General features: G+C 72.2%; 100 protein-coding genes and 1 other RNA gene (2 of these 101 running past the window's edge). 58 read left to right on the top strand and 43 right to left on the bottom strand.

The annotated features are described in order from the left end of the window. The 4 genes from ACFVFH_RS02200 to ACFVFH_RS02215 all read left to right on the top strand — a co-directional run. On the top strand, window positions 1–425 hold the 3' portion of the coding sequence (locus ACFVFH_RS02200; RefSeq protein WP_383762138.1) for a CBS domain-containing protein. It extends 1 nt beyond the left edge of the window; the window shows 425 of its 426 coding nt (coding positions 2–426); its start codon straddles the left edge of the window (only 2 of its three bases are visible, at window positions 1–2); its stop codon occupies window positions 423–425. A 171-nt stretch (window positions 426–596) separates the two neighbouring features. Beyond that, window positions 597–767 (top strand): hypothetical protein, encoded by a 171-nt coding sequence (locus ACFVFH_RS02205; protein ID WP_383762140.1) that lies wholly within the window; start codon window positions 597–599, stop codon window positions 765–767. 67 nt (window positions 768–834) lie between these two features. Then, entirely contained in the window at window positions 835–2,496 is a 1,662-nt protein-coding gene (locus ACFVFH_RS02210; RefSeq protein WP_383762143.1) for a multicopper oxidase family protein, read from the top strand. Window positions 2,497–2,585: 89 nt separating this feature from the next. Further along, window positions 2,586–4,340, top strand: coding sequence for an NAD+ synthase (locus ACFVFH_RS02215; protein ID WP_383762145.1), 1,755 nt, complete (start codon window positions 2,586–2,588; stop codon window positions 4,338–4,340). Window positions 4,341–4,533: 193 nt separating this feature from the next. Here ACFVFH_RS02215 and ACFVFH_RS02220 read toward each other — a convergent pair whose 3' ends face one another. The 3 genes from ACFVFH_RS02220 to ACFVFH_RS02230 all read right to left on the bottom strand — a co-directional run bounded on the left by ACFVFH_RS02220 (window position 4,534) and on the right by ACFVFH_RS02230 (window position 8,255). Next, window positions 4,534–5,568 carry an endonuclease/exonuclease/phosphatase family protein gene (locus tag ACFVFH_RS02220; protein WP_383762148.1) on the bottom strand — a complete coding sequence of 345 codons (1,035 nt, stop codon included), beginning with the start codon at window positions 5,566–5,568 and terminating at the stop codon, window positions 4,534–4,536. A gap of 276 nt (window positions 5,569–5,844) precedes the next feature. Then, window positions 5,845–6,495, bottom strand: a complete 651-nt coding sequence (locus tag ACFVFH_RS02225; protein ID WP_383762150.1) for a TetR/AcrR family transcriptional regulator — start codon at window positions 6,493–6,495, stop codon at window positions 5,845–5,847. Window positions 6,496–6,638: 143 nt separating this feature from the next. Then, a complete protein-coding gene (locus ACFVFH_RS02230) occupies window positions 6,639–8,255 on the bottom strand; it encodes an MFS transporter (protein WP_383762152.1) in 1,617 nt (538 codons plus the stop codon). Window positions 8,256–8,461: 206 nt separating this feature from the next. Here ACFVFH_RS02230 and panB point away from each other — a divergent pair, with 206 nt between their 5' ends. From panB to ACFVFH_RS02245, 3 genes are all read left to right on the top strand, one after another. Continuing rightward, window positions 8,462–9,349 carry a 3-methyl-2-oxobutanoate hydroxymethyltransferase gene (gene panB, locus ACFVFH_RS02235; protein WP_383762155.1) on the top strand — a complete coding sequence of 296 codons (888 nt, stop codon included), beginning with the start codon at window positions 8,462–8,464 and terminating at the stop codon, window positions 9,347–9,349. A 151-nt stretch (window positions 9,350–9,500) separates the two neighbouring features. Continuing rightward, window positions 9,501–10,523, top strand: coding sequence for an ATP-binding cassette domain-containing protein (locus ACFVFH_RS02240; RefSeq protein ID WP_383763505.1), 1,023 nt, complete (start codon window positions 9,501–9,503; stop codon window positions 10,521–10,523). Further along, complete coding sequence (locus tag ACFVFH_RS02245) at window positions 10,520–11,374, top strand: ABC transporter permease (protein ID WP_383762158.1); 855 nt, start codon at window positions 10,520–10,522, stop codon at window positions 11,372–11,374. Before ACFVFH_RS02240 ends, ACFVFH_RS02245 begins: the two co-directional genes overlap by 4 nt. Window positions 11,375–11,383: 9 nt before the next feature. On the opposite strand, the gene ACFVFH_RS02250 is transcribed toward ACFVFH_RS02245, so the two are convergent. Next, entirely contained in the window at window positions 11,384–14,701 is a 3,318-nt protein-coding gene (locus ACFVFH_RS02250; protein WP_383762161.1) for a BTAD domain-containing putative transcriptional regulator, read from the bottom strand. Between the two features lie 205 nt (window positions 14,702–14,906). On the opposite strand from ACFVFH_RS02250, the gene ACFVFH_RS02255 reads away from it, so the two are divergent. After that, window positions 14,907–15,713 carry a site-2 protease family protein gene (locus ACFVFH_RS02255; protein ID WP_383762164.1) on the top strand — a complete coding sequence of 269 codons (807 nt, stop codon included), beginning with the start codon at window positions 14,907–14,909 and terminating at the stop codon, window positions 15,711–15,713. 19 nt (window positions 15,714–15,732) lie between these two features. On the opposite strand, the gene ACFVFH_RS02260 is transcribed toward ACFVFH_RS02255, so the two are convergent. Both ACFVFH_RS02260 and npdG read right to left on the bottom strand, forming a co-directional pair. After that, window positions 15,733–15,957 carry a hypothetical protein gene (locus ACFVFH_RS02260; protein ID WP_383762166.1) on the bottom strand — a complete coding sequence of 75 codons (225 nt, stop codon included), beginning with the start codon at window positions 15,955–15,957 and terminating at the stop codon, window positions 15,733–15,735. A gap of 74 nt (window positions 15,958–16,031) precedes the next feature. Beyond that, window positions 16,032–16,742 (bottom strand): NADPH-dependent F420 reductase, encoded by a 711-nt coding sequence (npdG, locus tag ACFVFH_RS02265; RefSeq protein ID WP_383762169.1) that lies wholly within the window; start codon window positions 16,740–16,742, stop codon window positions 16,032–16,034. 119 nt (window positions 16,743–16,861) lie between these two features. On the opposite strand from npdG, the gene ACFVFH_RS02270 reads away from it, so the two are divergent. Both ACFVFH_RS02270 and ACFVFH_RS02275 read left to right on the top strand, forming a co-directional pair. Further along, complete coding sequence (locus ACFVFH_RS02270) at window positions 16,862–17,464, top strand: hypothetical protein (RefSeq protein WP_383762172.1); 603 nt, start codon at window positions 16,862–16,864, stop codon at window positions 17,462–17,464. Window positions 17,465–17,533: 69 nt separating this feature from the next. Beyond that, window positions 17,534–18,835, top strand: a complete 1,302-nt coding sequence (locus tag ACFVFH_RS02275; RefSeq protein WP_383762175.1) for an MFS transporter — start codon at window positions 17,534–17,536, stop codon at window positions 18,833–18,835. 39 nt (window positions 18,836–18,874) lie between these two features. Here the strand turns inward: ACFVFH_RS02275 and ACFVFH_RS02280 are convergent, their stop codons facing one another. Next, window positions 18,875–19,105 carry a hypothetical protein gene (locus tag ACFVFH_RS02280; RefSeq protein WP_383762177.1) on the bottom strand — a complete coding sequence of 77 codons (231 nt, stop codon included), beginning with the start codon at window positions 19,103–19,105 and terminating at the stop codon, window positions 18,875–18,877. Window positions 19,106–19,163: 58 nt separating this feature from the next. Here ACFVFH_RS02280 and map point away from each other — a divergent pair, with 58 nt between their 5' ends. Beyond that, entirely contained in the window at window positions 19,164–20,021 is an 858-nt protein-coding gene (gene map / locus ACFVFH_RS02285; RefSeq protein ID WP_383762180.1) for a type I methionyl aminopeptidase, read from the top strand. A 257-nt stretch (window positions 20,022–20,278) separates the two neighbouring features. Further along, window positions 20,279–20,941 carry a heme oxygenase (biliverdin-producing) gene (locus ACFVFH_RS02290; protein ID WP_383762182.1) on the top strand — a complete coding sequence of 221 codons (663 nt, stop codon included), beginning with the start codon at window positions 20,279–20,281 and terminating at the stop codon, window positions 20,939–20,941. 43 nt (window positions 20,942–20,984) lie between these two features. Here the strand turns inward: ACFVFH_RS02290 and ACFVFH_RS02295 are convergent, their stop codons facing one another. The 3 genes from ACFVFH_RS02295 to ACFVFH_RS02305 form a co-directional block, all read right to left on the bottom strand. Further along, window positions 20,985–21,671: a PhzF family phenazine biosynthesis protein gene (locus tag ACFVFH_RS02295; RefSeq protein ID WP_383762185.1), complete on the bottom strand. Its 687-nt coding sequence runs from the start codon at window positions 21,669–21,671 to the stop codon at window positions 20,985–20,987. Window positions 21,672–21,749: 78 nt separating this feature from the next. Then, window positions 21,750–23,327, bottom strand: a complete 1,578-nt coding sequence (locus ACFVFH_RS02300) for an HtaA domain-containing protein (RefSeq protein WP_383762187.1) — start codon at window positions 23,325–23,327, stop codon at window positions 21,750–21,752. Between the two features lie 44 nt (window positions 23,328–23,371). Continuing rightward, window positions 23,372–24,763, bottom strand: a complete 1,392-nt coding sequence (locus tag ACFVFH_RS02305) for an HtaA domain-containing protein (protein WP_383762190.1) — start codon at window positions 24,761–24,763, stop codon at window positions 23,372–23,374. A 133-nt stretch (window positions 24,764–24,896) separates the two neighbouring features. Between ACFVFH_RS02305 and ACFVFH_RS02310 the strand changes: the two genes are divergently transcribed. From ACFVFH_RS02310 to ACFVFH_RS02340, 7 genes are all read left to right on the top strand, one after another. After that, window positions 24,897–25,979 (top strand): hemin ABC transporter substrate-binding protein, encoded by a 1,083-nt coding sequence (locus tag ACFVFH_RS02310; protein WP_383762193.1) that lies wholly within the window; start codon window positions 24,897–24,899, stop codon window positions 25,977–25,979. Then, window positions 25,976–27,079: a FecCD family ABC transporter permease gene (locus ACFVFH_RS02315; RefSeq protein WP_383762196.1), complete on the top strand. Its 1,104-nt coding sequence runs from the start codon at window positions 25,976–25,978 to the stop codon at window positions 27,077–27,079. The genes ACFVFH_RS02310 and ACFVFH_RS02315 overlap by 4 nt, the downstream gene beginning before the upstream one ends. Continuing rightward, complete coding sequence (locus ACFVFH_RS02320; protein WP_383762199.1) at window positions 27,076–27,915, top strand: heme ABC transporter ATP-binding protein; 840 nt, start codon at window positions 27,076–27,078, stop codon at window positions 27,913–27,915. The genes ACFVFH_RS02315 and ACFVFH_RS02320 overlap by 4 nt, the downstream gene beginning before the upstream one ends. A 191-nt stretch (window positions 27,916–28,106) precedes the next feature. After that, window positions 28,107–29,243: an iron uptake system protein EfeO gene (gene efeO / locus ACFVFH_RS02325; RefSeq protein ID WP_383762202.1), complete on the top strand. Its 1,137-nt coding sequence runs from the start codon at window positions 28,107–28,109 to the stop codon at window positions 29,241–29,243. Between the two features lie 20 nt (window positions 29,244–29,263). Continuing rightward, on the top strand, window positions 29,264–30,538 hold the full coding sequence (efeB, locus tag ACFVFH_RS02330; RefSeq protein ID WP_383762205.1) for an iron uptake transporter deferrochelatase/peroxidase subunit: 1,275 nt from the start codon (window positions 29,264–29,266) through the stop codon (window positions 30,536–30,538). 32 nt (window positions 30,539–30,570) lie between these two features. Next, complete coding sequence (gene efeU, locus ACFVFH_RS02335; RefSeq protein ID WP_383762208.1) at window positions 30,571–31,542, top strand: iron uptake transporter permease EfeU; 972 nt, start codon at window positions 30,571–30,573, stop codon at window positions 31,540–31,542. Next, window positions 31,475–32,413, top strand: coding sequence for a hypothetical protein (locus ACFVFH_RS02340; protein ID WP_383762211.1), 939 nt, complete (start codon window positions 31,475–31,477; stop codon window positions 32,411–32,413). Before efeU ends, ACFVFH_RS02340 begins: the two co-directional genes overlap by 68 nt. A gap of 58 nt (window positions 32,414–32,471) precedes the next feature. Here the strand turns inward: ACFVFH_RS02340 and ACFVFH_RS02345 are convergent, their stop codons facing one another. After that, the gene (locus ACFVFH_RS02345) at window positions 32,472–33,218 is read right to left on the bottom strand and encodes a bifunctional DNA primase/polymerase (protein ID WP_383762214.1); all 747 of its coding nucleotides are present in this window, start codon (window positions 33,216–33,218) and stop codon (window positions 32,472–32,474) included. A 334-nt stretch (window positions 33,219–33,552) separates the two neighbouring features. Here ACFVFH_RS02345 and ddaH point away from each other — a divergent pair, with 334 nt between their 5' ends. Next, window positions 33,553–34,491 carry a dimethylargininase gene (ddaH, locus tag ACFVFH_RS02350; RefSeq protein WP_383762217.1) on the top strand — a complete coding sequence of 313 codons (939 nt, stop codon included), beginning with the start codon at window positions 33,553–33,555 and terminating at the stop codon, window positions 34,489–34,491. 14 nt (window positions 34,492–34,505) lie between these two features. Here ddaH and ACFVFH_RS02355 read toward each other — a convergent pair whose 3' ends face one another. Then, window positions 34,506–35,501: a small ribosomal subunit Rsm22 family protein gene (locus ACFVFH_RS02355; protein ID WP_383762219.1), complete on the bottom strand. Its 996-nt coding sequence runs from the start codon at window positions 35,499–35,501 to the stop codon at window positions 34,506–34,508. Between the two features lie 141 nt (window positions 35,502–35,642). Here ACFVFH_RS02355 and ACFVFH_RS02360 point away from each other — a divergent pair, with 141 nt between their 5' ends. Further along, window positions 35,643–36,950, top strand: a complete 1,308-nt coding sequence (locus tag ACFVFH_RS02360) for a hypothetical protein (protein WP_383762222.1) — start codon at window positions 35,643–35,645, stop codon at window positions 36,948–36,950. An 88-nt stretch (window positions 36,951–37,038) separates the two neighbouring features. Here the strand turns inward: ACFVFH_RS02360 and ACFVFH_RS02365 are convergent, their stop codons facing one another. After that, window positions 37,039–38,361 (bottom strand): multidrug effflux MFS transporter, encoded by a 1,323-nt coding sequence (locus ACFVFH_RS02365; RefSeq protein WP_383762224.1) that lies wholly within the window; start codon window positions 38,359–38,361, stop codon window positions 37,039–37,041. Between the two features lie 87 nt (window positions 38,362–38,448). Between ACFVFH_RS02365 and ACFVFH_RS02370 the strand changes: the two genes are divergently transcribed. Continuing rightward, on the top strand, window positions 38,449–39,483 hold the full coding sequence (locus ACFVFH_RS02370) for a Gfo/Idh/MocA family protein (RefSeq protein WP_383762226.1): 1,035 nt from the start codon (window positions 38,449–38,451) through the stop codon (window positions 39,481–39,483). On the opposite strand, the gene ACFVFH_RS02375 is transcribed toward ACFVFH_RS02370, so the two are convergent. After that, window positions 39,470–41,098 (bottom strand): alkaline phosphatase D family protein, encoded by a 1,629-nt coding sequence (locus ACFVFH_RS02375; RefSeq protein ID WP_383762229.1) that lies wholly within the window; start codon window positions 41,096–41,098, stop codon window positions 39,470–39,472. The genes ACFVFH_RS02370 and ACFVFH_RS02375 overlap by 14 nt on opposite strands. Before the next feature lie 261 nt (window positions 41,099–41,359). Between ACFVFH_RS02375 and ACFVFH_RS02380 the strand changes: the two genes are divergently transcribed. The 6 genes from ACFVFH_RS02380 (at window position 41,360) to ACFVFH_RS02405 (ending at window position 45,597) form a co-directional block, all read left to right on the top strand. Beyond that, a complete protein-coding gene (locus ACFVFH_RS02380) occupies window positions 41,360–42,133 on the top strand; it encodes an SDR family oxidoreductase (protein ID WP_383762232.1) in 774 nt (257 codons plus the stop codon). 147 nt (window positions 42,134–42,280) lie between these two features. Beyond that, window positions 42,281–42,748, top strand: a complete 468-nt coding sequence (locus ACFVFH_RS02385; RefSeq protein ID WP_383762235.1) for a lamin tail domain-containing protein — start codon at window positions 42,281–42,283, stop codon at window positions 42,746–42,748. Window positions 42,749–42,882: 134 nt separating this feature from the next. Then, window positions 42,883–43,764 carry a PhzF family phenazine biosynthesis protein gene (locus ACFVFH_RS02390; protein WP_383762238.1) on the top strand — a complete coding sequence of 294 codons (882 nt, stop codon included), beginning with the start codon at window positions 42,883–42,885 and terminating at the stop codon, window positions 43,762–43,764. Between the two features lie 31 nt (window positions 43,765–43,795). Continuing rightward, entirely contained in the window at window positions 43,796–44,203 is a 408-nt protein-coding gene (locus ACFVFH_RS02395; RefSeq protein WP_383762241.1) for a MazG-like family protein, read from the top strand. Between the two features lie 65 nt (window positions 44,204–44,268). After that, window positions 44,269–45,171 carry a glycosyltransferase family 2 protein gene (locus tag ACFVFH_RS02400; protein ID WP_383762244.1) on the top strand — a complete coding sequence of 301 codons (903 nt, stop codon included), beginning with the start codon at window positions 44,269–44,271 and terminating at the stop codon, window positions 45,169–45,171. Between the two features lie 60 nt (window positions 45,172–45,231). Next, window positions 45,232–45,597, top strand: a complete 366-nt coding sequence (locus ACFVFH_RS02405) for a VOC family protein (RefSeq protein ID WP_383762246.1) — start codon at window positions 45,232–45,234, stop codon at window positions 45,595–45,597. Here ACFVFH_RS02405 and ACFVFH_RS02410 read toward each other — a convergent pair. Then, window positions 45,575–46,474, bottom strand: a complete 900-nt coding sequence (locus tag ACFVFH_RS02410) for a metallophosphoesterase family protein (RefSeq protein ID WP_383762249.1) — start codon at window positions 46,472–46,474, stop codon at window positions 45,575–45,577. The two genes, ACFVFH_RS02405 and ACFVFH_RS02410, sit on opposite strands and share 23 nt — an antisense overlap. Before the next feature lie 182 nt (window positions 46,475–46,656). Here ACFVFH_RS02410 and ACFVFH_RS02415 point away from each other — a divergent pair, with 182 nt between their 5' ends. Continuing rightward, entirely contained in the window at window positions 46,657–49,089 is a 2,433-nt protein-coding gene (locus tag ACFVFH_RS02415; RefSeq protein WP_383762252.1) for a SpoIIE family protein phosphatase, read from the top strand. A gap of 263 nt (window positions 49,090–49,352) precedes the next feature. Here ACFVFH_RS02415 and ACFVFH_RS02420 read toward each other — a convergent pair whose 3' ends face one another. Next, entirely contained in the window at window positions 49,353–49,922 is a 570-nt protein-coding gene (locus tag ACFVFH_RS02420; RefSeq protein WP_383762254.1) for a PadR family transcriptional regulator, read from the bottom strand. A gap of 105 nt (window positions 49,923–50,027) precedes the next feature. On the opposite strand from ACFVFH_RS02420, the gene ACFVFH_RS02425 reads away from it, so the two are divergent. Next, a complete protein-coding gene (locus tag ACFVFH_RS02425) occupies window positions 50,028–50,465 on the top strand; it encodes a nuclear transport factor 2 family protein (RefSeq protein WP_383762257.1) in 438 nt (145 codons plus the stop codon). 155 nt (window positions 50,466–50,620) lie between these two features. Next, on the top strand, window positions 50,621–53,059 hold the full coding sequence (locus ACFVFH_RS02430) for a polysaccharide lyase 8 family protein (protein ID WP_383762260.1): 2,439 nt from the start codon (window positions 50,621–50,623) through the stop codon (window positions 53,057–53,059). 477 nt (window positions 53,060–53,536) lie between these two features. Here the strand turns inward: ACFVFH_RS02430 and ACFVFH_RS02435 are convergent, their stop codons facing one another. Further along, complete coding sequence (locus tag ACFVFH_RS02435; RefSeq protein ID WP_383762263.1) at window positions 53,537–54,988, bottom strand: MFS transporter; 1,452 nt, start codon at window positions 54,986–54,988, stop codon at window positions 53,537–53,539. Between the two features lie 196 nt (window positions 54,989–55,184). Here ACFVFH_RS02435 and ACFVFH_RS02440 point away from each other — a divergent pair, with 196 nt between their 5' ends. The 6 genes from ACFVFH_RS02440 to ACFVFH_RS02465 all read left to right on the top strand — a co-directional run bounded on the left by ACFVFH_RS02440 (window position 55,185) and on the right by ACFVFH_RS02465 (window position 59,835). Next, window positions 55,185–56,126 carry an NADP-dependent oxidoreductase gene (locus ACFVFH_RS02440; RefSeq protein WP_383762266.1) on the top strand — a complete coding sequence of 314 codons (942 nt, stop codon included), beginning with the start codon at window positions 55,185–55,187 and terminating at the stop codon, window positions 56,124–56,126. A 219-nt stretch (window positions 56,127–56,345) separates the two neighbouring features. After that, window positions 56,346–56,687, top strand: coding sequence for a metalloregulator ArsR/SmtB family transcription factor (locus ACFVFH_RS02445; protein WP_344509764.1), 342 nt, complete (start codon window positions 56,346–56,348; stop codon window positions 56,685–56,687). Continuing rightward, entirely contained in the window at window positions 56,684–58,399 is a 1,716-nt protein-coding gene (locus ACFVFH_RS02450) for a SulP family inorganic anion transporter (RefSeq protein WP_383762270.1), read from the top strand. The genes ACFVFH_RS02445 and ACFVFH_RS02450 overlap by 4 nt, the downstream gene beginning before the upstream one ends. Window positions 58,400–58,449: 50 nt before the next feature. Then, window positions 58,450–58,842, top strand: coding sequence for an ATP-binding protein (locus ACFVFH_RS02455; RefSeq protein WP_383763508.1), 393 nt, complete (start codon window positions 58,450–58,452; stop codon window positions 58,840–58,842). Window positions 58,843–58,901: 59 nt separating this feature from the next. Beyond that, window positions 58,902–59,255: a zinc ribbon domain-containing protein YjdM gene (locus ACFVFH_RS02460; protein ID WP_383763510.1), complete on the top strand. Its 354-nt coding sequence runs from the start codon at window positions 58,902–58,904 to the stop codon at window positions 59,253–59,255. A 199-nt stretch (window positions 59,256–59,454) separates the two neighbouring features. Beyond that, window positions 59,455–59,835, top strand: a complete 381-nt coding sequence (locus ACFVFH_RS02465; RefSeq protein WP_383762273.1) for an ArsR/SmtB family transcription factor — start codon at window positions 59,455–59,457, stop codon at window positions 59,833–59,835. 633 nt (window positions 59,836–60,468) lie between these two features. Here the strand turns inward: ACFVFH_RS02465 and ACFVFH_RS02470 are convergent. The 4 genes from ACFVFH_RS02470 to ACFVFH_RS02485 form a co-directional block, all read right to left on the bottom strand. Then, complete coding sequence (locus ACFVFH_RS02470; RefSeq protein ID WP_383762276.1) at window positions 60,469–62,208, bottom strand: alpha/beta fold hydrolase; 1,740 nt, start codon at window positions 62,206–62,208, stop codon at window positions 60,469–60,471. Next, on the bottom strand, window positions 62,205–62,645 hold the full coding sequence (locus ACFVFH_RS02475) for a hypothetical protein (RefSeq protein ID WP_383762279.1): 441 nt from the start codon (window positions 62,643–62,645) through the stop codon (window positions 62,205–62,207). The genes ACFVFH_RS02470 and ACFVFH_RS02475 overlap by 4 nt, the downstream gene beginning before the upstream one ends. 657 nt (window positions 62,646–63,302) lie before the next feature. Continuing rightward, window positions 63,303–64,289, bottom strand: a complete 987-nt coding sequence (locus tag ACFVFH_RS02480; protein ID WP_383762282.1) for a hypothetical protein — start codon at window positions 64,287–64,289, stop codon at window positions 63,303–63,305. A gap of 141 nt (window positions 64,290–64,430) precedes the next feature. Further along, on the bottom strand, window positions 64,431–64,904 hold the full coding sequence (locus tag ACFVFH_RS02485) for a hypothetical protein (RefSeq protein WP_383762285.1): 474 nt from the start codon (window positions 64,902–64,904) through the stop codon (window positions 64,431–64,433). 389 nt (window positions 64,905–65,293) lie between these two features. On the opposite strand from ACFVFH_RS02485, the gene ACFVFH_RS02490 reads away from it, so the two are divergent. After that, a complete protein-coding gene (locus ACFVFH_RS02490) occupies window positions 65,294–67,843 on the top strand; it encodes an ATP-binding protein (RefSeq protein WP_383762288.1) in 2,550 nt (849 codons plus the stop codon). Between the two features lie 293 nt (window positions 67,844–68,136). Further along, window positions 68,137–68,430: a DUF6087 family protein gene (locus ACFVFH_RS02495; protein ID WP_383762291.1), complete on the top strand. Its 294-nt coding sequence runs from the start codon at window positions 68,137–68,139 to the stop codon at window positions 68,428–68,430. Between the two features lie 125 nt (window positions 68,431–68,555). On the opposite strand, the gene rnpB is transcribed toward ACFVFH_RS02495, so the two are convergent. After that, window positions 68,556–68,957, bottom strand: an RNA gene (gene rnpB, locus ACFVFH_RS02500) — RNase P RNA component class A. Window positions 68,958–69,013: 56 nt separating this feature from the next. Then, a complete protein-coding gene (locus tag ACFVFH_RS02505; RefSeq protein WP_383763513.1) occupies window positions 69,014–69,583 on the bottom strand; it encodes a Uma2 family endonuclease in 570 nt (189 codons plus the stop codon). Window positions 69,584–69,772: 189 nt separating this feature from the next. Here ACFVFH_RS02505 and ACFVFH_RS02510 point away from each other — a divergent pair, with 189 nt between their 5' ends. Then, complete coding sequence (locus ACFVFH_RS02510; RefSeq protein ID WP_383762294.1) at window positions 69,773–70,516, top strand: MerR family transcriptional regulator; 744 nt, start codon at window positions 69,773–69,775, stop codon at window positions 70,514–70,516. Next, on the top strand, window positions 70,513–71,136 hold the full coding sequence (locus ACFVFH_RS02515; RefSeq protein WP_383762297.1) for a hypothetical protein: 624 nt from the start codon (window positions 70,513–70,515) through the stop codon (window positions 71,134–71,136). The genes ACFVFH_RS02510 and ACFVFH_RS02515 overlap by 4 nt, the downstream gene beginning before the upstream one ends. Here ACFVFH_RS02515 and ACFVFH_RS02520 read toward each other — a convergent pair. Continuing rightward, window positions 71,081–72,556, bottom strand: a complete 1,476-nt coding sequence (locus ACFVFH_RS02520; RefSeq protein ID WP_383762300.1) for an RNB domain-containing ribonuclease — start codon at window positions 72,554–72,556, stop codon at window positions 71,081–71,083. The genes ACFVFH_RS02515 and ACFVFH_RS02520 overlap by 56 nt on opposite strands. Window positions 72,557–72,803: 247 nt before the next feature. Here ACFVFH_RS02520 and yaaA point away from each other — a divergent pair, with 247 nt between their 5' ends. Then, on the top strand, window positions 72,804–73,604 hold the full coding sequence (gene yaaA / locus ACFVFH_RS02525) for a peroxide stress protein YaaA (RefSeq protein WP_383762303.1): 801 nt from the start codon (window positions 72,804–72,806) through the stop codon (window positions 73,602–73,604). 254 nt (window positions 73,605–73,858) lie between these two features. After that, window positions 73,859–74,479, top strand: a complete 621-nt coding sequence (gene eda / locus ACFVFH_RS02530; protein ID WP_383762306.1) for a bifunctional 4-hydroxy-2-oxoglutarate aldolase/2-dehydro-3-deoxy-phosphogluconate aldolase — start codon at window positions 73,859–73,861, stop codon at window positions 74,477–74,479. Window positions 74,480–74,635: 156 nt separating this feature from the next. Here the strand turns inward: eda and ACFVFH_RS02535 are convergent, their stop codons facing one another. The 4 genes from ACFVFH_RS02535 to ACFVFH_RS02550 form a co-directional block, all read right to left on the bottom strand. Then, a complete protein-coding gene (locus ACFVFH_RS02535) occupies window positions 74,636–76,072 on the bottom strand; it encodes a bifunctional RNase H/acid phosphatase (RefSeq protein ID WP_383762308.1) in 1,437 nt (478 codons plus the stop codon). After that, window positions 76,072–76,815: a zinc ribbon domain-containing protein gene (locus tag ACFVFH_RS02540; protein ID WP_383763515.1), complete on the bottom strand. Its 744-nt coding sequence runs from the start codon at window positions 76,813–76,815 to the stop codon at window positions 76,072–76,074. Before ACFVFH_RS02540 ends, ACFVFH_RS02535 begins: the two co-directional genes overlap by 1 nt. Next, window positions 76,812–77,654 (bottom strand): Nif3-like dinuclear metal center hexameric protein, encoded by an 843-nt coding sequence (locus tag ACFVFH_RS02545; protein ID WP_383762311.1) that lies wholly within the window; start codon window positions 77,652–77,654, stop codon window positions 76,812–76,814. Before ACFVFH_RS02545 ends, ACFVFH_RS02540 begins: the two co-directional genes overlap by 4 nt. Window positions 77,655–77,737: 83 nt before the next feature. Continuing rightward, the gene (locus ACFVFH_RS02550; protein ID WP_383762314.1) at window positions 77,738–78,778 is read right to left on the bottom strand and encodes an ABC transporter substrate-binding protein; all 1,041 of its coding nucleotides are present in this window, start codon (window positions 78,776–78,778) and stop codon (window positions 77,738–77,740) included. 308 nt (window positions 78,779–79,086) lie between these two features. Here ACFVFH_RS02550 and ACFVFH_RS02555 point away from each other — a divergent pair, with 308 nt between their 5' ends. Continuing rightward, on the top strand, window positions 79,087–80,340 hold the full coding sequence (locus ACFVFH_RS02555) for a hypothetical protein (RefSeq protein WP_383762317.1): 1,254 nt from the start codon (window positions 79,087–79,089) through the stop codon (window positions 80,338–80,340). Window positions 80,341–80,460: 120 nt separating this feature from the next. Then, window positions 80,461–80,628, top strand: a complete 168-nt coding sequence (locus ACFVFH_RS02560; protein ID WP_383762320.1) for a hypothetical protein — start codon at window positions 80,461–80,463, stop codon at window positions 80,626–80,628. Window positions 80,629–80,713: 85 nt separating this feature from the next. On the opposite strand, the gene ACFVFH_RS02565 is transcribed toward ACFVFH_RS02560, so the two are convergent. The 3 genes from ACFVFH_RS02565 to ACFVFH_RS02575 form a co-directional block, all read right to left on the bottom strand. Further along, window positions 80,714–81,655 carry a 3-oxoacyl-ACP reductase gene (locus ACFVFH_RS02565; RefSeq protein ID WP_383762323.1) on the bottom strand — a complete coding sequence of 314 codons (942 nt, stop codon included), beginning with the start codon at window positions 81,653–81,655 and terminating at the stop codon, window positions 80,714–80,716. Between the two features lie 35 nt (window positions 81,656–81,690). Further along, complete coding sequence (locus ACFVFH_RS02570; protein WP_383762326.1) at window positions 81,691–82,773, bottom strand: Zn-dependent alcohol dehydrogenase; 1,083 nt, start codon at window positions 82,771–82,773, stop codon at window positions 81,691–81,693. A gap of 93 nt (window positions 82,774–82,866) precedes the next feature. Then, window positions 82,867–83,739, bottom strand: a complete 873-nt coding sequence (locus ACFVFH_RS02575) for a MaoC/PaaZ C-terminal domain-containing protein (RefSeq protein WP_383762329.1) — start codon at window positions 83,737–83,739, stop codon at window positions 82,867–82,869. Window positions 83,740–84,015: 276 nt separating this feature from the next. Here ACFVFH_RS02575 and ACFVFH_RS02580 point away from each other — a divergent pair, with 276 nt between their 5' ends. Genes ACFVFH_RS02580 through ACFVFH_RS02590 form a run of 3 tightly spaced genes read left to right on the top strand, consistent with a single transcriptional unit; the run spans window position 84,016 to window position 87,133 of the window. Further along, window positions 84,016–84,963 carry an ABC transporter ATP-binding protein gene (locus tag ACFVFH_RS02580; protein WP_383762332.1) on the top strand — a complete coding sequence of 316 codons (948 nt, stop codon included), beginning with the start codon at window positions 84,016–84,018 and terminating at the stop codon, window positions 84,961–84,963. Then, window positions 84,960–85,682 (top strand): ABC transporter permease, encoded by a 723-nt coding sequence (locus tag ACFVFH_RS02585; protein WP_383762335.1) that lies wholly within the window; start codon window positions 84,960–84,962, stop codon window positions 85,680–85,682. The genes ACFVFH_RS02580 and ACFVFH_RS02585 overlap by 4 nt, the downstream gene beginning before the upstream one ends. Window positions 85,683–85,711: 29 nt before the next feature. After that, the gene (locus tag ACFVFH_RS02590; protein WP_383762338.1) at window positions 85,712–87,133 is read left to right on the top strand and encodes a histidine kinase; all 1,422 of its coding nucleotides are present in this window, start codon (window positions 85,712–85,714) and stop codon (window positions 87,131–87,133) included. Window positions 87,134–87,375: 242 nt separating this feature from the next. Here ACFVFH_RS02590 and ACFVFH_RS02595 read toward each other — a convergent pair whose 3' ends face one another. Continuing rightward, on the bottom strand, window positions 87,376–87,522 hold the full coding sequence (locus ACFVFH_RS02595) for a hypothetical protein (RefSeq protein ID WP_383762340.1): 147 nt from the start codon (window positions 87,520–87,522) through the stop codon (window positions 87,376–87,378). Window positions 87,523–87,767: 245 nt separating this feature from the next. Here ACFVFH_RS02595 and ACFVFH_RS02600 point away from each other — a divergent pair, with 245 nt between their 5' ends. Beyond that, window positions 87,768–88,409 carry a response regulator gene (locus ACFVFH_RS02600; protein ID WP_383762343.1) on the top strand — a complete coding sequence of 214 codons (642 nt, stop codon included), beginning with the start codon at window positions 87,768–87,770 and terminating at the stop codon, window positions 88,407–88,409. Window positions 88,410–88,729: 320 nt separating this feature from the next. On the opposite strand, the gene ACFVFH_RS02605 is transcribed toward ACFVFH_RS02600, so the two are convergent. The 3 genes from ACFVFH_RS02605 to ACFVFH_RS02615 are packed head-to-tail and all read right to left on the bottom strand — an operon-like array spanning window position 88,730 to window position 93,633. Further along, entirely contained in the window at window positions 88,730–90,151 is a 1,422-nt protein-coding gene (locus ACFVFH_RS02605) for an MFS transporter (RefSeq protein ID WP_383762345.1), read from the bottom strand. Window positions 90,152–90,201: 50 nt separating this feature from the next. Further along, on the bottom strand, window positions 90,202–91,398 hold the full coding sequence (locus ACFVFH_RS02610; RefSeq protein WP_383763517.1) for a lipid-transfer protein: 1,197 nt from the start codon (window positions 91,396–91,398) through the stop codon (window positions 90,202–90,204). A 54-nt stretch (window positions 91,399–91,452) separates the two neighbouring features. Continuing rightward, on the bottom strand, window positions 91,453–93,633 hold the full coding sequence (locus ACFVFH_RS02615) for an acyl-CoA dehydrogenase (RefSeq protein ID WP_383762348.1): 2,181 nt from the start codon (window positions 93,631–93,633) through the stop codon (window positions 91,453–91,455). A gap of 260 nt (window positions 93,634–93,893) precedes the next feature. Here ACFVFH_RS02615 and ACFVFH_RS02620 point away from each other — a divergent pair, with 260 nt between their 5' ends. Next, window positions 93,894–95,690: an MFS transporter gene (locus ACFVFH_RS02620; protein ID WP_383762351.1), complete on the top strand. Its 1,797-nt coding sequence runs from the start codon at window positions 93,894–93,896 to the stop codon at window positions 95,688–95,690. Here ACFVFH_RS02620 and pepE read toward each other — a convergent pair. Beyond that, on the bottom strand, window positions 95,653–96,381 hold the full coding sequence (pepE, locus tag ACFVFH_RS02625; RefSeq protein WP_383763520.1) for a dipeptidase PepE: 729 nt from the start codon (window positions 96,379–96,381) through the stop codon (window positions 95,653–95,655). The two genes, ACFVFH_RS02620 and pepE, sit on opposite strands and share 38 nt — an antisense overlap. A 26-nt stretch (window positions 96,382–96,407) precedes the next feature. Continuing rightward, window positions 96,408–97,238, bottom strand: coding sequence for an IclR family transcriptional regulator (locus tag ACFVFH_RS02630; protein ID WP_383762354.1), 831 nt, complete (start codon window positions 97,236–97,238; stop codon window positions 96,408–96,410). Between the two features lie 152 nt (window positions 97,239–97,390). Here ACFVFH_RS02630 and ACFVFH_RS02635 point away from each other — a divergent pair, with 152 nt between their 5' ends. The 7 genes from ACFVFH_RS02635 (at window position 97,391) to ACFVFH_RS02665 (ending at window position 105,006) form a co-directional block, all read left to right on the top strand. Next, a complete protein-coding gene (locus ACFVFH_RS02635; RefSeq protein ID WP_383762357.1) occupies window positions 97,391–98,344 on the top strand; it encodes a DUF1177 domain-containing protein in 954 nt (317 codons plus the stop codon). Then, window positions 98,344–99,732, top strand: a complete 1,389-nt coding sequence (locus ACFVFH_RS02640) for a cytosine permease (RefSeq protein WP_383762360.1) — start codon at window positions 98,344–98,346, stop codon at window positions 99,730–99,732. Before ACFVFH_RS02635 ends, ACFVFH_RS02640 begins: the two co-directional genes overlap by 1 nt. Further along, a complete protein-coding gene (locus ACFVFH_RS02645; RefSeq protein WP_383762363.1) occupies window positions 99,729–101,060 on the top strand; it encodes a M20/M25/M40 family metallo-hydrolase in 1,332 nt (443 codons plus the stop codon). The genes ACFVFH_RS02640 and ACFVFH_RS02645 overlap by 4 nt, the downstream gene beginning before the upstream one ends. Window positions 101,061–101,275: 215 nt before the next feature. Further along, on the top strand, window positions 101,276–101,863 hold the full coding sequence (locus ACFVFH_RS02650) for a class I SAM-dependent methyltransferase (RefSeq protein WP_383763523.1): 588 nt from the start codon (window positions 101,276–101,278) through the stop codon (window positions 101,861–101,863). A gap of 35 nt (window positions 101,864–101,898) precedes the next feature. After that, window positions 101,899–102,831: an N-acetylmuramoyl-L-alanine amidase gene (locus tag ACFVFH_RS02655; RefSeq protein WP_383762366.1), complete on the top strand. Its 933-nt coding sequence runs from the start codon at window positions 101,899–101,901 to the stop codon at window positions 102,829–102,831. Between the two features lie 189 nt (window positions 102,832–103,020). Then, a complete protein-coding gene (locus tag ACFVFH_RS02660; protein ID WP_383762368.1) occupies window positions 103,021–103,872 on the top strand; it encodes a hypothetical protein in 852 nt (283 codons plus the stop codon). Between the two features lie 123 nt (window positions 103,873–103,995). Continuing rightward, window positions 103,996–105,006, top strand: coding sequence for an LLM class F420-dependent oxidoreductase (locus ACFVFH_RS02665; RefSeq protein WP_383762371.1), 1,011 nt, complete (start codon window positions 103,996–103,998; stop codon window positions 105,004–105,006). Here the strand turns inward: ACFVFH_RS02665 and ACFVFH_RS02670 are convergent. The 5 genes from ACFVFH_RS02670 to ACFVFH_RS02690 form a co-directional block, all read right to left on the bottom strand. Next, the gene (locus ACFVFH_RS02670) at window positions 104,996–105,556 is read right to left on the bottom strand and encodes a VOC family protein (RefSeq protein ID WP_383762374.1); all 561 of its coding nucleotides are present in this window, start codon (window positions 105,554–105,556) and stop codon (window positions 104,996–104,998) included. The two genes, ACFVFH_RS02665 and ACFVFH_RS02670, sit on opposite strands and share 11 nt — an antisense overlap. Window positions 105,557–105,560: 4 nt before the next feature. Next, window positions 105,561–106,637 (bottom strand): PHP domain-containing protein, encoded by a 1,077-nt coding sequence (locus tag ACFVFH_RS02675; protein WP_383762376.1) that lies wholly within the window; start codon window positions 106,635–106,637, stop codon window positions 105,561–105,563. Between the two features lie 95 nt (window positions 106,638–106,732). Next, window positions 106,733–107,512: a maleylpyruvate isomerase N-terminal domain-containing protein gene (locus ACFVFH_RS02680; RefSeq protein ID WP_383762379.1), complete on the bottom strand. Its 780-nt coding sequence runs from the start codon at window positions 107,510–107,512 to the stop codon at window positions 106,733–106,735. Window positions 107,513–107,552: 40 nt separating this feature from the next. Further along, window positions 107,553–108,119 (bottom strand): hypothetical protein, encoded by a 567-nt coding sequence (locus ACFVFH_RS02685; protein ID WP_383762382.1) that lies wholly within the window; start codon window positions 108,117–108,119, stop codon window positions 107,553–107,555. 175 nt (window positions 108,120–108,294) lie between these two features. Then, a complete protein-coding gene (locus ACFVFH_RS02690) occupies window positions 108,295–111,264 on the bottom strand; it encodes a BTAD domain-containing putative transcriptional regulator (RefSeq protein ID WP_383762384.1) in 2,970 nt (989 codons plus the stop codon). Between the two features lie 353 nt (window positions 111,265–111,617). Here ACFVFH_RS02690 and ACFVFH_RS02695 point away from each other — a divergent pair, with 353 nt between their 5' ends. Next, window positions 111,618–111,815, top strand: a complete 198-nt coding sequence (locus ACFVFH_RS02695; RefSeq protein WP_383762387.1) for a hypothetical protein — start codon at window positions 111,618–111,620, stop codon at window positions 111,813–111,815. A gap of 93 nt (window positions 111,816–111,908) precedes the next feature. On the opposite strand, the gene ACFVFH_RS02700 is transcribed toward ACFVFH_RS02695, so the two are convergent. Then, window positions 111,909–112,302: the 3' end of a prenyltransferase gene (locus ACFVFH_RS02700; RefSeq protein ID WP_383762389.1), read on the bottom strand. It continues 680 nt past the right edge of the window; the window shows 394 of its 1,074 coding nt (coding positions 681–1,074); the start codon falls outside the window, past its right edge; its stop codon occupies window positions 111,909–111,911.

The raw sequence follows: 112,302 nt of genomic DNA on the forward strand, positions 1-112,302 counted from the left end.
TGACCACTGCCAAGGACATCATGCACACGGGAGCCACATGGATCCCCGCGCACGAGACACTCGACCGGGCCGCGCAGCTGATGCGCGACCACAAGGTCGGGGCGCTGCCCATCTCGGCCAATGGCGAGCAGGACCGGATGATCGGCATCCTCACGGACCGCGACATCGTGGTCGGCTGTGTGGCGATGGGTCACGACCCGTCGAAGATGACGGCGGGCGACCTCGCCCACGGCACGCCGCGCTGGATCGACGCGGAGGCGGGCGTGGAGATGGTGCTGGAGGAGATGCAGACCCATCGGATCCGCCGTCTCCCGGTGGTCGAGAACAAGACGCTGATCGGCATGATCAGCGAGGCCGACCTGGCCCGGCACCTCACCGAGGAGCAGATCGCGGGCTGGGCGGAGAAGGTCTACGCACACGGCTGACCTGCCGCGCGGGCCCGGCCCGCACTCCGGCACCGATGGCCCGGCACCCCCGCCGAGGGGCGCCGGGCCATCGCGCCGTTCCGCCCGCGTCGCGGCCCGTACTCACTGCGGCGATACGTTTCCGCACGTCTCCGCGCGCGGGGGATACCCGGCGGGGGTAGGGTGCTCGGCATGACCCTGAGTGGATGTACGACATACGGACAGTTGTTGCTGTTCGTCTCGCTGCTCATCGGGATCCTCCACCTCCTGCGGGGCCTCGCGGGACGGGTCGCGCCACTGCCGGGGCCGGGTCCTCGGCCGGGTGCGTCCGGACCCGCCCCGCTGTCGGTGCTGCGCATATAGGAGGGGCGTGCCTCCCCCTCCCCCAGCAGACCGGAATACCGACAACACCCCGAGGTGCACCCTTTCCATGCGCACTCCACCCACCCGACGCGCCGTGCTCGGCGCCGCTGTCGCCACCGCCGGGACGGCGGTACTGGCCGCCTGCTCCGGCGAATCCGAGCCGGACCGCGGCGGCAAGAAGACCGGTAGCGCGAACGCCGGTGGCACGAGCCACGGCAGCGTGAACCACGGGGCCTCCCCCGGCGGGAAGTCCGAGGGCGAGTACGTCTCCCCCCACGGCGAGGAGGTCGCGGCGGCCGAGACCAAGCGCGGCTCGGGCCCCGTGCGGAAGGTCTCCCTCGTCGCCACTCCGTGCCGGCTCGATCTGGGCGGCGGGCTCACCGTCGGCTCCTGGGCGTACGACGCCCGGCTGCCCGGCAAGGAGCTCCGGGTCACGGCGGGGGACACCCTGGAGCTCTCCCTCGCCAACCACCTCCCCGAGGAAACGACTCTGCACTGGCACGGCCTCAATGTGCGCAACGACATGGACGGCGTGCCGGACGTGACCCAGGCACCCATCAAGCCGGGCGCGGACTTCTCGTACCGGTTCACCGTGCCGCACCCGGGGACCCACTGGTTCCACCCGCACGTCGGCGTCCAGCAGGACCACGGCCTCTACGCGCCGCTGATCGTCGACGACCCGAAGGAGCCGCTCAAGTACGACAAGGAGTGGGTCGTCGTCCTGGACGACTGGGTCGACGGGGTGGACGGTTCGACGCCGGACTCGGTGCTCTACGAGCTCAGCGGAGGCAGGGGCGGCATGGACCACGGCGGCGGAGCGCACGGCGCCCCCGCCAAGACGGCGAAGGGCCGCACCGGGCCCTCCCGGCTGGCGAAGGACTCCTTCAGCGAGCTGCTCGACAGCCACGGGGGCGACGTCGCCTACCCGTACTACCTGATCAACGGCCGCATCCCGAAGGCCCCCACGTCCTTCGCCGCCAAGCCCGGCGACCGGATCCGGCTGCGGATCATCAACGCGGGCGGCGACACCCCCTTCCGGGTGGCGCTCGGCGGCCACCGGATGACGGTCACCCACACCGACGGCTACCCGGTCCGGCACCGGACGACGGACGCCCTGCTGCTGGGCATGGGCGAGCGGTACGACGTGCTGGTCACCGCGGGCGACGGGGTCTTCCCGCTGACCGCGCTCGCGGAGGGCAAGAACGCCACGGCGCTGGCCCTGCTCCGCACCGGGAAGGGGGCGGCGCCCGCCGCCTCCGTACGGCCCAAGGAGCTGGACGGGGAGCTGGTGGAGGCGTTCGGGCTGCGGCCGGACCCGTCCGTGGAGCTGTCCCGGCGCGCGCCCGACCGGACCCACCGGTTCAAGCTCACCGGCAACATGCGGGCGTACAACTGGGCCTTCGACCACAACCCGTACGACCCCCACCAGCGCCACCCGGTGCGGGCGGGCGAGCGGGTCCGGCTGGAGTTCTACAACGCCACGGAGATGTGGCACCCGATCCATCTGCACGGGCACTCCTTCGGCGTGGTCGGCCCGGCCGGGCGGCGCCACATCGCCACCGAGCGGGGCAGGGCCGAGTGGGCGCGGAAGGACACCGTGATCGTCCGGCCGAACAGCTCCCTGGGCGTCGAGCTCGACGCGAACAACCCGGGGCTGTGGATGCTGCACTGCCACAACATCTACCACTCGGACGTGGGCATGATGACCATCCTCGGCTACCGCCGCTGATCTCTCCCGGGGCCCGTCCTGGCGGGCCCCGGCCGCGATCGCGCGGCCCGCCAGGACATCGCGTCAGTCAGACGATTACACTGGTCCGCGTGCCTCAACTACGTCTCGCACTGAATCAGATCGACTCCACCGTCGGCGATCTCGCCGGCAACTCCGAGGCGATCGTCCACTGGACCCGGCACTCCGCCGAACAGGGCGCCCATCTGGTGGCGTTCCCGGAGATGGTGCTGACCGGCTATCCCGTCGAGGACCTGGCCCTGCGCTCCTCCTTCGTCGAGGCCTCGCGGCAGGCGCTGCGCGCGCTCGCCGCCCGGCTCGACGCGGAGGGCTTCGGGGAGCTGCCGGTCGTGGTCGGCTATCTCGACCGCTCCGAGACGGCCCAGCCCCGCTACGGCCAGCCCGCCGGCTCCCCGCAGAACGCCGCCGCGGTGCTGCACCGCGGCCGGGTCGCGCTGACCTTCGCCAAGCACCACCTGCCCAACTACGGCGTCTTCGACGAGTTCCGGTACTTCGTGCCGGGCGACTCGATGCCGGTGGTGCGGGTGCACGGGGTGGACGTGGCGCTCGCGATCTGCGAGGACCTCTGGCAGGACGGCGGCCGGGTGCCGGCCGCGCGGGCCGCCGGCGCCGGGCTGCTGCTGTCGGTCAACGCCTCGCCGTACGAGCGGGACAAGGACGACACCCGGCTGGAACTGGTCCGCAAGCGGGCCCAGGAGGCGGGCTGCACCACCGCGTACCTGGCGATGATCGGCGGCCAGGACGAGCTGGTCTTCGACGGCGACTCGATCGTGGTCGACCGGGACGGCGAAGTGATCGCCCGTGCGCCGCAGTTCGCCGAGGGCAGCGTCGTGCTCGACCTGGAGCTGCCGGCGGCCGCCGCCGAGCGGCCGTCCGGGGTCGTCAACGACGGGCTGCGGATCGACCACGTGGTGCTCTCCGAGGAGCCCGTCGCGGCATACCCGGCGGAGCTGACCGGCGGGTACGCGGAGCGGCTGGACGACGACGAGGAGCTGTACTCGGCGCTGGTCGTGGGCCTGCGGGCGTACGCGGCCAAGAACGGCTTCAGCAGTGTGCTGATCGGGCTCTCCGGCGGGATCGACTCGGCGCTGGTCGCCGCGATCGCCTGCGACGCGCTGGGCGCGCAGAACGTGTACGGCATCTCGATGCCGTCGAAGTACTCCTCGGACCACTCCAAGGACGACGCGGCCGAGCTGGCCCGCCGGACCGGGCTGAACTTCCGCACCGTACCGATCGAGCCGATGTTCGACGCGTACATGGGCTCGCTGGGGCTCTCCGGCCTCGCCGAGGAGAACCTGCAGTCGCGGCTGCGCGGCACGATGCTGATGGCCGTCTCCAATCAGGAGGGCCAGATCGTCCTCGCGCCGGGCAACAAGTCCGAGCTGGCGGTCGGCTACTCGACGCTGTACGGCGACTCGGTCGGGGCCTACGGCCCGATCAAGGACGTCTACAAGACGTCGATCTTCCGCCTCGCGAAGTGGCGCAACCGGGCCGCCGAGGAGCGCGGGCAGACCCCGCCGATCCCGGAGGCGTCCATCACCAAGCCGCCCAGCGCCGAGCTGCGCCCGGGACAGGTCGACACGGACTCGCTGCCCGACTACGACGTACTGGACCGGATCCTGGAGCTGTACGTCGACCGCGACCAGGGGCTGGCCGAGATCGTCGCGGCCGGGTTCGACGAGGCGCTGGTGGCGAAGACGCTGCGGATGGTGGACACGGCGGAGTACAAGCGGCGCCAGTACCCGCCGGGCACGAAGATCTCCCCGAAGGGCTTCGGCAAGGACCGCCGGCTGCCGATCACCAACCGGTGGCGCGAGTCGGGCTGAGCGGGCCCGCTCCGACGGGCCGTCCGCGCTCCTGACCGGTCAGGGGCGCGGACGGCCCGTTCTCATGGATCCCGCTTCTCCGGAACGGATTGTCCGCCGTCGCCCGCCCACGCCCACATGACCTCGTCCCCGTGAGGGAACGAAGCGCCGCGCCGCACCCGGCCCGTCCGTGCCGTACCGCGAACGCGTGGTGTCACAGCTCCACGCGGGCCACGAGCGGCAGGTGGTCGCTCTTCGTCGCCGAGAGGGTCCAGGAGGACATCGGCTCGACGCCCTTGACCAGGATCTGGTCGATCCGCGCCATCGGGAAGGAGGCCGGCCAGCTGAAGCCGAAGCCGTCGCCGGCCGCGCCCTGGGTGGAGCGCATCTGGGCGGTGACGCCGTTCAGCGCGCGGTCGTTCATCGTGCCGTTGAGGTCGCCGAGCAGGATCACCTTGCCGAGCCGCTCGTCGGAGATGGCCTCGCCCAGGGCGTCGGCGCTGTCGTCGCGCTGGTTGGCGGTGAATCCGGCGTGCAGCTTGACGCGTACGGACGGCAGGTGGGCCACGTAGACGGCGACCTTGCCCTCCGGGGTCGTCACCGTGGAGCGCATCGCCCGGGTCCAGCCCATCTTGATGTCGACCGGCTTGGTGCCGCTCATCGGGAACTTGCTCCACAGGCCGACGGTGCCCTGCACCGAGTGGTACGGGTAGCGGTCGGCTAGCGCCGCCTTGTACGCGGCCACCTTGCCGCTGGGCAGCTCCTCCAGGGCGATGACGTCGGCGCCGGAGTCCGCGACCGTGCGGGCGGTGCCCTTGGGGTCGGTGTTGTCGGCGTTGACGTTGTGGGTGGCCACGGTGAGGTCGCCGCCGCTGCCGGACTTGTCGGTGAGCAGGCCGCCGAAGACGTTGAACCAGACCACGACCGGCAGCAGCAGGGCGATCAGCGCGGTCGCCGAGCGGCGCACCAGGCCGAGGACCAGCAGCAGCGGGACGAACACCCCGATCCACGGCAGGAACGTCTCGGAGAGGCTGCCCAGGTTGCCGATGGTGTTGGGGATCCTGGCGTGGAAGGCCATCACGAGGGTGAGGACGACCGAGCAGAGCGCGAGGACGATGCCGCGCCGCCAGATGCCGGGGTCGCTGGTCCACCGGCCGCGCAGGTCCCGGAGGCGGGACCCCGATCCGGCGCGCTCCGGTTCCGGCTCCACGCGGTCGTTCCCCGTGTCCGCTCCGTACGCCTGCACCATCGCGTTGTCCTCACTGCCTTGCCGTGCATGTCGCCGCGCCCACGACCCTAGGCGATGGGCGGCGTGTTTCGTGCCGTCGACGACGGCCGTACTGCCACGAGGACGAAGGGCGGGGTGCCTCGGGTTCCTGTCGGGCGGGGTCGGCCGGGGCTTGTGACAGAACGATCACACTCGGAGGAGTCAGGTTCCGCTTACTCGGCGGATCCGGTTCCGCTTCCGTGGCGGGCGGTTCCGGCTGTGCCCAGGGGCCGGTTCCGCTTCGGTCGTACGGGCGTCTCAGGGACCGGCCGCCGGGCGGGGGGCCAGGCCCTGCACCAGGATCTGGACGATGCGGTCGGCGAGATCCTCGGGCAGCGGCGCGTCGGGCCGGTGGATGGTGCGTACGAGCATGGGGCCCAGGAACAGGTCGTCCATCAGCTCCACGTCCAGGTCCGCGCGGAGTTCACCGGCGTCGACCGCGCGCCGCACGGCGGCCAGCATGGCGGCGCGGCGGGGCGCGATGACGTTGCAGTGGTACTCCGCCCACAGCTTGGGGTGGCTCTTCATCTGCGCGAAGACGTTGTGCAGCAGGGCCGAGGAGCGCTGGGCCAGGCCGCGTCTGCGCAGCGATTCCAGCAGCAGCCGCAGGTCGGCGAGGCCGGCGGTGCCGGAGACGGCGGGTTCTGGCGGCTCCATGTCCCTCAGCACGTCGACGAAGAGCTCCTCCTTGCCGCTCCACCGGCGGTAGATCGTCGCCTTGCCGACCCCCGCGGTGCGGGCTATCCGCTCGATGGACAGGGCCGCCAGCGGCTCACCGGCCTCCAGCAGCCCGACGACGGCGTCCAGGATCGCCCGCTCGGCGGCCGCGCTGCGCGGCCGGCCCCGCCGGGGTTCCGCTTCCTCCGGGACCGGACGGTCCCGCTCCTGCACCCGTGCCTGTACTCGCACGTCGTTCCGCCTCTCGCCACGCCGTCCGGCCGCCGTCCCGATTCTCGCCGACGGCGGCGACGGCTCCGTGCGCCGCCCCCGGGGCCGGGGCCCGCCCGGGTGCCCCGGGGGCGGCGTCGCTCAGTCCTTCCGGGCCGCCGGTCTCACCGGCCCGCCCCCGCCGCGCGCACCGACCGGTCACCCTCGCCGGATCCGCCGGGCGCCCCCTCCGCCGCGGCCCTCCCCGGCAGGAACAGGGCGACCACCAGGGCGCCCACCAGGGCGATGGTCGCCGAGCCGACGGCGGTGACGTGCATGGCCTTCAGGAACGCGTCGTTGGCCGAGGCGACCAGCGGGGCGCCCGCCGGGCCCATCTTCTCCGCGATGCCGAGCGTGGCCTCGATCGACTCCCCCGCCGCCTGCCTGGCACCGGCCGGGACCGCGCCGAGGTGGCTCTCGATGTCGCCCCGGTAGACGGTGGAGAGCACCGAGCCGAGCACGGCGACCCCGAGCGCCCCGCCGACCTGCCGGAAGGTGTTGTTGACCGCCGATCCGGAACCGGCCTTCTCGCGGGGCAGCGCCTGCATCACCGCGACGGTGACCGGCGTCATCACATGGGCCATGCCCGTGCCCTGAATGAAGAACAGCAGACAGAGCAGCCAGACCGGCGTGGTCCCGTCGAACAGCGCGAACGAGGCCAGTCCGGCGGCGACCAGCAGCATGCCGACGGTGCAGGTGGCGCGGGCGCCGAAGCGGTCGACGAGCAGCCGGGCCCGGGGCGCGAAGATCATCTGGGAGGCGGCCAGCGGCAGGAGCATCAGACCCGCCTGGAGCGCGCTCCAGCCGCGCACGCTCTGCATGTAGAAGGCGGAGAAGAAGGTCACCCCCATCAGCGCGAAGAAGACCAGCGCTATGGCGGCGACGGCCGCGGCGAACGACGGCTCCCTGAAGTACGTGATGTCGAGGGCCGGGTGGCTGCTGCGCTTCTCGTGCCAGACGAATCCGGCCAGGACGAGCAGGCCCCCGATGCTCGACAGGAGCACCACGGGGTCGGTGAAGTCGGCGAGCTGGCCGCCGCGGATGATGCCGTACACCAGCAGCACCAGGCCGACGATGGAGAGCAGCACACCGAGCGGGTCGATCCGGCCCGGGTTCGGGTCCCTGGAGTCCGGGACCAGCAGCATCATCGCGATCAGCGCCACGATCACCACGGGGACGTTGACCAGGAAGATGGAGCCCCACCAGAAGTGCTGGAGCAGCAGCCCGCCGGTGATCGGGCCGATCGCGATGGCCACCCCGACGCTGCCCGCCCATATGCCGATGGCCCGGGGCTGCTCGTCGCGCTCGAAGACGTTCATCAGGACGGCGAGGGTGGCCGGCATGACGAAGGCGGCGCCGAACCCCATCAGGGCGCGCCAGGTGATCAGCTGGGCGGGTGAGCCGGACATCGCGGCCAGCGCGGAGCCCGTGCCGAAGAGCAGGATGCCGAAGAGCAGTACCTTCTTGCGGCCGATGCGGTCGCCGAGCAGGCCCGCGGTGAACAGGAGCCCCGCGAAGACCAGCGTGTAGGCGTTGATCGCCCACTCCAGCTGGCTCTGGGTGGCTCCGAGTCCCGTGGGTGCGGGGCTGGCGATGGTCTTGACCGCGACGTTCAGGATCGAGTTGTCCAGCACGACGATGAGCAGGCTGAACATCAGGACGACGAGGATCGCCCAGCGGCGACGGTGGACCGCCTCCGGGATCCGGGATTCGGCGGCGCGAGCACCTGACGGCATCGACATGGCTGGAGCTTATCCGATTTCGATACGAGACCGTCTCGTATTGGAAATACCCGGCCGCCCGGAGGCGTCCGGCCCTGGACGCCTTCCGGCCACGCCCTCACCCCGATGTGCGGACCCACTTCCCGTGGACCACCGCGGGATGCCACCATGGAACCGATCCGGGGACGCCGTCAGGGCGCCTCGAGATGACGAAGGAGCCATTGGCAATGTCGCTTCAGGCTGCGCAGAACCAGTCCGCACCATCCCCCGCGGGTACCCGCACCGACAGCAGCAAGGCGCTGTACGGAGGCAAGAGCACCCGCCGTATCTCCATCCACGATGTCGCCGCCGCCACCGAGCGCGGCGAGAAGTGGCCCATGCTCACCGCCTACGACGCGATGACCGCGTCCGTCTTCGACGAGGCCGGGATCCCGGTCATGCTCGTCGGCGACTCCATGGGCAACTGCCATCTCGGCTACGAGACCACCGTGCCCGTCACGATGGACGAGATCGCGATCCTCTCGGCCGCCGTCGTCCGCGGCACCAGGCGCGCCCTGATCGTCGCGGACCTGCCCTTCGGGGCGTACCAGGAGGGCCCCGTCCAGGCCCTGCGCAACGCCACCCGGCTGATCAAGGACTCCGGCGTGGGCGCGATCAAGCTGGAGGGCGGCGAGCGCAGCCACGAACAGATCAGGCTGCTCGTCGACGCCGGGATCCCGGTGATGGCCCACATCGGCCTGACCCCGCAGTCCGTCAACGCGATGGGCTACCGGGTGCAGGGCCGCGGCGAGGAGGCCGCCCAGCAGATGCTGCGCGACGCCAAGGCCGTGCAGGACGCGGGCGCGTTCGCCGTCGTCCTGGAGCTCGTACCGGCCGAGCTGGCCGCGGAGGTCACCCGCATCCTGCACATCCCGACCATCGGCATCGGTGCCGGTCCCGACACCGACGCCCAGGTGCTGGTCCACACCGACATGGTCGGGCTGACCGGCGGCAAGGTGCCGCGCTTCACCAAGCAGTACGCCGACCTGCGCAAGGTCCTGGGCGACGCGGCGAAGGAGTTCGCGGAAGAGGTCGCGGGCGGTGCCTTCCCGGCCGCCGAGCACACCTTCCACTGATTCCAGCGGTTCCCCGCGGTCCCACTGGTCCGGCCCCGGTTCGCCGGGGCCGTTCCGTCCGACCACCGCCGCACCACCGACAGCCCGCCGACATCCCCCATCGGCGGGCTGTCGGCCCGCTGTCGGCGCGCTGTCGGTGGCAGCTGGTCTGATGGTCGGCATGACGCGAATCGACAAGAACCCCAGGAGCGGCGCGAACGCCGTCGAGGTCCGGGGGCTGGTCAAGCACTACGGCGAGACCAAGGCTCTGGACGGCGTGGACCTCGATGTCCGCGAAGGCACCGTGCTCGGTGTGCTCGGCCCCAACGGAGCGGGCAAGACCACTCTCGTGCGCTGCCTCTCCACCCTGATCGTCCCCGACGCCGGACACGCCACCGTGGCGGGCTACGACGTGGTGCGCCAGCCCCGGCAGCTGCGCCGCACCATCGGTCTGACCGGGCAGTACGCCTCGGTCGACGAGAAGCTCTCCGGCTGGGAGAACCTCTACATGATCGGGCGGCTGCTCGATCTGCCCCGCAAGGCCGCCCGGTCCCGGGCCGACGAGCTGCTGGAGCGGTTCTCGCTCACCGACGCGGCCAGGAAGGCCGCGATGGACTACTCCGGCGGCATGCGGCGCCGGCTCGACCTGGCCGCCTCGATGATCGGCAACCCGGCCGTGCTGTACCTGGACGAGCCGACGACGGGGCTCGACCCCCGGACCCGCAACGAGGTCTGGGACGAGGTGCAGCGGATGGTCGCGGAGGGGGCGACCGTGCTGCTCACCACCCAGTACATGGAAGAGGCCGAGCAGCTCGCCAACGAGCTGACCGTCATCGACAAGGGAAAGATCATCGCCCGTGGCGGGGTCGACGAGCTGAAGGCGAAGGTCGGCGGCCGCACGCTCCAGCTCCGGCCCTCGGACCCTGCCCAGCTGGCCGCGATGGCGCAGGCCATCAGGGAGGCCGGTCTGGACGGCGTCGCGGGAGCGCAGGCGGTCCCGGACGAGGGGCTGCTGTACGTGCCGATCCTCAGCGACGAGCAGCTGACGTCCGTCATCGGGCTGCTCGGCACCCGGGGCTTCGCGCTGGCGCACGTCGCCACCGCGCTGCCCAGCCTGGACGAGGTGTTCCTGGCCATCACCGGCGAGAAGTCCGCTTCCGCCACCGACACGATCCCCGAGGAGGTCGCGGCATGAGCACGGCGACTCTGACCCCCACGTCCGCGCCCACCGGGTCCGACCGGGCGAAGCCGGTCCACGACGAGGGCCGTATCGGGTTCCGGAACAACCTGCGCCACATCGGGGCGCTGGTGCGGCGCAACCTGCTCCAGATCAAGAAGGATCCGGAGTCGATGTTCGACGCGCTCCTGATGCCGATCATCTTCACGCTGCTGTTCGTGTACGTCTTCGGCGGATCGGTCGGCAGCAGCATGGGCGGCGGCCGGCAGGAGTATCTGAACTACCTGATACCCGGCCTGATGGCGATGATGGGCATGAACATCGCCATGGCGGTCGGCTCCGGTGTCAACGACGACTTCCGCAAGGGCGTCATGGACCGGTTCCGGACGATGCCCATCGCCCGTTCCTCGGTGCTCATCGCGAAGATCGTGGTCGAGCTGGGCCGGATGCTGGTCGCCACGCTCATCCTGCTGGCCATGGGCTTCGCGCTCGGCATGGAGCTCCAGGAGTCGGTGCTCGGGCTGCTCGGGGCGATCGCCCTGTCGGCCGCGTTCGGCGCCGCCATCATGTGGATCTTCATCCTGCTCGGGCTGACGCTGAAGACCACCCAGGCGGTCCAGGGAATGGGGATGCTGGTGCTGATGCCCCTCCAGTTCGGTTCCTCGATCTTCGCCCCGACGAAGACGATGCCCGGCTGGCTCCAGACGTTCACCGACTACAACCCGCTGTCCAACCTGGCCGACGCCGCGCGGGGCCTGATGATGGGCGGCCCGCTCGCCCACTCGGTCCTGGTGACGCTCGGCTGGACCGTGGTCATCACCGCGGTGATGGCCCCGCTCGCGGTCTCCAAGTTCCGCAAGAAGTCCTGACCCGCGGGTTCATTCCCGGTACGCGTCCGCGAGGGCGGTGGCCTCCTCCAGACGGAGGCCGCCGCCCTCCGCGTACGCGGTCTCGTAGGCGGCCCGGCCGAGTACGGCCACGGTCAGTTCCTCCGCCCGTGCCCAGTCGTCCCGTTCCATCGCCGTCGGTACGTGGCCCCGGGGCAGCAGCACCCGGCCCGCCCCCAGCAGCCGGGCCGCGGTCGTGGCCCGGCGCTCTCCGCCCAGGCCCGCCAGCGAGCGGGCCAGGGAGACGAGACTGATGACGGACATCTGCGGGGCCACCAGCTGCGACAGCCGGTCGTGGGACCGCTCCAGCGCGACCAGTCCCCGGGCCAGGCCCTCCTGGTACAGCCCGTCCTGGTTGTCCAGCCAGGCCAGCGCGCCCAGCACGACCCCTTCGAAGATCGCCATGGTCTCGGACTGGAACTCCCCGCGCAGCACGTCCAGTTGCTCGCGCGCCTCGCCGGTGCGGTCGGTGCGGCCCAGCCACATGGCCAGATGGAGCCGGGCGATGGACCTGCTGTCGTGCCGTCCGGCGACCACCTCGCGCAGGATCGACTCGCCCTCGGCGCCGCGGCCCATCTCGGTGAGCACGGCCGCGTACCTGGTGCGCAGGACCGCCACCTGGGAGGGTGCGCCCAGCTTCTCCGCGTAGCCGATGGCGGACCGGAAGTCCTCGGCCGCACGCGCGTAATCGCCGCGCCGCTCATGGGCCTCGCCCCGCGCCGAGAGCGCTTCGGCCACGCCCCAGTCGTCCCCGAGTCCGCGGAAGAGCTCCACGCTCTCGTCGGCGTCCGTGCGCGCGTCGCCCGCCCACTCGGGCCGGTTGGCCAGCACGTTGGCCCGCATCTGGAGGGCGGCGGCCAGCTCCCACACGTAGCCGAAGTCCCGGCAGGCGCGCACCGTCTCGTCCAGCAGCTCGCGCAGTCTGCCGGTCTCGCCGACCAGCATGACCGCGAAGAACCAGAGCGAGGCGGGGATCCGGCAGGTCTGCGGCTGACCGGCCCGGTAGGTGTCCGCGATGACCCGCAGCCGGGCCATGCTCGCCTCGTCGGACCACCGCTCCGCGGCGTGGTCCATGCTGACCAGCCGGATCAGGCCCGCCTGGCGGCGCGCCTCCCGGAGCAGTTCGGGCCCCATGGGCGGCGGTGCGTCGGTGCAGCGTTCCTGCAGGGAGGGCGCGGGCTCGGCGGGCGGGGCGAAGGGATCGGGGCCCAGCTCGGCGGCGGCGTCGGACCAGTGCAGCGCGTCGCTGCCCAGATCGCGCATCTGCCAGTACCAGCACAGCGAGAGCACCATGCACAGGGTCTCCTGCTCGTCGCGGGCGGCGACGGCGTGGCGCAGGGCGGTGCGGATGTTCTCGTACTCGCGCTGGAGGAGCGCGATGGCGGAGCGTTGTCCGGCGCCGCGGAGCCGGGGTTCCGCGGTACGGACCAGCTCCCGGAAGAACACCTGGTGGCGCCGGGCCACGGTGTCCCGCTCCGCCGCCTCGTCGAGCCGGGCGGCGGTGTACTCGCCGACGGTCTCCAGCAGCCGGTAGCGCATCTCGCCGTCCTCGGCGGGCGCGGCGACGACCAGCGACTTGTCGACGAGGGAGCCGAGCACCCCGGCGACCTCGGGCGCCTGGTCCGGCCCGCCCGCGCAGACCGCCTCGGCGGCGGTCAGGGTGCAGCCGCCCGCGAAGACGGAGAGCCTGCGCAGCACGGCGCGTTCGGACGCGTCGAGGAGGTCCCAGGACCAGTCGACGACGGCGCGCAGGGTCTGCTGGCGGGGCAGTACGGTACGGGCCCCGCTGGTGAGCAGGCGGAACCGGTCGTCGAGCCGGTCGGCGATCTGGCGCGGGGTGAGCATCCGCAGCCGGGCGGCGGCGAGTTCGATGGCGAGCGGCAGTCCGTCGAGGCGGCGGCAGATCTCCGCCGCGGCGGCCGCGGTCTCCTCGTCGGCGTCGGTCCGGAAGCCGGGCCGGGCGGCGGCGCCGCGTTCGGCGAACAGGCGCAGCGCCATCGGGTCGGGCAGCGGCTCGACGGGGCGGACGAACTCGCCGGGCACGCCGAGGGGTTCACGGCTGGTGGCGAGCACGGTGAGGTGCGGGCAGTGGGCGAGCAGATGGTCGGTGAGGGCGGCGGCGGCGCCGACGAGGTGCTCGCAGTTGTCCAGGAGCAGCAGCATGCGGCGCCGGGAACAGTGCTCGGTGAGGCGGGCGAGGGGGTCGTTCGTGCTTCCCTCGGCGACCCTGAGCTCCTCGGCGCCGGCGCCGCGCAGCACGGTCTCGCGGGCGCCGAGCGCGGTGAGCACGGCCTCCGGTACGGCGTCGGGGTCGTCGACGGGGGCGAGTTCGGCCAGCCAGACGCCGTCCGGCCAGGCGGACGCGACGGATTCGGCGGTCTCCTGGGAGAGCCGGGTCTTGCCCGCGCCGCCGGGGCCCAGAAGGGTGACCAGCCGGGCGTGCGCAAGGTCCTCGCGCAGGGCGGCGATCTCGCCCTCGCGCCCGACGAAGCTGGTGAGCCGGGCCCGGAGGTTGCCCTGCGGCGGGGCGAGGGGCCCGGTGGGGGCCGGGGGCCCGGTGGGGGCGGCCGGTGCGGCGGGGCGGACGGGGTCCTGGCGGAGCAGCTCGGCGTGGAGGGCGCGCAGCTCGGGCCCGGGGTCGGTGCCGAGGCGGTCGGCGAGCAGGGCGCGCACCTCGTCGTAGGCGGCCAGGGCCTGCGCGGTGCGTCCGGCCTCGCGCAGGGCCCGCAGCCGGAGCGCCTGGAGGGGTTCGTCGATGGGGTGCTCGGCGCACAGCGCGACCAGCTCGGGCAGGGCCTCGTCCGCGCGGCCGAGCGCGAGCTCCGCGCGGAGCCGGTTGCGGCGGGCGTCCAGGCGCCGGGCCTCCCAGCGGGCGCCTTCGGTGAGGCGGTCGGGCAGATCGGCCAGGACCGGCCCGCGCCAGAGGCCGAGGGCGTCGTCGAGGACGGTCCTGGCCTTCGCGGCGTCGTTCTCCTCCAGGGCCCGCGCGCCCTCCCCCGCGAGCCGCTCGAAGCGGTGCAGGTCGACGGCGTCCGGCTCGGCGGCCAGCCGGTAGCCGCTGTCCGCCGAGACCACCGCGTCATGGCCGACGGCCCGCCGGAGCCGGCCGACGAGTGCCTGGAGGGCCCCCGCCGCGTCGGCCGGCGGCTCGCCGTCCCACACCTCGTCGACCAGCACGGCGGCCGGGACGGTGCGGCCCGGCCGCAGGGCGAGGACGGTGAGCAGGGCGCGCAGCCGCGCCCCGCCGAGGGGGACGGCCGTGCCGTCGTCGCGGAGTGCCCGGGTCGTTCCGAGGATGCAGTAGCGCACCGGCCTATTCTCCGTGACCGGGACGGTGAGGGGCACACACGTCCGGACGGTCCCCTGTGCGTGGTACTCCGGGTCGAGTCGTCATGCCCCCACCCTTTCCGGAACCACCGCCCCGGCGCGAGACGTTTGTGCCGTGTCGGCGGTACGGTCGCTCTCGCCGACCGCCGTACCGTCCCTTTTCCGGCCGCCCGTCAGGAGTTCGCCGATGACCACCGCAGCAGGCCGCAGCGACCGGCGGATCAGCCCGGTCTTCCTCGGGATCGCCGCCGTGGCGGCGGTGGCGGGATGGGCGGTGTGGACGGGCGCCGGGCACCCCTACGGCCTCGCGGCCTTCGTCTTCGTGACGGCGGCGTGGGTGGTCTCGCTCTGCCTGCACGAGTACGCGCACGCCCGTACCGCGCTGCACAGCGGGGACATCTCGGTCGGCGCGAAGGGGTATCTCACCCTCAATCCGCTCGCCTACACCCATGCCCTGCTCAGCATCGTGCTGCCGGTGCTCTTCGTGATCATGGGCGGTATCGGTCTGCCCGGCGGGGCCGTCTTCATCGAGCGGGGGCGGATCCGCGGGCGCTGGCGGCACAGCCTGATCTCGGCGGCGGGCCCGCTGACGAACGTGCTGTTCGCGCTGGTGTGCACGGCGCCGTTCTGGCTGCACGCGCTGGACGGCGTCCCGAGGGAGTTCAGGTACGCGCTGGCGTTCCTGGCGCTGCTCCAGGTCACGGCGGCGATCCTGAACTTCCTGCCGGTCCCGGGGCTGGACGGGTACGGGGTGATCGAGCCCTGGCTGTCGTACGGGATCCGGCGCCGGGTGGAGCCGTTCGCGCAGTTCGGGCTGCTGGCGGTGTTCGGTGTGCTGTGGATCCCGGAGATCAACCACGTCTTCTTCGACGCGGTCCGCGGGGTGCTGGACTCCCTGGGCGTGAGCGGGCTGGAGACCGAGTGCGGCCGGGCCGCGTACCGCTTCTGGGAGAACGGGAACGGGGAGTACCCGGTCTGCGCGGTGGGTCCGTAGGGCCTCCCGGCGCCCCGGCTCAGCGCGCGGTCTGCGCGCGCTGCCGGCGCAGGTAGAACCAGGCCATGTTCGACGAGAGCCCGGCCAGCAGCACCCACACGATCCCGAGCAGGCTGCCCTGGACGAACGAGATCACGGCCGCGACGACGGCCAGGACGCAGACGGCGATGGCGTAGAGAGCGAGTCGGGGCATGGGGGGCGGCTCCTGTCGGGGTGGTGCGCGGTCCCGTCCAGTGTCCCCCATGCCCCTTTCCGCTCGCCGCAGGGTGGGTCCCCGGGCTCCCGGAGCCCGGTGGCGGGTCCGGGAGCGGGTCCGGCTCAGACGTCGGTGGTACGGAGCCCCGCGTGTGCCTTGTACCGGCGGTTGACCGAGATCAGGTTGGCGACCAGCGACTCGACCTGGTGGGCGTTGCGCAGCCGCCCGGCGAAGATGCCGCGCATGCCGGGGATCCGGCCCGCCAGGGCCTGGACGAGGTCGGTGTCGGCGCGGGCCTCGCCCAGCACCAGCACATCGGTGTCGATCTCCTCGATCGCCGCGTCCTGGAGCAGCACCGCCGAGAGGTGGTGGAAGGCCGCGGTGACCCGGGACTCCGGCAGCAGGGCGGCGGCCTGCTCGGCGGCGCTGCCCTCCTCGGGCTTCAGGGCGTAGGCGCCCTTCTTGTCGAAGCCGAGCGGGTTGACGCAGTCGACGACGACCTTGCCCACGAGCTCCTCGCGCAGCGACTCCAGGGTCTTGGCGTGGCCGTCCCACGGCACGGCGACGATCACGATGTCGCTGCGCCGCGCGCACTCCGCGTTGTCCGCGCCCTCGATGCCGTGGCCCAGCTCCTCGGCGGCGTCCCGCGCGCGGTCGGCGGCGCGGGAGCCGATGATCACCTGTTGTCCGGCGCGGGCGAACCGGTAGGCGAGGCCGCGGCCCTGGGGGCCGGTGCCGCCGAGCACACCGACGGTCAGCCCGGAGACGTCGGGGAGGTCCCAGGGGTCCTTGGCGGGGGGCTTCGCCGCACTGTCACTGCCATGCGTAGTCATGGCTCCGACATTACTGCCCGCCACCGGGCAGCACCCGGTGTCATCCCTCGTTCCCCGTTCGGCTGGTCCGGAGCCGTTCCCCGGCGCCGGGCCCGGGTCCTGGGGCAGGATGCCGGGCCATGGATGCCGTACGTGTCGCCCTGCTCCGTGAAGTGCTCGCCGGGACCGAGTGGCCCGCCGCGACCCGGCGGTTCGCCGGAGCGCTGAGGTCGTCCGTGGTCCCGCACGGCGGCGGTCTGCTGCTGGTGGGGACGGCGGCGTACGAGCCCTGGCACCTGGCGGCCCATCTGGTCGACGAGTCCACCTGGTCCGGGCTGCCGGAGCTGGCGCCCACCCTGGTGCGCCACCGGGTGGAGCCGGGCGGCCCCGCGCACCTGGCCGTCGGCCTGGGCCGGATCGAGGCGGCCGGGCGGGGCGAGACGCTGCTCCTGGTGGCCCCGGAGCGGCCCGGCGCGGGGCTGCTGGAGCGGGTGCACGACGCGCGGCGCGCCGGGGCGACGGTGCTCTCGCTGAACGACGGCGATCCGGAGGTGTGCGGGCTGGCCCACGAGACGCTCGCGGTGACCGGCGCCGACGACGTGGACCTGGACACCGTGCAGCATCTGGTGAGCGCGGCGGCCGGGGAGAACAGCGCCCCCGCGCCGCGCGGCCGCCGCGGCTTCCGGGACCGGCTGTCCCGGCTGGCCGATCAGCTGACGGCGCCGCCGCCACCGCGCTGGTGACGCTCCGGTGGAGCCGCGTCGGAATATTTTGTTGCGGTTCCACCCCGTCGCGCCGGAACATGGCCATCCGTGACCACTGCTCCGTCCCCGGCCGCCCGGCTGGCCGCCCTGCTGCCCGACCTTTCGCCCCTGCGCTCCTCCGCCGACTTCCGGCTGCTGTGGATCCAGGGCCTGGTGACGTACTTCGGCAGCTTCATGGCGATGATCGCGCTGCCGCTCCAGATCAAGGAGCTGACGGGTTCGCCGCTGGCCGTCGGCGTGATGGGCGCGGTCGAGCTGGTGCCGCTGATCGTCTTCGGCCTGTACGGCGGGGCGCTGGCGGACGCCGTGGACCGCCGCAAGGTGATCCTGGGCACCGAGGCGGGGCTGGGGCTGCTCGCCCTGGTGCTCCTGGTCAACGCGGCGCTGCCCACCCCGCTGCTCTGGCCGCTCTATCTGGTGGCGGCCGGGGTCTCCGCGCTCTCCGGGCTCCAGCGGCCCGCGCTGGACTCCCTGATGGCCCGGATCGTGCCGCACGAGCAGCTGACCGCGGCCGCCGCGCTGAACTCGCTGCGCTGGCAGTTCGGCGCGATCACCGGCCCGGCGGTGGCGGGGCTGGTGGTCGCCTACGCCGGGCACGCCACGGCGTACACGGTCACGGTGGTCACCTTCGTCGTCTCCGTGGTCCTGTGCCTGCGTCTGGCGCCTGCGCCGCCCGCCCGGGACAACACCAAGCCGTCGCTGCGCGGCATCGTGGAGGGCGCGAGGTACGCCTGGAGCCGTCCGGTGCTGCTGGGGACGTACGCGGTGGACATGGCCGCGATGTTCTTCGCCTTCCCGAACACGATCTTCCCGTTCCTGGCGGACGACCTCGGCGCGGACTGGTCGCTGGGGCTGATGTACGCGGCCGGGTCGGTCGGTTCGCTGGTGCTGGGGCTGACCAGCGGCTGGACGTCGCGGGTGCGGCGGCACGGGCTGTTCGTGGTGTTCGGGGCCGCGGTCTGGGGGCTGGCGATCGCGGCGGCCGGGTGGTTCGGCAATGTGTGGCTGGTGCTGGTCTGCCTGGCGGTGGCGGGCGCGGGCGACATGCTCAGCGGCCTGGGCCGCTCCACGATCTGGAACCAGACCATCCCGGAGGAGCTGCGGGGCCGGCTGGCGGGCATCGAGGTGCTCTCGTACAGCGTCGGCCCGCAGCTGGGTCAGGTGCGGGCCGGTGCGATGGCGGGCTGGACGGGGACCAGGTCGGCGATCTGGAGCGGGGGCGTGGCCTGTGTGGCCTCGGTCGCGCTGCTCACGGCAGCGCTCCCGAAGCTGCTCACCTACGACTCGGAGACGGACGAGGACGCGCTGCGCAGGCGGGAGGCCAGGGAGTCCCGGCCGTCCGCCGCCTGAGGAGCGGGCCCCGGGGCGGGCCCGGTGCCGCGCCCCCGGTCAGTCCTCCGGGTCGCGGGGGGTGCCCCCGTCGTGCCACCGGGGGTCGTTCTCCCACTCCAGGTTCCGCTCCTTGGCGGTGTCCATGGCGTGCTGCGCCTCCTCACGGGAGGTGTACGGCCCGAAACGGTCCTTGGCGGGGCACTCGGGGCCCTCCTCGACCTTGTGGTGTTCCAGGCAGTAGTACCACTCGCCCGGCTTGCCGACCGTGCGCTTCTTGAACAGGGCCATCAGCGGCTCCTTCCCTCGGGGCCATGCTGCCCCAAGCGCGCTGGTTAGACTCGCTGACATGTCTGGCCAGTCGCTGCTCGTACCCGGGGAGATCACTCCCGTCCGCTCCGTGCCCGGAAAGATCCGGCGCCCCGAATACGTGGGCAAGCCGGCCCCCACCCCGTACACCGGTCCGGAGGTCCAGGACTCCGACACGGTCGAGCGGATGCGCATCGCCGGCCGGATCGCCGCGCAGGCGATGGCGGAGGCCGCGAAACACATCGCCCCGGGCGTCACCACGGACGAACTCGACCGGGTCGCCCATGAGTTCATGTGCGACCACGGCGCCTACCCCTCGACGCTCGGTTACCGAGGGTTCCCCAAGTCGCTCTGCACCTCGCTCAACGAGGTGATCTGCCACGGCATCCCGGACTCCACGGTGCTGCGCGACGGCGACATCGTGAACCTCGACGTCACGGCGTACATCGACGGGGTGCACGGGGACAACAACGCCACGTACCTCTGCGGCGACGTGGACGAGGAGTCCCGGCTGCTCGTGGAGCGCACCGAGGAGTCGCTCAACCGGGCCATCAAGGCGGTCCGGCCGGGGCGGCAGATCAATGTGATCGGGCGGGTCATCGAGTCGTACGCCAAGCGCTTCGGCTACGGCGTGGTGCGGGACTTCACCGGGCACGGGATCAGCACCTCGTTCCACTCCGGTCTGATCGTCCCGCACTACGACAGCCCGCACGCGACCACCGTGATGCAGCCCGGGATGACGTTCACCATCGAGCCGATGCTGACGCTGGGCAGCCACGACTACGACATGTGGGACGACGGCTGGACCGTGGTGACGAAGGACCGCAAGCGCACCGCGCAGTTCGAGCACACCCTGGTGGTGACGGAGACGGGCGCCGAGATCCTGACGCTCCCGTAGTCCCGTCCCTCCCCTCCGGAGCAGTTTCCCCCGAGCGGCCGCCCACCGGGCGGCCGCTCTCGTTTGCCCGTACGCCCCCCGCCGGGGCCGGAGCAGGCGTATCGTTTTTACCGACAGAGCGTCGGGAAGCAATTGACTTAGGTAAGCCTAAGTAGGAGGATCGGGGTGATCGACGGCCACCGCGGCACATGCGGTCACCGCCGATATTTCCGTCTCTTTCTGGACTTCCCGTCCCCCTCGGTCCCCGGAGGCCCGCCTTGGACGCAACCGCCACCACTCCCTTCTCGACGCTCATCCGCACCGCGTCGCACGAGCAGCACACCGAGGCGGAGACCTCGACCTTCATGAGCGATCTGCTGGGAGGGCGGCTCGGAGTGGACGCGTACACGCGCTACACCGAGCAGCTGTGGTTCGTGTACCGCGCTCTGGAGGAAGGGGTGCAGTCCCTGCGGGACGATCCGGTCGCCGGTCCCTTCATCCGGCCCGAACTGCTGCGCACCGCCCAGCTGGAGCGCGATCTGGCGCATCTGCGGGGCGCGGACTGGCGCGAGGGCCTGGAGCCGCTGCCCGCCACGGCGGCGTACGCCGCCCGGGTCGCCGAGTGCGCCCGCGACTGGCCGGCCGGTTATGTCGCGCACCACTACACCCGCTACCTCGGCGACCTCTCCGGCGGCCAGATCATCCGCGACCGCGCGGAGAAGGCCTGGGGCTTCGCGCGCAAGGGCGACGGGGTCCGGTTCTACGTCTTCGAGGAGATAGCCAACCCGGCCTCGTTCAAGCGCGGTTACCGCGAGCTGCTGGACGCGGTGGACGCGGACGACCTGGAGAAGCAGCGGATCGTCGACGAGTGCAAGCGCGCCTTCGCGCTGAACACGGCGGTGTTCCGGGAGCTGGGCGAGGTGTTCCCGCTCAGCGCGTGACGTCCCGCGCGGCGGGGTGACCGGAGCCTGCGGTCACCCCGTTTCAGCGCCGGGCGCGGACGGCGGCGAGTGCGACGCGGCCCCCGACCTCCACCGTGCCGTCGGGCGCGGGAGCGGTGAGGATCTGGGAGCCGCGTCCTTGCGTGATGTTGAGGGCGCGCCCCAGCTCCGCGCTGAGCAGCAGCGCCGCCGCCCCGGTCGCCTCGTCCTCCACGATGGCGTCGCCGCGCCGGGGGAAGGCCCGCGCCCTGACCCGGCCGGCCGCCTCGTCCTCCCAGGCCCATGCGTACAGCCACCCCTCCCCCGGTGGCGGCCCGGTGAGCGCCTCGACCTCGGCGGCGGAGCCGTACCGCTCCAGCGTGCGCGGGGGCGCCCACTCGGGGCGGGCGGTGATCCAGCTGAACTCGCCGTCCTGCCGGGCGAAGACCTCCCCGACCGGCAGCTCCAGGACCTCCAGGTCGAGCAGCCAGGCCACGCCGACGAGCGGATGCCCGGCGAAGGGGAGCCGCAGCCCCGGGGTGTAGATGTCGACGTGCCCGCGCTCGGGGTCGTCGACGAACACCGTCTCGCTGAAGCCCAGCCGGGCGGCCAGCGCCTGCCGGGACGCCCGGTCCGGGCAGGCCCGGCCGTCGCGCACCACGCCGAGGGCGTTGCCGTGCCGGCCGTCGGGGCCGCAGAACACCCGCAGTACGTCGATGCCCGCGGGTACGTCGAAGTCGCTCTCGCTCACCCGGGCATTCAAGCACCGCCCGGGTGGTGGCCGTTCGGCCGGTCCACCCGGGCGGTGCCGTCGTCGGGCGCGGACGGGTCAGGCGGTACGGCGGCGGCGGGCCGCGATCACCACTCCGGCACCGGCCGCCACGACCACGCCCGAGGCGGCGAACAGGGCGCCCGTGGGGAGGTCGGAGCCGGTGGCGGCGAGGGCGCCCGCGCCGCCGACGGAACCGCCGCCGACCGAGCCGCCGCCCACGCTGCCGCCGGTGGCCGCGGAGCCGCCCGTCGAGCCGGTGCCGCCCGCGGTGCCGGAACCGCCCGTGGCGCCCGGGAGTTCGGCGTCCTTGTCGAGGGCGACCGCGAGGGTCAGCGCGTCGAGCTGCTCACCCGCCGGGTACATGCCGCCGAATGCCTTGGTGCCGTCGGCGGTGAGGGCCGCCGGGACCGCCGAGAGGTTCACCACGCCGTCCTTGGCGGCGAGCCGCCCCTTCGGCAGCTTCAGGTCCGCGACGGCCAGGTTGGTGTACGTGGAGACCTTCTTGGTCTCACGGTCCTTGGTGGTGACGTCCGCGATCAGGGTGCCCTTGCCGCCGTTCACCTGGACCTCCATGCCGGTCAGGGAGAGGTCGAGGGTGTACGCGCCGTTCTCCTCGTGGCCCAGGAAGCGGACCTTGCCGTCGAATTCGGCGTTCAGGGTCTGCTTCGCGGCGTCGAAGTGGCCGGTCGCGTCGGGGAACCGGTAGCCGTCGCCGGATGCGGTGGCGCCGGCCGACGTCTCGATGCGGCCGTGGGCGATCGGGCCCGTGACGTAGCTGCGGAAGGACTTCTTGACGCCCCAGTCCAGGGTGCCGCCCACGAGGTCGCCGCTGTCGGCGGCCGGCTCGTCGGTGGTGTCGTCCGAGGGGGACGTGGTGGGCTTGCCGGTGGGCTCCGTGGTGGGCTTGCCGGTCGGCTCGGTGGTGGGCTTCTCGGTCGGCTTCTCGGTCGGCTTCTCGGTGGGCTTCTCCGTCGGCTCGGTGGGCTTCTCGGTCGGCTTCTCGGTCGGGGCCGATACGGCCTTCACCGAGAGGGTGGCCGGGTCGAGCGCTTCGCCCTCCTTGTACTGGCCGTCGAACGCCTCGGAACCGGCCTTCGTCAGCGTCGCCGGGATGTCCTTGAAGACCATCGCGCCGCCCTCGCCCCGGCCCGGCTTCACCGCCGAGAGGTCGAGGTCGGCGAACTTCACGTCGTCGCGGGTGCCCTTGGGGGTCGTGACGTCGACGGTGATCGCACCGCCGGTACCGGTCGTGGCGAGCTTCACATCGGAGAGCGTGATGTCGAGAACGCCGCCGTGGGCGTAGAAGTTGACGCCGCCGGCGAAGGAGGTGTCCGTGCCGTGCGTGGCGGTGTCGTACGTGCCCTTGCCGTCGGAGAAGGTGAACACGCCGTTGCCGGGCGCCTGGACGGCACCGTCCTTGACGGTGATCTTCCCGCCGGAGAACGACGAGGCGAGGTACTTGCGGAAGGACTCCTTGACCCCCCATTCCAGCGTGCCGTCCTTCAGCTCCAGCTTGGGCGCCGCGGTGGGCGCGCCGCCGTCGGCGAGCGCCGGAAGGGCGAACACGGTGGCGCCGAGAGCGGCCGCCGTGGCGACTGCGGCGGTGAGGGCTATGGGACGGCGGGTGGCTGCCATGGTCGTTGATCTCCTAGGAAAACAGGGGGGGTGGGACGGGGGGTCTATTCGGTGGTCCTGTGGGTGCCCCGGCGGCGGGCGAGGTACAGCGCGCCCGCCGCGGCGACGAGCACGCCGCCGCCGAGGCCCAGGTACAGACCGGTGCTGGAGTCGTCCGCCGCGGCCGCGGCGGGGGTGGCCTTCTCCGTGGCCGGGGCGGACGGTTCTGACGAGGGGTCGGGGGCGCTGCCCAGATCGGGCAGGGCGGGCAGCCGGGCCCCGGAGTCGACGGCGACGGCCAGTGAGACCGGGTCCATCGCGGTGCCCGCCCGGTAGAGCGAGCCGAACGCCTTCGCGCCGTCGGCGGTGAGGGTGGCGGGGGCCTCGGTGAGGACGGCGAGGCCGTCCTTCGGCGCGAGGTCCTTCGCGGTGAAGGTGACGAGCGGTACGGCCTCGCTCCGGTCGCCGTCGCGGTGGACGTCGGCCGAGAGGGTGCCCTTGCCCGCCTTCACCCGGACCACGACGGACGACAGCTCCAGATCGAGGTCGGTGCCGGTGAACCGGACGCTGCCCGCGAACCTGGCGTCCAGGCTGCGCTTCTTCGGGTCGTAGGTGCCCGTGCCGCGCGGGAAGCGGAAGAGCGCGCCGCCGTCCTGGGCGCCGTCGGCGAGGGTCCACTTCCCCTTGCCGATGGAGCCGGTGACGTACTCGCGGAAGGTCCGGCGGACCCCCCAGTCGACGGCGGCGTCCTCGAAGCGCCCGGTGGCCGCCGGGGTCTTCTTCGGCTGCGGCTTCTTCCCGGGGGACTTGGAGGGGGCCGGCTTCCCGGCCGGGGCGACGGTGTCCACGGAGAGGCTGACCGGGTCGAGCGGGGTGCCGGCCGTGTAGTACCCGGCGAACGCCTTGGCGCCCTGCGCGGTCAGGGTCGCCGGGACGGTGCGGAGGGCGACGGGGGTGGTACCGCCCTTCATGTCGATCCCGGACAGGCCGAGTGTGGCGAGGGGCACCTGGGCGGCCGAGGTCACCCGGCCGCTCCCCCGTTCCTTGCTGACCATGTCGGCGTACAGGGTGCCGCCGCCGCCCGCGATGCGGACGGTGGGGCGGCTGATGGTGAGGTCCAGTTCGTGGCTGCCGTCGGACTTCCGGTGGCCCAGGAAGTGGACCCCGCCGCTGAAGGACGAGGTGAAGGCCCCGGTCGCCGGGTCGTAGGAGCCGGTGGCGGAGTGGAACCGGAACTGGCTGCCGCCGACCGTGGCGGCGCCGCCGGTCAGGCTCCAACTGCCGTTCGCTATCGGGCCGGTGACATAGCTCTGGAAGGAGGACTTGATGCCCCAGTCCAGCCTGCCGCCCTGCACCGTGCGGCTCGCCGCCTGCGCGGAGGCGACCGGGAGCAGAGCTCCCAGCACCGCCGTCAGAAGCATGACGGCAAGTGCGCGGGCAGGTCTGGACGGCAGCATGGAACCCCTCCGGAATCGAGAAACTGAGGTAAGGCTAACCTAAGCGGTACGCGAGGTGCGGGGGTACCCCTTCCACCGCATCTCTCGTGAACCATGACGAACCACCGCCGCACACCGACAGGAAGGTGCCCCCGTGCGCATCTCGCAGGACTTCGCCCCACCGGGGCAGCGCGGCCGGCGGCCGGGGCGCGGGCGGGCCGGGACCCGCGGCCCGCTCGGCGCCCTGACCGCCGCCCTCGCCCTGGCCCTCGTCCTGACCGGCTGCGGCGGCAAGACGGAGACCAAGGCCCCCTCCTCCGCCGCCGCCGAGGCGACCGCCGACCGGATAGAACCGCTCGCCACCACGCCGAAACCGCGGCTGCCCGTCACGGTGAAGTCGGCGGACGGCACCGAGGTCACCGTCGCCTCGACGGACCGGATCGTTCCGCTGACCGGCGGGCTGAGCGAGATCGTCTTCACGCTGGGCCTCGGCAAGCAGGTCGTGGCCCGGGACATCACCGCCACCTTCGAACAGGCCGAGAAACTCCCGGTGGTGACCCGCGCTCATGACGTCTCGGCGGAGAGCGTGCTGTCGCTGAAGCCGACCGTCGTGCTCGCCGAGACCACCACCGGCCCGGCGGAGGCCATCGACCAGATCCGGGACGCGGGCATCCCGCTCGTCGTCGTCGCACCGGCCAAGCAGCTCTCCGACGTCGGCCGCCGGATCGACACCGTGGCGACGGCCCTGGGCGTACCCGGCTCGGGCACCGAACTCAAGACCCGCACCCAGTCACGTATCGACGACGCGCGGAAGTCCGTGCCCGCCCCGGCGGACGGGCGCGAGAAGCCCCGGGTCGCCTTCCTCTATCTGCGCGGTTCGGCCTCGGTCTATCTGCTGGGCGGCCGGGAGTCCGGCGCGAGCTCGCTCCTCGAAGCGGCCGGGGCCGTCGACGCGGGCAAGGCGTCCGGACTGAAGAAGGACTTCACCGCCATCACCAGCGAGGCGCTCGCCAAGGCCGCCCCCGACGCCATCCTGGTGATGAGCAAAGGGCTCGAATCGGTGGGCGGCGTCGACGGTCTCGTGAAGATTCCGGGCGTCGCCGAGACCCCGGCCGGGCTGGACCGGCGGATCGTCTCCATCGACGACGGGGTGCTGCTGAACTACGGCCCCCGCACGGACCGGGTGCTGCGCGAACTGATCGCCCAGCTCTACCCGCAGGACGGGGCGGGCAGATGACCACCACCTCCCCGGAGAACGTCCGGGCCGGTGCCGCCGCCGCACCGGACCGGCCCGCGACGCCCAAGTCCCGGCGCTCCTCGTCCTTCGCGCTGACCGCCGGACTGCTCGCCGCCCTCCTGGTGTGCTCCCTGCTCTCCGCCGGGCTCGGCGCGTACAACATCCCGCTCGGCGACGTCCTCTCCTCCGTCCAGCACCGGCTCGGCCTCGGCGGAGCCGCGCTGGACCGGGTCGGCGAGAGCGTGCTGTGGAACGTACGGCTGCCGAGAGTCGTCCTCGCCCTGCTGGTCGGGGCATCGCTGGGCTGCGCGGGCGCACTGATGCAGGGCGTGTTCGGCAATCCGCTCGCCGAGCCCGGGGTGATCGGGATCTCCTCCGGCGCCGCGGTCGGCGCGGTCGCCTCGATCGCGCTGGGGCTGAACTTCCTCGGCAACTGGACCGTCACCGTCTGCGCCTTCGCCGCCGGGCTCGCGACCGTGCTGCTGGTGTACGCGCTGTCGCGGTCGGGCGGGCGGACGGAGGTGGTGACCCTGATCCTCACCGGGATCGCGGTCAACGCCTTCGCGGGCGCGCTGATCGGACTGTTCATCTTCTTCGCCGACAACGCGCAGATCTCGCAGATCACCTTCTGGCAGCTGGGCTCGCTGGCCCAGGCGACCTGGCCCAAGGTGCTCGCGGTGCTGCCGTGCGCGGCGCTCGGGCTGCTCGTCGCGCCGTTCCACGCCCGCAAGCTGGACCTCCTCGCACTCGGCGAGCGGCCCGCCCGGCACCTGGGGGTCGATGTCGAACGGCTCCGGATCGTGCTGGTGCTCGTCGTGGCGCTGCTGACCGCCGCCGCGGTGGCGGTCGCCGGGATCATCTCGTTCGTGGGGCTGCTGGTACCGCATCTGCTGCGGATGGCCAACGGCCCCGGGCACCGCTTTCTCGTCCCCGCCAGCGCGCTGGGCGGCGCCCTGGTCCTGGTGGCGGGCGATCTCGCGGCCCGGACCGTCGCCGACCCCGCCGAGCTGCCGCTCGGTGTGCTGACCGCGCTCTTCGGCAGCCCGTTCTTCTTCTGGCTGCTGCGCAGGACCCGTCGCAAGCAAGGTGGTTGGGCATGAGGGCCCTGAGGAATCCGTTCCGGACACGGGGCCGGCTGCTGCCCTCCCCGGTCCCCGTCGGCTCCCCCGTCGCCGAGGCGCGCGGGCTCCGGGTGCTGCTGGGGCAGCGGCCGGTGCTCGACTCCATCGACCTGGCCGCGCACGCGGGCGAGGTGCTGGCGCTGGTGGGTCCCAACGGGGCGGGAAAGTCGACCCTGCTGGCGGCGCTGGCCGCCGATCTGCCCGTGGACGGCGGCGAGGTCCGGATCAACGGGCGCCCGGCCTCCGGCTGGTCGGCCGCCGAACTGGCGCTGCGCCGGGCCGTGCTGCCGCAGTCCGCCGCGCTGTCGTTCCCCTTCCCGGTGGAGGACGTCGTACGGATGGGACGGGCGCCGTGGGCCGGTACGGACCGGGCGGACGAGGACGATCCCGCCGTGGCCTCGGCGATGGCGGCGACCGAGGTCACCGAATTCGCCGCGCGCCCCTTCTCCGCCTTGTCCGGCGGCGAGCGGGCCCGGGTCGCGCTGGCCCGGGTGCTGGCGCAGCGCGCCCCGCTGCTGCTGCTCGACGAACCGACGGCCGCGCTCGATCTGCGCCACCAGGAACTGGTGCTGAGGATCTGCCGGGAGCGGGCCGCCGCCGGGGACGCGGTCGTCGTGGTGCTGCACGACCTGGGCCTCGCCGCGGCGTACGCGGACCGGGCGGCGGTGCTGCACGACGGGCGGATCGCGGTGGCCGGACCACCCGCCGGGGTGTTCACGGGCGAACTGCTCGGCGAGGTCTACCGGCAGCCGGTCGAGGTCTTCCCGCATCCGCGGACCGGGGCGCCGCTCGTCGTACCGACCCGGAGCCCTTGACCCTTGCTTGACCCTTCCGTGGGGCGGCCGTGGGCCACCTGTGATCGACCCGTTCCCGGGCCGCCGGGATGAGAGCTGAATCACTGCACGGGTGGGTATCACCGAGGTAAGCCTCGGCTAAGTTAGGTCCGCCTCACCTGCCTTTGTCCCGATCTTCTCCCGCTTCTCCTTCGTCCTCATGTGGAGCCCGTATGCGAGCCGTTCGTTTCTCCGTCGTCACCGCTGCCGCCACGGTGGCCGCTCTGACCGCCGTCACGGGCTGCGCACAGAAGAGCGACGGCAAGGGCGACGGCGCCGTGCGGGTCGTCGCGAAGGACGACTCCTGCGAGGTGTCGAAGAAGGAGCTGCCCGCCGGTCACATCGAACTGGCCGTGCAGAACAAGGGCTCCAAGGTCACCGAGGTCTACGTCCTGTTCCCGGACGACCGCATCGTCGCCGAGCGCGAGAACATCGGTCCCGGCACCAAGGCCACCATCACGGCCGAGATCAAGGCCGGTTCGTACGAGGTCGCCTGCAAGCCCGGCATGAAGGGCCACGGCATCCGGCAGAAGCTGAAGGTCACCGGGGGCAACGCGGCCAAGCGCAGCCCCGAGATGGACAAGGCCGTCGCCGAGTACCGCACCTATGTCCAGGCCCAGGCCGACGAGACGCTGCCCAAGGCCAAGAAGTTCACCGACGCCGTCGCCGCCGGTGACATCGAGACGGCCAAGAAGCTCTACGCCGACTCCCGCCTCGGCTGGGAGCGCACCGAGCCGGTCGCCGAGTCCTTCGGCGACATCGACCCGAAGGTCGACATCCGCGAGGACGGCCTGGAGGACGGCCAGAAGTGGACCGGCTGGCACCGCCTGGAGAAGGCGCTGTGGCAGGACAAGAAGCTGGGCGCCGAGGAGAAGGCCCTCGCGCCGGTCCTCCACAAGGACCTGGTCGACTGGCAGAAGCGGGTCGGCACGGCCGACATCACCCCGACCTCGATGGCCAACGGCGCCAAGGAGCTCCTCGACGAGGTCGCCACCGGCAAGGTCACCGGTGAGGAGGAGCGCTACAGCCACACCGACCTGATCGACTTCAAGGGCAACGTCGAGGGCGCCGAGAAGTCCTACGAGCTGCTGAAGCCGATCGCCTCGAAGAACGACGCGGCGCTGACCACCACCCTGGACAAGCGGTTCGCGGAGCTCAACACGCTGCTCGACAAGTACCGCGAGGACAAGAGCTCCTACGCGTTCACCTCGTACGAGAAGGTCGGCAAGGCGGACCGCAAGGAACTGTCGGACGCGGTCAACGCGCTGGCCGAGCCGCTGTCCCGGCTCGCCGCCGCGGTGACGAAGTAACGAGCGGAAGGGCCGCGGTCATGTCCGATCAGACGCGGACCGGCGAAACCCCGCGACAGGAGACCGGTTCCGCCCCGTCCCGCCGGGCACTGCTCGGCTGGGGCGGCGCGGGCCTCGCGCTGGGCGCGGTGGCGGCCGGTGGCGCGGTCGCCGCGGTGCGCACGGGCGACGACACGGTGCCGGCGGCGGACAGCGGAGCGGCCGTGCCGTTCCACGGCGCCCACCAGGCCGGTATCGCCACCGCCGTCCAGGACAGGCTGCACTTCGCCGCGTTCGACGTGACGACGAAGGACCGCGCCGAGCTGATCGCGCTGCTCAAGGAGTGGACGCGGGCGGCGGAGCGGATGACGGCCGGTCACGCGGTCGGCGACGGGGCGTACGGCGGCCTCGCCGAGGCCCCGCCGGACGACACCGGTGAGGCGCTGGGGCTCAAGCCCTCCCGGCTCACGCTGACCATCGGCTTCGGCCCCTCGCTCTTCGCCAGGGGCCGGTTCGGCCTGGAGGGCAGGCGGCCCGAGGCGCTCGTCGATCTGCCGAAGTTCCCCGGCGACAACCTCGACGCGGCCCGCAGCGGCGGCGACCTCTGTGTCCAGGCATGCGCGGACGACCCGCAGGTCGCGGTGCACGCCATCCGCAACCTCGCCAGGATCGGCATGGGCCGCACCGCGATCCGCTGGTCCCAGCTGGGCTTCGGCAAGACGTCGTCGACGACCCCGGACGCCCAGACCCCGCGCAACATGATGGGCTTCAAGGACGGCACCCGGAACATCGCCGGCACCGACACCGCCGCCCTGGACAAGCACGTGTGGGTCGGTGCGAAGGACGACGCGGACTGGATGACCGGGGGTTCGTACCTGGTGGCCCGCCGCATCCGGATGCATATCGAGACCTGGGACCGTGCCCCGCTCCAGGAGCAGGAGGACGTCTTCGGCCGCGACAAGGGCGAGGGCGCCCCGGTCGGCAAGGCCAAGGAGCGCGACGAGCCGTTCCTGAAGGCGATGCTGCCGACCGCACACGTGCGGCTCGCCCACCCGGACAGCAACGGCGGCGCGACGATCCTGCGCCGGGGCTACTCCTTCACCGACGGCACGGACGGCCTCGGCCGCCTCGACGCCGGGCTGTTCTTCATCGCCTACCAGCGCGATGTGCGCAAGGCGTTCATCCCGCTCCAGCGGCGCCTCGCCGCGCACGACGCACTCAACGAGTACATCCAGCACGTGGGTTCGGCGCATTTCGCCGTCCCGCCGGGCGTCCGCGACAAGGACGACTGGTGGGGCCGGGCGCTGTTCTCGTAACGGGACTCGAAGCGGAAAAGGAGAACCGAGACGTGTTCAGCAACTTCCTGATCGGCCTGCGCGAGGGCCTTGAGGCCAGCCTGGTCGTCTGCATCCTCATCGCGTATCTGGTGAAGACCGGCAACAAGAACCGGCTGGTGCCGATCTGGACCGGCGTCGGGATCGCGGTCGTCGTCAGCCTGGCGTTCGGCGCCGGGCTCGAATTCGGCTCGCAGGAGATGACGTTCAAGGCCCAGGAGGCGCTCGGCGGTTCGCTGTCGATCGTCTCCGTCGGCCTGGTCACCTGGATGGTCTTCTGGATGCGGCGCACCGCGCGGCATCTGAAGACGGAGCTCCACGGCAAGCTCGACGCGGCGCTCGCGATGGGCACCGGCGCGCTGGTCGCCACGGCGCTCCTCGCGGTGGGCCGGGAGGGCCTGGAGACCTCGCTGTTCGTATGGCGTGCGGTGCACGCGGCGGACGACGGCTGGCACCCGATGATCGGCGCGCTCCTCGGTATCGCGACCGCCGTCGTGCTGGGCTGGCTGTTCTACCGGGGAGCGCTGCGGATCAATCTGTCGAAGTTCTTCACCTGGACCGGCGGCATGCTGGTGGTCGTGGCGGCGGGCGTGCTCGCGTACGGCGTCCACGACCTCCAGGAGGCGGAGTTCATCGGGGGCCTGCACAGCCAGGCGTTCGACATCAGCTCCACGATCCCGCCGGACAGCTGGTACGGCACGCTGCTCAAGGGCACCTTCAACTTCCAGCCCGACCCGACCGTTCTCCAGATCACGGTGTGGGTGCTGTATCTGGTCCCCACCCTCGCGCTGTTCCTCGCCCCGGTAGGGTTCGGACGGTCAGAAAGGGCGACGGATCAGAAGGCGCGGAAAGCAACGGATGAGAAGCCTGAGGCCGATTCGGCTGGTGACGGGACTCGCGACGGCGACGGTGCTGTCGATGACGGCGAGCGGTTGCATGACGGTGCACGGCGAGCTGGAAGTGGTGCCGGGGGCAACCAGGTCTGAGGCCGCGAAGGCCCTCTCGGATTTCACCGCCGCGTACAACGCGGCGGACAAGGCCTACGACCCGGCTCTGGACGCGGACCGGGTCACCGGCGCGCTCGGCGCGATCAACCAGGCGGGGCTGCGGGCGCGGCAGAAGAACCATCCGGACGGCAACCCGGACCACTCCCCGCTGGAGCTGACCGACGCCAGGTACCTCATCCCGAAGAAGGCCGGCTGGCCGCGGTGGTTCCTCGCGGACACCGACTCCAACCGCGACCAGGACCACGGGAAGCTGGACACCCGCTGGCTGCTCGTCTTCGTCAAGTCCGGGCCCGGTGCCGGGTGGAAGGTCTCCTATCTCTCGGTCGTGAGCCCCTCCCTGCTGCCCGCGTTCGCGAAGGACGGCGACGGAGCGGCCAGGCCGGTGGCCGAGGACAGCGCCGAACTGGCCGTGGCCCCGCAGGACTTGAGCGCCCGGTACACGCAGTATCTGCAGAAGGGCACCCCGGACGTCTTCGCGCCCGGCGCCGCCACCTCGGGCTGGCGGGAGGAGCGCCGGAACACCCGGCGGGCGGGTTTCTCGTACCAGTACATCGACCAGGCGCTGGACAGCGGCGCGTTCGGCCCGCTCGGTCTGGAGACCGAGGACGGCGGGGCGCTGGTCTTCTTCAGCAGCAAGCACTTCGAGCGGCAGACCGCGGCGAAGGGGCTGCGCCCGCCGCTCAACGAGGACGTGGAGGCGCTGCTGTCCGGTGAGGTGAAGTCCACCCTCACCAAGGAGCGGGTCTCCGGCGATCTGGTGTACGTCCCGAAGAAGGGCTCGTCGAAGGACGGCGGCAAGGTGGTCGTGCTGAACAGGCTGCCGGGCCTGACGGCGGCGAAGGGCTCATGAGCGAGCCGGGGCCGCCCCGCCTCGGGGAACGGCCCCGGTCATGGCCGGACGGGCGGCCTCAACGGCTCAACGGCCACGCCACCGCGTCATGGTCCAGGTCGCTCTGGTCCGCCTCGTCCGCGTACTGCGCGCAGGCGTCGGTGAGCGTCTCCAGCAGGGTCAGCGGATCGGGCAGCGGGTTCTCCGGCCCGCGCACCCATCGCACGTCCAGATCACCGGGGAGCCGGGACGGGGGCAGGAGCGCGTAGCTGCCGCGGCAGTGCCAGCGCAGCCCGGGGTGCTCGTCCATGGTCTCGGGGTGGCAGTCCAGCTCGCAGGGCCACCACTCGTCCTCGTCCTCGGGCGTCCCTCGGGTGGCGGTGAAGAAGAGCATCCGGTCGTCGCCGGAGCGGGCGACGGGGCCGACGTCGATGCCCGCGGCCAGGAGCCGTTCCAGCGCCTGGCTGCCCGCGGAGAGCGGCACGTCGAGCACGTCGTGGATCATGCCGGTCGCGGTGATGAAGTTGGCCTGCGGCTGGCTGCGGGCCCAGCGCTCGATCTGCGCCCGGTCGGTGGTGGACTGCGTCTGCCAGGCGAAGGAGATGGGGTGCCGGGCGGGGGTGGGACAGCCGATGCGTTCGCACGAACATCGGTACCCGACCGGGTGGGCGGCCGGCGCGATCGGCATTCCGGCCTCGGCGACGGCCAGGAGCAGCGCCTCCCGGGCGGTGTCGTCGACCTCGCTCTGGTGCGGTTTGGGTCGGCGGCGAAGCCATTGGGAAAATTTGCTCTCTGAGCCGCGATAACGGCCGAAATCGGCGCCCATCTATCCCCTTACCTCAGCGTTGACCCTTCCCATGGTCCCACCATCCTGCGCCTCGGGTGGCCGGACTTCCGAAGCGGGGTGCGGACGACACTGCCGAGAGCTGGGCACTATGCACCTTCTTGTCATGAAATGACGGGTGCGTCTCGGGTGCCGGCCCCCGCACGGCGTGGTCGGCGCGGGCCGGCACTCTCCCCTCGTCCGCCTCGCGGGGCCGCCGGCGGCCCATCGCCCGCCCGCCGGCACCGGCCCGCGCGGCGACGCGAGGCGGATCGCCTTCCGGGCGCACGGAACCACCCGTTCGGATCACTGTGCGCGGAGCCCCGGAGAGCGGACCATGGGCACACGCACGCACCCGTGCGATGTCCCCGGCAGGCAACCCCTGCCTCGCGTGAGGAGCCCTTCTGTGCCCACTCGCCACCCGGCCCCCGCCCCCCGCGGAGAGACTTCGCGCCGTACCTCCCGCCGTCGGGCCACCCCCCGCCGCTACCTGATGTGCGCACCCACGCACTTCAGGGTGACGTACTCCATCAACCCGTGGATGGACCCCAGCAAGCCCGTGGACCTCCCGCTGGCCCAGACCCAGTGGGAGGACCTGCGCGACCGGTACCGCGCGCTCGGGCACACCGTGGAGCTGCTCACCCCCCGCCCCGGGCTGCCCGACATGGTGTTCGCCGCCAATGGCGCCACCGTCGTCGACGGCCGGGTGCTGGGCGCCCGCTTCGCGTACCAGGAGCGGTACGAGGAGGCCGGGGCCCATCGCGCGTGGTTCCGGGCCAACGGCTTCACCGAGATCCATGAACCGGACCACGTCAACGAGGGCGAGGGCGACTTCGCGGTCACCGCGTCGTACGTGCTGGCCGGGCGGGGCTTCCGGTCCAGTCCGCTCTCCCACGGCGAGGCCCAGGAGTTCTTCGGGCGCCCGGTGATCGGGCTCGATCTGGTCGACCCGCGCTACTACCACCTGGACACGGCGCTGTCGGTGCTCGACGACGCGGGCGACGAGATCATGTACTACCCGGGGGCCTTCTCGCCGGGCAGCCGGGCGGTCCTGGCCCGGCTCTTCCCCGACGCGCTGATCGCCGGGGAGGCGGACGCCGCCGCGCTCGGCCTGAACGCGGTGAGCGACGGGCGCCATGTGCTGCTGCCGCAGGCCGCGACGGGGCTCTTCGATCCGCTGCGGGCGCGGGGCTTCGAGCCGGTGCCGATGGACCTGGGCGAGCTGCTCAAGGGCGGCGGCAGCGTCAAGTGCTGCACCCAGGAGCTGCGGGGGTGACGGGCGGGCCGCCCTCAGGCGTCTGCGCCGGGCGGCCACGCGTCGCCCCACGCGATGTCCCGGGCGGCCCGGTACAGCTCGCCGTGCCGCTTGGTGACCGTGGTCCGCCGCAGGGCCTCGTCGCGGGTGCACAGGTCCAGCAGCACCTGCCCCTTGCGGATCTGCGGCTTGCGGGTGATCCGCGCCCCGACGGGCTCCGCCGGGAAGCGGGTCGCCACGACATAGCTGAACTTCTCGTCCTCGTACGGCAGCGAGCCGCCCTTGACCTGGCGGTGCAGCGAGGAGCGGCTGACCCGGGCGGCGAAGTGGCACCAGTCCGTGCCCGGCTCGATCGGGCAGGCCCCGCTGTGCGGGCAGGGCGCGGCGACACCCAGTCCGGCGGCGATCAGCCGGTCGCGGGCCTCGATGATCCGGGCGTAGCCGTCGGGGGTGCCCGGTTCGACGACCACGACGGCCTGCGCCGCCGCGGCGGCGGCGTCGACGAGGGCGGTCCGGGCGTCCGCCGTCAGCTCCTTGAGCACGTAGGAGACGGTGATCAGGTCGGCGGGGGCGAGTGCGAGGTCGGCGCCGATCCGGGCCCGGCGCCACTCGGCGGCGCGCAGGGCGGGGACACCGGAGAGCCCGGCCAGCTCGCGGCCGAGGGCGAGTGCGGGCTCGGCCCAGTCCAGCACGGTGGTCCGGGGCCCCTCCCAGGCCCCCGCCACGGCCCAGCTCGCCGCTCCGGTGCCGCCGCCGATGTCGGTGTGGGTGGCGGGCGTCCAGTCGGGGGCGGCCTCCCGGAGCGCGGCCAGCGCGGACCGTACCGCTTCGAAGGTGGCGGGCATCCGGTACGCGGCGTACGCGGCGACGTCGGAGCGGTCACGGAGCACCGGCGCGTCGGTCGGGGTGGTCCCGCGGTAGTTGGCGATGAGCCGGTCGACGGCCTGGGCGGCCTTCTTGGGCGGGAGTTCGTCGAGCAGTCCGGCCAGCGTCGCGCGCAGGACTTCCGCGGTGGGGAGGGTGGCGTTCACCGACGAATTGTAGGCAAAGCCGACCGAGTCGCCGCCGCCCCGGTATCCGCGCCGAACTGCACGGAATCCGAACTGCCGCGATGCCTGCGCCAGTTGCTACGCTGACCGCCGCGAGGTCGGGATCGCCCATCGAGGGGAACCATGAGACAGAAGATCGTGCGCCTGGTTCTGGCCGGCGGAGTGCTCGTGCTTGCTCTGCTTCTTCTCCTCGCCACCTGCGGCAGCGGCGAGAAGGCCGCGGACAAGCCGAAGAAGCAGGCCAGGAAGAGCGAGACCGAGGTGACCCAGCTCACCGTGCCCTCCGCGTACGCCCCGGAGCGGGGCTGGGAGCTCATCGGGACCTCCCCCGACTACGCCGTCTCCCGGACGACCGGCCGCCTCGCCTATCTGGTGCGGGAGTCGGACACCAAGTACCAGCTGCGGACCATCGATTCCAAGACGGGCCGGGCCGGCTGGCACGGCGAGAGCTGGCGGCCCCCGTCGCCGCACCAGTTCCCGCGGCTCCTCCAGGTCACCGTCGACGACCACGAGTACTTCGTGACGTGGGCGTACGGGAAGGTCGGCGAGAACGCGCTGACCCCCGCCGACACGATCGTCTCGCTGGACGTCTACGACGTGGAGGACGGTTCCCGGCGGCGCGTCGAGGTGCCGTGGAACACCGTCCCGACGGTCTCCACCACCGGCCCCGGCATCCTCATCAGCGACGGCCGGACGAACAGCGCGGTGGTCGACCCGGTGACCGGGCGGGTGACGAACGTCACGGCGTCCGCGCTCAAGTACCCCAAGGGCTGCAAGACCTGCAAGCAGCTCACCGAGGTGTGGGGGCTGACGCAGAAGGGTCTGCTGGTCAGCGGGTCCAAGGAGTTCTGGGTGCAGGGCGGCTGGTTCAGCCGTGACGTGGCCCCCAAGGGCACGGACAAGTACAGCGGCATCCCGACGTCGGTGGTCCCGGGGCTGATCCTGGCGAAGTGGCAGCTCGCGAAGGGCGCGAAGCGGGCGACCACGCACGACATGTGGGCGGTGCAGGACGCGGAGACCGGCAAGCCGCTGGCCTCGGTGGAGTGCAGCAAGCCCGCGATAAAGCCGGGCCAGTACCCGCAGCTCGTCTCCGCGCCCTCGGGCTCCTACCTGGTGGCCGGGCCGCTCGCGTTCGACCTGGCCACCAAGCGCGGGTTCTGCTTCGAGGGCGCGGACGGCACCAAGCCGCTGACGCTGGCGTCGGTGAACGACGAGGGCACCGCGTACGGCGCGGCGAGCGCGCGCAACGCGGCGGACGTGCTGGCCGGCGGCGGTGCCCCGGTCGCGGTCGCCGTCAGGAGCGGTTCCACCGGCGCCCTGCCCTCGAACGTGATGGTCCCGGGCATGGAGACGTCGGACGGGGTCGGGCTGTTCCGCTGGACCGACGAGAAGAACCGGCCGCATCTGATCGGGTACCCGAGGTCGTCGTAGCGCGTCGCGGCCCGCGCCGGGAGGTGTCGCGGTCCGGGGCGGGGCGCCGGGGAGACCCGTTCGCCCCGCTCCGGGCGTACCGCCCGTGTCACGCGGTGCGCTGCCAGGGCCTGCACAGCCCGAGGAAGCAGGCCATCGCGCCCACCGCGCACACCAGCTGCACCAGGGCCATCGGGACGGCCGTGTCCTCGCCCGCGATCCCGACGAGCGGCGAGGCGATGGCGCCGATCAGGAACGACGAGGTGCCCAGCAGCGCGGAGGCGGACCCCGCGGCGTGCTTCGTACGCATCAGCGCCTGCGCGTTGGTGTTCGGCATCGCCAGCCCCATCGCCGACATCAGCACGAACAGCCCGGCCGCGACCGGGACCAGGCCCACCTCCCCGAAGACCCCGGACGTCATCAGCAGCAGCGCGGACGCGGCCAGCACGATGACCGAGAGCCCGAAGGCGAGCGCCTTGTCCAGGCTGATCCGGCCGACCAGCACCTTGCCGTTGATCTGGCCCACGACGATCAGGCCGACCGAGTTGATGCCGAAGAGCAGGCTGAACGTCTGCGGCGAGGCGCCGTAGATCTCCTGCATGACGAACGGCGAGGCGCTCACGTACGAGAAGAGGGCGGCGAAGGCGAGGCTGCCCGCGATCATGTAGCCGGTGAAGACCCGGTCGGCGAGGAGTCCGCGCATGGTGCGCAGCGCGTCACCGATCCCGCCGGTGTGCCGGTCCTGCGGCGGCAGCGTCTCGTGCAGCCACTTCCAGACGACGAGGGTGAGCAGCAGGCCGACGAGGGTGAGGACGGCGAAGATCCCCCGCCAGTCGGTGAAGCGCAGCACCTGTCCGCCGATCAGCGGGGCGACGATCGGTGCGACACCGGAGATGAGCATCAGGGTGGAGAAGAACTTGGCCATGTCCACGCCGTCGTACAGGTCGCGCACCACCGCGCGGGCGATGACGATGCCCGCCGCCCCGGCCAGGCCCTGGATCAGGCGGAAGCCGATGAGGAGTCCGGCGGTGGGGGCGAAGACGCAGATCGCGGTGGCGACGACGTAGACGATCATGCCGAGGAGCAGCGGGCGGCGCCTGCCCCACCGGTCGCTCATCGGTCCGACGACGACCTGTCCGAGCGCCATGCCGGTGAGGCAGGCGGTGAGGGTGAGCTGAACGGTCGCGGCGGGGGCGTGCAGGGACTCGGTGACCGCGGGCAGGGCCGGGAGGTACATGTCCATGGAGAGCGGCGGCAGCGCGGTGAGGCCGCCCAGGACGAGGGTGACGAGGAGTCCGGTGCGTCTGGCCGCCTCGGCGGCGGCCGGTTTCCCGGAGGGGGTGCCGGTGGCCGGTGGCTCCGTGGCCCCGGTCCCGGCGGTCGGTATGTCGGTGCGTTCCTGCTGGGCCGGGCTTGCGCCGCTCTCCGGCATTTGTCATCTCCATGTCGTTGAATCCGCATCTATGCTCTCAGCTCAGCCGGACTGGTCGGGACCTTGTGGGGAGCGGGTATGACAGGCATGAGCGGAACCGTGCGTTGGGGTGTGCTGGCGACCGGCGGTATCGCCGCGGCGTTCACCGAGGATCTCCGGTCGATGCCGGACATGGAAGTGGTGGCCGTCGCTTCTCGGACGGACGCCTCGGCGCGGGCGTTCGCCCAGCGGTTCGGGATACCCCGGGCGTACGGCGACTGGGCCGGGCTCGCCGCCGACGAGGAGGTCGATGTGGTGTACGTCGCCACGCCGCACTCGGCGCACGGGGAGGCGGCCGCGCTCTGTCTGGAGGCCGGGAAGCATGTGCTGTGCGAGAAGGCGTTCACGCTCAACGCCCGGGAGGCGGACGAGCTGGTGAAGCTCGCCCGGGACCGGGGCCTCTTCCTGATGGAGGCGATGTGGACGTACTGCAACCCGGTGATCCGGCGCATGACGGAGCTGGTGCGGGACGGCGCGATCGGCGCGATCCGCACCGTGCAGGCCGACTTCGGGCTCGCGGGCCCCTTCGGACCCGGGCACCGGCTGCGCGACCCGGCGCTGGGCGGCGGCGCGCTGCTGGATCTCGGGGTCTATCCGGTGTCGTTCGCGCACCTGTTGCTGGGTGAGCCGGACCGGGTGCAGGCCGACGCGGTGCTCTCCCCCGAGGGGGTCGATCTGCACACCGCGATGGTGCTGGGCTGGTCGGAGGCGGGTGCCTCGGCGCTGCTGAACTGCTCGCTGGTCGCGGACACCCCGCAGACCGCGGCGGTCACCGGGACGAAGGGCCGGATCGAGTTCCCGCGCGGCTTCTTCTACCCGGAACGGTTCGTGCTGCACCGGCCGGGCCACGAGCCCGAGGAGTTCACCGCGGGAGCCGCCGGGCCGGCGGGCACGGAGCTGCGCGGCCTTCAGTTCGAGCAGGCCGAGGTGGCGCGGGCGCTGCGGGCGGGCGAGACGGAGTCGCCGCTGGTGCCGCTGGACGGCTCGCTGGCCGTGATGCGGACGCTCGACGCGGTGCGTGACCGCATCGGCGTCCGCTACCCGGCGGACGGCCCCGACGGGAGGGGCCTCACGCGGGGGTGAGTCCCTGGTTCCCGACCTCGGTGACGAACGACCCGGCCGTCGTGAGCGGCGCGCCGGGCGTCGTGACGGCGGACACCGTGCGGTAGTCGGCGCGTGCCCGCTCCCGGCCGAGGGTGACGACGGCGTAGCCGCGGCGGCCGTTGAAGAACTTCATGTGCGGATTGGCCTTCATCTGGTTGTTCCAGCTGCCGGGCTTGTCCGAACCGTCCTTGCCGCTGGTGATGGAGGTGGCGACGATCTCGGTGCCGACGGTCCGGGAGCCGGGGTCGTCGAAGTCCTTCTTCAGGTCGAATCCGTAACCGACGTGCACATCGCCGGTGAGCACCATCAGGTTGTCGGCACCGGCGGCCTCGGCGCCCTTGAGGATGCGGTCGCGGGAGGCGGGGTAGCCGTCCCAGGCGTCCATGGACAGCTTGAAGGCGTCGGTGGGGACGTCGCGCCGCTGGGCGAAGGCGACCTGCTGCGGCACGACGTTCCAGGTGGCCTTCGAGGCGCGCCAGCCGTCGATCAGCCAGCGCTCCTGGGCGGCGCCGGTCATGGTGCGCGCCGGGTCCTGGGACTCCGGTCCGGGCGTCTGCCAGCCGTCGCCGTACGCCTGGTCGCTGCGGTACTGGCGGGTGTCGAGGATGTCGAACTGGGCGAGCCGGCCGAACTGCAGGCGCCGGTAGAGCCGCATGTCGGGGCCGGTGGGGCGCTGCGGGGCGCGCAGCGGCTGGTTCTCCCAGTACGCGCGGTACGCGGCGGCGCGGCGCAGCAGGAACTCCTCCGGCGGCACGTCGTTCTCGGGGGTGTCGCCCGCGTAGTTGTTCTCGGTCTCGTGGTCGTCCCAGGTGACGACGAAGGGGTGCGCGGCGTGGGCGGCGCACAGGTCGGGGTCGGACTTGTAGAGCGCGTACCGCAGGCGGTAGTCCTCCAGCGTGACCGTCTCCCGGTCGAAGTGGGCGGGGAGCCTGCGGTCGGTGTACTTGCGGGCTCCGCCGACCGCGTCGACGGCGTACTCGTAGAGGTAGTCGCCGAGGTGGAAGACGACGTCGACGTCCTCCTCGGCGAGGTGCTTGTACGCGGTGAAGTAGCCGTCGTGGTACGCCTGGCAGGAGACGGCGGCCAGGCTCAGCTCGCTGTTGCGGGCGGAGCGGGCGGGGGCGGTGCGGGTCCGGCCGACGGGGCTGGTCCAGCTCCCGGTGCGGAAGCGGTAGTAGAGGACCCGGTCGGCTTCCAGGCCCTTGACCTCGACGTGGACGCTGTGGTCGAACTCCGGGTGGGCGGTGGCCGTTCCGCGCCGCACGACGCGGGTGAAGCGCTCGTCGCGGGCGAGTTCCCAGCGGACCCGGACCCGGGCCCGGGGCAGTCCGCTGCCGGGCTCGTAGGGGCGCGGGGCGAGCCTCGTCCAGAGCAGGACCGAGTCGGGCAGCGGGTCGCCGGAGGCGACGCCGAGGGTGAACGGGTCGTCGCCGATCCGCCTGGCGTCCAGCTCGGCGGCGCTCGCGGTGCCCGCGGCGGGCAGGTTGACCGAGAAGGCGAGCGCGGCGGCGGCTCCGGTGACGGTGAGGAAGCGGCGGCGCCCGATCCGCCCCGCGGCCTCGCGCATCTCCTGCTGGTGCGATGAGTCTGTCATCTGACCCTCCCCTGGCTGGTGGTGTACGTGGGCAGTTCACCGGCTCAGCACATCGAGCGGCTGTCGTGTTCGCGTCGCTCGGGCGTCGCGTGGATGAGGAATGCGGCAGTAAGGGGTTCACGGGGGCATAGCGCGCATCCGTGCCGGGCCCATGATCGTCCTCATCGGCCGGACGGGCCGCGAACGCGCCGTCGTACGCGCCGTCTTGACCCCATGCGGCGTCACCCGTCACCGGGGCGGCAGGGCGTACGCTGCGGCCCCATGAGCAACAAAGTGTTGAATTCCGATCCGAAGTCGGCGGTCGTGACGGGTGCGGGTTCCGGTATCGGCCGCGCGGTGGCGCTCGCCCTGACCGGTGCCGGCTGGTCGGTGGCGCTCGCGGGGCGACGGCCCGAGCCGCTCGCCGAGACGGCCGCGCTGGCCGGGGAGAACGCCCGGGTGATCACGGTCCCCGCCGACGTGTCACGCCCCGACGACGTGGCCGCGCTCTTCTCCTCGGTACGGGAGTGCTTCGGCCGCCTCGACCTGCTCTTCAACAACGCCGGTACGTTCGGCCCGCGTTCCGTCCCGGTGGAGGACCTTCCGGTGGCGGAGTGGCGCGCGGTGGTGGACGTGAACGTGACGGGCGCGTTCCTGTGCGCGCAGGCGGCGTTCCGGCAGATGAAGGAGCAGGACCCGCGGGGCGGCCGGATCATCAACAACGGCTCGGTCTCCGCCCACTCCCCGCGCCCCCACTCGGTCGCCTACACCACGACCAAGCACGCCCTGACGGGACTGACGAAGTCGCTCTCGCTGGACGGGCGTCCCTACCGGATCGCCTGCGGGCAGATCGACATCGGCAACGCGGCCACGGACATGACCGAGCAGATGCGGACCGGCATCCTCCAGGCCAACGGGGCGCTCGCGGCCGAGCCGGTGATGGCGGCGGCGGACGCGGCCCGGACGGTGCTCCACATGGCGGAGCTGCCGCTGGAGGCGAACGTGCAGTTCGCGACGGTCCTGGCGACGGCGATGCCGTACGTGGGGCGCGGCTGACGGGGCCGCCGCCAACGCGGCCGTGGCCGGGGGCGGTTGTCCTGGGCCGACCGGACCGCGGGCGCGACGGGCGCCCGCGTGCCGGAGCGCTTCGCGCTGCCCTTATGCTGACACCCCTTCACCGGAACTCCACACAAGGAACACAGCATGCGCATACGCACCGCGGCCCCCCTCGCCCTGGCGGCCGCCACCGCCCTGGCCGGCTCGCTGCTCGCCGTGGCCCCCGCCTCGGCCGCCGCGCACCAGGGCGGGCTGCACCTCGGCAAGATCCAGTACGACAGCCCCGGCAAGGACAACCGCAGCAACGCGTCGCTCAACGCCGAGTGGGTGGACATCCACAACAACGGGAAGTCGAAGCTCCAGCTCAAGGGCTACAAGCTCAGGGACAACACCGGCTACACCTACACCTTCGGCAGCTACACCATCGCCGCGGGCAAGACCGTCAAGGTCCACACCGGCCGGGGCAGGAACGCCTCGGGCAACGTGTACTGGAACCGCGGTTCGTACGTCTGGAACAACACCGGCGACAAGGCCCGGCTGATCAAGCCGAACGGCAAGCTCCAGGACTCCTGCTCCTGGACGAAGTCGAGCAAGGGCACCAAGAACTGCCACTGAGCCGGACGCCGGGGCGCCGCTCCGCCCGTCCGGGGGCCGCCCCGGCGGGCGGGACGGGCGCGCCGGGGCGGGCGGGGCGGGCGCGCCTGGACGGGGCGGGAATGTCCCGGGCCGCGCCCGGGTTGTTCTGCGGCATGAGCCAGAATCCAGGCGCCGACGTGCTGCGCTACACCGCGTTCTCCGCCGACCCGGAAGGCGGCAACCCGGCCGGTGTCGTGCTGGACGCCTCCGGTCTCGACGACGCCGCCATGCTCGCCGTCGCGGCGGAGCTGGGCTACAGCGAGTCGGCGTTCCTGACCGGACGGGACGAGCCGGGCGGCGAAGGGGCGCAGGCCGCCCGCGCGTACACCGTCCGCTACTTCAGCCCGAAGGCCGAAGTCCCGTTCTGCGGCCACGCCACGGTCGCGGCGGCGCTCGCGCTCGCCGAGCGCGACGGCCCCGGCGACCTGGTGTTCCGTACCCGTGCGGGCACCGTCCCGGTCACCGTCGTCCGGGAGGGCGCCGAGCTGCGCGCCACGCTCACCAGCGTCGCACCGCACGTCCTGGACGTCACCCCCGGCGACCTGGCGGAGGCGCTCGCCGCCCTGGACTGGCCGGCCGCCGACCTCGACCCGGCCCTGCCGCCCCGGATCGCCTTCGCGGGCGCCCGCCATCTGGTGCTGGCCGCCGCGACCCGGGAACGGCTCGCCGACCTCGACTACGACTTCGCGCGCCTCGAAGCGCTGATGCACCGGCTGGACCTGACGACGCTGCAACTGGTGTGGCGGGCGGCGCCGACGGTCTTCCACGTCCGCGACCCGTTCCCGGTCGGCGGCGTCGTCGAGGACCCCGCCACCGGCGCGGCCGCGGCCGCCTTGGGCGCCTGTCTGCGCGCCGGGGGCCTCGTTCCCGACGCCTCGGTCCTCACCCTCCACCAGGGCGAGGACATGGGCCGCCCCGGCACGCTCACGGTCGAGCTGCGGGCGGGCGACGACCGGGTGCGGGTCAGCGGGACCGGCACCCGTATCGAGGGCTGACGGGCCGGGCGCGCCTGGCAGGCTGGACACCATGGACCAGCGACGGAGCCCCCGGGGCCACGAGGACCGGGACCACGACATCTGGAGAACGGTCGACGAGCTGTGCGGCTGGCTCGACGCGGAGACCGGCATCCCGCCCGCACAGGACCTGCTGCTGCGGATGCTGAAGCTGTCGGAGGAGGTGGGCGAGGTCGCACAGGCCGTCATCGGGGCGACCGGCCAGAACCCCCGCAAGGGCGCCACCCACTCCTGGCAGGACGTGGAGGCCGAGCTCTGCGACGTGATCGTGACGGCGATGGTCGCGCTGCGCACCCTCACCCCCGACGCGCCGGCCGTCCTCGACCGGCATGTACGGGGCGTCGCGGCCCGCCCGCGCGTCCCGTCCACCCCTTCCCGCCCGGGAACCACGGGGCATGGCGACGCGGCAACGGGTGGCTGAATAACGGGCGACCATCCCTTGCGGCTACGATCGCGGGCACCGCAGCGAGACCAGGAGTGCCGACCGTGTCCGAACCGCGCATCGCCGTATCCATCGTCACCATGGGCGATCGCCCGCAGGAGGTAGAGGCCCTGCTGGCCTCGGTGGCCGGGCAGGACGTCCGGCCGGCCCGCCTCGTCGTCGTGGGCAACGGGTCGCCCCTCCCGGACTTCGGCGCGTTCCCCGGCCTGTCCGATCTGCCCGGTGGCGTGACGACGATCGAGCTGGCGGAGAACCTGGGCTGCCCGGGGGGCCGCAACGTCGCCCTGGCCAAGCTCGCGGAGTTCGGCGACGTGGACGTCGTCATCGAGCTCGACGACGACGGACTCCTGGTCGACGACGGGGTGTTCCGCAAGGTCCGGGAGCTGTTCGCCGCCGACCCCCGGCTCGGCATCGTCGGCTTCCGGATCGCCGACGAGCACGGCGAGACCCAGCGCCGTCACGTGCCGCGGCTGCGCGCCACCGACCCGATGCGGCGCGGACCGGTCACCGCCTTCCTGGGCGGCGGCCACGCCTTCTCGATGAAGATGCTCGCCGAGACGGGACACTGGCCCGCGGAGTTCTTCTTCACCCACGAGGAGACGGACCTGGCCTGGCGGGCGCTCGACAAGGGCTGGAACATCCTCTACGAGCCCGATCTCCTCCTCCAGCACCCCAAGACCTCCCCGGCCCGGCACTCCGTCTACTACCGGATGACCGCCCGCAACCGGGTCTGGCTGGCCCGCCGGAATCTGCCCCTCCCCCTGGTCCCGGCCTATCTGGGCACCTGGACCCTGCTCACCGTGGCCCGCACCCGCTCGGCGACGGGTCTGCGCGCCTGGGCGGGCGGCTTCGCCGAGGGCGTCCGTACCCCGTGCGGACGAAGGCGGCCGATGCGGTGGCGCACGGTGTGGCGGATGACCAGACTGGGACGGCCGCCGGTCATCTGATCCGCGTCGGATCCGCCGGTGGCGGGCGGCAAGAAGCCAGTCCCGCGACAGGAGTTGCCGATGTCCGTCAGCAGAATCGTCCCCAACATCCGTACCGGCGAGGGCCCCGCGGCCGAAGGGATGGAGCGGAGCGCGGAGTTCTACGGTCTGCTGGGCCTGCGGGAGGTCATGAACCACGGCTGGATCATGACCCTCGCCTCCGCGTCCGACCCCGCGGTCCAGCTCAGCATCATGGGCGCCGACGCCACCGCGCCGGTCACCCCGGACCTGAGCATCGAGGTGGCGGACGTGGACGCGGCCCACGCGGCCATGCGGGAGGGCGGCGCGGAGATCGTGTACCCGCTGCGCGACGAGGAGTGGGGCGTACGCCGCTTCTTCGTCCGCGACCCCAACGGCCGGGTCGTCAACGTGCTGGGCCACCGCTGACGGACCCCTGGCCGTCGCCGCCCTCGGCGTCGTACGGGAGGATCCGCCGCAGCAGCCCCCTGGGGTGGCCCCGCTTGCGCCACTCACGCGGGTAGCCGACGGAGACCTCCTCGAACCGCACGCCGTCGTACCAGGTCGTCCGGGGAATGTGCAGATGGCCGTAGACCATCGCCGCCACGTTGAAGCGCCGGTGCCAGTCGGCGGTGAGCTCCGTGCCGCACCACTGGGCGAACTCGGGGTACCACAGGACGTCCATCGGCTCGCGCACCAGGGGCCAGTGGCCGACGAGGACCAGCGGGACCTCCGGGTCGTGCGCCGCCAGCCGCCGCTCGGTCTCCGCGACCCGCGCCCGGCACCAGGCGTCGCGGGTCGGATACGGGTCGGGGTGCAGCAGGTACTCGTCGGTGCACACCACCCCGGTGCGGCGCGCGTACGCCAGGGACTCCTCCTTGGTCGTCGTGCCCGGTGCCCGGAAGCTGTAGTCGTACAGCAGGAACAGGGGCGCGACCGCCACCGGCCCCTCGGGGCCCGGCCAGAGCGGGTACGGGTCCTCGGGGGTGGCCACGCCGAGGCCGCGGCACATCTCGACCAGGTGCTCGTACCGCTCCTGGCCCCGCAGCCGGACCGGATCGCGCTCGGGCGTCCACAGCTCGTGGTTCCCCGGGGTCCAGACCACCCGCGCGAACCGGTCCGCGAGCAGCCGCAGCGCCCACTCCACGTCCGCCATCCGCTCCGCGACGTCACCGGCGACGATCAGCCAGTCCTCGTCCGAGCCGGGCCGCAGGGACTCCAGGATGGGGCGGTTGTCCGTCATCCCCACATGAAGGTCGCTCACCGCCAGCAGCGAGCCACGGCTTCCATCGGTGCGATCGGACATGAAGAACCTTCCCGCCGGGTGACTGAACGAAATACTGCCCCACCGAGGGCCGCCGCGGGCCGGTGGAGGGCAGATCCCCTGCCGCCGGAACTGGCGGCCGGGGTGAGCGGAGAGATGATGGAGACGTCCATGGGCGCGGCACGGGGCCGCCGGCAGGGCCGGGAAAGGGAGCTGAGGACCAGGTGGACGGCAAGACCCTCCCGGGCGTGCCCGGACACAGCGGGCTCCCGTTCGCGGACAGCGCGGCCGGGGCCCTGCTCGACGCGGACGGAGTGATCATCGGCTGGACGGCCGCGGCGGCGGAACTGTTCTCGCTCCCGGCCGAGCAGGTCTGCGGCCGTCCCGCCGTCGAACTGCTCGCGGCCCCGGCCACCGGCGCCGAAGCGCGGGCCGGGCACCCGGAGGCCGCCTGGTACGGCGAGGCCCTGGTGCGCACCGGCCGGGGCGAGGACATGGGCGTCGTCTTCCATGTGCTGCCGCTGGCGGCCGCCGCCGGCGCGGGCCGGTACTTCGTGCTCTGGGCCCCGGCCGGGACGGTCGACCGCTGGCGCCAGGACCAGGCGTTCACCCGGGAGCTGTTCCTCCAGGACCGGCTGGGGCTCGCGGTGTTCGACGCGGATCTGCGGCTGGTCAGGACCAACACCCATCTGCTGCCGTACACCGGGCTCCTGCCCGACCTGCGCCACCGGTGCCTGGGGGACTTCCTCGAACCCGATGGCGCGGCGGCGGTCGAGGGGCGGCTGCGCGAGGTGCTGCGGACCGGGCGGCCGCTGATCCTCTCGGAGGAGACGGTACGGACCATCGAGGACCCCGGCGACGGGGCGGTGATGGCCATCTCGGCGTTCCGGCTCCAGGCGCCGGACGGGCAGGTCTTCGGTGTCACCGCGCTGTTCACGGACGTCACCGAGCAGCGCCGTTCCGACGAGCGCCTGGCGATCCTGCACCACGCCACCGCGGCCGTCGGCGGCTCGCTGTCGGTCGCCGGGACCGGCGAGGAGCTGGCCGCCGTGCTGGTGCCCCGGCTGGCCGACCTCGCCGTGGTGGAGATCGCGGAGGCGGTGTTCAGGGGCGAGGAGCCCGCCCCCGGCGAGGACGGGCTGCTGCCGCTGCGCCGGACCGCGGCGGCCGGGGAGCGGGCGGCCGAGGTGCCGGCCGGGTCCGTGGTCGCGGCCGACGCCGGCTGCGCCCCCGCGGTCGGGCACGCCCCGGCGTCGATGACCGCCCCGCTGCGGGCCCGGGGCATCTTCCTCGGCCGGGTGACCGTCCGGCGCGGCCCGGGGCGGTCCGACTACACACCGGCCGACCTGGACCTCCTGTGCGAGATCGCCGCCCGCGCGGCGCTCGCCCTGGACAACTCCCGCCGCTACACCCGGGAGCACCGGGCCGCCGTCGGCCTCCAGCGCAGTCTGCTGCCGCCCGCGCAGGCCGAGACCGTCGCCGTGACGACCTCCGGCTTCTACCTTCCGGCCGACACCGCCACCGGCGTCGGCGGCGACTGGTTCGATGTGATCCCGCTGTCCTCCGCCCGGGTCGCCCTGGTCGCCGGGGACGTGGTGGGCCACGGGCTGGCGGCCACCGCCACCATGGGGCGGCTCCGTACCGCCGTCCGCACCCTCGCCGATCTCGACCTGGAGCCGGACGAGCTGATGGTCCATCTCGACGACCTGGTCTCCCAGCTCCGCGACGAGCCCAACGAGCCCGGGGAGCCGGGCGGACCCACCGGGCCCGGCGGACCCGTTCGGCCCAGCCGCCTCACCCGGTCGGACGAGGACGGGGCGGACGAGGACGGACCGGACGGCGGCCACCGGGCCGACCCGGTCGGCGCCACCTGTCTGTACGCGGTCTACGACCCGGTCTCCCGGTACTGCGCGATGGTCTCCGCCGGGCACCCGCCGCCCGCCGTCGTGGACCCGGACGGGACCGTCTCGTACGTCCCCCTGAACCCCGGGCCGCCACTGGGCGTCAACGGACTGCCCTTCGAGGTGACCGAGGTCGAACTGACGCCCGGCAGCCTCCTCGTGCTCTACACCGACGGGCTGATCGAGGGACGCGACAGCGACCTCGACGAGGGCATGGCCGAACTGCGCCGCCGGCTGTCCCGGACCGGCGCCGCCACCGCACCGCTGCGGGAGCTCGGCCAGGAGATCATCTCCGCCCGTCCCCCGCACCAGCTCGCCGACGACGTGACCCTGCTGCTCGCCCGCACCCATGCGGTGCCGTCCGGGAACACCGCGGTCTGGCCGGTGGACGCGGATCCGGTCGCCGTCGCCCGGGTCCGGCAGGAAGCGGCCCGGCAGCTGCGCGCGTGGGGGCTGGAGGAGCTCGTCTTCACCACCGAGCTGGTGCTGAGCGAGCTGGTCACCAACGCCATCCGCCACGCGGGCGGCCCGGTCGAGGTACGGCTGATCCGCGCCGGACAGCTGACCTGCGAGGTCTCCGACCCCAGCGCCACCCAGCCCCGTATGCGCCGGGCCCTGCTCACCGACGAGGGCGGGCGCGGCCTGTATCTGGTCGCCCAGCTCACCAGCCGCTGGGGCAGCCGCTACACCCGTCACGGCAAGACGATCTGGGCCGAGCAGCCGCTCCCCGACACCCCGCAGCCCCAAAGCGGCTGAGCCGTCCGGGCCCTCGGCGTCCGGGGCCCGGCCGCGGACGAACCGCCGGGAGGGCGGGGCAGCAGGAGGGGAGCCGCCGCGATGCGGCGGAACCGGCAGGGGGGACGGGGCACAGCAGGACGGGGCAGCTCGCGGTGCGGCCGCCGCCGGGGCCCCCGCTCCGGCCGTCGCCCGGGGCCACGGAGCGCTCGCGCCGCGCGGTCAGTGCCGGGCGCGGGACCGCTGATGCGAACAGCTCCCGCGAGTCCGCCGAGCGGGCGCGGTCAGTGCCGGGCGCGGGACCGCTCCCGCGCTTCCAGGACCGCGGCCACCCGCTCGCACCAGTCCCGGTTGCCCTCCTCGAAGGCCAGGCCGCGCACGCAGGTCAGATAGGGGCCGACGCGCTCGCCCCGGAGCAGGAACTCCTCCTCCGCGCGGTCCCCGCGCATGGTGCGCAGCAGGTTCCCGAAGAGGTCGATCCTGGCCTGTGCGGCGGCGGCCCGCTCGGTGAGCTGCGCGATCAGGGTCCGGGCGTCGACATGGTCTGCGGCCTGGACCTTGACGAGCAGGTCGTCACGGATGAAGGAGGGCTTCGCGGAGGCGGCGGTGAAGCGTTCCAGCTCCGCCAGGCCGTCGTCCGTGACGCGGAACAGGCGCTTGTTGGGGCGGCCTTCCTGCACGACCTCGCGGCCCGCGACGGCCCCCTCGCCCTCCAGCCGCTTCAACTCGGCGTAGAGCTGCTGCGGTCGGGCGTGCCAGAAGTTGGCCACGCCCAGGCCGAAGGCCTTGGTCAGCTGGTATCCGCTGAGTTCTCCGTCGAGCAGTGCCGCCAGCACGGCATGGCGCAGCGCCATCGGATGGCTCCTCCCGCTTTTCTCGTCCGCCCCTGTCGCCGGGTGCGCCGACCATGATAGTCAAGAAAATGACTAGTCACATTCATGACTATGGAGGAGTGGGACATGACCACCGCAGACCGATTCCGCGCCGCCGTCGACCACCGCGACCTGGCGGCCGTCGACGAGCTGCTCACCGACGACGTCCGCCTCTACAGCCCGGTGAAGTTCACCCCGTTCGAGGGCAGGCCGATGGTGCTGGGCCTCTTCGGGGTCCTGCTGCGCACCTTCGAGAACTTCCGCTACGTCGGCGAGTTCACCGGCACCGCGCAGACCGGCACCGACGGCACGGCCGCCCCCTCGGCGGTCCTGGTGTTCCGCGCCGAGGCGGGCGGCAAGGAGATCCACGGCATCGATCTGCTGCACTTCGACGACGACGGGCGGATCAAGGAGCTCACGGTGATGGTCCGTCCCCAGTCCGCCGTACGGGCCCTCGGCGACGCCGTGCTCGCCGGGCTGATCGCGGACGGACTCGTTCCGGCACCGGCCGATCAGCCGGGGTGACCCGCCCGCGCGACCGCGTCCAGCAGCTCGTACTCCCCCGTCGGAAGGGTGGGCCAGGGCTCGGGCAACCCCTTGAGTCCCCCAACGCCCCCATGCTAGAAAACGCTTACCACTCTGGCATTCCCGCATGGGCTCACTCTTCCTCCGGAGCTTCGATGACAACTGCCTGGTCCCGTCGTGCCCTGCTGGCCACGGGCGGCGGTGCGGCGCTCGCCCTCGGCCTGCCGGCCGCCGCCTCCGCATCCGACTCCGCCTCCCCCTCGGCCCTCCCGGACGCCGTCGGCGCCGCCGACGCCGCCGACGAATTCGCCGCCCTGCGCGCGAAGTGGCGTGATCTGTACCTGGGAACCGGCTTCAGCCCGACCGCCGAGCCCTTCAAGTCCAAGCTCGCCGATCTCGGCGCGCAGGCAACCGGTTACCGCTCCACGATGGCCCCCGCGCGCGGCTCCCTCTGGCCGGACCTGGTCTATCTGGACCCCGACCCGGACACCGACACCGAGTCGTTCGGCTTCTCCGCCAACATGAACACCGGCTACAACCGGCTGCGCACCATGGCGGAGGCGTACTCCCAGCCCGGCACCGGGGTCACCGGCGACACCGGCCTGCGGGACGCGGTCATCACCGGCCTCGACCACCTCCACGCCGACGTCTTCAACGAGACGACCGCGCGCTACGGGAACTGGTGGAACTGGCAGATCGGCGTGCCCCAGGCCCTGATGGACACCTGTGTGCTGCTCCACGACGACCTGACGGACGCTCAGCGCGCCGCCTACTGCAAGGCCATCGACACCTTCCTGCCCGACTCCGCCGTCGGCTCGTACACCGGCACCAGCACCGGCGCCAACCGGGTCGACCTGTGCCGCGGCATCATCCTGCGCGGCATCGTCGGCGCCGACGCCGCCAAGATCGCACTGGCGGTCGCCGCGCTCTCGCCGGTCTTCCCGTACGTCACGACGGGCGACGGCTTCTATCCGGACGGCTCCTTCGTCCAGCACACCTCCATCCCCTACATCGGCGGTTACGGCGCGGTCCTCAACGACGGGCTCGGGCGGCTCTTCGCCCTGCTGCGCGGCTCGACCTGGGAGATCACCGACCCGGGCAGCCGGCAGTTCCTCGACACCATCGACGCGGCCATCGCCCCGTTCATCTACGACGGCCTGATGATGGACAACGTCTCGGGCCGCGGCATCACCCGCGTCGGCTCCAGCGACCACACCCGCGCCCATGGCGTCATGGCCTCGATCGTGCTGCTCGGCATGGGCGCGGGCCCCGAGGAGAACACCCGCTGGCGCGCCATGGTCAAGGGCTGGCTGAAGCGCGACTACTACGCCCCGGCGCTGAAGTCCGGCTCCCTGAGCCTGGTGAACACCGCCCGGTTGCAGACCCTGCTGGACGACACGGCCGTCACCGCGTCCCCGGAGCCGTCCGCGCACCACGTCTTCCACAACATGGACCGGGTCACCCACCGCCGCCGCGGCTGGGGCGCCGGTCTCTCCATGGCCTCCAAGCGGATCGCCCACTACGAGTTCGGCAACGGGGAGAACAAGCGCGGCTGGCACACCGGCTCGGGCTGGCTCCAGTGGTGGGGCGACGGCGCGGGTCTGGAGCAGTACTCGGACGCGTACTGGCCGACCGTCGACCCGTACCGGCTGCCCGGCGTCACCGTCTCCCGGAAGAAGCTCGCCGACGGGCAGGGCGGCGCCTGGGCCAACCCGACGCCGGACACGCGGTGGGTCGGCGGCACCGGGGACGGCGAGTTCGGCACCACCGGCCAGCACCTCCAGGGCCTGGCGAGCACGATGCACGCCCGCAAGTCGTGGTTCTGGCTGGACGACTGCGTGGTCTGCCTCGGCTCCGGCATCACCTCCGCCGACGGCGCGGGCGTCGAGACGGTCGTCGACAACCGCTGCCTCGGCGCGAGCGGCACGCCGCGGCTGCTGCTCGACGGCCGGGCACAGCCCACCACCCAGGGCTGGACCACCACCCGCACCACCACCTGGGCCCATCTCGACCGGCACGCGGGGTACGTCTTCCCCGGCGGCACCAGGCTGCACGCCCTGCGCGAGGAGCGCACCGGTGCCTGGAAGGACATCAACGACGACGGCACCACCGCGCCCAACACCCGCCGCTACGTCACCCTCTGGCAGGACCACGGCACCGACCCGGCGGACGCCACCTACGCGTACATCCTGCTGCCAGGCGCGAGCAGCGCGCGCACCGCCGCCCGCGCGGCCGACCGGGGCTGGCTCCAGATCCTCGCCAACGACGCCCGGCGCACCGGCATCCGCGTACCCTCCCTCGGGTTCACCGGCGTCAACTTCTGGGAGGCGGGCACGGCGGGCAAGGTCACGGCGAGTGCGCCGGTCTGCGTCCAGATCCACGAGAAGCGCGACGGCACCGCCACGATCTCCGTCTCCGACCCGTCCCGTACCGTCACCGGCCTCACCCTCACCTGGCGACGACCCGTCAAGTCCGTGCTGTCCAAGGCGGACACGGTGAGCGCGGTCCGGACCGGCTCGTCGGTGACCCTGACCTACGGCGACCTGAGCGGAAGCCGCGGCGCCACGCACACGGTGCGCGTCCGGCTGCGGTGACTGCGGGCCGGGGGCGGTGAGTACGGGCCGGGCGTGGTGAGTACGCGCCGGGCGTGGTCAGTACGGGCCGGGCGTGGTGAGTACGCGCCGGGGGCGGTCAGTACGGGCCGGGCTCGGTGAGTACGCGCCGGGCGCGGTCAGTACGCGCCGGGGCGGTGAGCACGGGCACGCCTGGTCAGTACGGGCACGCCCGGTAAGTACGCGCCGGGCGCGGTGAGTACGGGCCACGCCCGGCCGGTACGCGCCGGACCCGGTCAACGCGCCGGGCACGGCGAGCACGGGCCACGCCCGGCCGCCGCGTACCGGCCGGACCGGGCAGGGCGGCGGGCGGCATCCGCCGCCGGGGCGGGCTTCCGTCCCGGCAGGGGGCGCCGCCCGGCCCCGGTCACCGGCGAACCGCCGCCCCCTTCCAGGCCGTGACCCCCTTTCAGGCCGTGACCCCTTTTCAGGGCCGGCCCCCTTGCGGCCCGGCCCCTTTCAGGCCGGGACCTCCTCCGACGCGCCGCCGCCGTCCGCGCCCCCGGCGACCGCCGGCGCGCTGCGCAGGGTCACCAGGGCGGCGAGGCCACCGGCCACGGCGAGGGCCGCGGCTCCGAGGAAGGCGGCGGAGAAGCCGTTGGTGAGGGCCACCGGGTCTCCGGGCTCACGGGCGCCGTGCGCGGCGGCGATCGCGGTCATGGCGGCGAGGCCGAGGGCGGAGCCGACCTGGTAGCTGGTGTTGACGATCCCGGAGGCGAGTCCGCCCTCCTCCGGACGGGCGCCGGAGAGCGCGGTGCCGAGCGACGGGATGAACGCCAGCGACATGCCCACCGCCGAGAGCAGCGACGCGGGCAGGACGTCGACGAGGAAGTTCCCGTCCGGACGGGCGAGCGAGAGCCAGAACATGCCCGCGCCGAGCAGGAACAGCCCGATGACCACGAGCGGCTTGGGGCCGAACCGGGAGATCAGTCGCGGTGCCAGCACGATCATCATGATCATGATGGCGACCGTCATGGGCAGCAGCGCGGAGCCGGAGGCGAACGCGCCCAGTCCCAGGACCTGTTGCAGGTAGAGGTTGAGGAAGAACCACATGGGTATCCACGCGGCGGCCATGAGCAGCTGGGCGATGTTGGCACCGGCCAGGTTGGGCGCCCGCCAGATCCCCGGCCGCATCAGCGGTTCGCGCCGCCGGGCCTGGATCGCGACGAACGCGCCGATCAGCGCCGCGCCCGCCGCCAGGACGAGCCAGGTCTCGGCGGAACCCCAGCCGGTCTCGGGAGCGCGGACGACGGCGTAGACGGCGGCGGCCAGCCCCGCGGTGACGGTGACCGCGCCGGCCAGGTCGATCGATCCGCGCCGTCCGGCGCCCGAAGGCATGAGGGCGGGCGTGAGGGCCAGGACGATCAGGGCGACGGGGATGTTGATCCAGAACACCCAGGGCCAGCTGGCGTACTGCGTGACGACCCCGCCGAGGAAGACTCCGGCGGTGCCACCGGCCGGGGCGGCCGCACCGTACAGGGCGAAGGCCTTCCCCAGCTCCTGGGGCCGTGAGCCGAAGAGCGTCATCAGCAGAGCGAGGGCGGACGGGGCGATCAGCGCGGCGCCCACGCCCTGGAGGGCCCGCCCGGTCAGCTCGACCCAGACCTCACCCGCGAGGCCCGCGGTCAGCGAACCCGCGGCGAGGACGGCCCATCCGGCGCCGAACAGGCGTCTGGCGCCGAGCAGGTCCGAGAGCCGTCCGCCGAGCAGCAACAGCCCGCCGAAGGCGACGACATAGGCGTTGAACACCCACGACAGATCTTCCTGGGAGAAGCCCAGGTCGGTCTGTATCTCGGGCAGGGCCACGCCAATGATCGACGTGTCCATGATGACGATGAACTGGGCCAGCGCGATCAGCGCGAGCGCGGACCATCTCCGCGCGTCGGTCGACGCGACGGGTGAAGCCGACATGGCCATAGCAAGCACTCCAATACGGGAGGGGGGTATCTGCGCATCGCGAATATACCCCCCAGGGGTATCAATGGCCAGCACTCGACGCCGCCCCCGCCGATCCCCTCCCGCCACCACCGGATAGCCTGACCACAAGACTTGACAGAGCGTCAGATATCCCATGAATCAGTTGAAACCCACAGGGAAGAGGGCAGAGATGACCAGGACGTATCGCGCCGTGGAGTTCTCGGAGTACGGAGGCCCCGAGGTCTTACGCGTGGTGGACCGCGAGATGCCCCGCCCGGGTCCCGGGCAGGTGCTGCTGGAGGTCCGCGCCGCCGGGGTGAATCCGCTGGACTGGCAGCTGCGCAGCGGGGCCGTCGCGGAGATGATGCCGGTGGAGTTCCCCTCGGTGCCCGGCGGCGACGTGGCCGGTGTCGTCGCGGAGACCGGTCCGGGCGTGACCGGCTCCGGCACGGGCGGCTTCGCCGTGGGCGACGAGGTCTTCGGTCCGATCGGCTCCGGCGGCTACGCCGGGTTCGCACTGGCGCCCGCGGCACAGCTCGCCCGGAAGCCCGAGGGGGTGCCCTGGGAGATCGCGGCCGGGCTGCCGGTGGCCGTCAACACGGCGTACCAGGTCCTCGCGGACCTCGGGGTGAAGGCCGGGGAGACCGTGCTCGTGGACGGGGCGGCCGGTGGTGTCGGCTCGGTGGCCGTACAGCTCGCCAGGCATCTCGGCGCGACCGTGATCGGGACCGCCGGCGCCCACAACCACACCTATCTGCGCTCGCTCGGCGCCACGCCCGTGACGTACGGCGAGGGGCTGGCCGAGCGGGTCCGCGCCATCGCCGCACAGGGCGTGGACGCGGCGTTCGACGCCGCCGGGAAGGGCTCGCTGCCCGCGCTCGTCGAGCTGACGGGCGGGCCGGAGCGCGTGGTCACCATCGCCGACCACCGGGCGGCGGAACACGGCGTGCGCTTCGCCTTCGCGGGCCCCGACGCGGTCCGCGAGCGCCTTGAGCGGGCGGCCGCACTGGTCACGAGCGGCGAACTCACCCTCTCCGTGGCCCGGACGTACCCCCTGTCCCAGGCGGCCGACGCCCACCGGGAGAGCGCGGGCGGTCATGTGCGCGGCAAGCTGATCATCGTGCCGGACTGACACCGGCACGTCACGCGGCGCACCCACGACGCCCGCGCAACGCACAACGGACGGCGAACGGCGCCCGGCAGACGGCGCCCGGCGGACCTCTCCACGAATCCACCAATTGCGAAATTATGCAATTCACTACATGCTGTGGGTGGTCGCGTCCACAGGTAGCCGTGGGCGCGACCACCAGTGAGCCCCGGGAGCCGGGGCGGTGAAGGGAGTCCGAGGACCGTGCCGGTTCCGCTGTACCAGGCCAAGGCCGAGTTCTTCCGGATGCTCGGGCACCCGGTCCGCATACGCGTACTGGAGCTGTTGCAGGACGGCCCGATGCCGGTACGGGATCTGCTGGCCGCGATCGAGGTGGAGCCGTCGACGCTCTCCCAGCAGCTGGCCGTGCTGCGCCGCTCCGGCATCGTGACCTCGGTCAGGGAGGGCTCCACCGTGGTGTACGAGCTGTCCGGCGGGGACGTGGCGGAGCTGATGCGGGCCGCGCGCCGGATCCTGACCGAGATGCTGGCCGGGCGGAACGAACTCCTGGCCGAACTGCGGGAAGCCGAGGTCGCGGCGGAGTGAGTACCGTGCTCGCCCGGTCCTGGGACCGGGTCGCCTCCCTGCTGCCGGCCCGCGCCGACTTCGTGGTCATGGGCCGCGACCCGCGTCGCGATCTGCTCGCCGGCCTGACCGTCGCGATCGTCGCGCTGCCGCTCGCCCTGGGCTTCGGGGTCTCCTCCGGGCTCGGTGCCGAGGCCGGGCTGGCGACCGCCGTGGTGGCCGGCGCGCTGGCGGCCCTGTTCGGTGGTTCCAACCTCCAGGTGTCCGGGCCGACCGGGGCGATGACGGTGGTGCTGGTCCCGATCGTGGCCCAGTACGGGCCGGGCGGGGTGCTGACGGTCGGGCTGATGGCCGGCGCCCTGCTGATCGTGCTGGCGCTGCTGAGGGCCGGACGTTACATGCGCTACATCCCGGCGCCGGTGGTCGAGGGCTTCACGCTCGGCATCGCCTGTGTCATCGGCCTCCAGCAGGTGCCGAACGCACTGGGCGTGGCCACGCCGGAGGGCGACAAGGTCCTGGTGGTGACCTGGCGCGCGGTCGAGGAGTTCGTACGGGCTCCGCAGTGGACCGCCGTCGCCCTCGCGGCGGGCGTGGCGGCCGTGATGCTGCTGGGCGCCCGGTGGCGGCCCACCATCCCGTTCTCCATCGTCGCGGTGATCGCCGCCACCCTGGTGACCCAGCTCTTCGACCTGGACGGGGCCGCCCCGATCGGTGACCTGCCCTCCGGGCTCCCCGCCCCCTCCCTCGGCTTCCTCGACCTGTCCGCGCTGGGGTCGCTGCTGGCTCCGGCGGTCGCGGTCGCGGCGCTGGCCGCGCTGGAGTCGCTGCTGTCGGCGACCGTCGCAGACGGCATGACGGTGGGTCAGCAGCACGATCCGGACAAGGAGTTGTTCGGCCAGGGCATCGCCAACCTGGCGGCCCCGCTGTTCGGCGGGGTCCCCGCCACCGCGGCGATCGCCCGTACCGCCGTGAACGTCCGGACCGGCGCGGGCTCGCGGCTCGCCGCCCTCACCCATGCCGCCGTCCTGGCCGTGATCGTCTTCGCCGCCGCCCCGCTCGTCTCCAGGATTCCGCTGGCCGCCCTGGCCGGGGTGCTGCTGGCGACCGCGATCCGGATGGTGGAGGTCGGCTCGCTGCGGGCGATGGCGCGTGCGACCCGCTCGGACGCGATCGTGCTGGTACTGACGGCCGCCGCCACGCTCGTCCTCGACCTGGTGTACGCGGTGATCATCGGCCTGGCCGTGGCGGGCGCGCTGGCGTTGCGGGCGGTCGCCGGTCAGGCCCGGATGGAGCAGGTCGACTTCAGGGCGGACCTGCCGGGCGAGCACAGCGAGGAGGAACACGCGCTGCTCGCCGAGCACATCGTCGCGTACCGGATCGACGGGCCGCTGTTCTTCGCCGGTGCGCACCGCTTCCTGCTGGAGCTGAGCGAGGTCGCCGACGTCCGGGTGGTGATCCTGCGCCTGTCGCGGGTGTCCACGATGGACGCCACCGGCGCCCTGGTCCTCAAGGACGCCGTGGAGAAGCTGAACCGGCGCGGCATAGCCGTGATGACCTCCGGCCTGCGCCCCGACCAGCGCCGGACCCTGGAATCGGTCGGCGCGCTGGACCTGCTGCGGCGGGAGGGCCGGGAGTACGCCACCACGCCCGAGGCCATCGCCGGGGCCCGCGCCCACCTGCGCCGGGCCGGGGTCCTGCCCGGCGCCTCCGGCACCGCCGAGGCCGTCCGGTGAGCGGGCGGCCCGACGCCCTGCCCCTGCGGCACGTCCTGACCCTGCCCGCGATGGGCCAGGCCGTACGGATCGCCCGGGAGACCACCGAGCAGGTCTTCGCGGAGTGGGGCATCGTCCGGCACCATCCGGCCGTGGATCCGGCGCTGCTGATCCTCTCCGAGCTGGTCACCAACAGCGTCCGCCACGCGGCCCTGCTCTCCCCCGACATCACCGTGATCTACGCGGCCGGCCAGGACACGTTCGCGTTCGCCGTCCACGACCGCCACCCGTACCAGCCCCCGCTCCTGTCGGCGGTCACCGGAACCGGTTGCGGCGGGCTGGGCACGATCATGGAGCTCACCCTCGGCCTGGGCGGGACCGCGGTCGTCCGGGGCGACGCGGACGGCATGGGCAAGAGCATCTGGATCACCCTCCCCCTGCGGACGCCCCCGCACCCGGCCTGACACGAACAGCACCCAGCACCGACCGAACAGCTGACGAAACAAGGAAGACCATGAACGACATGACCGAGACGCTGCCGCCCTGCCCCGCGTGCTCCGGCGTCCACACCTACGAGATGAGCGCGCTCCTGGTCTGCCCCGAGTGCGGCCACGAGTGGTCACCCGCCGCCGCCGAACCCGCGGGCGAGGGCGCGGCCGCCGGGATCAGGGACGCGGTCGGCAATGTGCTCACCGACGGCGACACCGTCACCGTGATCAAGACCCTGAAGGTCAAGGGCAGCCCGAGCGGCATCAAGGCCGGTACGAAGGTGCGCAACATCCGCCTCGTCGACGGTGTGGACGGCCACGACATCGACTGCAAGGTCGACGGCTTCGGCCCCATGCAGCTCAAGTCCAGCGTGGTCAAGAAGGCCTGACCCGCGCTCCCGGCCCGCCACGGCTGACGAGGACGGCTCCCGCGTTGATAATCTTGGGCGTTCCCGAAGTCATCACGCCGGTGTGAGGGCGCGAGGATGTCCTCATGGTGAAGAGTCTTGGGTGGATGCGATGCACGGTGCACGCACGACAGCGGCCGTCCGCCGTCCCGGCGGCCGCTCCGGTCGCGGAGCGGGCGCGGTGAGCGCCCCGCTGTACCAGCTGAAGGCCGAGTTCTTCAAGACGCTGGGCCACCCGGTGCGGATCAGGGTGCTTGAGCTCCTGAGCGAGCGGGAGTACGCCGTCTCCGAGATGCTGACCGAGATCGGCGTGGAGGCGGCCCACCTCTCCCAGCAACTGGCCGTGCTCCGCCGCGCCAACCTCGTCGTCCCCCGCCGGGAGGGCTCGGCCGTCTACTACTCGATGGCCAATCCGCAGGTGTCGGAGTTGCTACGGGTCGCCCGGAGCATCCTGTCCGGCGTACTGGCGGGCCAGGCCGAACTACCGGCCGACCTCAAGGCCACCGAACCCACCACCACTCCGGCCCCTGCCCCCACCCCCGAACACCGCAAGCCGTCGTAGCCGTTCCGGGCCCTTCCCGGCGAGCCGGGTCCGCGACGCGCGAACGCCCCGCGGGTACGAGGGCCCGGGTGAGCCACCGCTTTCCGAAGCCGCCCGCCCGACCCGCCATGCCCACTTGCCGGCCGCCGAGAGGGTAGTCGACGACGTGGGCCACGCGGGCCTTCATGCCCGGCTCCGCAAGAGAGCGTCTCGAACACCTCGATGAGCCGTCCGATCGCACGTGGCCCCTCGAGACGATCGAATTGCACCGGTTGGTCAACCGCCAACCCTGTTGACCGGAGGCGGGCCGCCAAAGAACGGCTGCCCGCCTCCCTTCTCCGTCAGGTCCAACTCAATGGGCTACCAGCCCAAGTTGTATCCATCGCCGTTGCACGAGCTGCAGACGCCGTCCCCGCCGCACTTGTTGCAGTCTCGCGGGAAGGGGAAGCCGTCGATCTTTCCGGTGCCCTTGCACTTGCGACACTCGCCCTTCTTGTCAGGACATGACTTGCATCGGGCCATGAGAGTTCTCCTTTTCATCTTGAAACGTGACAGCGGTAGCCGCCACAGGCTTTGCAGTCACCGCTACATCGCCAGATGCGGCAGCAGAGAGTCGGATCGCCGACCTGGTCGAGTCCGTCCGCACGGGGCGGCCTACAGTTGTTCGTTCGTCCGCTCGAAATAGGGCAAGGCCGGGTTGGCCACAACGGCACTGCCCGACCATCGGACGCTATGCGTCTCGGTTCCACCGGTGGGGCAGCAGGTGGGATCGGCGTCCTTGAAGATCGGCCGCGTGAGTGTGACTTCGGAGCCGTTCTGTGAGGTGACGCGGAGCTGGCTGGCTCCGGACGCCTGGCCCACGTATCGGTTTCCGTAGAAGAAGAACACGCTGACGCAGTTGCCGTTGGCGCTGCCGACACATGATGCCTGGACGGCACGCAGCGGACCCCGCATGCGGGTGATCGCGTCCGCAGTGACGGTGGTGCTGAAGCTCTGCCGCTCGATGAGCCGCAGAGCTGCGGCGCCGTCGACGCTGGTGGTCGGCTGTTGGAAGCTGGCTGGGCAGCCGGTGAATTGAAGCAGCGCGGCAGGGGGTTTCATGGTGCGTAGTCGACCGCAGTCACGCACCCAGTCAGGGTCCTGGTCGTCCCCCAGGACGGGATCGAGGTGAGTGACCGGTTCGAGGCGGCCGGCCGTGCGGGTGAAGACGGTAATGGTCACGGAGTCCGTGGCGGGCGTGTCGCCCCAGACAACGGCTGACCACCCGGGGTAGCACTTGTAACTTCCCAGGTGCACTTCGGAGGAGCCTTGCACGGTGCCGCCGATCGCGGACTTGAGCGCAGCGCGGGTGGGACACGGGTTGCTGTCGACAGGTTTAACGGGTTGTGTGCCCCGGAGATCTACGATCTGTTTAATCACCGTACCCACGACTCTGGGGTGGGTCTTGATGTAGCTGTGCATGCAGCCACTCACAAACACCTTGATGCCGCTTGCACGGCAGGTCAGGATGTGTGGCTTGCCAGTGCGGTTCGTGTAGGCGGTGGCGGAGTCGAGAGTGACGGCCAGGTCCCCGAGTTCCACTTCGGGCGGAGACTTGACTTTGAACGGCCCTGAGGGAAGAACGAACTTGATGCTGCCTGCAATCGCAAGAACGGGAACTTCTCTGGGCCAAGGTGGCAGTTTCCTGATCTGGCCCGACTTGTACCTCAGCGCACGCCCTTGGGGCGACCTGAGCGCGGTGAATATTGAGCACATGTCGTCTTCATGCGTCATGTCATAGCCCGCACAGAAGCTGAGCAGGGCGTCGAGCGTCACACCTAGAGGGTGGCGGGAGATGCTGAGCAGGTCCGTGGCCGTTTGGAGGGCAGTGATGATCTCGGAGCCGAGTGTCGGCGTTCCAATAGTGATGACCTCGGCGATGTTCTGCCGTGTTTTGCCACCGAGTTGACCATTCGGCCGGGATGCCGCGTACTGGGTGGCCAGACCACCCATGGAGTGCGCGACGACGATGACCTTGTGTCCGGCGATACGTGCCAGGCAGTTGATGGCATCCGCGAGCTGCGGACCGATGCGTCTGTCGGTCACCCATTCCGGCTGGGCGGCGGAGTAGTCATAGGTCCATGCCGTGACGCGGGAGAGTCTGGCGACGCTCGCGGGAAAGGATGCCTTCGTTTCACCCCAGGTTTCGGCTCCAGAGGCGATGCCGTGCACGAAGAGGACAGGCGTGCTCTTGGCCAACGGCCCGTGTGGTTCCACCTGCACGACTTTCCTGCCGGCCGAACAGGGACCAGGGGCAGCAACCGCCGACGTGGGCAGTGTCACGCCAAGGCCAAGGAGCGCCGCCAGGGTTGCACACAGCGCGATAATGCGCGCAAGGAGCGAGCGCCCGGTCACTTGACGACCTCCATGACGGTGATGCGCCAACCGGTGCTCCTCTTGGCGAACCCGATGAGAACGTGCTGGGCGGCTTCACCGGGCTTGGACAAAGCGGCCTGCACGTTGGCGTAGCCGTTGGCCTCGTGCCAGGTGCCCTCTGCCAGATCGATCCGGGTTCCTTCGGAAAGAAGCCGACCAGCGCCCAGGGCCTTCTCCAATTCGGGCGTGAGGGCTGCGCGCTGAGTGTCAGCGTCCCTTGAGGTCAAGTCCTTCACCACGTCGGTGGCTTGGGCGGGCGGGGAACCCCCCGGCTTGTACGGCAGGGCGCGGGCACTTGACGGCTTGCCGGCTTCTGTCGTTGGGGGTGGCGGGTCGCCCCGAAGAACCAGATAGCCGATGCCGGCTGCGGCCACCAGGGCCAAGCCGAGGCTGAGAACAAGTGGGGTTTCTCGCATGAACGTCGCTCCTCCCTGGGAGTCATGCGTATGGGGATCATTTCGGTAGGAAGAACTGTCGTGATGAGGTGCGCCGCAATCAGTGCCGTCGAACTGGACCCCAGCCTTTGGCATGCTCTGCGCGTGCGCGACGCTGCCGCTGGCCGTTGTCCGGACCGACAGAAATCGCACTTCGGCGTGTGAGGATGCCGCCGAGAGAGGCCGCTAGGGCTCTGTCTTCGAACTGCGGTCGTCCGGCCGGAGGCCGGGCCGTGCGGCGTCCGGTGCGTGGGATGCAAGGCGGAGGATCGTCCCCGTACTGGATGCACGGGGCCGACTCCGACAACACGGCGAGCGTGCGTGCCGGGCGTCACACGGCAGACGGCAGTTCGAAGACAGGGCCTAGGGAGTCGCGCCTTCGAAGGTCGCTTTGATGGGGCTTACGGACATGCGTGTGGACATGAGCGGCCTCTCGACAGTGGTGGAATGAACCGCGCTGTGGTGCCCGGCGGCGCGTTCGAACGCTGCGGCCTGCGGTCTGTCACCACAGTAAGGCGCCCTCCGGATACGCCTGTGCAGATTCACTTGGGCAGCTCTCGCATGAGCACAGGTGACCAAGATCGTTGAGCGAGCAGGGAACGGGGCACTGAATCCGCCCTCCTGGCTTCGCAGTCCAACTCAGTCGAGCAGACCCATCCGACAGGCTCTGAGCACCAGTTGAGTCCGGTTCTTCACTTCGAACTCGCAGACGAGGTCTTTGATACGTCGTCGAGCGGTCGTCTTCGAGACGCCGAGGCGCCGTGCGATCGTCTCGTCCTTCACCTCATCGGCGAGCATCGCGAGAAGATCGCGATGCTTCTGCATCACGTCACGGGCAGTCGGCTGATCGGACGGGGCAAGCGGCGCGGCTCCCCGCCAGTGGCGGGAGAACAGATCGACTGCGGCCGCGACCGCCCCCGGCGTGCGGGCGATCAGAACTCCCTCCTGATTGTCAGCGGGGTCCAGAGCCGTGGCGACGTATTCGTCGTCGATGATGAATGTCCAGACGGGCAGCGTGGGCACGGTGCGGATCTCAACGCCGGCTGCGGCCATTGCGCGAGCGCCGTCCATCAGGCTCGGCAGGATGTCGATGCTTTCCAGGAGCAGGAGTTGGACGTCAGTGCCGCGCTGGGCTGTAAAGGCTGCCAACTTGCTGATCGCCGCGTAGTCGGAGGTCTCCCCCACTCCTGGTGCTGCCCCCGCAGCGGCCATGCACCGTACGGTCGATGCTGTGGCCGCGACCCTCTCCAGAAACGACCAAGCCGCATCGGCTCCACGGTGCACCTCCGCCTCGGCGAGGGAGGAGTCCCCCGTCGGGCCGGTCTCGGAGGCCAACTCATCGACCTCAGCGCGGCCCAGCTCGAGCTCTTTCTGCTGACGTGCCAGACGCAGTTCGGCACGCTCCAACAAGGGATGACAGGCCAGTACTGGATGGACGGCACGCAGCTTCCCCTCTGCCGTCCCGGCAAGCAAGCCCAGGGACAGGAGTCGCTCTGCGACAAGGCGGGCATCCTCCACGGACAGGCCCATGAGGTCCCCGACACATTCAGCAGTCGAAGGCGGCCGTGTCAGAAAACGGCGGTAGAAATCCGATTCGACAGCTACCAGGCCCAGTCCCGCCAACATCGTCTCCCCTTTGTCCTCTCTCACCAGACGAGCTGGGGGCCGCGCCTCGTCAGGGCTTGCACGGCCTGTTCCAGCACTGGTGTGAACCGAGTTGCCGTACGCGCTGCAAAGATGTGCGTCTCGGCTGTGCCGTGGCGTGGTTCAGCGGCGTGGGCGACTGAACCACGCCACGCTTTCCTTCTGAGCCATGAAGACGATCAGCGCGACACCAGCTCCCAGCTCTGAAAGGGAAGCCATGAGCATGGCGGTTGGGGCAGCGCTGCCGGTGACACCCAACGTATAGGTGCCAATAGCACAGTGCCAGGCGCCGTAGACGATCGTCCCGATGCGAAGGATGTTGCTGCCCTTACCGAACCGTGCCGCGAGAACAAGTGCGATGACGGCGTAGACGACGCCCTGCGCCAATCCGGCCTGTGCAATCGTCATCTGGGCTGCCGCTGTCTGCTCCGCCTCGTAAACGGCGGAGCTCATAAGGCCTGAAGAACCTCGATAGGGGTCGAGGGAACTCTGTGCCGCATCTGCTTGGGCGAGCGCAGCCAGCCCCGTAATGATCAGGATGCCGGCCAGCAAGAACAGGACGATCCGAGCCGCCCTGACCCGCGGCGGCATGTTCATGAGTCTGCTGTCGTACCCCGGCCGTTGCACGAACGCGGCTCCAGGTGGCATCGGATGCAGAGGAGAAGAGGTCAGCGGTGGCGCAGCCTTCGTGGAGTCGGCTTCCGGCTGTTGTCCGGAAGGTAGGACCTGCTCAGGCTTCGGTTGCGGTGACTGGTTCATTGGATCGCTTCCCAGTGTGGGGGCTGATGAGACGTTCGATTGGGGAGTGCGCGGGCAAGCTCGTGGCGTGGACGAGCCCTGTGCGAGATCCATTCGCGAACCCTGCGGAACAGGCCAACTGATGTGCTATCAGCAGGTGCGGGAGGAACCCGTGCAAGCCCTCTGGGCTACCGTCAAATGAGCGGTAGAAAACGAGGATCGGGGGCGATCGAGTTGTTCTCCACGCTGTGCCGACAGTCATAATCAATCAATCATCAACAGGCTGGCCGAAGGGCAGAACTGCGGTGGAAGGCAGGCCGGGTCGTCGAGAGCAGCCGCTCGATCCACAGGACGGCCCTCTGGAGCGCTTCGCGCTGGGGTTGCGCGAAATCCGCGAGAGAAGGGGCCTGACCTACGCGGAGATGGCGGACCTGGCCCATTTCTCCTCCAGCACCCTCTCGCAGGCTGCAGCTGGACATCGGCTCCCCACCTGTCAGGTGGTACTGGCCTACGTACGTGCCTGTGGTGAGGACCCAGCCCCCTGGAAGGAACGCTGGGAGAACGTGCGGCTCGCCTTGTACGGGCCGGAAGTGGCAGGGCGGGAGCCGGCCGCGATCGTTCCGCATGGCTTCGGCCGGCAAGACGGCACCAGTTTCGTGGGCCGTGAGCGTGAGCTCGCTGCAGGCCGTGAACTGATCGAGCAATGCCGGGTCGTCACACTTGCCGGAGTCGGTGGCGTGGGGAAGACCCGGCTTGCCCGGCGTCTTCTGCTCCAGTCAGCTGATCGGTTCGCGGACGGCACGCACTGTGTGGAGCTGGCTGACTGCAACGGCGACGACGCCGTCGTGGCGGCAGTGGCGGCAGCCGTCGGGGTGCAGACCCACGCGGACCGGGACTCCCTGCCGGAACTCGCCAGAGCGCTGCACGGGCGACACATGCTCCTCCTGCTCGACAACTGTGAGCATCTTCTCGATGCGGTTGCCCGAGCCATTCGTACACTGCTCTCGCTCCTGCCGGAACTCCGTTTCCTCACCACCAGCCGACAGCCTTTGGATATCGGCGAAGAGCATGTGTTACGGGTGGATCCCCTGGACCTGCCCGCTCGGGACTATGGGCGGCCGAACGAGTCGGGTCCAACACACCATGCTTGTGCAGCCTCATCGGCTGTGGTCCTCTTCGCCGACCGAGCCAGCGCTGCCTGTCCGGACTTCCGGATAACTGGAGCGAATCAGCACACCGTCATCCGCGTATGCCGGAGGCTGGACGGTCTGCCTCTCGCTCTGGAGATCGCCGCACGGCGACTGCGCACTCTGACCCTCGATGAACTCTTGGAACGGCTTGACCACCGATTCCGCCTGCTCGGCCCCGGCGGCCGCGACCGCACCGCGCATCCGCGCCACCAGGCACTACGTGCACTCTTCGACTGGAGTTACGAGCTCTGCACCGATACCGAACGGGCCGCCTGGCAGCAGCTCTCGCTATGCTCCGGCGGAGTCCAGCTCACCGATGCGGAGCAGCTCTGCGGAAATGCCTCGGCAGACAACGCACAGGGATCCCCCGATGACACTGAGGTCGACGCCTTCGAGGCGCTGGCCGGACTCGTGGACAAGTCGCTGCTCACAAGAGTGGAGGTGGGCGGCCATACCCGTTTTCAAATGCTTGAGACCGTCCGCGCCTACGGACAGGAACGTCTCAGGGAGAGCGACCGCGCGCCATATGTGCAGCGCCGGTATCGCGCTTGGTATCTCGGCCTCGCCGCACAAGCAGGATCCGCCTACGGTTCACCCGATCAGGCCAACTGGCTGCGGCGCCTACGCTCCGAGCACGCAAATCTGCGCCAGATCGTCACAACGCCCCCGCCGACCGGGGAGCCGGCAGAGACTGTTCTGCGGGCCTCCCTGGGATTCTGGCTGCACTGCCTGACCTCGGGGCATGCGGGAGAGGGCGCTCGTTGGATGCGAAAGATCATCGACCGGCATCCGGTTCCGCCCTCTCTGCAAACCACTTTCACCTGGTGCCGGGCCGTGTGGGTGACCGGTTTCCTGCTGCTCATCCACGGAGATCACGACAGTGCCGACGAGGCCATCGGTAAGGGCGAGCAGGCGCTGACCGACATGCCCGTCTCCGCCAGAATTCCGGAGAACGAGGTCGCAAGGACTGAACTCACCTCCGCCTTCCTGCAGCTGCGTGGACTGGCAGCCCTGGTCGTTCAGGACACCGACAGTTCCACGAAGTACGCACTGGCCTCGATGGCAGCGGGGCAGTGGTCCACAAGCCTGTTGACGCGGGCGCAATGCATCGCTCAACTCGGCCTTTGCGCGGTCATCCAAGGAGACAGCGCACGGGCTACTTCGCTGCTCAAGCAGGCCCTCGCCATGTCCGAAACGAGTGGGGATACATGGCACCGCTGCTATCTGTTGTGGGTCCTGGCCATCACCCGCGGAGAAGCAGGGCATGTAGGGGAAGCCCTGGACCTCCTGCAACGCGCATTCCGGCACACCTGGGAGATCGACGAACACATGGGGGAAGCCACGTTGAGCGAGACCCTCGCCTGGTTGCTTGTCGCCCGGGGCGAGGCCCGCTCAGCGGCCGTCGTGCTAGGGGCTGTGGACCGCGTGTGGCAGCCGTCCGGCGTTCCTCAACACTTCGGTTTCTCCTATATGGCTGCCCATCGTGCGCTCGGCGTCGAGCGGGCCCGCAAGGCACTGGGCGAGGCAGAATACGCACACGCATACCAGGAGGGTGAGCGCCTCGGTCTGCGCAAGGTGCTGGACAGGGTGCTCAACAGGCAGCCATAAGGTCCGGCACCTGCGGTACTTCATCCTCACCCTTGCGGTATCCGTTCGATCCGGAGAGGGAGTCGTTCACCGAGTTCCTCTCCGACAGCGAGACCTGGGCCGTTCCCCGAGGCGGCCCAGTGGCCCTGTGGGACGACATGCAATGTCCACTCGTCGCCTGGGCAGGACGCCGGGGCGCCGGGGATCGACTCCGTACGGCCCCGCGTGACGCCCGCGTCCCACCGGTACTGGATCGACCAGGCCCTCTCTCTGCGCTGGGAGCACCGGATCGCCTGACCCACTACGCTCCGGACATGGACGACGAACCGCTCTCCCGGTGGGCCGAGCGTCGCGACGCGAGGATCGGGCAACTCCGCGCCGTACCCCTCGTGACCGGCGACGGCCCGAGGGCATCGCATCTGAACCCCGATGCGCCCCGCGCGATCCAGCGGTGGAACGGCCATCTGTGGGAGCCGCACGGCTTCGCGGCGAACCTCTCGGAGGCAAGACGCATCCTGTTTCCCCACGCCGAGGTTGCCGCCGCTCCTGAGGCGTCACCGAAGCTCGGCCCCGGGACCGGCAGACATCGGAAGCCTCCAGCGCCCTGACCACTTGGCTGGAGCACCGGCCCGGACCATGCCTCCGAAAGGCCCCGCCCGGGTGAGGCGGCGCCCACGATTCCAGGAGAAAAGGCTCCTGACCTTCGATACCGCAGGTCAGGAGCCTGAAAGGGCAGACGAGTCGGGCTGTACGCCGGGTTCTGTCGCCCGGTCGCCTCGCGGCGGCCGGGGAGACGGCCATCCATCTAGGACCGGCATTGCTGCCGGTCTCGTGCGGTCTACCCGCGAACTCGGGCGGGCAGCCCTCGATCATTCGCGCAGGGCCGTCTTGCGGCGGCCCCTCTTGACCTTGCTCCGGGTGGGGTTTACCTAGCCGCCTGAGTCGCCTCAGGCGCTGGTGGTCTCTTACACCACCGTTTCACCCTTACCGAGGACCGAAGTCCCCGGCGGTCTGTTTTCTGTGGCACTGTCCCGCGGGTCACCCCGGGTGGCCGTTAGCCATCACCCTGCCCTGTGGAGCCCGGACGTTCCTCGGGGAGATCCGAGGATCCCCACGCGGCCGTCCGCCCGGCTCGTCTGCCGTGCCGACCATGCTACCCGGCCTGCGGGGGCGGCCGGTCGGCGCCGGGGTTCAGACGAGTTCCCCGGTCTCCAGGTCGAAGGCGAACGGCTCCGGGAGGGCGAGCCGCTTGCCGAACGGGATCGTGCAGTGCTGACGGTAGTCGTCGCCCTCCGGGTCGCTGAACAGCGTCAGCGAGGACTGGTCCCGGTCGACCAGGAGGTAGAGCGGGACGGGGCCACGGGCGTAGCAGTGGCGCTTGTCCGTACGGTCCGCCCTCGGCTTGGTCGAGGTGACCTCGACCACGAGGGCCACCCCGTCACATGGCATCCAGGGTTCCGCTCCCCGGTACAGACGCAGTTCTGCGGGGGCGAAGGTGCCGTCGGGAATGACGTGGTTCTTGGGGCAGCGTCCACCGCTCGCCAGCTTCAACCCCTTGTTCCCGGAGAAGTCCATATCCGTCCGGGCCAGCCTGATCACCTGCTTCATGATCAAACTGATGCAGTCCTCGTGGTCCCCGTCCGGCGGCGGCGTCACGACAATGTCCCCCTCGATCAGCTCGGCCCGGAAGCCCTCCGGCGTATCCAGCGCCAGGAAACCCTCCAGCAGGACGTCCGCCTGCGTGAGTGGTTCGTACGGCATGGCAGTCATGTCACGCCCTTTCCTCGGTCGCTCGCCAGATTGGGACATCGATGGGCCCGCCGTCCGTGAGAGGGGGAGTACGCCCCTCGATCGTGGCACAGACGGGTGCGGAGTTGTCAGATGCCGCGGGTGCGCGGGAGCGCGGTGCGTGCTTGACCCTGTCGTGGCGTCAAGGTTTCTACTGGGGCCATGCGTATCGGAGAGATAGCCGCACTCGTAGGGGTCACCTCGCGGACGATCCGGCACTACCACCACATCGGGCTGCTGCCCGAGCCCGGACGCAGGGCCAACGGTTACCGCGTCTACGGCGTGCGGGACGCCGTGGTGCTGGCCCGGATCCGGCGGCTCACGGAGTTGGGGCTCGGGCTGGACGAGGTGCGGGACGTGCTCGCCGATGTGGCGGGGCACGAGCTCATGGAGGTGCTGGCCGGGCTGGACGCGGATCTGGCCCGGCAGGAGCGCGGGATCCGGGAGCGGCGGCGTCGGCTGGCGCGGTTGCTGGAAGGGCCGGTCTCCGCCGAGGAGCCGGTGTCGCCGGCCCTGGCGGAGTTGCTGGGTACGGCGCCGGTGACCGGCTCCGCCATGGCCGCCAAGGACCATGAGCATCTCGTACTGCTGGATTCCGTCGGCGCCGGTGGTGAGCTCCGTGCCGCGCTGGCGCCGCTGGCCGGGGATCCGGCGCTGCACGCGCTGTACGAGCGGCTGGACGAACTGGCGGGGGCGGCCCCGGACGACGCCCGGATCGCTCCGCTCGCCGCCGCGCTGGGGGCCGCGGTGCCGGACGCCGTGCTGGCGGCGATCCCCCCGGACGGGCCGGTGATGACCGGGCTGGGTGAGGCGCTGCTCGACGACTACGCGCCCGCGCAGGCCGAGGTGGTGCGCCGGGTGATGGCGGCCCTGGCGGACCGCGTGGCGGGGAGGGCGGCGGGATGAGGGTGCGGCGTCTCGTCCGGCACGAGCTGCGTGCCCTGCACAGTCTCGGGCTGTGGGTGCTCCGGCGGCGCCACGCCGTTCCCGAGGGGGCGCTCGCCGTCCCGTACACCGGGCCGCAGACGGCGATGATGTACGGCCTGCTGTTCGTCTCCGTCGTCGAGACCGTGATGCTCGCCCTGCTGGTCCCGTGGCCGGTCGCGCACGGAATTCTGCTGGTGCTCGATGTGTACGGGGTGGTGTTCGTCCTGGGTACGCATGCCGCGTGCGTGACCCGGCCGCACGTGGTGGACGCCGACGGCGCGCTGCGGATCCGCTACGGCGGCCTGTTCGACCTGCGGATTCCCGCCGCCGGCGTCGTCGGGGCACGGGTCGAGCGGCGCTTTCCCGAGGGCGGTACGGTGCGGCTGGGCGACGACGGGGTGCTCGATCTGGCCGTGGGCGGTCAGACGACGGTGACCGTGGAGCTGGCCGCTCCGGTGGAGTTCGTACGACCGCTGGGCAGGCGCGGGTGGGCGCGCTCGGTACGGTTCCACGCGGATGATCCCGGGGCCGCCGTGGCCGCGCTCACGCGGGGGCGAAGAGCACCTTCGCCGCACCGGGATCCGCGCGGACCAGCCTGACCCGCAGCCACTCCCCCAGCGGGAGCCCCGCGTCGCCGCTCTCGATCCGCGCGACGACGGCCGGGTCGTCGATGTGGACGGTGCCGGTGGCGGGTTCCCGCTCCGACACGTCGACCACGTACGCGTCGAAGATCTCGCCGACCCGGTCCTTGAGCAGCGCGGCCTCGACCAGGTCGACGCACTCCCGCTCGACCGTGTTGGCCCGCCCCGTCCCCTCCGCCATCTCCCCGGGCAGTACGGGCAGCGCGGCGCGCACCCACTCGGGCGGCTCCCGGTCCGCCACGGCGGCGAGGCACAGCTCGGCCGCGTACCGGTCGACGAGCCGGCGCAGCGGGGCGGTGCAGTGCGTGTAGAGGTCGGCCACGGCGGCGTGGACGGCGGGCGTGGGGAGTTCGCCGTGGTCGAAGACGGTGTAGCCCGCGCCGCGCAGCAGGGTGGTGCACTCCTGGAGGAACGCGGCGTGGTCGGACCGCCTCGGGTCGAGGGAGCGGACGACCTGAGCGTACGGGACGTGGTGCGGCCAGTCGATGTGCAGCGCTTCGGCGGAGCGGCGCAGCCGGGCCACGGCGCCGTCCGGGGCGACCGGCAGGGTACGCAGGATGCCGGTGCCGGTCTCGGCCATCAGGCGGGCGGCGGCCATGCCGGTGAGCAGGGAGAGCTGGGCGTTCCAGCCCTCGGCGGGCAGCGGGGCGCGGTATTCGAGGCCGTAGCCGCCGTCGCGTTCGACGATCTCCTGCTCGGGCACGTCGAGGGAGATGCCGCCGCGGGCGGTCTCCTGCTCCTCGCGGAGCCGTCCGATGGTGCGGAGCAGGGCCAGGGGCTCCTCGGCGGTGCCGGTGTCGATCTGCCGCTGGACGCCCGCGTAGTCGAGTCCGGCGCGGCTGCGGACCAGGGCCCGGCGCACCGAGGTGGCGACGGTGACGCCCTCGGGGTCGAGGTCGATCCGCCAGAGCACGGCGGGGCGGGTGCGCCCCGGCAGGAGGCTGGCGGCGCCCTCGGAGAGCAGGGCGGGGTGGAGCGGCACACGGCCGTCGGGGAAGTAGAGGGTCGTCACCCGGTGGTGGGCCTCGGTGTCGAGCGCGCCGCCGGGGCGTACGAAGGCGGCGACGTCGGCGATGGCGTAGTGGACCCGGTAGCCGCGTCGGCGGCGTTCCAGGTACATGGCCTGGTCCAGGTCGGTCGAGGCGGGCGGGTCGATGGTGAGGAACGGCAGGTCCGTCGCGTCCTCGTGGGCCTGGACCGCCGGGTCCTTCGCCGCCCGTTCCGCCTCGGCGAGGACCTCGGGCGGGAAGTCGTCGGGGAGGCCGAGCCGGGCACGCAGGCCGCGCAGGGACGCCCGCAGCGGGGAGTCGGCCGACGGCCCGGTCGTACGGAGCCCGGCCGTACGGAGCCCGGTCATACGGAGATGGCGGCGCGGCATGGACCGAGCGTATGGCGGGGCGGGGCGGGCGGCATCCCGGGCGGGCGGGGGCGTTCCGGCGGCTGACCCCGTGCGGTACAGCCCGGGGGCGTCCAGGCAGCCGCCCCGGTGCGGCAGCCCACGGAGCGGTCCGGCGGCTCACCCCGTGCGGCACAGCCCGGGGGCCGGTCCGGGTGGGCTTGGTGTGCCCGTACGCTGGCGCGGGGGCCTGGTCCTGCCCCTCCTGTGCGTACGAAGGAGAACCACCGTGCTCGTGCTGTTGCCGCCCTCCGAAGGCAAGGCCGCCTCGGGGCGGGGGGCGCCCCTGAAGCCGGAGTCGCTCTCGTTGCCGGGGCTGGCCGATGCGCGGGCGGCGGTTCTCGACGAGTTGGTCGGGCTGTGCGCGGCGGACCAGGAGAAGGCCCGCGAGGTGCTCGGGCTGAGCGAGGGGCTGCGCGGCGAGATCGCCAAGAACGTGGAGCTGCGCACGGCCGGGACGCGTCCGGCCGGGGAGATCTACACGGGGGTGCTGTACGACGCGCTGGACCTGGCCTCCCTGGACGCGGCGGCCAAGCGGCGGGCCGGGAAATCGCTGCTGGTCTTCTCCGGGCTGTGGGGCGCCGTGCGGGTGGGCGACCGGATCCCGTCGTACCGCTGCTCGATGGGGGTCAAGCTGCCCGGCCTGGGCGCGCTCGGGGCGTACTGGCGCGAACCGATGGCGCGGGTGATGCCGGAGGCGGCCGGGGACGGGCTCGTCCTGGACCTGCGGTCCTCCGCCTACACCGCTGCCTGGAAGCCGAAGGGCGGGACGGCGGAGCGCACGGCGAGCGTGCGGGTGCTGCACTCCCAGCTGGTGGACGGCGTGGAGAAGCGGTCGGTGGTCAGCCACTTCAACAAGGCGACGAAGGGGCGGATGGTCCGCGATCTGCTGGTCTCCGGCGCCCGGCCGGAGGGGCCCGCGGAGCTGGTGGAGGCCCTGCGCGAACTCGGGTACGTGGTGGAGGCCGAGGCCCCTGCGCGGGCCGGGCGGCCCTGGTCGCTCGATGTCGTGGTGACGGAGATCCACTGAACCGTGAGCCGGTGAGCGTGACGGAGGACGTCGGAGCCGGTGGCGGAGGTCCGGTGGCGGAGGTCCGCTGAGCCGTCCTCCGGACTGTCGGACGAACCGCCGGGTTGCACTGTCGGACGAACCGCCGGGTTGCCCGGCCGCCGGGCCGCCCGACCGGCCGACTGCCGGACTGCCTGGCCATCGCCCCACTACGTACGTTGCAGCATGCGCAACGCTCGTTGCGTACGGTGCATTCGACGCGGCAAGATGAGGCCATGACCTCCTCTGTGCTGGACCTCGCCCCCGTCGTGCCCGTAGTCGTCCTGGAGGACGCCGCCGACGCGGTGCCGCTCGCGCGGGCCCTGGTCGCGGGCGGGCTCCCGGCCATCGAGGTGACGCTGCGCACCGCCGCGGCGCTGGACGCCATCACGTCGATCGCGGCCGAGGTGCCGGACGCGGTGGTCGGGGCCGGCACGGTGATCTCCGTACGGAACGTCGCCGACACCGTCGCCGCGGGGGCCCGGTTCCTGGTCAGTCCCGGCTGGACGGACGGCCTGCTGGACGCGATGAAGGCGTCGGGGGTGCCGTTCCTGCCGGGGGTCTCCACGACGTCCGAGGTGGTCGCGCTGCTGGAGCGGGGCGTCACCGAGATGAAGTTCTTCCCGGCCGAGGCGGCGGGTGGCACGGCGTATCTGAAGGCCCTCTCCGCGCCGCTGCCGCAGGCCCGCTTCTGCCCGACCGGCGGCATCTCCCCCGACTCCGCACCGTCCTATCTGGCACTGCCCAACGTCGGCTGCGTGGGCGGCAGTTGGATGGTGCCCGCGGACGCGATCGCGGCGAAGGACTGGGCGCGGGTGGAGCGGCTGGCGGGCGAGGCGGCGGCGCTGCGCGGCTGACTCACCCGCCGGCTGCCGCCCCTCCGGAGCCGTACCGCGCGGCGGCTCCGAGCCGTCCGAAAGGCTGCCTCCGGCCCCCAGTCCCAGACCCAGACCCAACCCCCGGCCGATCGGCATCGGGTGCGGGGCGTCGCGCGGCGCCGGGGCGCCTCCGCCTCACCTCAGGTGCGAGGTGTCGTTCAGCACCCGGACCGAGGCGTTCCCGTCCGCGTAGTACGCCACCGCCGAGACCGATGCGGCCGAGAGCTCCATCCGGAACATGGCTTCCGGCGGGGCGCCGAGGGCCAGCCGGACCAGGGTCTTGATCGGCGTCACATGGGTGACCAGGAGGACCGTGCGGCCCGCGTGGCGGGCGGTGAGGCGGTCGCGGGTGGCCGCCACCCGGCGGGCGACCTCGGCGAAGCTCTCGCCGCCGCCGGTCGGGGCCGCCTTCGCGGAAGCGAGCCAGGCTTCCAGATCGGGGCCGTAGCGCTCGCGCACCTCGGCGAAGGTCAGGCCCTCCCAGGCACCGAAGTCCGTCTCGCGCAGACCGTCCTCGATCCTGACCTCCAGACCGAGCCGGGCCGCCACCGCGGCCGCCGTCTCACGGCAGCGGCGCAGCGGGGAGCTGACGATCTCCTCGATCGTGCCGCGCTCGGCCAGCGACCGCGCGATGCGTTCGGCCTGGTGGCGGCCGGTCGGCGAGAGCGCGGGGTCGCTGCCGCCGCTGCCCGAGAAGCGCTTCTCGGGGGTGAGGGCCGTCTCGCCGTGCCGGAGCAGGACGAAGGTGGCGGGCGCCCCGAGATCGGGCGCCGCGCCCCAGCCGACCTGGGGAGCCGTACGGTCCGCCTGAGCTGCCTGAGCCGCACGGTCCACCTGACCCGCCTGACCCTCCTGAGCCGTACGGTCCGTCGAGGCCGGGCGGTCCGCCTGAGCCGCCTGCCCCGTACCGTTCCCCTGACCCGCCTGACCCGTACCGTTCCCCTGAGCCGCCCGACCCGCCTGCGCCGGGCGGGCCGGTGCGGAAGCCGCTCCCGGCCTGGAGGCCAGGGCCGCGCGGGCCTTCGCCGCGCCCGCCGCCGCGTCGCCGGGCGGGCCGGACACGGGCGGCAGGCCGGCGGCCGAGGGCCGGGGGGTGTCGAGGGCGGCCGTGGAGGCGGACGGCTCCCACTGCTTGCCGCGCTTGCCCGCGTCCATCGCCTCGTTGGCGAGCCGGTCGGCGTGCTTGTTCTTCTCGCGCGGGATCCACTCGTACGTGACGGCGGAGGCCGGCAGGATCCTGGCGGCCTCCGCGGCGAGCGGCTTCATGTCGGGGTGCTTGATCTTCCAGCGGCCCGACATCTGTTCCACGACCAGCTTGGAGTCCATCCGGACCCGTACCTGGAGCGCGCCGTCCGCCGAGGCGTCCGGGACCAGCGCCTTCGCCGCCCGCAGGCCCGCGATGAGGCCCTTGTACTCGGCGACGTTGTTGGTCGCGACGCCGATGTACTCGGCTGCCTCGGCGAGGGTCTCGCCCGTCACCGGGTCGATGACGACCGCCCCGTATCCGGCGGGCCCGGGGTTGCCCCGGGAACCGCCGTCGGCCTCGATGACGAACTGGCGCGGCTGGGTCATTACAGGCCCGACTCCGCCGTACGGACCAGGATGCGGCGGCAGTTCTCGCAGCGCAGGACGGTGTCCGGGGAGGCCGCCTTCACGTCGTTGACCTCGGTGATGTTCAGTTCGAGACGGCAGCCCTCGCAGCGGCGCTGGTAGAGACGGGCGGCGCCGACCCCGCCCTGCTGGACGCGGAGCTTGTCGTAGAGCTTGAGCAGGTCCGCGGGGACGGAACCGGCGACGACCTCGCGCTCCTTGGTGACGGTCGCGGCCTCCTCGTCGAGCACCTTGGTCGCGGCGTCGCGGCGGGCGGTCGCATCATCGGTCTTGGCCTGGACGGCGGAGACCCGGTCGGACAGCTCGGTGACGCGCTCCTGGGCGGACTCGCGGCGCTCCATCACTTCGAGGACGACGTCCTCCAGGTCGCTCTGGCGCTTGGCCAGCGAGGCGATCTCGCGCTGGAGGCTCTCCAGGTCCTTCGGCGAGGTGACCGCGCCGGAGTCGAGGCGCTGCTGGTCGCGGGTGGCGCGCTGGCGCACCTGGTCGACGTCCTGTTCCGCCTTGGTCTGCTCGCGGGCGGTGTCGCTCTCCTCGGTCTGCGAGGCGACCAGCAGGTCGCGCAGTTGCGCGAGGTCGCTGGTGAGCGACTCGATCTCGGCGTGCTCGGGCAGCGACTTGCGCCGGTGGGCGAGCTGCGACAGGCGTACGTCGAGGGCCTGGACGTCGAGGAGTCGGATCTGGTCGGCGGGCGCGGCGTTCAGTTGGGGGCTCCAGAAGAGTGGTGGGTGGTGGTGGTCCAGGGGTCGGTGACCTGCTTCGAGACATGGACCCGCAGGTCCCATCCGTGGCGGTCGGAAATCGCGTCGAGCTGGGCCGCGGCCTGTTCGCACCAGGGCCATTCGGTGGCCCAGTGCGCGGCGTCGATCAGGCCCAGCGGGGAGTGCTGGATGGCTTCGGAGGCCGGGTGGTGGCGCAGGTCGGCGGTGAGGAAGGCGTCGACGCCCGCGGCGCGCACCGCGTCGAAGAGGCTGTCGCCCGAGCCGCCGCTGACGGCGACGGTCCGCACCGTCGACGCGGGATCGCCGGCGAGCCGGATGCCCTGTGCGGTGGCGGGCAGCCGGGCGGCCGCGCGGGCGGCGAATTCCGCCAGGGTCTCGGGGTGGTCGAGCACGCAGATCCGGCCGAGGCCGCGTCGGCCCGCGGGGTCGGACGGGTCCGGTACGAGCGGGCCCTCGATGCGCAGGTCGAGCGCGCCGGCCAGCGCGTCGGAGACGCCCGGGTCGGCGGTGTCGGCGTTGGTGTGGGCGACGTGCAGCGCGATGTCGCGCTTGATGAGGGTGTGCACGACCCGGCCCTTGAAGGTGTCGGCCGCGACCGTCGTCGTACCCCGCAGGTAGAGGGGGTGGTGGGTGACGATCAGCTGGGCGCCGAGCCGGATCGCCTCGTCGACGATCTCGTGGACGGGGTCGACGGCGAAGAGCACGCGGTCGACGACGGCGTCCGGGTCTCCGCAGACCGTCCCGACCGCGTCCCAGCCCTCGGCCCGCTCGGGCGGCCAGAGGGCGTCGAGCTCGGCGAGGACATCAGACAGACGGGGCACAAGCAAAGGCTACCTGCCCGCCGCGCCCCGTCGTCCGGGGCCGTGGCGGTCCGCGCGGACCGCCACGGCCTGCTCCGCGGTCGTTACTTCACGAGGTCGGCGCGGAGGTCGTCGAGGACCAGGTTCGCCGCCGTGACGCCGAGGCCGAGGTACCAGGTCTCGTCGGAGACGTCCTTGGCCCGGCCCTCCTTGACGGCCTTGAGGTTCTTCCACAGCGGGTTGGCCTGCGTGGTGTCGCGCTTGGTGGCCTTCACGTCGCCGTAGACGCCGGTGAAGATCCAGTCGGCGTCGGCCTCGTCGATCTTCTCCGGGCTGATCTCGGCGGCGAGGTCGTCGATCTGCTGGTTCTTGGGCCGGGGCAGACCGGTGTCCTCCAGGATGGTGCCGATGAAGGACGCCTTGGCGTAGAGACGGATGCGGTCCGGCAGGTAGCGGACCATGGAGATGGTCGGCTTCTTCGGGCCGATGTCCTCGCCGAGCTTCTTCGCCTTGGCCTCGTAGGCGCCGAGTTCGCTCTTGGCCTTGGCCGTCCTGTCCAGCGCGGCGGCGTTGAGGAGGTAGTTCTCCTTCCAGGTGAAGCCCGGACGGATGGAGAACACGGTCGGCGCGATCTTGGAGAGCGCGTCGTACTTGTCGGCGGCGCGCAGCTGGCTGCCGAGGATCAGGTCGGGCTTCAGACCGGCGATCGCCTCAAGGTTGAGGTTGTTGATCGTGCCGACGTTCTTGGGGTTGCCCGCGTCCTTCTTCAGGTACGAGGGAATGGCGGCGTCGCCCTCGGAGGGGGCGTAGCCGACCGGCTTCACGCCCAGCGACACGACGTTGTCGAACTCGCCGACGTCCAGCACGACGACGCGCTTGGGGGCGGACTTGATCTCCGTCTTGCCCATGGCGTGGGTGAGGGTGCGGGGGAACTGGCCGGCCTTGGCGTCCGTCCCGTACGCCGCCGTCTTCTTCGCGGCGTCGCCGAAGTCCTTGCCGCCCGTGGCGACGGCCGCCTTCTTGTCGCCGCCGTCGGACTTGGCCGAGCCGCCGGAGCCCCCGTCGTCGCTCCCGCAGGCGGAGAGGGAAAGGGCGGCGGCCACCGCCAGGCCGACTGCGGCGGTACCGCGGCGACGAAGGGACATCACTTGCTCCAGTTGTAACGAACACACCAATAACGCTTAGGGCCGCCTAACCTTACTCATTGGTCCCACGACCAGCACGGCCACCCCCGTCCGTCGGCCTCGCGACCGGCACGGCCGCCCCCGTCCGTCGGCCTCGCGGGCGGCACGGCCCCGCTCCTCGGGCCCGCGTTCGGCCCCGCGGCCAGCACACAACCCCCTGCTTCTCAGGCGAACCCGGGCAGCGCCACCCTTATGTGTGAAGTGGCAGGTGTCGCGTTGTCCGGCAGGAAGTGCGAAAACTAGCTTCGGTTGCCGGAGGTGCCCAGCCCATGACTGCCTGTGCCATCGAGAACGGGACCGCGGAGGCGACCACGGCCACCGGGGACGACCCGCCGGACGACCTGCCGGACGGACCGGACGGCCCCCTCGCGCCCCTCGGGGCGCCCTTCGTCGCGCCCGCGTTCACGATCGCCGCGGACGGTTCGTACGCGGCCCGGCTCGCGCTCGCGGATGTCGCGGCGGAGGCGTCCGACGAGCCGGGCGGCGCGTGGTTCGTGGAGCGCTGGACGCTCGACGGACCCGAGCCCTACGCCGTGCCGCTCCCCCTCGACCAGCCGGAGGAGCCGGACTCCGAGGTGCTGCCGCTGGCCGACGGGCGGGTGCTGATCCGGCGCCGGGTCGCGGACCGGCACGCGGTGTCTCTGCTCTACCCGACCGGTCCCGGGACCGGTGAGCTCCCGCTCGGCACCGTCGCCCGCGCGGACCTGACCCTGCTGCCGCCGTCGCCGGACGGGGTGAGCGCCTACGCGCTGTCGGCCGGTGCGCGCTCCACCTCCGTCTGGCAGGTGGTGGGGGGTGCCTTCGGGCCCGCGCCGGTCGCGGAGGTCCCGGGGCGGTGCTCCGGCGGCGCCTGGCTGGACCGGGCGGGCCGGATGCTGGCCCTGGACCGGGAGCTGCCGGACGGCGGCCCGGTCAAGGCGGTCGCCGTGGACCTGGAGCGGGGCGGGGAGGTGACGCCGCTCCTCCAGATCGCCCCGGACAGCAACGACCGGCTGCTGCTCGCCGATCCGGACAGCGGACTGCTGCTGATCCGCTCGGACGCGCCGGGGCACGACCGGCTGGGGTGGGGCGTGCTCGGCAGCTGTCTGCCGGTGCGCTTCCCGGAGTGCCTGCGCCCGGCCGATGTGGCGGTGACGCCGTTCGCCGTGCAGCCGGGCCAGATGCTGATGCCGGAGAGCTGCGCGGTGGCGCTGCGGATCGACGGGGCGGCGGGCAGCTGGGTCGGGGTGTGGCGTCCGGCGGGGCGTCGGCTGCATCAGTTCGCCGCCCCCGGGGGGTGGCAGGCCGGCCGCGGGGTGTGGACCCGTGACGGTGTGCTCGGACTCCCGTACGCCGACGGGAACGTGGCGTGCGGGGTGGCGCTGCTGGAGGCGCCGACGGACGACGGACCCGGCGTACCGGCGTCGGCGGAGCCCGCCGCGGAAAGCGGTATGCAACCGTCCGCCGCCTGCGCGCCTCTACCCGTGTGCAAGCCGGTTCCACTGGGACAGGCGCCTCTGACGGGGCGCATGACGCCTGGTTAAGATTCTGGACCCGGGCCACGCAGCCGTACCCGGCGGTCGCCTGCGGCGACCGCTCCGTGTCGCGGTGGGCGACGGCCCGGTGACACACACGTAAGCGATCGCAACGGGGTGACTTCCCACATGTCTGAAGCCCGAACCGACCCGACCCAGACGCGTCCGCAGGACGCGGACCGGGCCGAAGCCGGCGGCTACGGAAAGCACCGAGGGGGTGAGTCGATGGACGACATGTCTGCGGAGCCGCACGGCCGCCACCGCCGCCCCTCCGAGGGGGACGGCCGGGCGGCCTGACCGCGCGGCACAGCGACGACGGACGGGCGGGCCCCGGCAGCCGAAAGACGGCTGCCGGGGCCCGCCCCTTTCCCCTGCGTCCCCGTCAGCCCCGCTTCAGCCCCAGTACTTCGGCGGCGGCGAAGGTCTCGTTCGGCGGGCGGTCCTCGTAGTACGGCGAGATCAGCTCGTCGAGTTCGTCGAAGGAGAACGTCTCCTTCGAGGAGTCGAACTTCGCCGCGACCCTGGGGCGTTCGACGATCGCGACCATCCCGCCGTGCACCACGAGCAGTTGCCCGTTGACCTTGGCGGCGGCCGGGGAGGCCAGATAGCCGACCAGTGGCGCGACGTGTTCGGGCGCCAGCGCGTCGAGGCGGCCTTCCGCCGGTTCCTGGAAGCCCGCGAAGACGTCCTCGGTCATCCGGGTGCGGGCCCGCGGGCAGATGACATTGGCGGTGACCCCGTACCGGGCCAGGGCCAGGGCCGTGGAGGTGGTGAGGCCGACGATGCCGCCCTTGGCCGCCGCGTAGTTCGGCTGGCCCGCCGAACCGGCCAGGAACGCCTCCGAGGAGGTGTTGACGATCCGGCCGTGGACCGGGCCGCCGGACGCCTTGGAGCGGGCGCGCCAGTGGGCGGCGGCGAAGTGCGTGGTGTTGAAGTGCCCCTTGAGGTGGACCCTGATGACGGAGTCCCACTCGTCCTCGGTCATCGAGAAGATCATCCGGTCGCGCAGGATGCCCGCGTTGTTGACCAGGACGTCGAGCTTTCCGTAGGTGTCGACGGCCAGTTCCACCAGGGCGCGGGCCTGTTCGTGGTCGGAGACGTCGCCGAGGTGGGCGACCGCCCGGCCGCCCGCGGCCCGGATCTCCTCGGCGACCTCCTCCGCGGGCGTGGCGGACGCCTCGCCGGAGCCGTCGCGGCCGGGCTGCCCGTAGTCGTTGACGACCACGGACGCGCCCAGCCGGGCCAGTTCCAGCGCTTCGGCGCGGCCGAGGCCGCGGCCCGCGCCCGTGACGATCGCGGACCTGCCGTCCAGGGGAAGTGACATCGGAATCTCTCCAGTCCTCTCGGGAGGGGCGGTGGTCAGAGCTCGACGCAGGTGCGCAGCGACTCGCCGGTCCGCATCTGGTCGAGTGCGTCGTTGATCCCGTCGAGCCGCACCCGGTGGGTGATCATCGATTCGAGGTCGATCCGCCCGGCCCGCCAGAGCGCGATGGCCCGTTCGTACGAGCGCAGCACATCGCCGCCGCCGTACATGGAGGGCAGGATCCGCTTCTCGTCGAAGAACAGCTCGAACATGTTGACCTGGAAGTTGTCGTCCATCGCGCCCGCGCCGACGATGCACAGGGTGCCGCCGCGGCGGGTGTTCTCGTACGCGGTGCGTGCGGTGGCCGACTTGCCGACGACCTCGAAGACGTAGTCGAAGCCCTCGCCCGCGGTGATCCGCTGCTTGGCGTCGGCGAACTCGTCGGGCGCCACCGCCTCCGTCGCGCCGAACCGCAGCGCCGCCTCGCGCCGGGAGGCGACCGGGTCCACGGCCACGATCTGGGCGGCGCCCTGCACCCTGGCGCCCTGGATCGTGGAGATGCCGACGCCGCCGCAGCCGATCACGGCGACCGACGAACCCGCCTCCACCCGGGCGGTGTTGATGGCGGCGCCGAGTCCGGTGGTCACCCCGCAGCCGATCAGCGCGGCGATCTCGAACGGCACGTCGTCGGGGATCGGCACCGCGCAGCCCGCGCCGACGACGACCTCCTCGGTGAAGGTGCCGGTGCCCGCGAAGCCGAATACGTCGGAACTCCCGCCGGAGCGCTTGAAGTTGGGGGTGCCCGCGTTCATGAAGCCCGCCAGGCAGAGCTGGGTCTGGCCGCGCTTGCAGGACGGACACGCCCCGCAGGCGGGCAGCCAGCAGACCAGCACCCGGTCCCCCGCGCTCAGCCCGGTGACGCCGTCGCCGACGTCCAGGACCTCACCGGCGCCCTCGTGGCCCGGGATGAACGGGGCGGGCTGCGGCAGCACCCCGTTCATCGCGGAGATGTCGGAGTGGCAGAGCCCGGTGGCCCTGATGCGGAGCCTGACCTTGCCGGGGCCGAAGCCCACGGCCTCGATGTCGTCGAGGACCTCCAGTTTGTCCTGGCCGATCTCGTGCAGTACGGCTGCGCGCATGGTGCGGCTCCCCTCATGGGCCGGTGGAACGTGGGCCGGTGATCCTCTTGGTGTCGCTCGGTGTTCGGGTCCGGGTGCGGTCGGCGTCCGGGTTCAGGCGTGGTCGACGAAGGTGTCGCCGAGGACCGGGGCGTTGTCCCGCTCCACGGCCCGTACCTCGACCCGTACCTGGTCCGGCCCGGTCCACATGCCGATGTGCAGGGTCTCGCCGGGGAAGACGATCCCGGCGAACCGGGTGCGGTAGGACCGGATCCGGGTCACATCGCCGCCGAGGACCGTGTCGGTGACGGCCTTGAGCGCGATGCCGTAGGTGCACAGCCCGTGCAGGATGGGCCGGTCGAATCCGGCGCGTGCGGCGAATTCGGGGTCGGCGTGCAGCGGGTTCCAGTCGCCCGAGAGGCGGTACAGCAGCGCCTGGTCCGGCCGGACGGGCCGCAGCACCGCGTGGTCCGGGGCGGTCTCCGGGGGCGCGTGGCGCTCGGAGGGGCCGCGCTCGCCGCCGAACCCGCCCTCGCCGCGGACGTAGATCGTGGCGTCGTTGGTCCACAGCGGGCCCTCGTCGTCGGCGGCCTCGCTGCGCAGCACCAGCACGGCCGCCTTGCCCTTGTCGTACACCGCGGCGATCTTCGAGGTCTGTACGGCGCTGCCGCGCACCGGGATCGGCCGGTGCACCCGTACGCTCTGCCCGCCGTGCAGGACGGCGGCGAGGTCGATGTCGATCCCGGGCGAGGCGAGTCCGCCGAAGCCGCCCATGCCCGCGCCCGCGACGGTGGCGAAGGAGGGCAGCACATGGAGCCGGGACTCCAGTGTGTAGCGCAGCTCCTGGGGGTCGACGGCGGGGTCGGGGCGGTCCGGGTCGCAGCCGGCGCCGATCCCGAGGTGGTAGAGCTGGACGTCCTTGTGGTCCCAGCCGATCCGGGTGGAACGGGGTTCGGCGGCGAGAGCCTTTTCGGCATCAATGGGCATGGGAGGGCTGCTCCTTGATGGTGGGGAGACCTCGGCGCGGCCGTCCGCACCGTCGGCCGCACCGAGGTCGCGCGGGACCGGCCGCGGCGCCTGTTCTAGAACGCGTTCTAGCCGATGAACCCATGTATAACGCAGCGCCCAGCCGTTGTGAAGAGCACTACTGACGTGGCGTCAGATTCCTGTGCGGGGGCGCCGCCCGGCCATGACATATGTCATGGCGAAGTCCGTACACACACATCTGCCCGGTCCCCCGGCGCCCTCCGTAGCGTCGTCCCCATGACAACGACAACGGGGAACGGAGCCGCGGTGGTCCTCACCGGGGCGGTCAAGACCTTCGGCGCGACGGGGGGTGTCGTGCGCGCCGTGGACGGGCTCGATCTGTCCATCGAACGCGGCGAGACCGTCGCTCTGCTCGGCCGCAACGGCGCGGGCAAGTCCACCACCATCCGGCTGCTGCTGGGCCTGGACCAGCCGGACGCCGGCACGGTGCGGGTGCTGGGCCGGACCGCCGGGCGCGCGGTGCTGGACGGTCTGGTCGGGGCCATGCTCCAGGACGGGCGGCCCATCCAGCGGGTCACCGTCCGTGAGCTGGTCGCCTTCGTCGCCTCGACCTATCCGAGGCCCATGCCGGTGTCCGAGGCGCTCTCCCTGGCGGGGACGACCGCGTACGCGGACCGGCGCGTCGACAAGCTCTCCGGCGGCCAGACCCAGCGCGTGCGCTTCGCCGTCGCGCTCGCCGGAAATCCGGAGCTGGTCGTCCTGGACGAGCCGACCGCCGCCCTGGACGTGGAGGCACGCCGCACGTTCTGGGAGTCGATGCGGGCCTACGCCCGGCGCGGCAACACCGTTCTGTTCTCCACCCACTACCTGGAGGAGGCCGACGAGAACGCCGACCGGATCGTCGTCGTCGACCGCGGCCGGATCGTCGCGGACGGCACCGGGGACGCGATCAGGAGCGCGGCGGGCAGCAGCCTGGTCTCCTTCGACCTGGCGGGCGGCCCGACCGGGGGCCTGGAGCTGCTGCCCGGCGTGGTCGCCGTCGAGGTCTGCGGGGACCGGGCGCTGCTGCGCACCGACGACTCGGACGCCACCGTCCGCGAGCTGGCCCGCCTCGACGCGATCCGCGGCCTCCAGGTCTCCCGGGCCACGCTGGAGGACGCCTTCCTGGCCCTCACCGCACCCGTGGCCGCCGCGCCCGTACCCGAGACGGAGACCGTCCGATGATCCAGTACGTCCTGCTCGAAATCCGCCGGACCCTGCGCGACGTCTCCTTCCTGATCTTCGGGACCGGGATGCCGGTGATGATGTACCTCCTCTTCACCAACATCGGCGGCGGCGGGGGCGTGGACGGCTGGAAGACCGCCTCGATGGTCGGGATCGCCGCGTACGGGGCGCTGAGCTCCGCCATGTCGATCGGTACGGGCGTCGCCTCCGACAAGCAGCTCGGCTGGCTGGAGCAGCTGCGGGTCACCCCGCTCGCCCCTTCGCGGGCGGTCGTGGGCCGCGCGATCAGCGGTTCGGTGACGGTCCTGCCGACGATCCTGACGGTGCTGCTGGCCGGCGGGCTGGTCAACGGGGTGCGGCTGGACGCCTGGCAGTGGATCACGCTGGTGCTGCTGCTGTGGATCGGCGCGCTGCCGTTCACCCTGCTCGGCCTCGGCAACGGCTACCGGCTCACCCCGCAGAGCACCGGGGTGGTCAACGTGGCCTGCCTGATGGGCTTCGCCATCGTCGGCGGGCTGTGGTTCCCGCTGGAACTGCTGCCCGGGTGGCTGCGCTCCGTCGGCAGGTTCACCCCGGCCAACCGCTTCGCCGACCTGGGCTGGGCGACCACCGAGGGGCACGCGCCCGGCACCGGCACCGTCGCGGTGCTCTGCGGCTGGCTCCTGCTGTTCGGTACGTACGCCGTGATCTCGTACCGTCGGTCCGCGAGGACCGTGTGACGGGAGAGGACGGTGTGACGGGAGTGAGCATGGCCAGGAACGGAACGGATGCGTGCGCGGACGCGCGGCCGGGCTTCCGGTGGAGGCGCCGTCGCGAGCGGCGCGGGGAGCGGCGCCCCGGCCCGCCGGGCCCGTACACGCTGGTGCCCTGGCTGCTGATGGGCCTGGGCTCCTTCTCCAACCTCTTCCAGGGCAAGGCGCCCAATCCCTGGCTGGGCGGCCTCGGGCTGTTCGTCTTCAACTCCCTCTACGTCTCCGTGGTGTTCCGCGGCTTCGACAAGAAGAAGCGGGAGAGTCCGGTGTCGTACTGGCTGCTCGCCGCGATGGCCGTCGTGACGCTCGCGCTGGCGATCGGCTACGGCGGGAGCTGGCTGCTGTTCTTCCCGCTGCTCTCCCTGGCCTGCGGCACCATCCTGCGCAACCGGCAGCTGGCGTTCGGCATGCTCTCGCTCGCCGTGGTCGGCTCCCTCGTGGCGGTGTGGCGCGGCAAGGGCGGCACGGACCCGTGGACGATCGGTTACGGCACCTTCATCTCGGGCGCGGTGACCGCCGCGATCCTCACCCTCTCGGAGACCGTGATGGAGCTGCGCGCCACCCGGCAGGAGCTGGCCCGTGCCGCCGTCGAGAAGGAGCGGCTGCGGTTCTCCCGCGATCTGCACGATCTGCTGGGCCACACGCTCTCCGTGATCGTGGTCAAGTCGGAGGCCGCGCGCCGGCTCGCGCCACGCGACATGGACGCGGCGCTCACCCAGGTCGCCGACATCGAGTCCGTCGGCCGCCAGGCCCTCACCGAGATCCGCGAGGCCGTCACCGGCTACCGCGAGGGGAGCCTGGCCACCGAGCTCGACCGGGCCAGGTCCGCGCTGATCGCCGCCGGGATCGAGCCGGTGCTCCGCCGCTCGGGGCCGCCGCTCGCCCCGCAGACGGAGGCGCTGCTGGGCTGGGTGGTGCGGGAGGCCGTCACCAACGCCGTACGCCACTCCCGCGCGACCACCTGCTCGTTCGTCCTCGAAGGCACGGCCGAACAGGTTCGGCTGACCATCACCGACGACGGCAGCGGCCCCGATCCGGACGCCCCGGTCACCCCGGGTGTCGGCGGCACCGGTCTGACCGGGCTCACCGAACGCCTGGCCGCGTCGGGAGGCAGCCTCCGTGCGGGCCCGGCGCCGGGGCGCGGCTTCGTGGTCACGGCGGAACTGCCGGTGGACGGGGCGGGCCCGGTGGACGGGGTGGACGGTGCGGGTCCGGTGGATGGTGCGGGCCCGGCGGACGGGGCGGGTCCGGCGGACGGGGCGGGCCCGACGGATGGTGCGGGTCCGGCGGACGGGGCGGGCCCGACGGATGGTGCGGGTCCGGCGGACGGGGCGGGTCCGGTGGACGGGCCGGGCCCGGCGGACGGTGCGGACGGAGCGCCGTGGGAGCACCGGCCGGTCCGGACGCCCGGGACGTGACGCGGGGGGCCGGTACGGGGACGGGAACCCGGCCGGAGGCAGGGCCTGTTGCCGGCGGACCGGCCGCCCTCGCGCTCCGGCGCCGCGCGGCTACCTCGCCCCGGTGGCGGACAGTGGGCGGGCGCGCCGGCTCCGTCCCCGGGAGCTCCGCGGCGACGCGTCCGGCGGCGGGCACCCGCCCGTCCGCCGGTGCCTCGGGTCCGTCCGCACGGCACCGTGGGCGTGCGGCGCGTGCCGTGCGCTCATCGGCTGGTCCACCATGCGGTGCCGCTGCCGATGGCCGTGGTCGTCAAGGTGATCAGCCAGGCGGGAATGCGTTGGACGGTCACGTGCAGGGGCCCCAGACGCAATTCGAAGTACGGCGGCGGGACGGGCCGACGGTTGTTCACCTGGTCTCCAGATGTGCGGCACGGGTGGGCTGGTGCTCACATCTTCAAGCGCCCGCGGGGGTGGCGTTCTACCTGGCGCACCCTGGCGTAAGAGGGCTGGCGCATTGGTGTGACCGTCCTATTGTCCGCACGGTGCCGCAGTGCATCACCGGTGCCCGCGGCCGCGCCGCCCCCGGCCGGGCGGGGCCCGTGCCTGTGCGCGAGCCGTGGAATGCGCCCCGTCGGGCCGCCCTACCCTCTTACCCATGACCGAGATGCCGCAGGACCACCGCCCGGTAAAGTCCGTGAGAGTTCTCCTCGCCGAGGACCAGGGCATGATGCGGGGCGCGCTCGCGCTGCTGCTCGGACTGGAGCCGGACATCGAGGTCGTGGCGCAGGTGGCCGCCGGGGACGAGATCGTGGACGCCGCGCTGCGCTCCCGCCCGGATGTGGCGCTGCTGGACATCGAACTGCCGGGCCTGAGCGGTCTGGACGCCGCCGCCGCGCTGCGCGAGGAGGTACCGGACTGCCGGGTGCTGATCCTCACCACGTTCGGGCGCCCCGGCTATCTGCGCCGGGCGATGGAGGCCGGGGCGGCGGGGTTCCTGGTCAAGGACGGCCCGGTCGAGGACCTCGCCACCGCGATCCGCCGGGTGCTGGGCGGGGAGACGGTGATCGATCCGGCGCTGGCCGCCGCCGCGCTCAGCGCAGGGCCGAGCCCGCTGACGGCGCGGGAGCGGGACGCGCTGAACGCCTCGGTGGACGGGGCGACGGTCGCCGACATCGCGGGGAAGCTGCATCTGTCCGAGTCGACCGTGCGGAACTATCTGTCGTCGGCGATCGGCAAGACGGGCACCCGCAACCGGATGGAGGCGGTCCGGGCGGCGCGGCAACAGGGGTGGCTGTGACGCCGACGGTCAAGGGCGGCGCGGCAGCAAGGAAGGCTGCGACACCGACGGTCCGGGCGGCGCGGCAACACGAGCGGCTGTGACCGCCCGCGGTCCGGGCGGCACGGCAACACGAGCGACTGTGACGCCCACGATCCAAGCGGCACGGCAACACGAGCGGCTGTGACCGCCCGCGGTCCGGGCGGCACGGCAACACGAGCCGCTGTGACCGCCCACGGTCCAAGCGGCACGGCAACACAAGCGACTGTGACCGCCCACGATCCGGGCGGCACGGCAACACGAGCGACTGTGACCGCCCACGGTCCGTACGTGCCCGTCGCTCAGTGGCGGTCCTGGCCGCGGCGGGGCAGCCAGAGCGCCATCAGCAGCAGTCCGCCCAGCAGGACCGCTCCGGCCACCCGGAAGGCGAGGGCGAACCCGGCCGTGAGCTCCTCCGGGCCGGTGCCGCCCGCGGTGCGGGCCGCCGCGACGGTGGAGAGCGCGGCGAGACCGAGCGCGCCGCCCATGGTGCGGGAGGTGTTGACGAGACCGGAGACCAGTCCGGATTCGCCGGGGGCCGCGCCGGTGATGGCCAGCGAGGCGAGCGGGGTGGACGCCAGCCCCGTACCGGCCGTCATCAGGATGCCGGGCAGACAGACCGAGGTGAGGTAGGAACCGTCGGGGCCCATGGTGGACTGCCAGCCGAAGCCGGCCGCGGCGATCGCCGTACCGATGAGCGCCAGGTTCTTCGTGCCGGTCACGGCCATCACCCGGGGCGCGCACTTCGATCCGAGGACGATGGCCAACGACGTGGGCATCAGGGCGAGTCCGGCCTCCAGCGGGGAGTAGCCCAGCACGGCCTGGGCGTACACGGTCATGAAGTACCACATCGAGAACGTCGCCGAACCGATCACGAACATCGCCGCGTTGGCCGAGGTCACCGCCCGTGTGCCGAGCACCCGGAGCGGCATCAGCGGTTCCGCCGTACGCGTCTCCACCAGCACGAAGACGCCCAGCAGGGCCACCCCGCCGAGCAGCGGCGCCAGGGTCGCCGTCGCCGTCCACCCCGACTCCTCGGTCTGCACGATGCCGTAGGCGACGCAGGCGAGGCCCACGGTGACGAGCAGCGCGCCCGGCAGGTCGATCCGTCGCCGTTCCTTGGTCCGGCCCTCCACGAGCCGGAGTGCCGCTCCGGCCAGGACGAGCACCCCGACCGGCACATTGACCAGCAGCACCCAGCGCCAGGAGAGCAGATCGGTGAGCACCCCGCCGATCAGCCCGCCGGCCGCGCCGCCGCCCGCGCCGACGGCCATCCAGGTCCCGATCGCCTTCGTCCTGGCCGGGCCTTCGGGTACGGAGGTGGTGAGCAGGGTCAGGGTGGCGGGGGCGAGCACGGCGGCGCCGAGTCCCTGCGCGGCGCGGGCGGCGAGCAGTTGCCAGCCCTCCTGGGCGAGCCCACCGGCCAGGGAGGCGGCGGTGAACACGCCGAGACCCATGAGGAACATCCGCTTGCGGCCGTATATGTCCGCGGCGCGCCCGCCGAGGAGCATGAATCCGGCGAAGGCGATCGAGTAGGCGTTGAGGACCCACTGGAGTCCGGCGGCGCTCATGTGGAGGTCGGAACGCATGGACGGCAGCGCGACGTTGACGACGGACACGTCGAGCACGACGAGGAACTGACCGGTGCAGGCGGCGAGTACCGCCGCCCAGGTGTGGGTCCTGGTCCGCTCTCGCGGTGGCGCGGGTGTCGTGACGTCGGTCATGCCCGTCATACTCGCACCCGCGCTCCGCTCCCACGTACCGGTGTCCGGGCCTACCTGCGCAGCAGCGTCACCACCGCGGCCCCGCCGAGCCCGATGTTGTGGGCGAGGCCGGTCCGGGCGTCCTTCACCTGCCGGTCCCCCGCCTCGCCCCGGAGCTGCCAGGTGAGTTCGGCGGTCTGGGCGAGGCCGGTGGCGCCGAGCGGGTGCCCCTTGGAGATGAGCCCGCCGGACGGGTTGACCACCCAGCGGCCGCCGTACGTGGTGGCGCCGGATTCGACGAGCTTCCCGGACTCGCCCTCGCCGCACAGTCCGAGCGCCTCGTAGGTGAGGAGTTCGTTGATGGAGAAGCAGTCGTGCAGTTCGATGACGTCCAGGTCGGCGGCCGAGAGACCGGAGGTCTCGTAGACCTGCCGGGCGGCCTCCCGGGACATCGGCAGGCCCACCGCGTCGACGCAGGTCCCCGAGGCGAAGGAGTCGCCGGTGTCGGTGGTCATGGCCTGGGCGGCGATCTCCACCGCCCGGTCGCCCAGTCCGTGGCGCTCGACGAAACGCTCCGACACCACGACGACGGCGGCCGCACCGTCGGAGGTGGGTGAGCACTGGAGCTTGGTCAGCGGGCTGTGGATGGTCTTCGCGGCGAGTATCTCCTCGACCGTGTACGGGTCCTGGAACTGGGCGTAGGGGTTGTTCACCGAGTGCCGGTGGTTCTTGGCGCCGACGGCGGCGAGCTGTGCCTCGGTCGTCCCGTACCGCGCCATGTGCTCGCGGGCCGCGTTGCCGAAGATCTGGGCGGTGGGCGGGCTCATCGCGAAGCCGTGGGCGGCGGCCATGATCCCGTAGTGCCGGGCCACGGGCGAGGTCTTGAAATCGGCGGCGCCGCCGTCCGCGCCGCCCCCGCCGAGGGCGCCGCGGGTCATCTTCTCGAAGCCGAGCGCGAGGACGCAGTCGCTGCCGCCGCCCTCGACGAACTGCCGGGCCGCCATCAGGGCGGTGGAGCCGGTGGCGCAGTTGTTGTTGACGTTGTAGACGGGGATGCCGGTCAGGCCGAGTCCGTACACCGCGCGCTGACCGGCGGTGGAGGGCTGGAAGCAGTAGCCGACGACGGCCTGCTGGATCTGCCCGTACGCGAGGCCGGCATCGGCGAGCGCGGCCGTACCGGCCTCCTTCGCCATGTCCCAGTACTGCCAGTCGCGGGTCTCGGGCTTCTCGAACTTCGTCATCCCGACGCCGACGACGTACGCCTTCATGAGCTTCATGGGCTTCATGGACTTCATGACAAGTCCCTCCGGTTTCATTCGCGTTCAGTCGCGCGGGAGGCCGAGGATGCGCTCGGCGACGACATTGAGCTGGACCTGGGTGGTGCCGCCCGCGATGGTGAGGCAGCGGGACATCAGGAAGCCGTGCAGGGCCCTTTCCCCGGGCCCCTCGCCGGCCGCGGCCGCCGGGCCGAGCAGTTCGAGGGCGAGTTCGGCGGTCTTCTGCTGGTGGGTGGTCTGGACGAGCTTGCGTACGGAGGCCCCGGCGCCGGGTTCCAGGCCGGAGACCTGTCGCATCGTGGTCCGCAGTCCGATGCAGCCGAGCGCGTGGGCCTCGGCGGCGAGTGCTCCGATCCGGGCCCGGCAGGCGCCGTCGAGTTCGCCGGAGCGGGCGATCAGCGCCTCCAGGCCGGTGTCGAAGGTCATCTGGTCGGCCATGTGGACGCGTTCGTTGCCCAGGGTGTTGCGGGCGACCCGCCAGCCCCCGTCGGGCTCGCCCACCACGGCGTCGGCGGGCAGCAGCACGTCGTCGAAGTACACCTCGTTGAAGAGGGAGTCGCCGGTGATCTCCTTGAGCGGCCGGATGTCGATGCCCGGGGTGTTCTTCATGTCCACGAGGAAGTAGCCGATCCCCTGGTGCTTGGGGGCGGCCGGATCGGTCCGGGCGAGCAGGATGCCGTGGTCGGCCCACTGGGCGGCGCTCGTCCACACCTTCTGGCCGTTGATCCGCCAGCCCTCCTCGGTCCGCTCCGCCCTGGTGCGCAGCGAGGCGAGGTCGGAGCCCGCGCCGGGCTCCGAGAACAGCTGGCACCACAGGAGTTCGCCGCGCAGGGTGGGCAGGAGGTAGCGCTCCTGCTGCTCGGCGGTGCCGTGGGCGAGGAGCGAGGGGACCACCCAGGTGGCGATCCCGAGGTCGCTCAGCCTCACCCCTTGAGCGGTCAGCTCCTGCTGGATGGCGAGCTGTTGTACGGGGCCGGCGTCCAGTCCGTAGGGAGCGGGGAGGTGCGGGGCGGCGTAGCCGGTCGGGGCGAGGGCGCGGCGGGCGGCCTTCGGGTCGAGGCCGCGGGCGGCGGCGACGGCCTCGTGGGCGGCGGCCCGGTGGGCGGCGGCCCCGGCCGGGAGTTCGAGGGCGAGGGCGCGGCGCGCGCCGCCCTCGGCGAGCCGGACGGCCCGCAGCCGGTGGCCGTCGCCGGTCCCGAGCAGTTGCCGGGCCACCAGGGCGCGGCGCAGATACAGATGGGCGTCGTGCTCCCAGGTGAAGCCGATGCCGCCGAGGATCTGGATACAGTCCTTGGCGCAGCCGTACGCGGCGTCCAGGGCCTCCGACGCGGCGAGCGCGGCGACCATGGACCGTACGTCCGGGTCCTTCTCCTCGTCGGCGGCGCGGGCCGCGTCCCACACCAGCGCGCGGGCCCGTTCGACCCGGACGAGCATGTCGGCGCAGAGGTGCTTGACGCCCTGGAACCGTCCGATGGGGCGGCCGAACTGTTCGCGGACCTTGGCGTGTTCGGCGGCGGTGTGCAGCGCCCTGGCCGCGGTTCCGCAGGCTTCGGCGGCGAGGAGGACGGCGGCGAGGTCGCGGACGCGCGCGGTGTCGGTGCGTACCAGTCGGGCGGCGGGGACGAGCACCGCCTCGGCGTGGACCTCGGCGGTGGGCCTGGTGGGGTCGGCGCCGCGGTGCGGGCGGGCGGTCAGCCCTTCGGTGGCGGCGTCGACGGCGAACCAGAGGGTGCCGGTGGCCGATTCGGCGGGCAGGAGCAGCAGGTCGGCGTCGGCGCCGGAGAGCACGGGCGGTGCGGTGCCGTCGAGCAGATGGCCGTCCCCGTGTTCGACGGCGGTGAGGGTGCCGGGGCCGAGGGCGACGGCGCCGATGCGCGTACCGGTCGCGAGGTCGCGCAGCAGGGCGTGCGGGCCCACGCCGTGGAGTACGGCGGAGGCGAGGGATCCGGCGAGGAAGGGGCCGGGGAGCGTGGCGCGGCCCGCCTCTTCGAGGACCACGGCCAGGTCGAGGAGGCGGCCGCCCCCGCCGCCGTGCTCCTCGGGCAGATGGACGGCGAGCAGGCCCTGTTCGGCGAGCCCGTCCCAGTACTCCGGGCGTGCGCCGGGTGTGCCCGGGTCGTCGGCGTCGAGCAGTTCGCGCGTCTTCCGCGGGGGTACGGCGCGCGCCAGCCAGCCTCGTACGGAGTGCGCCAACTCCCTGTGTTCTTCGGTGATTCCGATGCCCATGCGGATCCTCGCCGGTCGCAGCCACTGGAACGGCGCAAGAGTAGAACACGTTCCATTCTGACGGAAGGTCAGATGCTGTCCGGATCTCCGCGCGCCCCGGGCCGAGTGCGCCGTCGTGCCCCGTTCGTACGGCGTTCACCGGAATACCGTGGGCGCACGGAAGGTTTCACCCTGCACACACTTGGCGGTCGGCGCTGTCCGCCCGCGCCGCCCGCATGCCTCTTCCAGAATCTCGATCACGCCGCCCGGAGGCCGCACGCATGCCACAGACGACGAACGAACAGCACGCCGGGGAGCTGCCCGATCCGCGGCCGCGCAAGGCGGGCGGCGGTGTCGTCCCCGTACTCGCCTTCGCGGGTATCACCGTCGCGGTGATGCAGACCCTTCTCGTCCCCGTCATCAAGGATCTGCCCGCCCTGCTGCGCACCGATCCCTCCGACGCCACCTGGGTGATGACCGCGACGCTGCTCGCCGGGGCCGTCTCCACCCCGATCATGGGACGGCTCGGGGACCTCTACGGCAAGCGGAAGATGCTGCTCGCCAGCCTCGCCGTGATGGTGATCGGCTCCTTGATATGCGCCTTCACCGACGAACTCGTGGTCATGATCGTGGGGCGCGCCCTCCAGGGCTTCGCCATGGGCGCCATCCCGCTGGGCATCGGCATCATGCGCGACGAGCTGCCGCGCGAGAAGCTCGGCTCGGCGATGGCGCTGATGAGCTCCTCGATCGGGGTCGGCGGCGGTCTGGCGCTGCCCGCCGCCGCGCTGGTCGCCCAGCACTCCGACTGGCACACCCTGTTCTTCGGCGCGGCCGGTCTCGGTGTGCTGTCGATGGCGCTCACCGTTCTGTTCGTCCCGGAGACCACGCTGCGCGCCCCCGGCCGCTTCGACCTCGTCGGCGCGCTGGGGCTCTCGCTCGGACTGGTCTGCCTGCTGCTGCCCATCACCAAGGGCAGCGACTGGGGCTGGACCTCGGGCAGCACCCTCGGGCTGATAGCCGCGGCCCTGGTGATCCTCGTCCTGTGGGGGCTGTTCGAGCTGCGCAGCCCGGCCCCGCTGGTCGATCTGCGGACCACCGCCCGGCGCGAGGTGCTGCTCACCAACCTCTCCTCGATCATGGTCGGGGTCGCCTTCTACGCCGTCTCGCTGGTCCTGCCGCAGCTGCTCCAGCTCCCCGCCTCGACGGGCTACGGCCTCGGGCGGTCGATGGTGGTCGCGGGGCTGTGCGTGGCACCGCTCGGTCTGACGATGATGTTCGTCGCCCCGCTGTACGCCCGGCTGTCCGCCCGCCGGGGCCCCAAGGTCTCGCTGATGCTCGGCATGCTGGTCATCGCGATCGGTTACGGGGCGGGACAGGGGCTGTTGAGCGCGGCCTGGCAGACCGTGGTCATCGCGGTGGTGATCGGGGCCGGCATCGGGCTGGCGTACTCCTCGCTGCCCGCGCTGATCATCGGTGCCGTCGACCCCTCCGAGACCGGTGCGGCCAACGGGCTGAACACCCTGATGCGGTCGATCGGCACCTCGGTGTCGAGCGCCGTGATCGGCATGGTGCTGGCCAACACCTCGGTGCGCACGGGCGGGGTGTCACTGCCCTCGATGGAGGGGTTCCGGATCTCGTTCCTGATCGCGACGGGCGCGGTGGTGATCGGGCTGGCGCTGGCCTCGTTCCTGCCGTCGCAGCGCGCCGCGACCCGCCCGACGCTGCTGGCGAGCAGCGACGAGGACGCCCAGGCCGCGGCGCCAAACGCCTCCCGCCCGGTCGCGGGTTCGGGCGGCTTCCGCGGCCGGGTGCTGGACGCGGACGGCGCCCCGGTGGCCCGCGCCAATGTGACGCTGATCGACCACCGGGGGCGGCAGGCCGGTCTCGCCGTGACGGACGCGGACGGCCACTACGCGCTGGCCGCCCCGCACGGCGGCGCCTATGTGCTGGCCGGGTCGGCCACCGGCTACGCGCCGTGCGCCCGCCCGGCCTCCTGCCTCGGCGACGGCCTGCCGGTCGACGCCGATCTGGTGCTGGACGTCAGCGCACCGGAGCGTCGAACCGCGGTGCGGTCGTGAGCAGATGAGAGACGTCCGAGCCCGCCGGAAGCTCCTGCGGCAGCGCGCCGCGGGTGAACAGCCGGGCGGGCCGGGCGCCCTGGACCCGGGCCTGGCGGCCGTCGACCCGCAGCCATGAGCCCTCGCGCAGGCCGAGCACCGGCACGTCGTTCTCCTCCAGGAATTCGGTGAGCCGCTCCTCGCGGGTCTCGCCCTTGTGGGTGCTGTCCGGGTCCGGGTCCAGATAGTGCGGGTTGATCTGGAACGGGACGAGGCCGAGCGTCTCGAAGGACGGCGGCTGCACGATCGGCATGTCGTTGGTGGTGCGCAGGGTGGGCGCCGCCATGTTCGTCCCCGCGCTGGCGCCCATGTACGGCAGCCCGTCCCGCACTGCCTCGGTCACGGCGTCCCGCAGACCGGTCCGGTACAGCGCGCTCAGCAGCCGGAAGGAGTTGCCGCCGCCGATGAACACGGCGTCGGAAGCGGCGAGTTCGGCGACCGGGTCGGCGTTCTCATGGACCCCGCGGACACGGATGCCGGACGGTTCGAGGGCCTCGCGGACGCGCGCGGTGTACGCGGTGTAGTCGGCCAGCGCGTAGGGGACGAAGGCCAGCCGGGCGTCCGGGGGCAGGAACGCGGTCACGGTGTCGAGGGCGTGTTCCAGATAACCACGGCCGTGCTGGGTGGAGTTGGAGAGCAGCAGCAGATTCATCGGGTTCCTCTTGGTTCTCTTCCTGGTCATCGGTCGGTACGGGGACGACGGGTCCGGGGCTTGGGACGCTGCGGGGGATGGGTGAGCCGCCGCTCCAGCAGCCCGGCCGCGTGGCGCAGCGCGTCGAGCCGGTCCTCCGGCGCCTCCCGGAACAGCTCCTCGGCGCCGCCGAGGCTGAGGCTGCCGTAGGGCTCGCGCCCGAGGAAGACCGGTACGGCGACGGTCGCGACGCCGGTGTCGTACTCGCCGACCGTGAAGGCGTACCCCTGGGCGCGGACCTTGAGGAACTCCTCCTCCAGCCGGTCCGGATCGGTGACCGTCCGGTCGGTGAAGCGGGCCATCGGGCGGCCCCGGAAGAGCCGGTGGCGCTGTTCGTCGGGCAGGTAGGCGTAGTACGACTTGCTGGTCGCCCCGGCGTGCGCCGGGTAGAGCTCACCGACCAGCGGGTAGTAGCGCAGCGGCCCCGCCTCGCCCTCCTCGGCGGCGACGCACCGCATGTGGAAGCTGTCCGGCAGGCAGAACAGCACGGTGTCGCCGGTGACCCTGCGCAGCTCCTCCAGGACCGGTCCGGCCAGCAGCTCCAGCGATCCGGAGCGCTCCCAGAGCCGGCCCAGGCGCAGTACGGCGGGGCCGATCCGGTAGCGGCGGGTCACCGGGTCGGAGACCAGGAAGCCGCGCCCGGCGAGGGTGGCGAGCAGCCGCTGGGCCACGGAGGTGTCCCAGCCGAACTCCTCGGCGACCTCGGTGACCCCCCAGTCGGGCCGGGTCCGCTCGAAGGCGAGCAGCACGAGGAGCGCCCGGTCGACGGTTTGCAGCGCCCCGGCGGGGGTGCGCCGGTCCAGATCGAAGTCCGTCATCGTCATCTCACCATTCAGACCTGAATTGCAAATAACGGGAAACAGTTGCGTTCAACGCTATCCGATCCCGAATGTGGCCTCAGCACCCCGCCCCGCGCTTCTCCCCCGTCGGGCGCCGGCCCGGGTGCCCGGATGAGCGAGAAAGGCCCCCCATGTTGAAGTACGTGCTGGACATCGTCGATCTGCTGGACGATCCCCAGGTCAATGGCAAGACGGTGGTCGAGTACCTCGACTCCGTGAGCGGGACCGAGGGCTCGTCCGCACAGGTCACCACGGTCGTCGGCGAGCAGGGCTCGACCGACTTCGTCATGGTCCGCATCCCGGGCGCCCGAGGGCGCGCCTCCGGGGGCGACGCCCGCACGCTGGGCGTGGTGGGCCGGCTCGGCGGCATCGGCGCCCGGCCCGAGGTGACCGGCCTGGTCTCGGACGCCGACGGTGCCGCCTCGGCGATCGCCACCGCCGCCAAGCTGCTCGACATGCGTCGCCGCGGCGACGTGCTGCCCGGCGATGTGATCGTCGCCACCCACATCTGCCCGGACGCGCCGACCGAGCCGCACGACCCGGTGCCGTTCATGGGCTCGCCCGTGGACATCGCCACCATGAACCGCCACGAGGTGACCGGCGAGATGGAGGCCGTGCTCTCCATCGACACCACCAAGGGCAACCGGATCATCAACCACAAGGGCCTCGCCCTGTCGCCCACCGTCAAGGAGGGCTGGGTGCTCCGGGTCAGCGAGCAGCTCGGCGAGCTGCTGGCCGTGGTGACCGGTGAGCCGTTGGTCACGTACCCCGTGACCACGCAGGACATCACCCCGTACGGTAATGGGGCACACCACATCAATTCGATCCTTCAGCCCGCCACGGCGACGGCCGCCCCGGTCGTCGGTCTGGCCATCACCTCGGCCGCCGCGGTGCCGGGCTGCGGTACGGGCGCGAGCCACGAGGCGGACATCGCGTCCGCCGCCCGCTACGCCGTGGAGGTCGCCAAGGCCTACGGCGGCGGCCAACTGGACTTCCACGACGCGGTGGAGTTCGACAACCTCGTCAGCCGTTACGGGTCGCTGACTCACCTCCAGACCCTCGGCCGCACACCCCAGGAGTCCTGATGGCAGCCACCCCGCAGGCCGAGGCCGCGGCCCCCGAGACCAAGGCCATCGGCAGCGACGACTACGCGCTCTCCCGCGTCCCGCGCGACAAGCGGTTCGGCTTCTGGTCGATGCTGCTCCAGTGGCTGGCCCAGTCCGGCTCGATCTCGCAGTTCACCCTGGGCGCCACCATCGGTGTCGGCATGACCTTCGGGGACGCCTTCCTGGCCTTCACGCTCGGTGCGGTGATCCTGGAGATCGTGATCTTCGCGATCGGCCTGGCCGGTATGCGCGAGGGTCTGGCGACCCCGATGCTGACCCGCTGGGTCGGGTTCGGCCGCAACGGTTCGGCGCTGGTCAGCTTTGTGATCGCGGTCAGCCTGGTCGGCTGGTTCGGCGTCCAGAACACGATCTTCGGCAACAGCGTCTCGGCGCTGGTCGGCGGCCCGTCCTGGATGTGGTGCGTGCTGGCCGGCATCGCGATCACCGCGCTGGTGATCTTCGGCTTCAAGTACATGGCGGTCTTCGCCAAGATCGTGACCCCGCTGTTCTTCGCGATGGTCGCCTGGTCGATCGTCTCGACGCTGAAGGACCACTCGCTCAGCGAGCTGATCCACTCGCCGCCGCCGGGCCAGACCATCCCGCTGGCCGTCGCCGCCACCGCCATCGCGGGCGGCTACATGACCGGGGCGATCGTCTCCCCGGAGATGACCCGGTACAACCGGAAGGGCTCGCACGTCTTCCTGCAGAGCGCCTCGTCGATGATCCTCTCCGAGTACATCGTCGGCCTGACCGGTGTGCTCCTGGGCCACCTGGTGAAGAGCAGCGAGGTGTCCCACATCGTGCTCTCCACCTCCGGCGCCTTCGGCGTCATCGTGGTCCTGATGTCCACCGCCAAGATCAACGACTGGAACCTGTACGGCTCCTCGCTCGGCGTCGTCAACTTCTTCCAGGTCGTCTTCGGCAAGCGGCTGCACCGCGGCGCGGTCACGATCGCCCTCGGCATCGCGGGCACGGTCCTGTCCGCGGTCGGGATCATGACCCACTTCACCGAATTCCTCTCGGTCCTCGGCGTCGCCATCCCGCCGATCGGCGGGATCATCGTGGCCGAGTACTGGGTCGTCAAGCGGATGCGCAAGCCGCTGGACGAGACCCGCGCGTCCGAGACCCTGCCGAGGACCTCGCCCACCTGGGTCCCGATGTCCCTCGCCATCTGGATCGCGGCGTTCTGCGTCGGCAAGTTCTACGACGGCGGCATACCGGCCCTGAACTCGCTGGCCACCGCCTTCATCCTGTACAGCGTCCTCGGCCTGCTGGGCTGGGTGAAGCCGTACGGCACCTCCACCCTGGACGACGAGGACGACGCCGCCCCCGCCGCCCGCGCGACAACCCCTGTGGGAGCAGCATGACCACCCCCGACCCCACCGCCCCCTCCCTCGTCCCGGCGTCCGCCGAGGCCCAGGACGAGGTCATCGAACTCTGTGCCGAACTGATCAGGTTCGACACCTCCAACCCCACCAGCGACGAGCGCGCGAGCGCCGACTGGGTGGTGGGCCGCCTCGCCGAGGTGGGCATCGACTCCGAGCTGGTCGAGTCCGCCCCGGGCCGGGCCAGCGTCATCGCCCGGATCGCGGGCGCCGACCCGGAGCGCGGCGCCCTGCTGGTCCACGGTCACCTGGACGTGGTCCCGGCCGACGCCTCCGAGTGGCAGGTCCCGCCGTTCTCCGGCGAGATCCGCGACGGCTATCTGTGGGGGCGCGGCGCGATCGACATGAAGGACACGGTGGCCGTCATGCTGGCCACCGCCCGTCACTTCGCCCGCACCGGCACCCGGCCCTCGCGCGATCTGGTCCTCGCCTTCCTCGCCGACGAGGAGGCGGGCGGCAAGTTCGGCGCCCACTGGCTGGTCGAGCACCGCCCGGAGCTGTTCGCCGGGGTCACCGAGGCGATCGGCGAGGGCGGCGGCTTCTCCTTCGCCATCGACGACACCCGCCGCCTCTACCCGATCGAGAACGCCCAGCGCGGCATGGCCTGGATGGAGCTCACCGCGACCGGCCGGGCCGGCCACGGCTCGTCCCCCAACGACGAGAACGCGGTCACCGATCTCGCCGAGTCGCTCACCCGGATCGGCCGGGAGACCTTCCCGATCCGGCTGATCGAGCCGGTCCGCGCGCTGCTGGAGGAGGCCGCCCGGCTCTACGGCGTGGAGTTCGACGAGAACGACATCGAGGGCAGCCTCGCGAAGCTGGGGCCGGTCTCCGACTTCATGCAGGTGGTCCTCCGCAACTCCGCGAACCCCACCATGTTCGCGGCCGGGTACCAGACCAACGTCATCCCCGGAAAGGCGACCGCCCGGGTGGACGGCCGCTTCCTGCCCGGCCACGAGCAGGAACTGATCGACACCATCGACCGGCTCCTGCTCCCCTCGGTCAGCCGCGAGTGGGCCAACCACGACATCGCGCTGGAGACCACGTTCGACGGCCCGCTGGTGGACGCCATGTGCGCGGCCGTGCGCGCCGAGGACCCGGACGGCCACCCGGTCCCGTACTGCAACCCGGGCGGCACGGACGCCAAGGCCTTCACCCACCTGGGCATCCGCTGCTTCGGCTTCAAGGGCCTCAAGCTGCCGCACGACCTGGACTACGGCCGGCTCTTCCACGGCGTGGACGAGCGCGTCCCGCTGGAGGGGCTGCGCTTCGGGGTCCGCGTCATGACCCGACTCTGGCAGAGCTGCTGACCTGCGCGTCGCACCCCTGCCAGGGGCGCCCCGACCCGGGCTCACCCCTCGTACGCCCCCGCCGAGACCTTCGGCGGGGGCGTACGGCACGATGGGGCGCCGTCGAGAGGCGCACCCCAGACCGCCGTCCCCACCAGGAGGAACCCGTGCCCGCCCAGTCCGCCGTCGAGCCGTCGCCCGAGATCCTCGCCGCCTTCCGGGCCGCCAAGGGGTTCATGCCGGAGGGCGAGGGGCTCGCCCTGTACGCGGCAGCCGCCGAGGCCGCCGCGCTGGGGCTGCCGCTCCTGGAGGTCGGCACGTACTGCGGGCGCTCCACGATCCTGCTCGCCGACGCCGCGCGGGCGGCCGGTGTGACGGCGCTCACCGTCGACCACCACCGCGGCAGCGAGGAGCAGCAGCCGGGCTGGGAGTACCACGACCCGGCCGTGGTGGACCCGGAGGTCGGGCGGATGGACACGCTGCCGACCTTCCGCCGGACCCTGCACGCGGCGGGCCTGGAGGACCACGTGGTGGCGCTGGTCGGCCGGTCCCCGCAGGTCGCGGCGGTCTGGGGCGGGAAGCTCGGCTTCGTCTTCATCGACGGCGGTCACACCGACGAGCACGCGAACGGCGACTACGAGGGCTGGGCGCCGCATGTGGCCGAGGGCGGGCTGCTGGCGATCCACGACGTGTTCCCGGACCCCGCGCACGGCGGTCAGGCCCCGTACCGCGTCCATCTGCGGGCGCTGGAGTCCGGGGCGTTCACCGAGGTCTCGGCGACGGATTCGCTGCGGGTGCTGCGGCGTACCGGCGCGGGCATCTGAGGCGGGCCGTCCGGAGGCCCGGATAGCATCGCGTGGTGCCGTACCACGAGAGTGTTCCCCCCACCCGGCGCCGCCGGACCCTGCTCGCCGCCGCGCTCGCGGCCGTCTGTCTGAGCGCCGCGGGCTGCGGCGCGGGCGACGTCGGTGCCGGGGCACCGGCCCGGCCCGGCCCGAGCGGCAGTGCGGCCGGCACCTCGCCGTCGGCCCCGCCGCCGCCCTCGAAGAGCGCTCCGGTGCCGGAGCGGACGTCCCCCTCCCCCACCCGGTCCACCCCGACCGCGGGCGGCAACTCCGGTCCGCTGTCGGGGAAGACCGTCGTCATCGACCCCGGGCACAACCCGAACAACCATCTGCACACCCGCGAGATCAACCGCCAGGTGGACATCGGCACCACGCACAAGGAGTGCGACACCACCGGCACCTCCACCAACTCCGGTTACGCGGAGGCGCGGTTCACCCTCGACGTGTCGCACCGGATGCGCACCCTCCTCCAGCAGCAGGGCGCGAAGGTGGTGCTGACGTACGACGACGACCGCGCGTACGGGCCGTGCGTCGACGAGCGGGCCCGGATCGGCAACGAGCAGCGGGCCGACGCGGTGGTGTCGGTGCACGCGGACGGCTCGGCGGTCGGCAACCGCGGATTCCATGTGATCCTTCCCGGGCCGGTGCGCAGCGGGGCTGCGGACACCACGAAGATCGTCGATCCCTCGCGCGATCTCGGCACCCGCATCGCGGGGCTATTCGTCCGCGCTACCGGAAGCGCTCCCTCCAATTACATCGGCGGCAATACCGGATTGGACGTTCGCAAGGATCTGGGCGGGCTGAATTTGTCGACCGTGCCCAAAGTGTTCATCGAATGCGGCAATATGCGTGATCCGAAGGATGCCGCCCTCCTCACCAGTGCGGGCTGGCGCCAGAAGGCGGCACAGGGCATTGCCGACGGCATCATCAGCTACCTCAACGGGTAGCAAGGGGTAGTTCTGAGGCGAAATTGGGGGGATGTACGTCCGGCGTCCGGGCAAGGACACCACGCGTCCGGGCAGACGATAGATTCATCCGTACGATGGGGCCGCCCCGAGCTTCGTGCCGCGCCCGCCGTATCCGTACAGGCGGCAGTGACGAGCGCCCCGACGAGACGACCGACTAAGGACCTTCACGTGAATATCCGCTCCCTCACTCGAGGCGACGGCGTGGTGATCGGAGCAGCGGTCGTGCTGTTCATCGCCTCTTTCCTCGACCTCTCCAGCTTCGACTGTCCTACGGGCATCAACTGTTCCCGCTACAACGCCCCGAACGCCTGGGACTCGCTCGGGCTCCTGATGAGCGTCTACCTGGCCGGGATCATCGCGGCGGCGCTGATCATCGTGAGCCGCGCCACCCCGGGCCGCAAGGTGGTCGGCTTCGACCTCGGTCAGTTCGGTGCCGCGCTCAGCATCTTCGCGGTGTGGACGGTCTTCTGGACGATCATCGACGGCAGCAACGCGGGCGCCGGACTGATCCTCGGCCTGCTCGCCGCGATCGCGCTCGCGGGCGGCGCGGTCGCCACCCCGCTGGTCCCCGCGCTCAAGGCCCCGCTGATGAGCGCCTCCGGCCCGAAGGGCGTACAGCCGCAGTACGGCGGCCAGCCGCAGCCCGGCCAGGGGTACGGCTACCCCGGCGCCCCGCAGCCGTCGTACGGCGGCCAGCCGGGCCAGCAGCAGCCGTACGGCGCGCAGCCCCAGCCCGGCCAGCCGCAGCCCGGTCAGCCCCAGCCCGGCCAGCCGGAGGCACAGGGCAGCGCGCCGCAGGCCGCCTCCGGTGCGCCCGCCGGTGACTTCACACCGTTCTGGTTCGCGGTGCCGGTGGCCCGCCCGCTGTACGGGGAGGACGGCTCGCCCTCGCCGATCGCCGAACTGGCGCCCGGCACCTGGTACCTCGCGGTGGAGCAGCGCGGTCCGGGCCTGATCGCCCAGACCCAGGACGGCCGTCGCGGTGTGCTCCAGGACACCACGGGCATCCAGCGCGGCTGATCCCGCGCCCCACGGCAGTACGACAGCGGCCCTCCGCCCCTTCCGGGCGGGGGGCCGCTGTCGTACCCTCCGTCGTGCGTCACTGGACTGACGTACCGTCAGAACTACCGGGAGGCTGCGGAGATGAGGCTCGGACTCGCGCTCGGGTACTGGGGCCGCGGCCCGGACCCCGCCCATCTGGAGCTCGCCCGGCAGGCGGAGGAGCTGGGGTATGCCTCGGTGTGGACGGCGGAGGCGTGGGGGTCGGACGCCTTCACCCCGCTGGCCTGGATCGCCGCGCACACCTCCCGGATCCGACTGGGCACCGGCATCGCGCAGATGGCGGCGCGCACTCCGACCGCGACCGCGATGCACGCCCTCACCCTGGACCACCTCTCCGGCGGCCGGATGATGCTCGGCCTCGGGCTGTCCGGGCCGCAGGTGGTGGAGGGCTGGTACGGGCGCCCGTTCCCGCGCAGCCCGCTGACCGCGACCCGGGAGTACGTCGACGTCATCCGCCAGGTGCTCCGCCGCGAGGGCCCCGTCGAGCTGGCCGGGCAGTTCCACTCCCATCCCTACGACGGCCCGGACGCCACCGGCCTGGGCAAGCCGCTGAAGCCGATCACCCATCCGCTGCGGTCCCGGCTGCCGGTGCTGCTGGGGGCGGAGGGGCCGAAGAACATCGCGCAGACGGTCCGGATCGCGGACGGCTGGCTGCCGCTGTACTGGTCCCCGATGCGCACCGATGTGTACGAGGCCGCGCTCACCGGACTCCCGGACGGCTTCATGATCGCGCCGATGGCCCGTGCGCGGGTCTGCGACGACGTCGCCGAGGGGCTGCTGCCGGTGAAGGCGATGCTCGGCTTCTACATCGGAGGGATGGGCCACGCGGCCCGCAACTTCCACGCCGATCTGATGGCGCGGATGGGCTTCGAGGAGGAGGCCCGGCACATCCAGCGGCTCTTCCTCGAAGGGCGCAAGGAGGAGGCGGTGCTGGCGGTGCCCGACGCGTTCGCGGACGAGATCTCGCTCGTCGGACCGCGCGAACGGATCGCGGAGCGGCTGGAGTCGTGGCGCAAGGGACCGGTCACCGATCTGCTGGTGACGGCACCGGACCCGCACACCCTGCGGGTGCTCGCCGAGCTCAACCAGTAGCGGCGGGCCGGGCCGGATCGGTCGGCCAGGTACCGGCGACCGTCCGCGCCGCCGTGCGCTGCCAGGGCTGGGGGTCGGGATGGGTGAGGAGTTCCAGGGTGCTGCCCCACGGGGTGCGCAGATAGACGAACCGGTTGCGCTCCCCCGCCTCCGGACCCGGCAGCGGCTGCGCCTCGGCGAGCAGCGAGGCGCCCGCGGCCACGCAGTCCCGGACGGCCGCGTCCAGGTCGTCGGCGTACAGCGCCACGTGCTGCCAGCCGAAGTCGCAGGGCAGCGCCGGGGGTTCGCGGCGGGGGCCCTGGAACTCGAACAGCTCGATGCCGGGGCCGCCGCCGGGCAGGCCCAGCATTCTGATCGCCAGCTGCCGGGTGCCCGCCGGGACACCGAGCCGTCGCTCGACGTCCGGCCCGCCGTCGGGCCCGTCCTGGCGGCGCAGGGTGTCGTAGCGCACCTCGGCGCCGAAGGCCCTCGCGAGGAAGAGGGTCGCGGTCTCCAGGTCGGGGACGGTGACCCCGATGTGGTCGATGCCTCGCACACTGGTGGCCGTCATGGTTTCACCGCTCCTGTTCCGGGGCCGCGCCGACGGCCCCGTCCGCCCCGGAGCGGGCGCGCTCCGGGGTCGTGCGCCCGCGTGACCAGGCCAGGAGGCGGTCGGCCGGCCATGTGGTGACGACACGGTCCGCCGGTACCCCGCACTCCTCGGCGCGGGCGCAGCCGTATATCTGCCAGTCCAGCTGTCCGGGCGCGTGGGCGTCGGTGTCGATGGCGAAGAGGGCGCCCGCCGCGACGGCGCGGCCGAGCAGCCGCCGGGGCGGGTCGAGCCGTTCCGGACGGCTGTTGATCTCCACCGCGGTGCCGGCCTCCGCGCACGCGGCGAAGACCGCGTCCGCGTCGAACCGGGACTCGGGGCGCTTGCGCTCCGCGACCAGCCGCCCCGTGCAGTGCCCGAGGATGTTCGCCCGGGGGTGGCGGACGGCGGCGAGCAGGCGCCTGGTCATCGGGGCCGGGGCCATCCTCAGCTCGGAGTGGACGGAGACCACCACCACGTCCAGCCGTTCCAGCAGCTCCTCCTCCTGGTCGAGGGAGCCGTCGGGGAGGATGTCGCACTCGAAGCCGGTGAGCAGCCGGAAGGGTGCCCACCGCTCATTGAGCGCGGCGACCTCCGCCAGCTGCCCGCGGAGCCGGTCGGGGGTGAGCCCGTTCGCCACGGTCAGCCGGGGCGAATGGTCGGTGAGCACCGCCCACGCGTGGCCCAGCTCGGCCGCGGTGCGGCCCATCTCCTCGATCGGGCTGCCGCCGTCCGACCAGTCGGAGTGCAGATGGCAGTCGCCGCGCTGGAGGGCGCGGAGGGCCTCGCCGCCCTCTGCGGGGCGGGCGGCGGCCTGTGCCTCCAGGCGTTCCAGATAGCCGGGCACCTCCCCGGCCACCGCTTCCCGGACGACCTGCGCGGTCTTCGGCCCGATGCCCCGGACGGCCTCCAGCGAACCGTCCGCCGCGCGCCGGGCCGCCTCCCCGTCCGCCAGCGCGGCCACCGCGCCGGCGGCGGTGCGGAAGGCGTGCACGCGGTGGGTGTCGGCCCGGTCGCGTTCGAGCAGGAAGGCGATCCGTTCCAGGGCGCGGACTGGCTCCATCGGCACCTCCACGGGCCGCCGGGCTGTGCGTGCTCTGCTGTATCTCCAGCTTCGCGCAGCCCGGCCCGGCCCGCACAGCGGCGCCGGGTGGCCGCTCAGCCGAACACGGAGTGCTCCAGCCAGAAGTCCAGCAGCTTCGCGTCACCGAGCACCTCGACCCGGTCGCTGTCCGCCGCCAGGCGCCGGTTGAGGACCAGCATCACGTCGGTGAGCGGGCCGCGCAGCACCACGTCCGCCTTCTCGTGGGCGCGGCGCCAGGCGAGGGCGCCCCCGCCGAATTCGATCAGCCACTCGGCGTCCGGCGCGTCCGTGGCGTGCAGGTGGAGGGAGCCTCCGGCCCCGCCGGTCAGCCCGGTGGCCTGCGGGCCGCCCGAGGCCCGTACGAAGTCGATGATCTCCAGCCACTCCTCGATCGTGTCGGCGGCCGGTCCCGGTGCCACTTCGTACCCGGTGCGTGTGGTGAGCGCCGCGTCGGCGTGGTGGACGATGGTCTCGTGCGCCATCCGGCGCGCCCAGAAGCCCGTGCTGTGCTCCCACGCCCAGGACCACACCTCCTCGTCCGGTCCCGCGGCCCGCAGCGCCTCGACGGCCCGCGCCGCACCCTCCGCCAGCCAGGCGTCGAGCGCGTCCGGGGTGTCGCTCCCGGGGGTGCCGTCGGCCACCTGCTCCGGCGGGACCGCGTCGGTGGCGCGGGTCCGTACGATCTCGCCGACCCAGCGGTGGGCTCCGCCCAGGTGGACGGCGAGCTCGCGCAGGGTCCAGTCGGGACAGCTCGGTACGGTGGCGTCGAGGTCCGCGCCGCGGATCGTGGCCCTGAACGCGTCGGTACGGGCGGTGATCTCGTCGCAGTATTGGTCGTGGCTGAGTCGGCTCATACCTCGCACCCTAGTTCGGCCGCAGGCCGAACCCCACTGATTACCCGCCGAGTTGCGAGGTGGTGGGCACCTTGTCCTTCACATCGGCGCCCGCGCTGCTGCCCGCCGATTTGATGCTGTTGATCACGCTCTCGAATGCACCGATGTCGCCTTCGCCCGCCTCGCCCTTGCGGAGCTTGGTGCCGAGCCCCTTGAGCGATTCGATGCCCGCCGTCAGCGGCGCGACCGCCTTGGACAGCAGCGGGTCGCCCTTGGCGTTGGTCACCGCCGCCTTCAGCCGGTTGTAGGTGAAGCCGCCCGCGAGCCCGGCCTTGACCAGCGCGAACGTCCGCCCGTCCGCCCCCTTCTTGAACTTGCCCGCCCGGTAGGGCTTGACGATCCACTGGTACGTCGCACCGGCCGCGAGCCCCGCGTTGGTGACGAACCGGGTCTTGGCGAACTTCTGCGCCTCGGCCGACGAGGTCCCGCTCGGGGAGGCCGAACTGCTCGTACTCCCCTTGTCGTCCCCGCCGCACCCGGTGGCGGTCACCACCAGGGCGCAGGACAGCAGCAGCGAGACGACCGGACGGCGGAACGGTACGCGACCGGTCGCGGCGGAACTGGGCACAGCGGGCCTCCCTGGCCGGGCACATCGGGCGAGCTCTACGGGGAGTGACGTCCACGGCCACTCCCGGCAAGGCTCGCCCGTCCCGGGACGGCGTGCCACTCGGGAAACGCCGTCCGGGTCCGGCGCCGCCGGAGCGCGCGCGAGAGGGACACCCGGTCCGTGCGGCGCGGCGGCGTCAGACGACGCTGTACGTCCGACAGGCGTTCCCGTCGAGCAGCAGGGCCCGCACCGCCTCGGCCGCCGGGGCCTGCAACCGCTCGTAGACGTCGAGGGCCTCGCGCCACGAGGCCCGGGCACGGCCGCTCTGGCCGAGGGCCGCGAGCGCGTGGCCGAGCACGGTCAGGACGTCGGCCCGACGCCACTCCCCGCTGATCCCGCCCAGCGTGATCAGGGCCGACTCGGCGTTGGCCGCGGCCTGCGCCGGGCGCTCCGCGGCGAGGTCGACCTCGGCCAGCCGGAACAGGCTCATGCCTTCCCACAGCTTCTGACGGCTCTCGCGGAAGACGTCCAGCGCCGCGTGGAGGCAGTCGCCCGCGAGGTCCAGTTCGCCGTTGCGGGTGAGGGCGAGGGCAAGGGCGTAGCGGCCGCTGGCGCCGCGCACGGTGCTGCCCATGGCGTCGTAGATCTCGATGCCCTGCCGGGCCAGCGCGATGGCTCTCGTGGTCCGGCCGGTCGCGAGGTGCACGCGCGAGAGGTTGCACAGCACGGCGGCCTCCCCGGGGCGGTCGCCGAGCGCACGGAAGTACTCGACGGCGCGGGAGAGATGGGCCTCCGCGTCCTCGTGCCGGTTCTGGTGGAGCGCGATGACGCCTCTGCTGTTGAGCGCGTCGCCCATGGTCCAGGTGTCGTCGGCCGAGCCGCCGAGCCGGACCGCCTCGCGCGCTTCGTGTTCCGCCTCCCGGAAGCGGCCCCCGAGGGAGTGCAGATGGGCGAGGGCGGCTCGTGTCCGGCCCTCGGTCCGCTCGTCACCGGTCGCCGCGGCGGCGTCCGTCAGGGCCGTGACGACCGACTCGTAGCGCTGGGACTCGCTGCCGGACTCGGCGAGGTCCCGCACCGCGAGCAGCAGATCGGCGGCCTTGCGCAACTCCCCCGTCCCGACGGCCTGGCCGGCGGCGGACAGCAGCCCCTGCGCCTCACCGAACAGCCAGTCCAGCGCCTCGGTGCGGTCGGTGAAGACCAGCCCGTCGCCCTCGGTCGGCTCCAGGTGCTCGACCAGCCGGTCGCCCGGCCGCTCCAGCGCGTACACGCCCGCCACGGTGGCCAGGTAGAAGTCGAGCAGCCGGGACAGGGCCGCGGCCCGTTCGCCCGGCTGCCGCTCGTCCCGCTCCGCGCAGGCACGCGCGAAGAGGCGGAGCAGGTGGTGATACCGGTAGCGGCCCGGTGCCGCAGACTCCACCAGTGATGTGTCGACGAGGGACTCCAGGAGTTCCTCGGTGTCCTCCTCGGGGAGGCCGAGCACGGCCGCGGCGGCCGGCAGGGAGATGTCCGGCCCGTCCGCCAGGCCGAGCAGGCGGAACGCGCGTGCCTGCGCGGGCTCCAGCTGCCCGTAGGCCAGCTCGAAGGCGGCCTTCACCGCCAGGTCACCGGCCTGCAACTCGTCCAGTCGCCGCCGCTCGTCCGCCAGCTTCGCGGCCAGTACCGAGACGGTCCAGGTCCGCCGCACCGCCAGCCGCGAGGCCGCGATCCGGATGGCCAGCGGCAGGAAGCCGCACGCGGCGACGACGTCGAGCGCCTCCGTGCGCTCGCCGGAGACGCGTCGCAGGCCGACGATCCTGGTGAACAGGTGCAGGGCCTCCTCCGGGCTCAGCACGTCCACGTCCACCAGACGGGCGCCCGCGAGGTCGCCCAGGTGTCCCCTGGACGTGATCAGCGCGGCGCATCCCGCCGTGCCCGGCAGCAGCGGCCGCACCTGGGCGGCGTCGTGCGCGTTGTCCAGGAGCACCAGCACCCGCCGCCCGTCCAGGACCGAGCGGTACAGCGCGGCCCGGTCCTCCAGGGAGTCCGGGATCGCCGCTTCCGGTGTGCCCAGGGCGCGCAGGAAGGAACCCAGGACCGTCTCGGGCTCGGCCCGCGTCGCGCGCAGGCCCTGGAGGTCCACGTACAGCTGGCCGTCGGGGAATTCCTGGCGGGCCAGGTGGGCGACGTGCACGGCCAGTGTCGTCTTGCCGACGCCGGCGATTCCCGACAGGGCCGCTACCGCCATGATCTGTCCGTTGGCGGAGGCCAGCACCTCCACCAACTCCTCCACGTACGGCGCACGGCCGGTGAAGTCGGGCACGGTGGCGGGGAGTTGGGCAGGCCGGACGAAGACCGCGGGCGACTCGGGCTCCGGGGCGGAGAGTTCCGCCAGGCCCGGGTCCGCCTGGAGGATCCGGTTCTGCAACTCCGCCAGTTCGGGGCGGGGTTCCACGCCCAGTTCGTCCGCCAGCAGCCGTCTGGTGTCGGCGTACACCGCCAGCGCCTCCGCCTGGCGGCCGCTGCGGTACAGCGCCAGCATCAGCAGTTCCCGCAGCCGCTCGCGCAGCGGATGCACCGCCGTCAGCGAGGTGAGTTCCGAGACCGCTTCCGCGTGGTGGCCCTGCTCCAGCTCCACGTCCAGGCGGGTTTCGATCAGCTGGAGGCGCCACTCCTCCAGCCGGATGCGCTGGGCCTCCGCGTACGGGCCCGGCACCCCCGGCAGCGGCTCGCCGTCCCACAGGGCCAGCGCCCTGCGGAGCAGACCGCTCGCGCGGTTCAGGTCCCCGTCGCTCCTGGCCCGCTCCGCCAGATCCGCGAGATCCCGCGCCACCGCCAGGTCCAGGGCATCGTCCGGCAGGCCCCGGATCGCGTAACCGCCCGACTCGCTCACCAGGACGTCCGGCCCGAGGACCTTGCGCAGCCGGGAGGCGTACGTCCGGACGGCGGCCAGCCCCTGGGACGGCGGCTCGTCCCCCCACAGCGCGTCGATCAGCTCGGCGGCGGTCGCCGTGCGCCCCTCGCGCAGCAGCAGGGCGGCCAGCAGGCCGCGCTGCTGCGGAGATCCGGTCGGCAGTGCCTCGGTTCCGCGCCAGGCGCGCACCGGGCCGAGTACGCTGAAGCGTGGCGCCGCGGGCTCGGCGGACGACATGACGGGGCCGTGCTCCGGCTCCCGTGACGCCTCATACATCGCTGCCCCCCTTTCGGCAGCGTACCAACTCGTTTAGCAGACGTATACGGATCGTTTATCGACGCCTGCGAGCATGGCCGCATCGCACTCTGTGACTTGCCCAGTCCGGGGCTGCGCCGAGGCGGGGTTCCCGGGAGTGGCATCCCGGGCCCCGACCGCCCGGCCCGGCAGCCGATCGATTCGTGCTGCGATTTTCATCAACTCTAGCTCAGTCAAGTGACTTTGAGCTACCGTCATCCCGTTGCCGCGAACCGCGGGTGGACCGGCTCCTGCCAAGGGCCTCTTGTGGCCTGCCCGTTGGCGAGCGCAGCAGATCCGGACTGGGCACCGTCACAAGGAGAACGAGCATTGTCATGCAATCCATCAGTCCACCCGTGTTGTGGGCCGGAGTCGTGGTCACTCTGGCCTATTTCGTCCTGGTCGGCTACCTCATCAGATCGCTGAGGACCAACAGGCGGCTGCCTTCGGTGATCGCGGCCGTGACGGGGCTCGTGGGCGCGCTTCCCGTGGTGCTCTACGCCCTGTACGCCGTGCTCGGCACCCCGGCATAGGCATCCGCGCGGAGCGTGCGCGTCCGGCTCGGGGAAGCGGCGGAACCAGAGCCGCTTCCCCCAGTCGCACGGCCGGCGCCCGGGGCCTTCGCCTCAGCGGCAGCAGTCCGGCTCCAGTCCGCGCGGCAGGTGGGCGCCGCCGAAGACCGCCGTGGTCGCCTCGTCGCCGCCCAGCGCGGCCACCGCCAGCAGCAGCGAACCGGCCGTCCAGGTGGTGAGTTCCTGGGGCCAGAAGGCCCGTTCGCCCTCGAAGACGTATCCGGTCCAGTACATGCCGCCCCCGGCGCGCAGGTGCTGGATGGACTGGAGGATCTCCAGCGCCCGGTCGGACTCGCCCATCACCCAGAGGGCCAGGGCGAGTTCGCAGCTCTCGCCGCCGGTCACCCACGGGTTGGGCAGTACGCAGCGCACCCCCAGGCCGGGGACCACGAAGCGGTCCCAGCCCTCCTCGATCCGGTCCTTGGCGTCCGTACCGGTGAGCGCGCCG

It is taken from the genome of Streptomyces sp. NPDC057697 (assembly GCF_042799335.1).
GTDB lineage: Bacteria > Actinomycetota > Actinomycetes > Streptomycetales > Streptomycetaceae > Streptomyces.

Excerpts from the sequence above, each read along its gene's own strand:
- ACFVFH_RS02205 (WP_383762140.1), top strand. The coding sequence starts at position 597 with ATGACCCTGAGTGGATGTACGACATACGGACAGTTGTTGCTGTTCGTC.
- ACFVFH_RS02620 (WP_383762351.1), top strand. The coding sequence starts at position 93,894 with ATGCCACAGACGACGAACGAACAGCACGCCGGGGAGCTGCCCGATCCG.
- ACFVFH_RS02630 (WP_383762354.1), bottom strand. The coding sequence starts at position 97,238 with ATGACGGACTTCGATCTGGACCGGCGCACCCCCGCCGGGGCGCTGCAA.
- ACFVFH_RS02690 (WP_383762384.1), bottom strand. The coding sequence starts at position 111,264 with ATGTATGAGGCGTCACGGGAGCCGGAGCACGGCCCCGTCATGTCGTCC.
- efeO (WP_383762202.1), top strand. The coding sequence starts at position 28,107 with ATGCGAGCCGTTCGTTTCTCCGTCGTCACCGCTGCCGCCACGGTGGCC.
- npdG (WP_383762169.1), bottom strand. The coding sequence starts at position 16,742 with ATGACTACGCATGGCAGTGACAGTGCGGCGAAGCCCCCCGCCAAGGAC.
- ACFVFH_RS02520 (WP_383762300.1), bottom strand. The coding sequence starts at position 72,556 with ATGCCGCGCCGCCATCTCCGTATGACCGGGCTCCGTACGGCCGGGCTC.
- ACFVFH_RS02365 (WP_383762224.1), bottom strand. The coding sequence starts at position 38,361 with ATGCCGGAGAGCGGCGCAAGCCCGGCCCAGCAGGAACGCACCGACATA.
- ACFVFH_RS02485 (WP_383762285.1), bottom strand. The coding sequence starts at position 64,904 with ATGAACATGCCGCCGCGGGTCAGGGCGGCTCGGATCGTCCTGTTCTTG.
- ACFVFH_RS02495 (WP_383762291.1), top strand. The coding sequence starts at position 68,137 with ATGGACGACGAACCGCTCTCCCGGTGGGCCGAGCGTCGCGACGCGAGG.
- ACFVFH_RS02385 (WP_383762235.1), top strand. The coding sequence starts at position 42,281 with ATGCGCATACGCACCGCGGCCCCCCTCGCCCTGGCGGCCGCCACCGCC.
- ACFVFH_RS02395 (WP_383762241.1), top strand. The coding sequence starts at position 43,796 with ATGGACCAGCGACGGAGCCCCCGGGGCCACGAGGACCGGGACCACGAC.
- ACFVFH_RS02640 (WP_383762360.1), top strand. The coding sequence starts at position 98,344 with ATGGCAGCCACCCCGCAGGCCGAGGCCGCGGCCCCCGAGACCAAGGCC.
- map (WP_383762180.1), top strand. The coding sequence starts at position 19,164 with ATGTCTGGCCAGTCGCTGCTCGTACCCGGGGAGATCACTCCCGTCCGC.
- ACFVFH_RS02240 (WP_383763505.1), top strand. The coding sequence starts at position 9,501 with ATGGTCGGCATGACGCGAATCGACAAGAACCCCAGGAGCGGCGCGAAC.
- ACFVFH_RS02410 (WP_383762249.1), bottom strand. The coding sequence starts at position 46,474 with ATGTCCGATCGCACCGATGGAAGCCGTGGCTCGCTGCTGGCGGTGAGC.
- ACFVFH_RS02635 (WP_383762357.1), top strand. The coding sequence starts at position 97,391 with ATGTTGAAGTACGTGCTGGACATCGTCGATCTGCTGGACGATCCCCAG.
- ACFVFH_RS02405 (WP_383762246.1), top strand. The coding sequence starts at position 45,232 with ATGTCCGTCAGCAGAATCGTCCCCAACATCCGTACCGGCGAGGGCCCC.
- ACFVFH_RS02210 (WP_383762143.1), top strand. The coding sequence starts at position 835 with ATGCGCACTCCACCCACCCGACGCGCCGTGCTCGGCGCCGCTGTCGCC.
- ACFVFH_RS02510 (WP_383762294.1), top strand. The coding sequence starts at position 69,773 with ATGCGTATCGGAGAGATAGCCGCACTCGTAGGGGTCACCTCGCGGACG.
- ACFVFH_RS02680 (WP_383762379.1), bottom strand. The coding sequence starts at position 107,512 with ATGAGCCGACTCAGCCACGACCAATACTGCGACGAGATCACCGCCCGT.
- ACFVFH_RS02605 (WP_383762345.1), bottom strand. The coding sequence starts at position 90,151 with ATGACCGACGTCACGACACCCGCGCCACCGCGAGAGCGGACCAGGACC.
- ACFVFH_RS02535 (WP_383762308.1), bottom strand. The coding sequence starts at position 76,072 with ATGACCCAGCCGCGCCAGTTCGTCATCGAGGCCGACGGCGGTTCCCGG.
- ACFVFH_RS02665 (WP_383762371.1), top strand. The coding sequence starts at position 103,996 with ATGAGGCTCGGACTCGCGCTCGGGTACTGGGGCCGCGGCCCGGACCCC.
- ACFVFH_RS02440 (WP_383762266.1), top strand. The coding sequence starts at position 55,185 with ATGACCAGGACGTATCGCGCCGTGGAGTTCTCGGAGTACGGAGGCCCC.
- ACFVFH_RS02580 (WP_383762332.1), top strand. The coding sequence starts at position 84,016 with ATGACAACGACAACGGGGAACGGAGCCGCGGTGGTCCTCACCGGGGCG.
- ACFVFH_RS02345 (WP_383762214.1), bottom strand. The coding sequence starts at position 33,218 with ATGGGCGCCGATTTCGGCCGTTATCGCGGCTCAGAGAGCAAATTTTCC.
- ACFVFH_RS02585 (WP_383762335.1), top strand. The coding sequence starts at position 84,960 with ATGATCCAGTACGTCCTGCTCGAAATCCGCCGGACCCTGCGCGACGTC.
- ACFVFH_RS02220 (WP_383762148.1), bottom strand. The coding sequence starts at position 5,568 with ATGGTGCAGGCGTACGGAGCGGACACGGGGAACGACCGCGTGGAGCCG.
- ACFVFH_RS02245 (WP_383762158.1), top strand. The coding sequence starts at position 10,520 with ATGAGCACGGCGACTCTGACCCCCACGTCCGCGCCCACCGGGTCCGAC.
- ACFVFH_RS02270 (WP_383762172.1), top strand. The coding sequence starts at position 16,862 with ATGGATGCCGTACGTGTCGCCCTGCTCCGTGAAGTGCTCGCCGGGACC.
- ACFVFH_RS02590 (WP_383762338.1), top strand. The coding sequence starts at position 85,712 with ATGGCCAGGAACGGAACGGATGCGTGCGCGGACGCGCGGCCGGGCTTC.
- pepE (WP_383763520.1), bottom strand. The coding sequence starts at position 96,381 with ATGAATCTGCTGCTGCTCTCCAACTCCACCCAGCACGGCCGTGGTTAT.
- ACFVFH_RS02560 (WP_383762320.1), top strand. The coding sequence starts at position 80,461 with ATGTCTGAAGCCCGAACCGACCCGACCCAGACGCGTCCGCAGGACGCG.
- eda (WP_383762306.1), top strand. The coding sequence starts at position 73,859 with ATGACCTCCTCTGTGCTGGACCTCGCCCCCGTCGTGCCCGTAGTCGTC.
- ACFVFH_RS02305 (WP_383762190.1), bottom strand. The coding sequence starts at position 24,763 with ATGCTGCCGTCCAGACCTGCCCGCGCACTTGCCGTCATGCTTCTGACG.
- ACFVFH_RS02380 (WP_383762232.1), top strand. The coding sequence starts at position 41,360 with ATGAGCAACAAAGTGTTGAATTCCGATCCGAAGTCGGCGGTCGTGACG.
- ddaH (WP_383762217.1), top strand. The coding sequence starts at position 33,553 with ATGGGCACACGCACGCACCCGTGCGATGTCCCCGGCAGGCAACCCCTG.
- ACFVFH_RS02515 (WP_383762297.1), top strand. The coding sequence starts at position 70,513 with ATGAGGGTGCGGCGTCTCGTCCGGCACGAGCTGCGTGCCCTGCACAGT.
- ACFVFH_RS02565 (WP_383762323.1), bottom strand. The coding sequence starts at position 81,655 with ATGTCACTTCCCCTGGACGGCAGGTCCGCGATCGTCACGGGCGCGGGC.
- ACFVFH_RS02695 (WP_383762387.1), top strand. The coding sequence starts at position 111,618 with ATGCAATCCATCAGTCCACCCGTGTTGTGGGCCGGAGTCGTGGTCACT.
- ACFVFH_RS02315 (WP_383762196.1), top strand. The coding sequence starts at position 25,976 with ATGACCACCACCTCCCCGGAGAACGTCCGGGCCGGTGCCGCCGCCGCA.
- ACFVFH_RS02675 (WP_383762376.1), bottom strand. The coding sequence starts at position 106,637 with ATGGAGCCAGTCCGCGCCCTGGAACGGATCGCCTTCCTGCTCGAACGC.
- ACFVFH_RS02505 (WP_383763513.1), bottom strand. The coding sequence starts at position 69,583 with ATGCCGTACGAACCACTCACGCAGGCGGACGTCCTGCTGGAGGGTTTC.
- ACFVFH_RS02300 (WP_383762187.1), bottom strand. The coding sequence starts at position 23,327 with ATGGCAGCCACCCGCCGTCCCATAGCCCTCACCGCCGCAGTCGCCACG.
- ACFVFH_RS02430 (WP_383762260.1), top strand. The coding sequence starts at position 50,621 with ATGACAACTGCCTGGTCCCGTCGTGCCCTGCTGGCCACGGGCGGCGGT.
- ACFVFH_RS02570 (WP_383762326.1), bottom strand. The coding sequence starts at position 82,773 with ATGCGCGCAGCCGTACTGCACGAGATCGGCCAGGACAAACTGGAGGTC.
- ACFVFH_RS02370 (WP_383762226.1), top strand. The coding sequence starts at position 38,449 with ATGAGCGGAACCGTGCGTTGGGGTGTGCTGGCGACCGGCGGTATCGCC.
- ACFVFH_RS02615 (WP_383762348.1), bottom strand. The coding sequence starts at position 93,633 with ATGGGCATCGGAATCACCGAAGAACACAGGGAGTTGGCGCACTCCGTA.
- efeB (WP_383762205.1), top strand. The coding sequence starts at position 29,264 with ATGTCCGATCAGACGCGGACCGGCGAAACCCCGCGACAGGAGACCGGT.
- ACFVFH_RS02360 (WP_383762222.1), top strand. The coding sequence starts at position 35,643 with ATGAGACAGAAGATCGTGCGCCTGGTTCTGGCCGGCGGAGTGCTCGTG.
- ACFVFH_RS02455 (WP_383763508.1), top strand. The coding sequence starts at position 58,450 with ATGGGCCAGGCCGTACGGATCGCCCGGGAGACCACCGAGCAGGTCTTC.
- ACFVFH_RS02610 (WP_383763517.1), bottom strand. The coding sequence starts at position 91,398 with ATGAAGGCGTACGTCGTCGGCGTCGGGATGACGAAGTTCGAGAAGCCC.
- ACFVFH_RS02320 (WP_383762199.1), top strand. The coding sequence starts at position 27,076 with ATGAGGGCCCTGAGGAATCCGTTCCGGACACGGGGCCGGCTGCTGCCC.
- ACFVFH_RS02670 (WP_383762374.1), bottom strand. The coding sequence starts at position 105,556 with ATGACGGCCACCAGTGTGCGAGGCATCGACCACATCGGGGTCACCGTC.
- ACFVFH_RS02555 (WP_383762317.1), top strand. The coding sequence starts at position 79,087 with ATGACTGCCTGTGCCATCGAGAACGGGACCGCGGAGGCGACCACGGCC.
- ACFVFH_RS02550 (WP_383762314.1), bottom strand. The coding sequence starts at position 78,778 with ATGTCCCTTCGTCGCCGCGGTACCGCCGCAGTCGGCCTGGCGGTGGCC.
- ACFVFH_RS02255 (WP_383762164.1), top strand. The coding sequence starts at position 14,907 with ATGACCACCGCAGCAGGCCGCAGCGACCGGCGGATCAGCCCGGTCTTC.
- ACFVFH_RS02460 (WP_383763510.1), top strand. The coding sequence starts at position 58,902 with ATGACCGAGACGCTGCCGCCCTGCCCCGCGTGCTCCGGCGTCCACACC.
- ACFVFH_RS02480 (WP_383762282.1), bottom strand. The coding sequence starts at position 64,289 with ATGTTGGCGGGACTGGGCCTGGTAGCTGTCGAATCGGATTTCTACCGC.
- ACFVFH_RS02600 (WP_383762343.1), top strand. The coding sequence starts at position 87,768 with ATGACCGAGATGCCGCAGGACCACCGCCCGGTAAAGTCCGTGAGAGTT.
- ACFVFH_RS02575 (WP_383762329.1), bottom strand. The coding sequence starts at position 83,739 with ATGCCCATTGATGCCGAAAAGGCTCTCGCCGCCGAACCCCGTTCCACC.
- ACFVFH_RS02650 (WP_383763523.1), top strand. The coding sequence starts at position 101,276 with ATGCCGGAGGGCGAGGGGCTCGCCCTGTACGCGGCAGCCGCCGAGGCC.
- panB (WP_383762155.1), top strand. The coding sequence starts at position 8,462 with ATGTCGCTTCAGGCTGCGCAGAACCAGTCCGCACCATCCCCCGCGGGT.
- ACFVFH_RS02645 (WP_383762363.1), top strand. The coding sequence starts at position 99,729 with ATGACCACCCCCGACCCCACCGCCCCCTCCCTCGTCCCGGCGTCCGCC.
- ACFVFH_RS02425 (WP_383762257.1), top strand. The coding sequence starts at position 50,028 with ATGACCACCGCAGACCGATTCCGCGCCGCCGTCGACCACCGCGACCTG.
- ACFVFH_RS02280 (WP_383762177.1), bottom strand. The coding sequence starts at position 19,105 with ATGGCCCTGTTCAAGAAGCGCACGGTCGGCAAGCCGGGCGAGTGGTAC.
- ACFVFH_RS02260 (WP_383762166.1), bottom strand. The coding sequence starts at position 15,957 with ATGGGGGACACTGGACGGGACCGCGCACCACCCCGACAGGAGCCGCCC.
- ACFVFH_RS02420 (WP_383762254.1), bottom strand. The coding sequence starts at position 49,922 with ATGGCGCTGCGCCATGCCGTGCTGGCGGCACTGCTCGACGGAGAACTC.
- ACFVFH_RS02435 (WP_383762263.1), bottom strand. The coding sequence starts at position 54,988 with ATGTCGGCTTCACCCGTCGCGTCGACCGACGCGCGGAGATGGTCCGCG.
- ACFVFH_RS02475 (WP_383762279.1), bottom strand. The coding sequence starts at position 62,645 with ATGCGAGAAACCCCACTTGTTCTCAGCCTCGGCTTGGCCCTGGTGGCC.
- ACFVFH_RS02340 (WP_383762211.1), top strand. The coding sequence starts at position 31,475 with ATGACGGCGAGCGGTTGCATGACGGTGCACGGCGAGCTGGAAGTGGTG.
- ACFVFH_RS02390 (WP_383762238.1), top strand. The coding sequence starts at position 42,883 with ATGAGCCAGAATCCAGGCGCCGACGTGCTGCGCTACACCGCGTTCTCC.
- ACFVFH_RS02375 (WP_383762229.1), bottom strand. The coding sequence starts at position 41,098 with ATGACAGACTCATCGCACCAGCAGGAGATGCGCGAGGCCGCGGGGCGG.
- ACFVFH_RS02230 (WP_383762152.1), bottom strand. The coding sequence starts at position 8,255 with ATGTCGATGCCGTCAGGTGCTCGCGCCGCCGAATCCCGGATCCCGGAG.